This is a genomic window from Verrucomicrobiia bacterium (assembly GCA_035577545.1).
Lineage (GTDB): Bacteria > Verrucomicrobiota > Verrucomicrobiia > Palsa-1439 > Palsa-1439 > Palsa-1439.
Genome location: DATLVI010000031.1, coordinates 115343 through 229457, shown reverse-complemented (window position 1 = coordinate 229457; position 114115 = coordinate 115343). Strand labels below are relative to the sequence as shown.

The following is a 114115-nucleotide window of genomic DNA, read 5'->3' as shown; positions in this document are numbered from 1 at the left end:
TGCATTCCGTTTTTGCGCTGACCGATCTCCGACTTCTTGCACATTCGTAAGGTCAACGCGATGTTCAATTATCAGGAGTCACAAAATGAATGTAATTCAATTTCCTGAATTTAAATGCTCGATAGTCAACGCCACCGTAAAGGGCGAGGCGCTGTATGCCGTCCGTCCGATCAAACAGAGGGGAGGCGGCACTCGCAATCATGTGACGCTTGTTCAGTATTCCGAATGCAATCACATGGGACAGTGCGGCGTATGTGATTCCAAGAGTAACCCCAATCACCAGAATTGGGACAAATGTATAGTTTACCAGTCTCATCCACGCGCCATACCGGGATATGACCCGGAGATTTGAGCGAAAGTAGCCACGTCACCCACGGCAAGAGTCCGGATTTCAGATTAGGACACTGCCTATTTCCGTTTCAGGCAGAAGTATGGCCCGACGACCTTGAACGGTGAATACGTTTCAACCATCCGTATCCGCAGTTTGAGCAGACTCTGACTGAGGGTTTCTTCTGCGTTAAAAATCGATGTTTGCGCCACGCCCATTTCCCGCGCGGCCTGGGCACGGGTCTTTCTGCTTTGCTTTCGAAAACGCTTGGCTAACACAGACAGATCAGCTTCTACCAATGGTTTATTTTGTGACATGGCGCCGTTATATACAAATGTATGCAATTTGAATACATATTTTTCTTGAGTCTTGCTTCAGTTGCGCGTATAAAGCTTGTCCATGAAGAACGATGGCGTCACCAACAAGCCAGTTGGCATTTGGATTCGTGTCAGTACCGAAGACCAAGCCAATGGCGAAAGCCCGGAACATCACGAGGAACGAGCCCGCAGCTACGCCAAGAGCCGCGGCTGGCAGGTCAAGGAAGTCTATGACTTAGCCGGGCAAAGCGGCAAGGCCGTGATGCAGCATCCTGAAGCTAAGCGGATGATGAAAGATGTCGAGGGAGGCCACATCACAGGTCTGGTCTTTTCCAAACTAGCCCGCTTGTCCCGCAACCGTCGCGAACTGGAGGACTTTGCCGATTTCTTCAACAAGCATCACGCCGATCTCATTTCCCTGAGCGAAGCCATCGACACCAGCACTGCCGGCGGGCGCATGTTTTTTCATCTGCTTGGGGTATTCGCCCAATGGGAACGAGAAGAAATCACTGAGCGCGTCAATGCGTCCGTCCTGACCCGCGCCAAGTTGGGCAAGTCCATCAATGGCAGTGCCCCGTATGGCTACAGATGGAAAGATCGCAAGTTGGTCGTCCGGCCAGAAGAGGCGGCGATTCGTCGCAAAGCGTATGAACTGTTTCTGGCGAATCGACGCAAGGGTAATGTCGCCAGGGTTCTTAACGCCGCCGGTTATCGCACCAGTGACGGTTCCATTTGGCGCGATACCTCAGTTCTCCGCATCCTCGTCGACCCCAGCGCCAAGGGGGTATACTATTTTAACCGCTTCCGCCATACCGGATCGTGGCGCGTCGAACCCAAACCCGAGGATGAATGGGGAAAGGTCGAATGCGAGCCGATCATTCCTGAAACCCTGTGGAATCAGGTCAACCAGATCGTTGAAGAGCAGCTTAAATCATGGAAGAAACCGGGCAAGCCACCCGTGCACTTGTTCAGCGGGTTGGCGTACTGTGCTTGCGGCCACAAGATGTATGTCCGTGCTGACAACCCGAAGTACTTCTGTCGCAAATGCCGTAACAAGATCCCGATCGTGGACCTGGAAACCATCGTCCACCAAGAGTTGAAGGCCTTCTTCGGCCAACCTGAACGCATTGCGTGCCATTTGCATGAAGCGGACAGAAATCTTGCCGAGAAACAATCCCTGCTGGAAGCACACCAGCGGGAACTGCAGAAAGTCCGAGACGAAATGACCCGTACCCATCGGCTGTATCTGGACGGCGAGATCACTGCGCAGGGCTTCGGGCAGTTCTACAAACCCGCCGAGGAACGGTTAAACCAGCTAGTGTCCGAATTGCCAAGGCTTCAAGCGGAGGTCGATTTCCTCAAAGTCAACAAGCTCTCCGCCGACGACATCTTGCACGAAGCCAACACCCTCTACGACCGTTGGCCCGCTATAGCATCGGAGGACAAGCGCAAGATCGTCGAAAGTCTCCTAGAAAAGATCGTCATTGGCGACGGCGAAATTGATATAAGCTTCTCACACCTACCATCTTCTGAAGAAGCGTGCAAAAACCAACACCGCTTAGGATTGAGGTGAGGGGTCGCCGCCCTCCAACCCCCTACTTCGCCGCCGGCTTGCCCTTGAACTCCACAAGAATGAGTTCCATCGGCTTGTCCCCGATGTTTTCCGGCAGGTGCGGCCCGGCGGGAATGTGCTTCACCTCGCCAGCCTTGGCGTCCACTTCCTCCGTTTTTCCATCGGGATAGGTAAACTTCGCCTTCTGATCGGTCAGGAACACCGCCACGCTTTCGGGATGGGAATGCATGACTGATTTATCGCCCGCCCCGTAATTGATGCGCAAGATCCGCACCGCGCCATTCTCGAACTCCACCTTGTAATGTTTCGCATCCACCTTCACCGGGTCCTGCGCGCGCAACATCACCGCCATGCCTGCCAACACCGCCACCGCCACGACCGTGAGTATGACTCGCTTCATGACTATCCTCCGTTTGGTTTGCCACGTTTTACGTGGTTGGGTTATTGAAAGCTGCCAGGCGTCGCCACACCCGACCACACGGAGAATCCCCCCGCCCCCACCGAAAGGCAAGATCGTTGTCTTCCCGACATAGTCTCGTAGGAGCGGTTTTCAACTGCGATCCGCCGCAAATTTCTCTGGTTCTTGCCTCTCCCCTTGGGGGAGAGGGTTAGGGTGAGGGGTGTTCGCGCCTTTGCCCCCTTCCCCCAAATGGATCTTGATCTGATCCCCGATCCTATGGATCTGATCAGCTTGTGGCGAGTTCCACCAAAGCCGAGCGGCGAGGGCATTGTGAACCCTGTTCTCAGATCCAGCGCTGACGCGAACAGTTATTATAGGACAAGTAAAAGCGCTTTCGGAAACCACCTTCTCGTCTTAGAATGCGGGAAGCTTCAGAAAGGAAGTTCAATAATCCAATGCATATTCTTTTTGAACAGTTGGAGAACGCTGGATTCTTAAAGAAAAACCAGCCAAATCTGCAAGCGATCTCCAAAGTTACTAGAAAACAAATTCGCAAGCTCGCAGAAGAGTCGGCGGAAATCACATCCGCAAAAGATCTATCGCCCGAAAAATCGGTCTTTTCTCATTCAGCTTCGCTCTCGCTTGGTGGTGGTCGTTATCCGTGCGTAGGCACAGCCTGCAGACTTATACGAGCTCAACAATTAGCCCAGTTTGCGGCCTTTTATAGCGATAGAGTATACATTAACAATTTCATCACGGATTACATATCGCACGTCGAAATTTCGCGCTTAGATGACATGGAAGTAATGCGAATGCATTTCTTTTCAGACATTTCCGTTCTGGCATCTCTACGTCCAATGATCGAAGCGAGGAAGGTGATTCCGATTACGGCTCCTCATTACTGTGCGCATTGTCTGCTCGGAGGATCATTTGGAGAGGATGCTGACAATCGTCTCAAGAGAACATTTAAGCAATTGGCCCAGGACTATTACAAAGGAATCAAATTGACACTTGAACGAACCGGGGACTTTTACTCATTGGGGATAAGAGGACCGGAACGTCTGTTGGAGCATGGGGAAGCCTTTCGGTTCTTCCCTGCGCTCCCGCCCGGTTTGCGAAAGATGCCAGCGCTGATGCGGAAACTACAGGCAGGAAAGGAAGTGGTTTTGTCTGACTCCATCCGAAAGAAGATGCGGCAGCATTACTATTTGGCTGCAGAAGTATTTGGAAATCTTGTTTTTGAACTTGCAGCTTCACAATGTTTAAAGACTTCTTTTCTTACAGAGAGAGATCTTGATGTAGATTTACTTAATACATTAACGGAAAATGATAAGTCTGAAAGACGCAATCAGCTTCTAAGCAAACACCTAACATGTCTAGTTCCATTCGTAGACAATCTCAATCTTGCCGACATACTTAAACTGCGAGAACGAGAGGCGGAAGCGTTCATCGTTTTTAGAGCTAGCTTAAATAAAGCGATTGACGAATACAAAGCGGAAGCAGGGCACCTAACCGAACGAGACGCCAAAGCTATCTACGCAGATATATTGCAACCGCAGTTAGCCGCTCTAAGCACAAAAGTAAACTCGGCCGGAAGAGTCTTGCGAACCGATTCACGCCGCAGCATCCTGGGATGGAGTGGTGCTATTACAGTTGGACTTTATTCAGGGTTTGTTCCCGCCGGTATCGCTGCCGCCGCCAAGGCACTGGGGTTGACCAAAGTACTCGCAGGAATTACTAAAGGGCTCATGACCAAAGGTGACGCGGAGGAGGGTATTCGCAAGGAAAACATGTTCTTCCTCTGGAAAGTGCAACAAGTCGCCGCAAAACGAACGGCCAATTCGTGAAATACAGTTGAAGACCTAATATACCGGTGATCTAATCATCGCCAATGAATCTGTCGATGACCGGCGAACTCGCTTCCGCCTACCACAGCGGGGCACAACGCGCACGCGTGGTCACCGAAGCATGGGGCGAGGATAATCTCTACTGTCCGAACTGTTCTTCCCCCAAGCTAACCCGACTGAGCCACAACACCAAGGCCAGCGATTTCTCATGCCCGAACTGCAAATTCCAGTACCAGCTTAAAGGCCAGCAGGCACGCTTTGGCAATCACATCAACGACGGGGCTTACGGCGCGATGCTGGAAGCGATCCGCAACGACGCGACGCCCAACTTCTATTTCATGCAATACGAGTTGGTGACGTGGAGTGTGAAGAACGTACTACTGGTGCCCAGCTTCGCCTTTCCGACCTCAGCCATCATCAAGCGCAAACCGCTCGCCATCACCGCTCGTCGCGCCGGTTGGGTTGGCTGCAATATCGCACTTCATCGCATTCCCGCCGATGCGAGAATTGCCGTCGTCACTGATAACGTGGCGGCCTCCGCGAAAGATGTCCGCGCCCAGTTTCACAAGGTCAAACCACTGGCCGAAATCAAAGCGAAAGAGCGCGGCTGGACACTAGACGTCCTCAACGCCGTCCGACGCCTCGGCAAAAAGGAATTCACAACAACCGACGCCTACGCCTTCGCCCGCGAAATGGAAAAGCTTCATCCCGACAACCGCCATGTGCGGGATAAAATCCGGCAGCAGCTTCAAGTCCTCCGCGACACCGGCTTCCTCTCCCACCCCGACCGCGGCGTGTGGATCGTCCGCTAACGCTTCGATTTCGACGACCAACTCCCTTTCTGCCACCTCTGAAAATTGTAAGCGGCGAGGACGATAGCGGCGCCGCCCAATAGATCAAGAACAGTAGTGGCGCTGTACTTATCGAAAGAGACTGTTTTAAACCGTTGCTCCAAAGCACGCTTTCGGGTGATGTCGAGGGGCGTGGGATTCGGAGTTAGGTTGATCGTCTCCAGTTCAATTTCAGTCCGGGAGTCAACCTTGTGTGACCAATGGATGACGTAAAGAGACAATCCCGAGCATAAAAGGAACACAAGCAACCCAAATAACGCATAAAATTTGTAGATATTGTCCGTCGGAAGCGAGATGGGGCTTTCCATGGCGCCATTCTACGCCTCGCCGAACCAACCTCAAGCTGGTTCGTTTCCGCTGGACGCCGCAGGCGCCGTCTACAACGGTATAAAATCAGAGAAGCCTTGTTTGTCGATACATGGTACTACCATGTATCAGTGGCACACGCCGTCGCGTGTTGTACCGGACAATTCGGCTGGTGTCGCCTTATAAACCATACTCGACCAACGGTTTAGCGCATGGAACGAGGCTTGCCCAACAGGATGCCGCAGGGTATAATGCTGTTGTGAAACTCGACCGCCAGACTGTCACCAAGTCCGCGTTGCGTGATCATGCGGACGACAATTACGTTCCCGGCACCATCGAGGAACGGATCTTGATGGTCTGGCCCATAACCCGCGAAGTCGCTGCGCTCAGCCCTGATCTTGACGTGAACCGGCCACTACAGAGAGATGTGGTCCGCGTTGTGCGTCAAGAACATTGAGTTCATCTCCCGTCCCGCGCCGATACATGGTAGTACCATGTATCGACTTGTTTCACGGCAAAACGCAGCCTGTGAGCGGCCCGTTGGTCCTCAGCTTCCGAAGGCTTATTTCGCGGGTGCAACGGGCCGCGGCGCGGGAATGCACGGCCGGCAGGCGACCGCCATCCATTTGCCGTGCTGCTTCTCGGCGACCCACGTGAGGTGATGCTTGACCGGCGGGGGCTCGGTGCCATCGGCGGCTTTCGCGAGCTGGACTTCCCCCGCCACGTCCACGACCGCGACGTTTTTGCCGAGGTAGCGGATGTTTTCAATCGTGCCGGTGTACGTACTGCCAACCGCCATACCGGTGCCCGTGTGTTCGTCCGTGAAGAGTTTCTCAATCTCGGCCGGGCCTTTGGCCTGGCGTCCCCAAGGGTTGATGAGGTCGCCGTCCGTCGCGAAGAACGCGGCGAGGAGCTTGGGATCGTGTTTGTTCCACGCGGCGGTCCATTCATCGTGGCGCTGGTGGATGGCGGCATCGTCTTCCTTTTGGTCAGCCCGCGCGGTCGGCAGGGCCATCAGTCCGAACAACAGCGGTAGCAGCAAGATCCGTTTCATGACAAACCTTTCCAAGAGTTGGTTGTGGTTTTGAGCGTCGAAGCGTTTATTTTAAACGCTCACCGACAGCGAGTCTAGGCAGGAACGTCTGCGCTGGCAAGCGCGCAAATACGTTGACGGTGCCGGGCGGGGCCGTAGTCTCGACGCGTGGCGGGCGTGCGGTCGTCTTCCAACAGCCGCACGCCCGGAATTCGCCACCCGCCACCGCTGTGGACGTTACTGTTTCTGGTAGAGATCGACTAATACGACGGTGCCTTTGCCGAGGGAATTTTTATACCGCAGCTTGATGGTTCCCAGCTTCGTGTAACCAGCCGGGGCCGCTGTCCCCGAGGGCAGTTGAAGATAGGCTCCCGACGGGGGAATGGACGCGGTGCCGAGTTGGCCGTTGGCGTCCACGACGACGGCTGCGCCATTGGTCACGCTCGTTCCGTTCACCCCCGCAATGAACGCAGCCGTGTGGGTTTCATTGCCGAGACGAATGACATTCGATTCACCGTCCACGCCGCTGTTGCCGATGTCGATGTTGTTATCGCCCGCGTTGTGGCCGGTGCCCGCCTGGAAGCCGAGGGCGATATTGTTGTTGCCGTTGGTGAGCTGGCCGAGCGCGGCATCACCCAGGCCCGTGTTCCTGTCGCCGCTGGCCAGGTTCAGGAGCGACCAATGTCCCACGCCCGTGTTATTCGTGCCGTTGGAAAAATAGAGACTGGCATAACCGACGGCAGTCTGGCCGTCGCCGCCGACGGATAACAAATCCATCGCGAGATCACCCACCGCCGTGTTCGCATTCGTGTAGCCGCCGACCTGCCCAAGATTATTGGCTTCTGCCGACAAGAGGGCGCCTAGGAAAAACGCGCTGAAAAGCACACCGCGCAACCAAACCGACCGGTTCGCGTGACGAAACGAAAGAGACTGACTCATGGTGATGATTCCTTTAACCGGGTGGTTTGACGACTGTGGCTGTCTGCAACAAGACAGGAGAGATCCCCCCGGAAAAAATCCCCCACCCTCTTGCAGAAATCGAAAACTCCAGATCAACGCCAGCGTTCGTTCACGAACGTCGAACCTCAAAAAAGCAGTAATTATGCCGGTGCCTTGAGGTCGGGGTAATCCCTGAAGATCGGCTCGATTAAGCCATCGAGACGGCGAACGCTCCCCATTTCACCACCACGCTCGTGACATTTATGAACACGCCCTCGCCTGCCGCGCCAACTTGTGAACGATTTCCGTCCTCTGATCCCGCTGGGCGGTCCGTGTTTGTCACTCCCGGGCTTCACACAACCTGTCGTCCGGAACTCATCTCCCGTCTCGCGTTGCCGATACATGGTAGTGCCATGTATTGACGGTACATGCCGTTTCAGGTCGCCTCCGGAGACAGTCGCTAACGAACGAACTCCTACTTGGGAGGCAATGGGCGACCCGGGTGAATCTTTTTATGCCGACCGCCGGTGAGCGCGATGAGGATAGCCACGACGAGCAGGACAGCCATTGCAACCTTGGCCAGGACCAAACTGACGAAATAAAACAGCATCAGGCCGATCATCAGTACCGCCATCAAGGCGACCGCCAGCCGTTTGATTGGATTCACGCCTACAACCTTCCGCACGCGGAATCAAATTGCAAGGAGTGATTGCCCCGGACTTCCGGGCAGAAAAATAGAGCTGAGAGGTAACTAGCTTCATGCGCACTCCCGATTACTACTCCTCTCAGCTCCTGTCCTAAGGTACGTCATATCCAGCGGAACGCAAGCCGAGCCCGAGGGTAGGGCGAGACGCAGTTCCGCGAAGCGGAAAGCCGAAGGCCGAGCCGAGCGGGCACGAGCGAGTGCATCCGAGCCGCAAGAGGCGGCGAGCCAAGTCAGATGGAGGCCAGTGTATTATTAGCATTCAAAGGATGGCGTTTCCCGTCGAACCGGACGAAGGTATACATAATGTGGTATCTCGTCGTCTTCTTGTCAGCGCTCCTGGTCGACTTCGTCCCCTTCATCGCGCCTCCCGCATGGACGATCATGGTGTTTCTGTTGGTGAGATTTAACCTGAATCCCTTGTTCGTGCTGCTAGCCGGCGTTCCCGGGTCCACCCTCGGCAGATACCTGATGGGCCTCTGTGTACCAAAATTCTCCAACCTGTTCATCAAACGCAGCAAACATATTGAACTGGAATTCGTCGGGAAAAAACTGAGTGCGAAACTCTGGCAGAGCTGGCTCTTCGTTTTCCTGTACACCCTGACGCCCCTTTCTTCCACGGCCCTCTTCACCGCCGCCGCCATCGCGAAAATCAGGGCGATCCGCGTCGTGCCGCCATTCTTCTGCGGCAAATTCGTGACCGACGCCATCATGCTCCTCATGGGGCGCTACGCCATCGAAAGCTTCACCACCATGGCGCACGGCGCTTTTTCCTGGAAACCGATTTCCGCCCTCGTGGGCGGCACCGTGCTCGCGGGCGTCCTGCTCTTCCTTGACGGCCGCGCGCTGCTCCAAGAAAAGAAGTTCACCTTCAATTTCAAAATCTGGAAATGACATCGATGCGGTGGTGGATGGCCCGGAGAACCGTTTGGGGCGGCCGCAACAACGCTGACTACCCTGCGGTGAACACCCCATGGTGGCGGCGAGCGGCAGGGTCTACCCTGTTGGTGGTTCCAAAGAATCAGATTCGAAAACAGATGGAGAAAGTCATGAAACAAGTTAAACAATTGTACGTCTCGCTGGCTGTAATGGCCGGCGTCGGTGGCTTCGCGATGATCACACCTCGCGCTTCGGCGCTGGACGTTATTGTGCACATCGGACCGGAAGTGGTTCCCAATCCGGTCGTGTATCACTATGTGTACTATCCCGAGGAAGAAGTCTACTTCGTGCCGGAAACACGCGTCTACTGGTGGTCCGTCGGCGGAGAATGGCGTTCGGGACCGCGCGTGCCGGAGGGCATCAAGTTGGGAGTGAACGTGAAGCTTGACGTAGATGGACGGGACCCTTGGCAGCATCATACGGTAATTCATGAGAAGTTCCCCGGCCACAAGCACGACCAGCAAGACAAGCACGGTGACCACGACCACAAATAGAACACTGCCTCAAATGCCTGACCACGGGCCCGCAATTGGGCGGCCCGTGTCGATCGGCTTTCCCAGAGCAAAACCGAACCGAAGGTAATCCCGAATTACTTAAACCCGTCGTCCCGAACTCGTCTCTCGTCCCGCGGCTGATGCATATGAAAGATATGTATCATCCCGTTTCCTGTCGCACCCGGTGATATTGCGGCGCTATTCCCGCGGTCCGTCGGGCCGGCCGCATCCAGACGGGGCTACGGGATTCCCCTACAGACTATCTCCTAGACACCGATTGGACATTTTCCCCATTGCGACCGCCCGATCCCAGGCCGAAATTACTCTCGAACAATGAGAGACCTGCAGTCCGATTGACTGCGCCGGCGAAGCAGGTCGGTGTCAGGACAGTTTGACGCGGTCATCGTTGTTCGGAAGAAAAAAAGCGAGAATGGAGGGACACAAATGAAGACGAGACGCATAACAGGGTTGATCGCAACCTTGACGTTAGCGGCAGCGGTAGTGGCCGCGGCCGCCGAGGCAGACCGGTTGTCCACGGATGTCCGTGACACCATACAGATGTACCGGTCACACAGCGCGGACATGCAGCAGCTGTTCGATACCGCGTATGGGTATGCCGTCTTTCCGTCGGTCGGCAAAGGCGCGATCGGCATCGGCGGGGCGGAAGGCCGGGGCCAGGTGTTTGAAAAAGGCGCCCTGATCGGCACGGTGAAGCTGACACAGGCCTCCGCCGGCGCGCAATTGGGTGCCCAGTCGTACTCCGAAGTGATCTTCTTCGAGACGCCGAAGGCATTCGATGACTTCAGGGACGGCAAGACCGCCTTTAGCGCCGGCCTCAGCGCTGCCCTCGCCGCGAAAGGTGGCGGCGGCGAAGCGAAATACCAGGGTGGTGTGCTGGTGCACACCATGGCAAGGTCGGGCCTGATGTTCGAGGCCAGCATCGGTGGACAACACTTCAAGTTCACCGCCTTGGGCGAAAGCAGTCCGGCACCGGCGCCAGCGGCAACGCAAGCGCCTCCAGCCGGATCGGCGGCGCCGCCAGTAGCACCGTCAACACCGACGGAATAGTAAGCGCTATCTGGCTGCAGAAGTAAGCCGAGGGCCGGGTTCTGGGAACCCGGCCCTCTTTTATTGTTCGGCGAACCAACGGATCGTCACCGGCCCAATTCAGCTCGTCCGTCGCACGGGACGCACACCCTGGCTGGTACACGCGTGGTAAGCGACCATGAACACAAACAATGCGATGGCGCACAGCGGATGGACAAACCATCCGAGCAACGCCGCCAGTCCGTACGACACGACCCCAACAATCGGACGGATCACTTGCGCCCCGATGGCTTCGGCACCCACACCCGGCTGCAGCAATTCCGGATGCCGCCGCAGGTACGGGAACACCGGCAGCCACGCCGCCGACATCAGCCCGGTGACCAGCGCGTAGAGCACCACCGCCGCCTTTTGGTCCGCCAGGTTGCCCGACCTAAATGCATCGGCCATCACTCCGGTCGGAAAGGGTATCAAGGCCACGAGGCCGAGGCCGCCAAGGTTCATGCAGTTGAGTGTCAAATTGACCTTGCGGATGTATTGGAACACGCCGTGATGGTTCAGCCAGATGATCCCGACATAAAAAAATGCCAGCGCATACGAGAGATAGGCCGGCCATGCCCGGAGAAGTTCTTCCGCCAGTTTGCCTGGAACCGCGGGAGGACGATGAATTTCCAGCACCAGCAAGGTGATGATGATAGCAAACACGCCGTCGCTGAAGATTTCAACGCGGCTGGGCTCGGCAAGGCGAGGTTCGTGATCCGTCGTGGCTGGTTGGCTCATGGGTGCGATTGCCCTCTTTCGTGCAGGCGACATTAATGAGATTCGCCGGTGCCTTCAAGCCTTACGCACATCCATGCGCCGAGCAGGGCCGCCAGGTTGGCGTTGACTACTCCTCCCGCGATGACCAGAAACAGGAGCTGGTTCGGGAACAGTTCCAGCGGGACCAGCGCTAAAATGGGAATCACCCAAAACACCATCCACATCGCCAGCCCTGCCCGGAAAGCAGTCCACGATCCAGCACCATATCGGGACCGCAGGCGGGCGTAAAGCCAAACAACAAAAAAGCCCACCAGGAAATTGGCGGGGATGAACGTCGTCCAGCCCGTGGGATGTTTACCCAGCGCCGCGAACGCCGCTGTCCAACGCTCCTGAAGCACCACGCGATGCAGCGCCAACTCGCCGGCGTTGATAACAACGCCAGCCAGCAAGCCCCCCGCGATCACCCCTGGCCACTTCGTCTTTGGCGCTTGGTTCGGCACAGCCCCGCCTTCCCAACATTACGTGTCTATCAAACCAGAGCGGCGAACTTCTGGCAAGGACTGCCACGAATGCCTAGGCGCATGACCTAGGGGCAAATCGGCGGGATGCCTGATTGCTCCGGCGCGTGGCGGGGTTAGGTTTATGGTGGTTCAGAAGGATGAACGCAAAAGAAATGGAGGAAGTCATGAAACGACTACAACATCTATGGCGTTGGATGGTGGTACTGGCCGGGGTCGCCGCGTTCGCGACGATCACGTCCCGCGTTTCGGCGGCAAGCGTCATTATACATATCGGACCCGAAGTAGCGCCTGCGCCCAACGCGGTGGTGTACCATTATGTCTATTATCCCGAGGAGGAAGTGTACTTCGTGCCGGAAACTCGTGTCTACTGGTGGGTGGACGGCGGGGTCTGGCGCTCGGGGCCCGCGGTGCCGGTCAGCATCACGCTGGGAGCGAGCGTGAATCTTGACGTCGATGCGCGTGACCCGTGGCGGCATCACGAGGTGATCGTCGCGAGATATCCGCGCCACAAACACGAGCAGCGCGAGGAACGACGCGAGGAAAAACGTGAAGAGAGACACGACCGCGACCACGACTAGGAATTGTGTCGCAAATACCTGATCGTGGGGGCTAACAACAGTCCGACCGCATACGAGTCCTCGTTAGGGACAGAGTCGCGTACCGCAGCGTGAGACGCGACGAAGTTCCCTGACGGGGGCAAAGGATTTCGCGGTCCCGCGCGGTGGGAAAAGCGCGTTGCATTACCCGCGGAACATAAAGTACGCGGCGCCGATGAGGCAGAGACCCGCCCACAGGAAATCGAGCTTGAGCGGTTGGCGCATATAAAAATAGGCAAACGGCGCGAACACGGCGAGCGTGATGATTTCCTGCGTCACTTTCAATTGCGCCAGGCTCATCGTGGTGTAGCCGATGCGGTTGGCGGGGACCTGGAGCAGATACTCGAACAACGCAATCCCCCAGCTCAGGAGCGCGGCGATATACCACTTCTTGTCCCCCCAGTTTCGCAAGTGGGCGTACCACGCAAAGGTCATGAAGGTGTTTGAGCAGGTCAACAGCACCACGGTCCGGTAAACGATGGGTAAATTCATGGCGTCAGAATAATGAAAGCCCGTCTCCCACCGCAAGCAGAACGGCGTCCTACAGAGGCATCTCGTAGTAGATCAGCGGCACGCCGCGGTAGGTGACGTGCCCCATTTCCCGGTAGCCGCACTTGGCGTAGAATTCGCCGGCGCCACCGGGCAAATCGTAGACATCGAGCCAAATGGCGTCACCCGGCCACACCTTGACGACGCGTTTTACATCCTCCAGCATGGCGCGGCCGACACCGTGCCTTTGCCGATCGGGTTCTACGGCCATCGCGAGAAGATAGAGCGGTCGTTGACATTTCGTGAAGTATGACCGATCGATCGACCACGGCTTCTTCGTGGTCAATTGAAGCGTCCCGATGATCGTTCGCGCGTCTCGAACGATGTAAACACGGCCGGTGCGCATGGCGTACAAGACGCCTTTCTCGGTCACGGTTGACGTCCAGGGCCCGCGCCCGAAATCACGCGTGAGCTTCTCATGGGTCGCCATCCGCAACTTCGCAATGGCTTTGGCCTGTGCCGTCGTCGCCTGTTTCAGCGTGACGTTCACTTCCGAGCATGGCGGCCTGCGGCCCGGCTCACAGACGGCCCTCTTCGTCGTCGTACACGTCGAAGAAGAACCGCACCCGGTTCGGATGCGGACAGAATCGCGGGATGTACGTCTCGTAGTATTCGAGGTAACTGTCCGCCAATTCGCTGAGCAGCTTGCACTTCATCTCGTGGTTCCAACGGATGATCGCCGCGGCATCCTTCACCTTGGACTGCTCGCGCAACCATTGTGCCACTTCGTCGTCGCTCGCTCCGGTCGCGACGAATTCCTTGAACGGCGTGGGCGCAATTCCTGTGAACTGCCACAGGAACGCCGAAAGGCCGCACGGGTGAAAATTGTATTCGCCGTTGATGCCCAGCAGGAACGCCCGGCATTTCACGAGGCTGCGCATGGCAATCACATAACCGCCGAGTTTTTCGTGCGGGCTGGGCGGTGGTTGTTTGCGAAGGTCTTTGACAAGGGCCTGGAGCTTGGGGGCATTCATGGTGTTGAGTCTCTTCGTTTACTGTCCCGTGGTGAGGACGACGCGAAACCGCGCCTTCCCGCTCATCATGCGGTCGTAGGCTTCGCTCACCCGCTCCAGTGGGAAGACTTCATTCATCGACCGCACGCCGGAAAGCACGCTGAACGAAAGCGTATCCTGCGAATCGATCGACGTGCCGGAATACCAGCCCCTGACCGACAGCATTCCGCCAATCATCGGGAATGGGGATATCGACAGCATCGGCGGCGCACCCAGGATCATCAGCGTCCCGCGCGACGCCAGGCCACCAAGCGTGGCGCTCATCGCATCGCCGTTCGTCACAGTCGCCAGCACAACTTTCGCGCCGCCCAGTTTCGTCAGTTCCACCGCCGGGTCCTGTGATTGGCTGTCAATGTAATGCCATGCACCGAGCTGACGGGCTAGCGGTTCCTTGTCCTTGCCGCGCGCAATCGCCACTGTCTTGAATCCCATCTTGACCGCAAACTGCACGCCGAGATGGCCCAGCCCGCCGATCCCCAACACCGCGACCAGATCCCCTCCGCGCGCGCCGCTATTGCGTAGCGCGTTAAAGGTCGTCACACCCGCGCACATCAACGGGGCGCCATCGACCTCCGACAATCCCTCGGGCACGCGCGCCACCGCTTCGGCCGGCGCGATCATATAATCTGCGTAACCGCCGTCGGTGGTGATCCCCGTGATCTGCGTGGATGTCTGGCAGGCAAAAAAATCTCCCCGCCGGCAATTATCACAGTGGCTGCAGTATCCGCCGTTCCAGCCCACACCCACCCGCTCGCCCGGCGTCCAACCAGCGACCTCGGGACCGACCGCATCCACCAGCCCGATGACCTCATGCCCGGGAACTCGCGGGTATTGGATGCCCGGCATCAAACCTTCCTTGGCCAGCACATCACTGTGGCAAACGCCACAAGCCTGGACCTTAATGCGCACCGATCCGGCGCGGGGTGTTGGAATTTCTCGTTCGACAATCTCAAATGGCCCTTTGGGGCGGGAAATTTGTGCCACTCGCATCTTCGCCATAATTGCCTCCAATCGTCCTTTCAACCAGCCGTTGTAATCCTGACAGTAGTCTCAGGATAAACTCTGTGCAAGGGGACACGCAGCAGATGCAATGAGTGGTCGGGAACTGGGGGTTGATGTAGCTCGTTGGTTTCCTTCCGCGGGGGGCGGTTCGCAACTACCCGCCGCCCCCCGCTGGATAAGGAACTACTCGCCTGCCACCGAACAAAGTATGGCCGAGGCATATGGTGGGATGGTTGCGAAATTGTTACAACTGCGTGAAGACCCACGGGAGAGCCAGTGCCCTAGTACCCGGACTTGTACCCACCCTTGGGTTCGACCTTTAAGGTCGGTTCCCCGCCCTGGGCCTCTGGCGGTCGGGCCTGATTATCAGGGATTTGGGTGTCGATAAGTTTGCCGTCGGTACCGATGATGAAAGTTTTTTCCTGGCCGTTGAATGACACAGCGGCTTCGTAATACGACTGGCCATCTTCGGTGACGTCGGCGATGGACTCGATCCTGCCCTTGGCGGCGTTTTGTTGGATCGTCTTTTGCACCGCGGCCGAGAGATTGGTCAGGGCCATTTCCTCGGCCCGCAGCAGCAGTTTGCCGTCGGGCGCGACCTCGATCTGCCACTTCCTCTCCCCTTTCGCGCATTCCACACCGTAGGCGATTCGGCGATCCACGGTCTCCTTCCGCATCTTCACAATCTTGCCGTCGCCGACCTGTTCCTTAACAGTTTTCTGGACCGCCTTGGGGAGCTTGGTGACATCAAACACCTCATCGCTCTTCGCGTGGGAACTCGTTACCAGTCCCATGGCAAGAATGAACGGGGCCAGCCTGAATACTATACGATACTGGTGCATGGCATGCCTCCGCGCCGCAGTTTCTATTCCTTCGCCTTGGTCAGATAGGCAATGAATTTTTTCTCGAACACCTGAGGGTCGCTCGATTTGGTACCGTACACGTCCCGCCACGCGGAATCAAATCGCGCGCCCTCGCTCTGGAGTTTCAGAAACTTCATCAACGGCCCGATCCCGCCGTGGAAGTAGTACAGGAAACTGATCAGCCGCTCCGATTCGGTATAGAACGCCGTCACCTCATCCGTCGTCCTCGGATAATCGACCGCACTGGTCAGGGTGTCCAGCGGGATGTATTGGTCGCGGTTCAGGTGATCGTGCACGTTTTGGAGCGTGTAATTGCGCTCCTTGAGGTAGGTGCGGTAGAGGCGGAAGCCTTCGAATTCGGCAAGCCCTTCGTTGAGCCACAACGGGATGTCGCCAGCCACGAACCGATGCAGCACGAGATGGGTCATCTCGTGCGGCAGCGTGGTGCCCTGGAACTTGAAATTCGGACGCGACCAAAAGAAGAGTTCGCGTCCGGTGCACCAGCCGCCTGTCCAGGATTCCATCCTGCCCTCGCCGACAAAGTGCTGCCAGGCCGGTTGGTTGAGGAACACGTAGACCTGGCATTTCCGCTCAAATGAATCCTGCGTGATCCCCAGGTCCTTCTTGATTTCCGCATACGACCACTCCGCCACGCCCACGAGCTGCGTGACCGCAAAGCCTGCCTCGGTGTGAAAAATGAAATGCTCGGACTCGCTGTGCTGCCAGGTGATGGACTTGATGCCCAGGGCCGTGTCCCCCTGACGCGACACGGTGTGCTCGCTCAGTTCTTCCAGCGGCGCCAACTTGAGACGGTACACGCCGGGGGGCGATGTGTCGTCCTCCCCTTGAGCGACGGGGTGGATCCCACAGAGGATTGCGCCAACCAGGCCCACGAGCGCTCCGAAACGTTTCATCGGCATCTGTATAAATGCCGCCTGCTGCCAGTTCCAGTGAAATCGACAACGACGTCAGGACACACGCTTTACCGCGTGACTTGTTTTCGCGGCGCGTCGGGGTCGAGGTCACGCAGATACTGGAACGAGAGGATACCCGAAGCGTGGCCGTCGCCCCATTGCGGTTGGATGGCGTAACCGCCGACGTACTGCCAGCCGCGCAATTCAAAACTCGCGGGCGTGAGCTTCTGCGGAGGCGGTTTATACTCGACCATGACGTTCGTCTCGCCCTTGCACATCGCGCACGGACAGGCGCGGCGCAGCGTTTCGAAGTCGAAATAGCTCTCATGCCCATCCTCCCACACGATGGCGAGGATGTTGTTCACGGTCTCAATGTTTTTTGGCTTCACTTCGCCTTCGTTTTCTCCGGCCACGGGCAGAGTTTGTTAATCGAACAATTCGGGCAATTGGGGTTCCTGGCCCGGCACACGCGCCGCCCGTGGAACTGTAGCAGGTGGCAGAACTTCGTCCACTCCTTCCGCGGCACGATCTTCACGACGTCGGCCTCGATCTTGTCCGGCGCATCCTGGTTCGTCAACCCGAGCCGTTGCGACAGCCGCCATGTATGCGTATCGACCACGATGGCCGGTTGCCCAAACGCGTTGGCGAGGATGGCATTGGCGGTCTTGCGCCCGACGCCGGGTAGTTTCAGGAGATCGTCGATGTTGTCGGGAACCTGGCCGCCGAAGTCTTTCACCAACATCGCGCAAGCTCCCTGAATCGAGCGTGTCTTCTGGCGGAAAAAATTGATCCGGCTTACCTGTTTCTGGAGGACCGATTCCTTCTCGTTGGCGTAAGCGGCCGCCGTGCGATACTTGCGGAAGAGTTCCGGCGTCACGACATTGACGAGATCATCGCGCGCCTGCGCAGCGAGGATCAGCGCGATCAGCAACTCGAGAGGGTCCGAGAAATCCAGCGCCAGCTTTGCGTCTGGATGCGTGCGCTTAAGAAGCGCAATGATCTTCCTGACCCGCACCCGCTTCGATCCGTGAGACTCCCTCGCCATGGCGCATCATCAAGGAGAGCCAATGATCTGCTGGAAGCGGGGATTGCCGCGCAGGCTGTTGAATTGCTGGTCGCTGGCGGCCTGCGCCCGAAGTTGCGGTGCCAGTGCAATGGCCTTTTCCAGCATGGGGAGCGCGGCATCGGCGTTGTTTGCCATGGTGCGCATCACGGCCAGGTAATAGTATCCCCGCGGATCCTGCGGCGCCCGCTGCGTCATGGTCTCCAGCGCATTCAAGGCCGCCTCGTGCTGACCCATGTTCCAGTACACCTGGGCCGTCTGCAAAAAGGCGTCGGCAGGGATGTCTTTCTGTTGCAGATAACTTCGCAATAGCTGGATAATCCGTTCGTTCTGGCCGGCTTTTGAGTACGCTTGGGCCAACTGGGTCAACAACCCGAAGTCGCGCGGGCTGTTCGAGTAAGCCGCTTCGAGTTGGGGGATGTCCTGGCGCGACTGTTTGATGCCTTTGATTTGGTCGATGGCCCCCGTAATCTTGTCGTTGAGCGGGTCAAGCTTCTGTAACGCCTCGAGGGTCGCCAGGGCATCATCGGTGCGGCCGAGTTCCATGTAGAGTTGCGCGAGCCGGAAATTGCCTTCGGGACTTTCCGGGCAAAGTTGCAGCGCCTGTTTGAACGCGTATTCCGCTTCCACCGCCATCTGCCGCGAGGCATAGAGCCCGCCGATGGCCGAACGCAGTTTGGAGAACGTCTTCTGGGCGTCGCTGTCGTGATGGAACTGCGGGCGCGCACTGAGCTCCTCGCAGAGCTTGTCCCAATAAGCCTTGTCTCTTTTGACGATTCCCTCCCAAAGCTGCGGGTCTTGCTGGGGACCGGGCAGAGGGTCGTGGTTGATCTTCATGATGATCCCGGCCGGCGTGAGATACGGGTACATCCATGGGATGACGTAGCTCTCCTCGACGTAGAACGAATGCTTGTCCTTGGCATGGTCGAAGATCCACTTCGTGAGAATGCCGTTGATGTTCATCACACCGGCCACGCCGCGTACCTGCACCGCGCCGCCTTCGATCGTGACATTCTCGTCGGCGCTGAGGTGCTCACCGTGCGCCTGGCGGGTCTGCACGTTGTTGATATACTCCTGGAACGCATGTTGCGTGTCCAACTCACTGGGAATCCAAATCGGTTCCTTGGGATACATGGTGTCGCGATGGAGGTGGGTCCAGCCCCAGCGAAACACCGCTCGCTGCCAGGGCAGGCGGCGTTCGAGTGTCGATGGGTTGTTGGGATCGGGCCGCGTGTAATCGTAATGGTCGCGGATGTAGGACATATACGTGCTGTCAGCCAGCGCGTTTTGCGTGATGATGTACACGTCGCGACGATCAAAATTCGGGCTGCCTTCCGGGTCGAAATGCGGATCGCGGTAGCGGTCGCTGGGGGGCACGCGACTCTCGCAGAAAATCATATACGTCGGCACGAAGCGGCCCGGATCCGTTCCGCCGTAGAGGACGGCGTCCTTATCCATGTCCGGATAACCACCCAAGGGACGGAACATGCGGTAGCCGAATTGGTAGCCAAAGTCGTGGTCCCGCTGGTCGCAGGTACCGCGGTTGCGTTCGAAGGAAATCACCGGCGACGCCAGCAACGCCACGCACAACCCGCGCATGACTGTGCGCGGAAACTCCCGCCAATGGGCCAGCACCCATGCCGCTGATAGCGCCATCCCATATCCAATCATCATGGCAAAGAATCCATGCGCGGGCGCGAAAAACTTGATGTTGATCTCCTGGTTCTGCTTGTCGACACCCGGATTGATGATCATCAACAGGACAAAGCTTGTCGTCAGGAACGATAGCCACACGAATATCAGCCAGGCGCGGGCGCGCCCGTGCAGATCCTTCCACCACCTGATCAGCATCGCCAGTGTTCCAAACGCGAACAAGACGATCGGCAGGCCGAGCAGGAAATCCTTGTCGAATCCCAGCGGCAGGCTGAACTGCTGCAAGAGCGCCCGCGCAAAGAGCCCGGTCTGAATCCAGAATTCCTTGCGCCAGGGTGGGGATAAATTCAACCTCTCGTATTGGCCGCGCGTGAAGGTATGGAGAAAACCCTGCTTCGTATACGCATAACCCCAATTCATCGGCGGGTTCGTCGATGATGAGACCGACATGTAGAAGTAGCAACTGCAGCCGATAAGAAACGCCGCGGTACAGATCAATGCCCGCTTCCAACTCAGCCATCCTTCGTTCCCCATCCAGACCAACATGAGTATGGCCAGCGCCGCCGGCATGAAAATCAAAGCGGTTGCGGCAATCGGCGGGCCGAAAAGAATGAACATGTTCACTTTCTGCGCCAGGACATCGCCATTGGGTCCCGTCTGCAACCACGCGTCCACGTACGCGCTGGCCGCCAAACCAAGCAGGGCCGCAACGGTGAGTTCCCAAAACGCAGATAACGCCGGCATCACCACGGCCATCCGCCATGGCCGCCTGTCCCACACCGACAAGAGTCCCAGGGCGAACGCGCCGGGTATGAACGCCGCGGCCATCACGACGATTGTCTGGTGGACACAAAGACCCAGCGCATAGAAGAGGATCGTCGCGTACAGGAATCCGTACCGTTGCGGCCGCATCATCCACGCAAAAAACGTGCAGGCCGTGATGATGAACATGAACAGGTTCAGGATGCGCATCTCGGGCACGCAGGCCCACAACCAGACGCCGCGATTAAAGCCGAAGAGCAGCGCCACCGCCGACCCGATCGTCAGCGCCATCCAGTGCTTCATGGAATCTTCGATGTCCTTCGCCCAGGTCACCGAGCGCAGCAACATCATGATCGACCGCGTCATCAGCAGTGTCATCACGCCGACCACCAGCGCGCCCGTCAGTACCGACATCAGGCAAATCCGATACGCGGGATTGCCGATCGGTACCAAATGGCGCCACACCCATCCCAGGAACGCCCACAATGGATATCCCGGCGGATGCGGCACGCCGAAATTGAAAGCACCCGTCACAAGTTCGCCGGAATCCTCGAGTGTCACCTCGGGGGACATGAAATAAAGGAATGCAAACCCGGATATCAGGAACGTGATGATCGCTGCAATCCAATCCTGTGGCGTGAAGAAAGCGTGCAGGCTTTGCGGTGGCTCCGGCGGCGTCACGGGTACCGGCGCTACTGGGGTGGGAGTTGGAATTGTCAGCTTGCGGTTTTTCTTGCCCATATATTGTTACTCGTCAGTGTCGCGGGTGTGGCCTTAGCGTCGGATTTGAATATTCGTAAGTGTTGATGGTGAGCGCAGCACAACCACGGTGTTCTCTCCCATTGGGCAAGCCGCTGCGAGTTTGGTCTCCCAAAGGGCGAGCGATGGCCACAGCCCGTTGCTGGCCGCGACTGCTGCCGTATTGGCTTGGGACGCCGGCTGCGGGGATCGGGGCAGCCAATACCCACCTGCCAACAATGCAAGCGACAAGGCACCGGCCAGAGCGGCCTGAAAACCGGTTCGGTGAATGTACTGCCAGAACGCCGAGGAGCGTCCGGTTTTCGGTCGTTGCATCTCATGCAAAATGGACCGGCGGGCCGTCGCCGGCAGACGCGATGGACGCAGGGTATTGAGTTGATGTTCCAACGTGTCGAATGGTGTACTCATGGTGTGCCCGCCTTTGCAAGTTGTTGCCGCAACGCAGCGAGTGCCAACCGATAGCGGGAGGCGACCGTGTTTGGCGATTCGTCGGTCACCGTGGCAATCTGCTGAAATGTCAGCTCGCCCCAAATTTTCAATGTGAGGACCTCCCGTTGCTCGACGGGGAGCTCCCGAATCGCAGCCTCCAACTTCGCCTGCTCCTCGGCTCTCTCCAGCGGGGATTCAAACAACGGCGGCTGCTCGTACAGGGACTCCCCGGCTGCCGCCTCACGTCGCCAGCGACGCACCGCCTGCCGCTTGCGGTCGAGCACAGTATAGCGCACGGCGGAATAGCAAAGCGCCGGCAGATCCGGTTCGGTGACGCCATTGTTCGCATGTTTGCGCCAAACGCGGAGGAACGCCTCCTGCACCACGTCGGCGGCATCGGCGTCGTTGCGGCACAACTGGCGCGCGTACAAAAAAAGGCCGTCTCCACACTGGTGGAGCATCCGTTGCCACATGATCCCATCTGTTGCATTGTCCGTCACACGGTTGACGCCCTGCCAAAGGTTAATCGTCGCTGAGGGCGTCATTTGTCACCACAAACACAAATCATGGTCGGCTTGCTGGTTCCTGGTTTACCGGCTGCTCCACGCGACGCATCGCCTGAAGGTTCCTGACGTAGGCTTCGAGCCGTTTCTCTTCGTCCGCGATATGGCGCACCCGCAGCATCGAGCGCACCCGCACCATCAACTCCAGCGCATGGATCGGCTTCGCGAGAAAATCGTCCGCGCCCGCGATGATGCTCTCCTCCAGCGCCCGTTTCGAGTCCAATCCGGAGACAACGATGATGCGAATGTCCCGCGTGCGCGCGTCCGCCCGCAATTGCTGGCACACCTCGATGCCGGACATTTCGGGCATCATGATGTCCAACAGCAATAAATCCGGTTGTTGCTCCCGCGCCACCCGCACGGCCTCGGCGCCATCGCCGGCGGTGAGCACCTCGTGCCCCAGTTCCGCCAGCAAGCTGCCTTCGTATTCGCGTATCTGCGGTTCGTCATCTACCACCAGGATTTTCGCTCGTATCGGTGCTCGATCCATATCGTTCCTCGTTTCGTCCTAATGTCGGAAGTGTCGGATTCCGGTGAAGACCATCGCCAGGTTACGTTCATCTGCCGCTGCAATCACCTCGGCATCGCGCACGCTGCCACCCGGCTGGATGACTGCGGTCGCCCCGGCCTCAGCCGCCGCGATTACCCCGTCAGGGAAGGGGAAAAAGGCGTCGCTGGCAACCACACTGCCGTCGAGGTCAAGCCCGGCTTCCCCGGCTTTCCAGACCGCGATCTTCGAGGAATCCACGCGACTCATTTGACCCGCGCCAATGCCCAATGTTCGACTTCCATGGGCGTCAAACCGCGCAAAAACAATGGCGTTGGATTTTACATGCTTGACCACCCGCCACGCGAACAAGATCGCGTGCCGCTCCTCATGCGTCGGATGACGTTTCGTGACGACTTTCATATCGTCCGCCGAGACGAGCCGCGCATCGCGCTCCTGGGCGAGCAACCCGCCCGTGACGGAACGCAACGCCACGCCCGTGGTGGCCGGCCGCAGTTTCTTGATGAGCCGCAGGTTTTTCTTCTTCTGCAGGATCGCGAGGGCGCCGGGCTCAAACTCCGGCGCGACAATCACCTCGCTGAAGATCTCCGCAATCGCCGATGCGATAGCCGCGTCGAGCGGGCGATTCACTGCAATAATGCCCCCGAACGGCGCTTGTTTGTCGGTCGCATAAGCCAGGTTCCAGGCCTCAAGCAATGTCGCCGCACTACCCACGCCGCACGGGTTCGTGTGCTTGATAATCGCCACCGTGGGTTCTTCAAATTCGGTCACCAGTTCGGCGGCGGCAGTGAGATCGAGAATGTTATTGTAAGAAAGCTCCTTGCCGTGGAGTTGCTGGAAGTGCTCAAAGAAATCGCCGTACAACGCCGCCTGTTGATGCGGGTTCTCGCCGTACCGCAGTTCCTGCGCTTTCTTCAGCGACAACTGCAGCGTCTCGGGCAGCTCGCTCCTTCCCTTTCCCGTGTCCCCCTTCGCCCGCATTCGCTCGGCGTGCAGGTGTCGGGCAATGGCCCCGTCGTAACGCGCCGTCGTCTCGAAAACCTTCACTGCCAGTTTCCAGCGGAACATTTCGCAGGTGTTGCCGTCGTGTTCCTTGAGGTCCTTGAGTACCGCGGGGTAGTCGGCGGGATCGACAACGGCGGTGACGCTGGCGTGGTTCTTCGCGGCGCTGCGCAACATACTCGGCCCGCCGATGTCAATATTCTCGATGGCTTCGTTCAACGAGACGCCCGGCTTGGCTGTCGTCTTCTCAAACGGATAAAGATTGACCACCACCAGATCGATGGGCTGGATGCCCTGCTTGGCCGCCTGCGCCTCATGCTCGGCGTTGCCGCGAATATAGAGCAGACCCCCGTGCACCTTCGGGTGCAGCGTCTTCACGCGGCCATCGAGCATCTCGGGAAAGCCGGTGAACTCGCTGATTTCGACGACCGGAATGCCGGCGTCCTTGAGAGTGCGGGCCGTCCCGCCCGTCGAAATGATCTCGATCCCAAACGCCTGCAGTTCCTTCGCAAAATCAACCAGCCCGGTCTTGTCCGAAACGCTGATGAGCGCCCGTTGGATTCTGCCCATAACCCGCCGAGGGTAACGGATGCCGGGGTGACCTTCAATCGAATTTCGACCCGGGCAATTCCGCCCGGATCAGCCTCCAACCCGCGTCATCCTTGCGGAAAAATAACCGTATCTGCCCGCTGTGGACTTCTTTTTCCGAGGAACCTCCTTTGGCCCTGACGATTACCTTCGCGATGAATTCTGCCTGCGCCTTCCGATGCTCGGGATCGATGGTGACAGTCAGCTCGCTGACATGAATGGATACCGAGTCATAAGGTGAGCGAAACGCGAGGACCTCGCCCAGCAGCGTGGACTTGTCCATGCCCGAATCATCGCTGTAATCAGCCGCCACGGCATCCGAAAGCCGCAACAAATTCCCTTTCTCCACTGCGCCCGACATGACGGTAATCTGCTTTTTGACGCGCATCTCGTCGGTCACGAACACTCGTTGCCAGACCTGCCAGATTACGAGCGCGGCAATCCCAACCATTATGACTCGCGACAGCCATTTCATCATTTTCGCCCGTCACTCAATTACGACCACCGGCTTGCCCCTGCGGACTTCACCGATGAGATAGGATTTCACACCGGCGCGTGACGCGACCTTTTGGACTGTCGCCACTGATTTCGGATCGACGATGCACACCATGCCGATGCCCATGTTGAACACGCGGTGCATCTCCTCATCGGTCACACCGCCGCCTTCCTGGAGCAGTTTGAAAATAGGTAACACGTCCCACGAACCGGTGTATATGACCACGCTGCAATTCTTCGGCAGTACCCGTGGGATGTTGTCATAGAATCCGCCACCCGTGATATGCGCGATCCCATGTATGGCGTTTCGAATTTCGGTTTTCGAATTTCGGATTTTCCTTATGATTGGCCAGTAGTTGCGATGTACCTTGAGTAGCTCTTCCCCGAACGTGCAGCCAAGTCCGCTATGGTAATCATCCAGCCGCGCCCGCATCTGCGCGAAAAGAATCTGCCGCGCGAGCGAATAGCCATTGGTGTGCAACCCTGTACTGGCCAGCCCGACGATCGCGTCACCCGGGCGGATGCTCGAGCCATCAATGATCTGGTCGCGTTCCACCACGCCAACAATCGTGCTCACAAGATCATAATCACCCGCCGCATACATACCGGGCATCTGCGCCGTCTCGCCACCGATCAACGCGCAGCCCGCCTCCGCGCACGCCTTGACCAGTCCATCGATAATCTGGTTGAACACGCGCGGCGACAGTTTGCCCATGCCGATGTAATCCAGGAAAAATAAAGGCTCTGCGCCAACTGCTGCGATGTCGTTGACGCAATGATTGACAAGGTCCTGCCCAACCGTGTCATGCTTGTTCAGCGCAACCGCGATTTTCAACTTCGTCCCGACACCGTCCATGCTGCTCACCAGCACCGGCCGTTTGTGCTTCTTCAAATCGAGCGCAAACAATCCCCCAAACCCGCCAATCGCCCCCAGCACCTCAGGTCTTAGCGTCTTGCGAACCTTCTGCTTCAGCCCACCTTTCAACGTGTCTGCGAGATGAATGTTCACACCTGAACTGGTGTAAGCGCCTTCGGTTGTCTTTGGGTTATTCACAACAGCGGTCGCTGCGTATCGTCATGCACCAGATCCGAGACCGGGCGGCGGTATTTGGTGCGGCGCTGTTCCATGATAAATTTGTCATGCTCGGATTCGACAGGCGAAGGATAATTGCCGGTGTAACAGGCGGTGCAGAATTCGTTCGCGGGCAGGCCAGTGGAGGCGATCATGCCGTCCAGCGAGAGATAGCCGAGCGAGTCGGCACCGAGGAATTCGCGGATCTGCTCCTGCGAATTGTTCGCGGCCATCAACTCCTTGCGCGTCGGGAAATCGATGCCGTAGGCGCAGGGCCATTTGTGCGGGGGGCAACTGACGCGCATGTGGACTTCTTTCGCGCCGGCTTCGCGTAGCGTGACCACGCGCGCCCGCGCCGTCGTGCCCCGCACGATCGAATCATCCACCACCACGACGCGTTTGCCCACGACCATTTCCTCGATGAGGTTGAGCTTCACGCGCACGCCAAAATCGCGAATGAGTTGGGTCGGCTGCAGGAAGGTGCGGCCAACGTAATGATTGCGAACGAAGGCGTTGCCAAAATCGATCCCGCTTTCCTCGGAAAAACCCATCGCCGCCCAATTGCCGCTGTCGGGCACGGGAATCACGAGGTCCGCCTCGACGGGATGCTCGCGGGCCAGTTGGCGGCCCAGATTGATGCGGACCTGCGCGACGTTCTTGTTGAAGATGTCGCTGTCGGGCCGCGCGAAGTACACGTACTCGAAAATGCAGAACGCGTGCGGCTGCTGCGAGCCGGCCCAGGGATTGACCGAACGCACGCCCTGCTGGTTGATGACGACGATTTCGCCGGGGGCAAGGTCGCGCACATACTCGGCATGGATGAGGTCGAGCGCGCACGTTTCGCTGGCCAGCACGTAGGCGACGCCGCCATCGCTGCCGTCTTCTTTTGGCGCGGCGAGTTTGCCCAACACCAGCGGGCGAAATCCGAATGGATCGCGGACGCCGATGAGTTCATCCTCACCCATGATGACCAACGAATACGCGCCCTGGATTTTGCGCATGACGGCTTCGAGGGAGTGGGCCCGATCGTCATTGGACGGACGCGCGAGCAAGTGCAGGATGATCTCGCTATCCACCGTCGTCTGGAAAATCGACCCCTGCTCTTCGAGTTCAGCGCGGAGCCTTGAAGCGTTGGTGAGGTTGCCGTTGTGACCGATGGCAATCTGCCCGCGCGCGCAATCGACGACGAGCGGCTGAGCGTTCTTGATGTTGGAACTGCCCGTGGTGGAGTACCGAACGTGGCCGATCGCGAGAGGACCGGGCAACGAACGCAGGATGGTTTTGTCGAACACCTGGCCGACGAGCCCCATGCCCTTGTAGGTGCGCAAGTCGATGCCGTCGGAGGCCGTGATGCCCGCGCTTTCCTGGCCGCGATGCTGTAGCGCGTACAGCCCGTAATACGTCAACTCCGCCGCATTCGGGTGTCCGTAAACCCCAAACAGGCCGCAATAATGCCGTGGGTGCGTGCTTTCTTCCGGGTTCATTCCTCGGTCAACTCGCCTCGACGAACGCAAGCCGTCGAGAGTTTCACTTTCGTCGAAACGTTTAGTCCAACAAGAGGCAAATAGCAAGGAGCAACCCCCGGGCGGGGTGGAACCAACTCGCTAACGGGAACGCGTCGCTGGATGGGACGCCTGGGTGGGTTACCTGGAGGCGATAACAGGTGCTTCGGTGGCGGATCTTTTTTCGAGGACTTCCTCCACCATCTTCAAAAGCTCGTCATTCTTGAATGGCTTTGGGAGAAACCGATCGACCCCGGTGTGGAAGCTTTCCGGAAGCTCGGTCAGGCGCAGCCCGGACATGGCCATAATTTTCAGGGCTGGGTTCAGTTTGCGCAAAAACTCGAGGGTCTCGGCGCCGTTGAATCGCGGCATATTGTAGTCGAGCAGCACAAGGCGGACATCCTTGGGTGCGTAGCGCACCATGTCGAGACCCTTCGGGCCGGTGGCGGAGGTCAGCACGTTGTATCCCGCTTCGCTTAAAATGAGCCGGAGCGTTTCCAATAAGCTCGGTTCGTCATCAATGACCAGGATCGTGCACTTGGTTTTGGTCTCGCCAACGGAACCGGCGCCGCCATTGGATTCGTCGTCGGGATGCCGTTCTGTATGTTGGCCCCCGCCACTATTGCTGAACAACGCGACTGCTGCGCTGAAGATGCCCATATGCTTTTTCCTTAATCGTCTTTAACGTTCACACGGCAACCAGGGCTTGATTGTGCAGGGTTTATGCCAGAAAACCACAGCGCTGCGGCAAGACGTTACCGATTTAGGAAGGCTTCAAATCACTTCTGTAACCATCTGCCTGTCAGGCAGTTGGTTGCGGCAACCAATCGAATGGAAGCAACGGTTTCATTGACCAATGAGAATGATCGAGCCTTCGGGAGCTGGTACGCCGCCCGCGTTTTCAACCGTGACGGCAAACTTGTCGATGCACGCAATGTCCTTGACCAGCTTGACCTGCAAATTGCCGTGACCCGATTCGTCCGTCCAGCCGATGCCGGCCGGGACTGGCGGTGCACTGCCGCAGATCGCCCAAAGCTCGAGGCACTTCCCCTGACCCTCGACGACGGGTATGAGATTGGAGACAACCATGAGCCCCGTCTTTTTCTCGTTCTGCCAGTAAACTTTGGCGGTCGCTTTCGCCTGTCCTTTCGGGTCGGCCAGTGGCGCGATACGAACCGCAGGATCCGTGAAGATCTCCAGCGAAGCGGTTTGCTCGTTGACCTTCTTTAAGAGTGAAGCGGTTTGCAAATTTTGTTGTTCGAGCTGTTCACGCATCCGATCCGCGGCATGCTGCAATTGGGTCTTTTCGGCATCGAGTTCCGCGTTGGCCGCGCGCAAGGTATTAAGGCTCTGTTGCTGCTCGACGTTCTCGACACGAAGCTTGACGAGTTGCTCCTGAAACTGCTGCGCCTGCGCTTGAAGACGGGTGGTAAGATTGGTGATGCCGCCATGTTGCTCGTCATACTTGGTGAGAAGCTTGTTGTAGTCTTCTGTCATTGCCTGCCGCAAACGCGTCATCTCTCGAAGCTGGCTGTTCGCGCTGATCAACAGTACCGCCAGCACGGCGGCGGCGGCCCAGGGAATGCCGCGGAGGATGAGCAGGCCAAGGTTGAAACCTTCACTCTCGCGGCGTTCGGCAGCTGGTGCAGATACGGGCGCGGCCGTGGGCACCGGCGCGGGAACGCGTACCGGCACGCGAGTCGGCGCCGCCACGGGTGCGGACGCTGGCGTTTCAACCGGGCGTTTCTTTTCCTCTATCGCCGTCAGGATACGGTCGTACACCGCCGGCGACGGCCGCGCGGACGGAGCGGCCAGCGCCATTTGGTCAGCGATTGCCTGGTATTCCGCAATCTCGGCCCGGCAGCGTTCGCGGTTCTCGGCGATATACCGCTCGAAGTTGTACAGTTCGTCGCCGTCAAGCGCGCCAATGACATAGAGCGGAAGCATCTCGCGAAACGTGTCGTGCGTCATGGCGTGCGCCCCTCTCTCCCGGCGGTGACGCTGCCGAGTTGCTCGCGAAGACGGATCATACCGGTGCGGATCCTCGTTTTCACAGTCCCGAGCGGCTGGCTGAGTCGCTGGGCAATTTCAAATTGGGTCAACCCGCCAAAGTAGGCCATCTCGATGGGCACGCGCTGCTCGTCCGGCAGCTTGCCCAGGGCGTCTCGCACGGTCTGTTGCGCCTCGGAGGCGACCGCGTCCTCGGCCGGCGTCGTGGCCGTCGTGATTTGCGATTCGTCTTTCCCGGCCGATTCGGCGAGACGGGCGCGTGTCTTGCGCGACCGGAGTCGGTCAATCGCGCGGCTCCGAGTAAGCATGATGAACCACCCAAGCGGTTTGCCGCGTTGGTCATCGAACGAGGCGGCGGTCTTCCAAACCTGGACGAAAGTTTCCTGCAGCACGTCTTCAGCCTCGCTGCGATCACTGAGAATCTTCACTGCGAGGGCGAAAAGGAGCGGGCTGTGCTGCGTGTAAAGCTGCCGAAATGCGTCTTTGTCACGGGCGGCCACGGCGCGCAGCAACGCGCCATCATCCCGGACCTGCGTCGCAGAGACATTCCCGCCGCTTTGGCCATCGGACATCGCGGCACTGTAACAACCGCGCGAAAAGCTGGCGAGCGAAAAAGACCGCTGCCGGTATGTCTGAGAAGCCACTCTGTCGAACGGGATTCTTCGCTTAAAAAACGGATCGTCTCCGGGGATTGAAGCGCACAGGGGTTCTGTGTGTTGGCGTCGTGTGAATTGCATGGATGTACCTGTTTCGGCGTTGACGCTCTGGCTTTCCCTCCGCGACTTTCACGGACCACGAAAGGGAGGCCATGAACACGACGGGCACCGCACACCGCCGATGGGGATGAGTCGGCGGGTGCTGCGCTCTTTCGAGGCGGCCACCGGGCACATTCCAGTTTCCGTTCATTCGTTTCATCCTTGTTTTGGACGGCGTCATCAGCCCTGTTATTCAATAGATACTACGAGGGACGCACCCGCATGGATTGGCCGGTATTTGAGTTTGACCGCTTCGTGTGTGCTGCCTATTCTGCACCGGGACGGGAACAAGAAGGCTATGAAGAAGTTTGCATGGATGCCGGTTGTGGCGCTGGGCGCGTTGTTGGCGATCAGCGGCTGCGGGAAAAAAGGTCGCGTAAGCACCTCCGAACTGCAGAGCAGTTTCAAGTCGGCTGAACCGGCCATGCAGACCCTGGTCAATAACGCTGTGCTGGCCGTCAAATCCAACAACTACCCCGAGGCGCTCAGCAACCTGCAGACTCTGTCCCACAAGGCCAGGTTGACCCCCGACCAGCAACAAGCGGTCAAGGATACGATTGCGGCGATCCAGCAGAAAGCCTCCGGTACGGCCAACAAACCCGCGGAGGAAGCACAGCCGAAGCAGCCCGACTATCTCCAAAAATTGCTGGGGAAGCCAAAATAACCCGTATCCCTCAGACGTCCATCACGCGCCCGATCGCATTCCACCAAACGTCCCGCAGACGGGCCAGACTCCAGGACAACTCACTGCGGGATGTCTTAATCTCCAGCACATTGCCTCCTGTAACTCCGAGGCGATTCACCGGCAGACCCGAATGCAGGATTTCCTCCGCGTGGTTTGCCGGGCAACTCAGCACGACGCGCGATTGCGTCTCACCAAACAGCACGGCATCCAATCGTCCCGGAAACTTCGACAGGTCCACACGCGCGCCAATCATCGCGTCACCGTTGCTCGTGCAGCATTCCGCCAGCGCCACAGCCAGGCCGCCCTCGCTGCAGTCGTGCGCGCTCTTGACCCAACCTTTGCGAATGCTCTCCAGGGTGAAGTCCGAAATCCGTTTTGCCAACGCCAGGTCCATTCGCGGCGATTTGCCGGTTTTAAGTCCGTGAATCCGTTTCAGATATTCGCTGCCGCCAAGTTCGTCGTCGATTTCGCCCAGCAGCAGGATCACGTCGCCCACGTCCTTGAACCATTGGGTTGTGATGTGCTTCGGGTCGTCGATCAACCCCAACATGCCGATCGTCGGCGTCGGGTCAATCGCGCCCGCGGGTGATTCGTTGTAGAAGCTGACGTTACCGCCCGTCACGGGCGTGTTGAAAACGTCGCAGGCTTCACAAATACCTTCGATGCAACGACGAAACTGCCAGAATACTTCCGGTTTCATCGGGTTGCCGAAGTTGAGGTTGTCCGTGATGGCCAAGGGCCGCGCCCCGCTGCAGGCCAGATTGCGCACGGCTTCCGCCACGGCAATCTTGCCGCCCTCGAACGGGTCGAGATAGCAGTAGGTCGAATTGCAGTCGGTCGTGAAGGCGATGTATTTCTCCCCGGTCGTATCCGGTACGCCGAGGTCGGGCCGCGAAAGGTTGATACGCACCACCGCCGCGTCGCTGCCAGGCGCCACAACTGTCCCGTCCTGCACCATGTGATCGTACTGGCGATACACCCAGTTCTTGGAGGCAATCGTTGGTGACCCGAGCAGTCGGAGCAGGGCGTCCTGATAATCGACGGGTTCGACGACGCTTCCGATTTCGAACTTCGTGTGTCGGATTTCAGTCTCAGGCTGTTTCGCTTCGCGATGGTAAATTGGCGCGTCTTCGGCAAGTTGCTTTGCGGGAATCTCTGCCGCAACAGTGTTGCCGACCTTCACACGCATCAGGCCGTCGTCTGTCACGCGACCGATGGTGACACCGTGCAGGTCCCACTTCTCGAAAATCGCTTCTACCTCCTTCTCACGGCCTTTCTGTGCGATGAGCAGCATCCGTTCCTGTGATTCGCTGAGCAGGATCTCGTACGGCGTCATCCCTGTCTCGCGTTTCGGCACCAGGTTCAGGTCGATCTCATTGCCCGTACCGCCCCGGCTGGCGGTTTCGCAGGTCGAACACGTCAGCCCCGCCGCGCCCATGTCCTGGATACCCACTACAAGGCCGTCGGTGCGCATCACTTCGAGGCAGGCTTCGAGCAGCAGTTTTTCCATGAACGGATCGCCCACCTGCACTGCCGGGCGGTCTCGCTGCGATTCCTCCGTGAGTTCCCGCGACGCGAACGCAGCGCCGGCCAACCCATCGCGGCCCGTCGCGCTGCCCACATAGATGACGGGGTTGCCGACGCCCGCGGCTTTGCCGCGCTTGATCTGGTCGTGACGCAACACGCCCAGCGAAAGCGCGTTGACCAGCGGGTTGCCATCGTATGATTCATCGAAATACACTTCGCCGCCCACCGTCGGAATCCCGATGCAGTTGCCGTAATGCGCGATCCCGGCCACGACGCCCGCGAACAGCCGCCGGTTCTGTGCCGCCTCCGCCGTGTCGCCCTCGATGAGACCGAACCGTAACGAGTTCATATTAAGGATCGGGCGGGCGCCCATCGTGAATATATCGCGGATGATCCCGCCCACTCCCGTCGCCGCTCCTTGAAACGGCTCCACCGCGCTCGGGTGATTGTGGGATTCTATTTTGAAAGCAATGGCCCACCCGTCGCCGATGTCCACGATGCCGGCGTTTTCCTCACCGGCCTTCACGAGGATAAACGGCGCTTCGCGCGGAAATTTCTTCAGTTCGGGCCGAGAATTCTTGTAGCTGCAATGCTCGCTCCACATCACAGAGAAGATGCCGAGTTCCGTGATGTTCGGGGCGCGTCCAAGGATCTTCTTAATTCGCTCGTATTCTTCCGGCGTGACCCCATGCGTCGCGATAATCTCCGGTGTAATCTCAATGTCCGCTACACTCGCCATGCGTGAAGTTTAGTACACGCATTTGAGAAAGCCAATAACCGGGAGTGTTACAATCGAGTGCCACGGGGAGCCCCTCTTTAGCCAGCCGGACTTCTCGATGACGCTGAACAGATCAATAATCACCGAAGTACGAAAAGTGAATTTCCGTCACTAGATTTGTGACAGTTGCATTGATCGACCCGTCATCGCCTGAACTTTCCGTCACTAGATTTGTAATAGTTGCATCGATCGACCCACCATCGCTTGAACTTTTCGAAACGCCGAAAAAAAAGTAATTCCTCTTATCTTGGGGAACCGCGTGGAAATGGTTCTTCTGAAGTAGCTCTGCGTAACCCCGTAAACTGACTGGAGTACCGTCGGAATCAACGACATAAATAGTTCCTTCAATTGTATCGAAGCCTCCGGTAACATGACCCGTCCGCATTACACGGGCTTTATCGGGTAACGGAAAACGAAAATCGCAATACTGCATTCGACAATAGACTGTTTTCCCAGACTCGATGGAAACCGACGGGAGCTTCTCGTGCATCCGCGCGAAACTGCGGAGCGGTGGCATCAGCATGTAAACAATCAGCGCGACGATACCAAAAGCAGTCACACAGACCGGACCTGCCATACCGATTAGGATACGTTTTATTACAGGCTTCATAAGACAGTATATCCAGTACTAAAAAATAGCACGAAACGAGCCGGGATGATTTATAAGTGGCATTTCTTCCCAACAACTTGCTAGACAGTTTCTGGTTCTTGTCTCAAACTGCAAACCTGCACGACCAACTATGAACTTTTCTGAAAAACGCTATGCAACCATGTCGTACCGCCGTTGCGGGCGCAGCGGACTGAAGCTTCCCGTGCTGTCCCTCGGTTGCTGGCACAATTTCGGCGGGCACGCCGACCACGCGGAAGCGCGCCGTATGTTGCACCGGGCGTTCGACCTCGGCATCACGCACTTCGACTTCGCCAACAATTATGGACCGCCGCCTGGCAGCGCGGAGTCGTTTGCCGGGCAGGTCCTGGCAGAGGATTTCAAGGGTTATCGCGACGAACTCATCATCTCCACCAAGGCCGGCTACCTCATGTGGCCTGGTCCTTACGGCGAATGGGGTTCGCGCAAATACCTGCTCGCAAGCCTCGACCAATCGCTCCAGAGGTTTGGTTTGGATTATGTGGACATCTTCTACTCGCACCGGCCCGATCCGGATACTCCTTTGGAGGAAACAATCGGCGCGCTCGACAGCGCCGTGCGCCAAGGCAAGGCGCTTTATGTTGGCGTCAGCAGTTACAATGGGGCGATGACCGACGCGGCGATGAAGGTCGCTCGGGAATTGCGCACGCCGCTGATCATCCACCAGCCTTCCTACTCCATGCTCAACCGTTGGATCGAATCCGACCTGCTGCCGCACACACGGAAGCTGGGCCTTGGCGTGATTGCGTTCTGTCCGCTGGCCCAAGGTCTGTTGACCGACAAGTATCTGGCCGGCATCCCGGCGGGCTCGCGCGCCGCGAGTTCCGACGGTTTCCTTCGACCAGAGCACGTCACACCCGAGGCGGTCGCAAAGGTGAAACAATTGAATACACTCGCCAAACGTCGCGGTCAGAGCATGGCGCAGATGGCGCTGGCGTGGGTGTTACGCGATGAAGCCGTGACCAGCGCGTTGATCGGCGCCAGCCGCGTCAGCCAGATCGACGACAATGTCGGCGCGCTCGCCAACCTGAAGTTCTCCGCCGAGGAGTCGCAGGAAATCGAACGCGTCCTGGCAAGCTAACGCTTTCGTCCAACAGTCACGAGGCGCGGCGTGTCTGGGCCGTACGGATGCCCGTCGAAATCGCCGAAAAGTTTGACCTCGGCAAAGCCGGCCCCTAACATCAAAGCCTTCAATTCCTGTCCCGAGTAAAGCGTGTGATGGAACTTGAACCGCTTCACCCGGTTGCCCTTGATGAGGATCCATTCATTGCGGATGCGCGACCAGTCGTCGAAAATTTCATGCACCTCGGTCAGCAGGGTGCCGTCAGGATGCCGGGTCGAATGGATTGGCTGAAATGTTTTGGCAATCCGTTCCTTGCCGAATACGTCGATGAGGCAGACGCCGCCTTTCTTGAGGCTGGTGAAGATGTTGCGCAATACGAGACGGTCTTCGCCCTTGTCGTCAAAATAACCGAAGGACGTCCACAAGCTGAGCGCCAGCTTGTACGTGTCCGGCCGTTCGAACTCACGCATGTCAGAACGGACGAATTCCACCCGCGCCCGTGCTGATTTGGCGTGGCGTCGGGCCTTGTTCAGCAGGAATCGTGTACGATCCACGGCGGTGACCTGAAAGCCGCGCTTCGCCAGGGCCACGGAGTGCCGCCCGGGACCGCAACATAAATCGAGCACCGCGCCGCGCCGGATGCCCGTCAATTTAAGGACCTTGCGAACCTGTTCGTCGGCCTGCGCGAAGCGATTCTCGTCAAACATGTACGGGTACAATTCCCGCCAGAACGACTCGTCCTCAAACCATTCCGTCATAATCAACCTTCGGTCATGAGCGGAACCTACATACAGCAATTCATTGTCGGTGTCACCCCAGCAAACACGCGGCAGATGGCTTTGAGAAATTCGGAGCCGGTGCTGGCGCGCACTTCGCGCGCAGGCAGATGATTGTCCACCAGATCAGACCTGCTGGCGTAACTGATTCGACATGTTCCGCAGACTACGGCGCGCGCTCGTTATCTGCAGAGGCTCGCCAGCCGACGACTTCTCCGTCAGGGAGACGCACGGAATTGGCCTGGTTGAACATCGTATCAGTGGGCCACGAGTAACCGCCCTCGAGATGCAACACAGTTGTCCGATTCGTCGCAATCACCACGGGCACGATCACGGTGCCATAACCATTGGAACTGGCGGCGACCCGATACTTACCGGCGGGCAACTGCACTCGCGCTGCCTCCCTCATCACCGTACCACAATCGTTATGGACGGTTTGCAGGGTTTTCCCGTTCTCCGATAGAATTCTGTAGTCCGAGTAATGATGGCGATGTTCGAAGTCGCCAACGCCGGGCGCGGTAACCTCATACGCCGAGAAGACGACGAGCGCGCCGGTCGTGCCGGTACCTGATGCCTGCGGAGACGGCCCTACTGGATCGAGCACGAGCCTCTGTTGATTGTAGGCGCAACTCGACCATAATAGTGCAGCGACCGTAAGGGAAAGATTGGCCCATGGGTTCTTCATAACAGAACATACTTGCCACAAGTCGGTGGCCAATGAAAGTTTCTGAACAGATTTTAACCTGGGGTTCATCGGGGCTTAATGTGAGCCTGAGACAGTGTTTGTGGGTCTAATTTCCCATGCGCTTGTTATTGATAGAAGATGAACGAAAGGTGGCGGACGTCGTGTCCCGCGGTCTACGGTCCGAGCGTTTTGCCGTGGACGTCGCCCATGATGGCAATACCGGCTGGGAGATGAAATCCAGCGAGCCCTGTTGAGCTTTGAGATTGGTGCGACACAATAGACGCTCGGTTTGAGGCCGCTCTTGAAGATCTTTGTATCGGTATCAGCCGAGATGAACATCTCAGGCGACGTGTTTTCGGAACCTCGGCCACAAACAACTAACCGCCCCGAGTTGCGGATTGGGCCTCGGACAGGAGGCGTTCGTACCAACGGGTGGTGTCGGCCATGGGCTGATGCGTGGCCTCCGGAACAGCGGCCCCAGGCCGTTTCTCGAGGATCTCGCACACCGGGTGCGGCTCCGCGGTCCGAAGCGCCGGCGGGTAAATGTGTACGCCCTTGATCCCTTTCACGTTGGCGTGGTTGCGGATGATGGCATCGAATAAATCCCCGGCGGTGGAGGACATGCCCGACTGGATGAGGACAAAATGCCGTCCGCCCTCATCGAGGGCCTTCTCGATCATACCGTCGAACTGCAGAGGGTGATTGGCGACGCCAGTGACCGCTTCAATGAATGCCTGGCGGGTGCGAACCACCTCGCCCGTGCAGGACAGCAGCGGAACCACAGGATCGCGGAGCCGTCCCTGCTGCTCGTAAATCTTGAGCAGTTCGGCGGCGTGACGCGCTGCCCGTGCCAGTCGCCCACAATGAGGTGTCCCTTTCACGGCCACCGTTATGCGCTTCAACTCGAGTTTGCGGGCCCCCGTGAAGAGTTGGTCGAAGCGGGCCATTTCAAGGGCGTTACCAGCGAAAACGGCGGCGTTGGGAGACATTGTGATGCCCACGGAGACGCCAATCCGGTGCTCGCGGACATCAGCGATCAGCTTTTTCAGCGCGAGAGAACTCAAGGAAAAGATCAGCTCCAGACTGCCATTGAGACAATTTGCGAGTGCGTTTGCGTCCATGTTCCCCAGAGGATCCACCCGCTGGCGGATCTCTCGCAACAGCGCGCTCTCGGTAGCGGAGAGCTGCGTCTGCTTAGTAAAAAACCATTCGTCGGCCTCCTCGAGAGAGGCGAGACGCACATTCTCGCTCATGAGGTGACTGCATTGGTGTGCGATCAGCGCCATGTCCTGAAAAGAGACGATTCCGGACAGCCAACCGGCAAGATAGGTTCCTGCGCTATGCGGCAAAATCTGGAGGCGCGAAGCGAGCCCCACTCCGCCTGTCTGCTGGATGTCACGGAAGAGGCGAAAAATGTGAACCAGGTCGTCCGTAACCGCCCAGCTGCACGCATCGTGTAGATCGCCATAACGCTCATGTCCGGGAATCGGGCGGTACGCAAAGGCGCGAAGATCAAAGCCGATCGCCTGGTTCATCTGCTCGAAAACCTGGTCGGCAACCACCGGATTGTACTGGTAGCAAAGATTCTCCGCCTCGCCACGCCGAGTCACTCCTATCCCGAAAGGCACAAGGACCAAATCACGCGCGCCGCCCGCTGTCGCCCGGCTGGCAGCCTGGCACCATGGCGAAAGCAAGATTTCTCGTGCGCGGTAGACCTTGCCCAGAACACGTTCAGTAATAGTGTAAGTCGTCGGGGGCGGGGTGGATTCCTCCACAGGATGGTGCGGCGCAAAATCAACCACCGGTCCGCTGCCTTCCGGCCATACAAAATCGGACTCAAGTTTACCACGATTACCGACGAGCGCGGCCATGGCAGCGTCTGCCCGCACTTCCTGCCATCCATGGAGGATGCCGCGCTTGGAGATTGCGTCGAGGAAAACATTGTTGTCGAGGGGCGGAAGACCGCCATGGAACGCGAGGATCGCCTGGACGTTTGAGTAATCGTACGTGGCTTCCCCCTGGAGATACGGCGCGAGAAACCCGAGTTGCCTGGCGACGAACTTCTCCAACGGGTTTAGAAATCCATCCTCCGGCCGGTATTTCTCCCAGCGCAGGCCTTCCCATGGCTCATTTCGTTTGAAGATTTCCATCGTGAGCCGGAGTGATGGAGGATTCGGATTCACGATGTGGTAGACACGCCCCGTGGAGCCGCGAACCGCGTAAATCTTCATGACGGTGTCCATGACGAAATCGAGCGGCACGATGTTGAGAGTCGCGTTCTCGTCGCCCGGGATACGGAGGTCGTAGTGGAGCGTCCCGCTCCGGGGATCGATATTCTGCTTTTTGCAGAGCCGGATTCGAACGCTGCTTGCAATGTCAAAGGGATGGTTGAAGACGTTGAACTGCTCGTAACGCCCGTAGAGCGAATCCCCCACGACGATGCTGGGACGATAGATGGTCGCCTGGATTTCACCATGGACCTGGGAATTCCAGATTTGCCGCTCCGCCTCCCACTTGGTACGCTCGTACGTGTTGCGGAACGAGGGAGGACGGATGCCCGGAATCTCCCGAACGATCCCTTCATGGAGTTTTCCACTCGAGCCGAAAGTGCTGAAATAGTGAAGCTCGTCAATCCCCTGGGCCTTCGCGAAGTCGAGAACATGGAGTGTGCCGAGGAAGTTCGTATCGTAAACGTCCTGGCTCTTCGTCTCCGTCAAGTCGAGGCAGGCGGCCAGGTGCCAGATCCCTCGGGTGCGCGGACCGCGCAACTCATCGAGGAGCGAAGACGCGATGCCGAGCCCTTTCTGGCGGACATCGCCGGGAATGGCGCGGATCCGGGCGGAAAGCGACTCGTCAAATCCCGGGAGCAACTCCCGCATCCCGTGGAATATCGTCTGGAAACGACCCTTCGCTTCCGCATCACTCCCGGCGCGAATCGGGCACACCACTTCGTAGCCGAGTGCGGCGAGGCGATAGGCAAATCTTTTTCCAAGAATGCCAGTAAAGCCCGTTAGAAGGATTCTGGGGGCGCCGCTCATCATTACTTATAATGACACTAACCCCTGTCCCGCCCTGAGGCAACAATTGTCCCAACGATCTCCTCGCATGATGGCAGTTCTCTTCTGCCTTTCCGTGTTGATATGGCAGAACGAACTCCGTTGCGTTCCTTGTGGACATCCAGCCCGATATACTTAAGATGCTGTTTCATGGGCTTGCCTCCTGGTTGTATGGGTTTATTCAAACTCGTTCCGCGAACTGTGCTGGCTCTACCTCCTGCGCGCATCTCAGGTCGAGGCTCTGAGTCCCAAATCATCATTGAATGCTAAACCATGAAGGTATTTCTCACGGGTGGTACGGGCTTTATTGGGCAACCGTTGACACAGTCTTTAATTGCTCGCGGCTGGAACATCATCGCGCTCGTCTACAGGCCTGACAACACACAAGCCGGTGTCATGCCCAACATGGGTGTACAGTGCGTGACGGGTGATGTCACCGACCGCGAGTCCATGCGCGCCGGCATGAAGGGCGCGGACATTGTTGTGCATAATGCTGGATGGTATGAGTTGGGCGTAGATGGGAGTGGCCGTAAACAAATGCAGGCCGTCAATGTAATCGGCACAGACAATGTGTTGGGTCTGGCGCTGGAATTGGGGATCCCTCGCACCGTATATGTGTCATCCACCGCCTTCTGGGGCGAAACAGGCTCCGAACCATGTGACGAAACCTATCAACGACAAAAATCCTACAACTCCTATTATGAACAGACCAAAGCCGAGGCCCATGAAATCGCCCAGCAATATCAGCAACGTGGATTGCCGCTGATCATTGTCTGCCCCAATGCCGTGGTGGGACCCAATGACCATTCCAATTACGGCTATTTCCTGAGGATGTATTTGAATCACCTGATGGCGCCCTATGGTTGGGCGCCGGATGTCATTAGTTCGCTTGTCCACGTCAACGACGTGGGGGAAGGCATCGCCCTGGCGGCGGAGAAAGGGCGTATTGGTGAGACGTATATTCTGGCGGGCGAGCCAACCAGCATGCGCGAGATGGTCGAGATTTGGAATTCTAAACCAGGCGGATTTAAGATCAATTCGTATATGCCAACCTGGCTGGCAAAAGTGGTGTTCGCACCGGTGGAACCTTTGGAACGGCTGGGCGGGCTACCAGCAGTTGTTTCCCGAGAAACCGTTAGAGCCAGCGTGTCCATGAATTACTCCAGCGAAAAAGCCAAACGCGAATTGGGGTGGACCCATCTCCCCAGCCGGGAGATGTGGCCGGACATCATCGACCAAGAGCTCGAATTGTTGGCTGGCCGCAAAAAGCGCGACCTTGTGTCTCGCCTGAAACCGGTGAAAATGAACACGTAGCGCGCTGTATCGGCGTATGGATTTCACGCATCTCGATCAGTTGATTCAGGTTTTGGAGGCACACGCCGATGAGTGGGCTCGCCTGCCGATTCCTCAGAAGATCAATTTATTGGCTGCGGTGCGTCACAATCTTGACCAGGCCGCGTCGCAGTGGGTCGAGGTGGCGGTGGCGGCCAAGGGGATTGATCCTTCATCGCCCTGGGTCGGCGAAGAATGGGTCACAGGACCGTGGGCATTGGCGATGAATATCAATGCGCTGCTAAAAACGCTGATAGCGCTGGCCGCCAGTCACCCGCCCACGCTGCCCCAGGTCACCTCCCGCAAGGATGGACGGGTTGTCGCGCGTGTTTTCCCGGACAACCTGTTCGAAAGATTGCTGTTGAGTGATGTCACCGCCGAAGTGTGGATGCAGCCCGGCGTGACAGTCGAGACGTTGCCCGATCACATGGCATCTTTCTACAAACGGCCAATGCCATCCGGCCACGTAGCGCTGGTTTTGGGCGCGGGCAATGTGAACAGCATCGCCCCGCTGGATGCGCTCTATAAACTTTTTACGGAGGGCCAGGTCGTTCTGCTCAAGCTGAATCCTGTAAACGACTATCTGGGGCCGATCTTGAAGACGGTGTTCGCGCCACTGATTGACGGTGGCTATCTCCGCCTCGCCTCGGGGGGAGCGGACGTGGGCGAGTATCTCACCCGGCATGCGAGCATTAGTTCGATTCACATCACGGGCAGTGCGCGTACGCACGATCTCATCGTCTATGGCGCAGGAGCGGATGGCGCGGCGCGCAAACGGCGCGAAGAGCCGATCCTGACCAAACCCATCACCAGCGAACTGGGCGGCGTCGGTCCCACCATTGTCGTGCCGGGTCCGTGGAGCGCCGCGGATATTCGTTACCAGGCCGAGAACATCGTCACGATGAAGCTGCACAACGGTGGCTGCAATTGTGTGGCGTCGCAGGTGTTGATCCTGCCGGAAGCGTGGGACCAGAGCGCCGACTTGCTCGCCGCCGTCCGTACATTGCTCGACCGCCTGCCGCCACGGGCGCCTTACTATCCGGGGGCCGTGCAACGCCAGCAAGAAGCGCTGACCCGCCATCCCAACGCTGAACAACTCGGTCCGCGTGAGGCACCGCGCGTGCTCATTACGAACTTGGATCCGGCGGCGACTGACGAGTATTGCTTTACGGAGGAGGTATTTGGTCCGGTCTACGCTCAGACCAGCCTGCCCTGTAAAACGCCGGCCGAATTCCTGCGACGGGCCGTGTCCTTCTGTAATGACACGCTGCGGGGAACGTTAGGAGTCACGATCCTGATTCATCCACGCACGTTGGCGGAATTGGGGGCAGAGTTCGAGCAAGCCGTAGCTGACCTGCGCTATGGCTCGATCGGGATCAACGTCTGGAATGCGTTGGCGTTCCTGTTACCGCAGGCATCATGGGGCGCCTATCCCGGTCACACGTTTGCCGATATCCAAAGCGGCATCGGCTGCGTGCACAACTCCTTCATGTTCGACCGACCGCAAAAGACCGTCGTGCGCGGCTCCTTCTATCCATTCCCCCGCGCGTGGCTGCACGGGGAATGGCACATCGCCCCGAAGCCGCTCTGGTTTGTGACGAATAAGACCGCGCACATCACCGCGCGACGGGCCACGCAGTACGCGATGGAGGCACGCTTGAGACATTTGCCCGGCGTATTTGCTGCGGCGTTGTTTGGGTGATCGCCGGGCCTGTGCCGTGGGAATACAACCTGCTGCGTGCGCGCCATACAGCTTCCGGTATTCCGGGTTCCTCCACGGACCTAACCGTCGTCCATTTGTTTTCGCCCTATTAGCGGCACCTGCATGCAGGCATTCATCGCGGGGGTGACCTCGGTGAAGACGCCGCAGATCGCCTTGACCAGTTCGTAGCCGGTGCTCGCGCGGACTTCGCGTTCGGGCATCGGGTAGTAAAGCTGGAAGCCGGCCCACTCCCGTTTCGAGCATTTTTTTGCCGCGTCGCGAATTTGGCGGGCGGACTTGAAGTTCTTGGCGTTGAAGACGGCGTTGTCTTCAAAGTTGCCGACTTCGACCACGAAACCTTCCCGCTTCAGTAACCGACGCAGTTCGCTGTCGAGTTTTGTGCCCGCCGCGCACTGTTTGATGAGGCGATGCCAGTCCCAGTCGGGTTTCAATAGGCAACCGGGATACGGATCCGGGCCTTGCGTAGCCACGTTCGATCTGGAGGCCGCTCTTGAAGATTTTCGTGTCGGTGTCAGCCGAGATGAAAATGAATGCGGATGTCGGGCGCTGAACGGTTTTGATTGGTCACCCTGATTTGTTTTCTGTATTGCGGAGCGGCTCGCGCCATCGAGCACCAGCTTGTATCAAGCGCCGGTTACCGACAACGTGAACGGCATCTTCGTTTCACCCGCCCGCGCGACCACGACATTATCCCCGTCGTCATCAACAATTGCAGAAAAACCCGGGGTGAGTGCCTCCGTGTCCTTGTTATGGCCCGTTATTCTCCAGCCAGTTACTTTGCTTTCAGTATCAGGTATCCGGTGGCAGGAATAATTATGTCGCCGTGTTCGCCGATGCTGGTCGGCTCTACAGGAGACAGGACTTTCCAGCCGGCGTTGCCGTTATCGGCGCGGAAGGTTTTCGGCTCGGTGGCGTTATTCATGACGACCAGAACTCGCGATTTGCCGTCCGTCCTCTCATAAGCCAGTATATTTCTGTCCCCGGGAAGCATGCGAACCTCACCGTCAATCAGGACTGGATTCTCGTGACGCATCCTGGAAAGTTCTTTGACGACGTCGATGAGGCTGTAGTCGCCGTAACCACACCCATCCTCCTTCCAGGGATAGGGACCGCGGTTCATGGGGTCGGCTCCACCGGTCATGCCGACCTCGTCGCCGTAATAAATCGTGGGCGCGCCCGGGTAGGTGAACTGGAGTGCGAAGCACAGCAGAAGCCGCTTGCGCATCTCGCCATAATTGGCCGCGCCGTATTTCGTATAACCCAGCTCGAAAAGCGCGCGGGGCACGTCATGGCTGGAAACGAGGTTCATGAGGCGGTAAAAAACGGGCTTCGGATAATTCTCGCGAAGCATCTCCAGAGTGTCGCTTGTGAATGACGCGTTGCCACCGCTCGTGAAATTCAGCGCCGCCGACCGGAAGATGTAGTTCATGGTGCTGTCGAACATGTCTCCGGTGAAATACTTGCTGGCGTCAAACCAGACCTCGGCGATGGTGAAGGCGTCCGGATAGTCTTTTTTCAGCCCCTTGCGCCAGTCCCTCCAGAAATCATCGCTCTTCCACGGCGTGACATCCATACGCCAACCCCCGATGCCCAAGGACAGCCAGTATTTGATTACCGAGTGCGTGCCACGGTACGCGAATTGTTTATACGAGTCGACTTCTCTTAGCTTGGCAAGCGTCGGATTGGCCCACTGGCTGTACATCTGGTCTGGGCTTTTCGCCTCGCGGTCCCACTCGAACCACTCATAATAAGGGGAGTTGGTGTGGATGGTCTCGTTCTCAAAGGCACCGTTGGAATGGTACTTGTCGTAGCGGTCCATGTAGAGGGAATCCGAACCGCAGTGATTCAGCGACGTATCGAGAATGATCCGCATACCGCGCCTTTTCGATTCAGCCACCAACCTCTTGAAGGTATCAAGTGTCCCAAAGCTGTCATCGATCGTCATATAATCCGCAGTATCGTACTTATGGTTGGACGGCGCTTGGAAAATGGGATTGATGTAGATGACGTTTACGCCCAGAGCCCGGAGATAATCGAGTTTCTGGATAATTCCGTCCAGATCTCCTCCGTAGAAGTCGTTGCAATACTCCGAGTCACTTTTCCCATCGCCTGGCACGTACGGCTCCGGGTCGCACCAGTTGATGTGGAATTCGATGTTCTTGGTCCCGTAAAACTTACTAACGCCAACGACAGGATCGTTGGTCTTATTGCCATTCTTGAACCGGTCAGGAAAGATATAGTAGATCACCATATCGCGGGTCCAATCGGCCATCTGAAAGTTGGGGTTGTAGACCGTCAGGGAATAATAAGCCACAGGCGGGTCGGAAGTCGTGAGCTCGCCAATGCCACCGGTGCCCTTGACCTGCATATAAGGAACCTTAACGTCGGTGGTATTGTTGCCGTAAGAACCTCTTTCCCCATGCGCGCCGGTCAGTTTGAAGTAATACCCGTAAAGGGCCGGATCTTTCAAAGCAATCCTCGTCTCGAATATGTCCTGGCCGTTGGTCACACCTTGTTTCTCCATTGGGAAATCAGCATACTTCGCGTGCTCGGTGCGATTGTTATTGCCGAAAACGGTTGTTTTCGCGATCTGCAGACTAACCGACTGGAGACTGCCCTGTTTCGCCAGAAGGCGCATGGTGATTTTCGTGTCGGCCGTGACCGCGCCGAAGGGAGACTTGCAGAAACTGTCCCGTGAACTGAAATAGACGGATTGAGGATCAATCGTGGCAAGACGCTTTCCCACTTCGTCGCCCTGACAGTTCAGAGTGGCAAGCAAGGCAGCCAGGATCGAGAATAACGCCCTACCGATATCGATGGGGATTTGCCTCTTCATAGTGGTTGGCAGGTTAGGTCTTGCATTCTTTCAGGGCAATTGAAAAACACTGACGAAAACCTACTACCGACGCGGTCCTGGTGGTGCCAGCTTGTTCTCATTGCGAATGATTACCGGCCCCATTTGGGCCTACAACGAGCAGCCACTTCACAGTGGACAGGTCCAACACGTCACATTCGTCGGCCCGTCGGCTATCGACTCAATTTGCCATAAACATGCGATCACCCGCAGCGCGATAGCGCCTTCGGACGCGAAAGTCGACGCGCAACCCCATCTTCTCATGACGACTCGGCCGAATAGCAGTGGTGAGCGCCGGATACTTGAGCCGTTGCGGGGGGCTAGGTATGTGAACAGGAGCTGGTGTCTGGTCGGGCATCCTGCTGTCCCCCTTGTAGTAACTTTCGCAGCAACTCGATAGGGAAAATCAGCAAAACGCAGGCAACATCAGCAATCCATCCATACGGATACAAGTTGCCGACCGAAAACGGAGTGGATTGCTAACGGAGTGGTTGCGATTATCATCTCGGTCGCCTTAGAAATCCGATGCTCTATCTCCGGGCACATCGCACCTCGACGCCCCTAAACATCTGAATGGCCCCTATCTTTGAGACGGGGCGTGGGTTAGCGGGATGGTCATACAGCAATTCATGGCGGGCGTAACTTCGCCGAATACGTCGCAGATCGCCTTGACCAATTCGTAGCCGGTACAGCCGCGCACTTCGCGCTCGGGCATTGGATAGTATAGTTGGAGGCCGGCCCACTCGCGCTTTGGGCATTTCTTCGCCGCGTCGCGAATTTGGCGGGCGGACTTGAAGTTCTTCGCATTGAAAACAGCGTTGGTTTCGAAGTTGCCGACTTCGACGACAAAGCCTTCACGCTTCAACAGCCGGCGCAGTTCGCTTTCAAGTTCAGTCCCGGCCGCGCACTGTTTGATGAGGCGATGCCAGTCCCAGTCGGGTTTCAATAGGCAACCGGGATACGGATCCGGGCCTTGCGCGTAGCCGCGCTCGATTTGCAGGCCGCTCTTGAAGATTTTCGTATCGGTGTCAGCCGAGATGAAGAGCTTGGCGCAACCGAAATTCACTTTATTTGAGACAGGCTTGGCCTCGCGATTGGCGCGCGGCAGCCAACAAATCCATTGCCAGTAGACGCCGCGTCCCCACCGATCCGTCACAAAGGATGTATGGTGCCGCTGCTCGAGATGAAACTTCAGGATCTGCGTAATACGCTCGTGCGGTTCGATGTTGCCGACACGAATCCCGCGTTGGAAATCGATCCACTCGCTGCGGAATGCTTCGCCTGTGGGCAACTCCGCTGCGCTTCCTGCGCTTTTCGCCAGCGGCAACCAATCCTCGGTGGAAGTCCGTCGCTTCATTTCCTTAGATGCGTGTCGAACCATTCCACGACGGCCTTCTGGATTTCAGCGCGCCTGGGTGAGATGGGCATTACCTGGTTGAGAAGAAAACCATGGACGCCGTTGGTAACGACAATGAACTTCACGTTCACACCGGCCTCTCGGAGCGCGTTCGCCATTCGTGTGGACTGCTCCAGCGGCACGACCGGATCCTGGTCCCCGTGCACGAGCAGCATGGGCGCGGACATCTTGTCGACGTGTGTCAAGGGACTCGCATCGCGATAAACATCGGGTTTGTCGGCCGGCAGGCCGCCGAGGAACTTGACCACTTCGTAATTTCCTCGCGAGCCGTCGGCATTTCGAAACTTACCGATCCCGGCAGTAAAATCGCTCGGCCCGAAGAAGCTCACCACCGCGCTGACCCGACTCGATGCATTTGTCCAGCCGCCAGTTCCTTCGTAGCGCGGGTCGTCAGTTGTCGTGCCGAGAAACTCCGCCAGATGGCCACCCGCGGATGCGCCCCACACGCCGATGCCGTCCGGGTCGACGTTGTATTTCGCGGCGTTGGAGCGCAGCCAGCGCACGGCGCATTTGCAGTCTTCGACCGCGGCCGGGAAGGGCGCTTCGCCACTGAGCCGGTAGTTGATGCTCGCCACGAAGTACCCGCGCTCGGCAAGAAAGCGAGTTGGTGCATGGTTCTTGTCGCCACCTCGCCACGCGCCTCCGTGGATGAAAATGACGGCGGGCGTGGCGTTGGTGGGCAGAGGATTTGGACGAACGATGTCCAACAGTAACGAATGACCGCCGCCTTTACCGTATTCGACGTTGCGAATCACTTCGAGACCCGCGTGTGCATTCGCAACGAGAACGAGCAGCGCGACAAGAGTGACAACGGCGTTACGCATGAACGGGCGTGCGCAGAATGCTTTCGAAAATCAGCCGTCCGTCTTCGCTGCCGAGGAGGAGTTCGCTGGCGCGTTCGGGGTGCGGCATGAGGCCGAAGACATTGCGGGCTTTGTTGCAGATACCGGCGATGTTGTCGAGCGAGCCGTTCGGGTTGGCGGCGGCGGTGATCGCGCCGTCTTTCGCGCAGTAGCGGAGGAGGATGCGGTCTTCGCGCTGGAGTTGCTCAATTACAGAGGGCTCGGCGAAATAGTTACCTTCTCCATGCGCGATTGGGATGCGCAAGACCTGACCCTTGCGGCCAGCGTTGGTGAAAGGCGAATTTGTCGTCTCGACCCGCACGTGGACGTGTTCGCAACGAAACTTGAGCCCGCGATTACGAATCAGCGCGCCGGGCAACAGATGCGCTTCGCAGAGTATCTGAAAACCGTTGCAGATGCCGATCACGAGGCCACCCGACTCCGCATGCGCGATCACCGCCTTCATCGCCGGCGAGAAACGCGCGATGGCGCCCGTGCGCAGGTAGTCACCGTAACTGAACCCACCGGGGACGACGACGCAGTCAACATCGCCCAACGTCGTATCCTTGTGCCAGATGTAACGGGTGGGTTGGCCAAGAATATCTGCCAAGGCGTGATAGGCGTCTTGATCGCAATTGCTGCCGGGGAATTGTATCACTCCGAACTTCATGACACGAACCCCACGAATGAGACACGAATTGCACGAAAACGACCAGAGATCGTGTATCGTCTAATAAACGATTCGCTTCGATTCAAGTTTCCCCTTCCCAAAATTAACGAGAATGCCCAACCGCAACTTGCTGACCTGCAAATACGAATGCAACTGACGTTCAAAAACCGACGGCATTTCAGAGACTGCTTTCAATTCGAGGATCACCTTGCCATCGACAACGAAGTCGGCGCGGAAATCGCCAACTGGTTTGTCGTCATACGTGACCCGAAATACCTTTTGGCGTTCATACGCGAGTTCCTTCTTTCGGAGCTCCAGTTCCAATGCCCGCTCATATACCGCTTCAGGAAATCCCGGGCCGAGAGCCTTGTGAACATCCAAGGCGCAACCGATGATCTTGAAAGACAATTCGCGATACAGAATCTTCCCGTCATCCATTCGTGTCCTTCGTGTCTACTTCGTGCTATTCGTGTACCTCGAATGTGTATTCTTCAATGACCGGATTACTCAGGAGTTTGTGGCAGGCTTCGTCGATTTTCTTTTGCAACTCGGCTTTGTTGCCACCCTCGAGTTCGATCTCCATGAATTTACCGACGCGCACGTCCTTGATGCCGCTGAAGTTCATCGATTCGAGCGCGTGCTTGACGGTCTTGCCTTGCGGATCGAGCACTGTCTTCTTCGGCATGACGATGATCTTCGCCTTCACTTAATCCCGACTTTCTTAAAGACGGCGTCGACCTGGTGTAAATGAATCTTCAGATCGAACGCGGCTTCGATTTCGCGCCGCGTCAGATGTTTCAATACTTCCGCGTCTTTGAGCAGGGAATCTTTGAATGTCCCGGGGCCGGCCCACGTCTTCATCGCGTTGCGTTGGACGAGGGCGTAGGCTTTCTCGCGGGTCAGTCCTTTTTTCGTGAGCGCCAGCAGGATGCCTTGCGAATAGATCAGGCCTTTGCTCAGGTCGAGATTCGACTTCATGCGCGCGGGATAGACCAACAGCTTGTCCACCACGTTCGTGAGCGTGACGAGCATGTAGTCGAGCAACGTGGTTGAGTCGGGCAGGATGATGCGTTCGACGCTGCTGTGGGAGATGTCGCGTTCGTGCCAGAGGGCGACGTTTTCCATGGCCGCGAGCGCGTTGCCGCGCAGGACGCGGGCGAGACCGCAGAGCCGTTCGCAGGTGATCGGGTTGCGTTTGTGCGGCATGGCGCTGCTGCCCTTCTGGCCTTCCGCGAAAAATTCCTCGGCTTCGAGCACCTCGGTGCGTTGCAGGTGGCGGAACTCCAACGCCCAGCGGTCGATGGAACACCCGACGAGCGCGATGGCGCTCATGAATTCGGCGTGGCGGTCGCGCTGGACGATCTGTGTGGAAATCGGGTCGGCCTCCAGACCGAGTTTCTTGCAGACGTAGGCCTCGACGCGCGGACTCAGGTGCGCGTAGGTACCGACCGCGCCGGAAAGTTTGCCGACGGCGACAATTTCGCGGGCCAACACGAGCCGTTCGAGGGCGCGCCCGAATTCCTCGTACATCAGCGCCATCTTCAACCCGAACGTGGTCGGTTCGGCGTGGACGCCGTGGGTGCGCCCGACCATGGGGACGAATTTGTATTTCTTCGCCTTCTTCGCGATGACCGTGCGCAGTTTGCGCACGTCGTCGATGAGAATGTCCGCCGACTGCGCCATTTGTACCGCCAGAGCGGTATCGACAACATCGGATGACGTGAGCCCTTCGTGGATATGACGCGAAGCCGGGCCGACGTGTTCGGCGACATTGGTGGTAAACGCGACGACATCGTGGTTGGTCGTGCGCTCGATCTCGGCGATGCGTTTGACGTCGAATTTCGCGCGGCGCTTGATAGTCGCAAGGTCTTTTGCGGGAATCTTGCGTGCCTCGCATGCGAGAATCTCGATCTGGAGCCAGATGGAGAACTTGCTCTCCTCCGTCCAAATCTCGCGCATCTCCTCGCGGCTGTACCGGCGAATCATAACGCAATGAGGCTAGCGGACGACCGGAGTGTTGTCAACGCGGGCGGGGTGAACTCCGTCGCCTCCGCACCGGGTTATTGACGCCCCCAACTCAGAAGCCTACGATGCCTGCATGAAGGCGTTGGAATGATTCCGGCAGGATATATGGCCAAAAAGGTTGCCGGCTGGAGTGAAGGGTTCCAGAAAGGAAGCTTCGAGGACATTCATTCAGTTAGTGGATGTATATCAGAGAACTTCACTGAGTATATTCCTTTCTGGAAGCACAATGGCTTCTGGCTCTTCAATTCTCCGGAAGTGATTCGGTCACTGGCAATCGAGCACTCAATCGACATCACGCCCTGTCGGTTCTTTTATTACGAAGTCTTTGAACAGGAGTTCGATCAGGAGAAAAAGCAATGGCAAACCTTCGAGCCTGAGAAGGATTTCGAGACGGCGGTTCAACTTCCCGACAAAAGGCAGCTTGAGGGATACGACGTTGTAACTTTCCTAGCTCACACAAGTCCGGAATGTTCGCCCCTTTCTTGCAACTATTTCGCAGGCACAATTCCTGTGAACCAGCATTGCCTACTAAGATCCTTTGAGGAAGCAAAACAGCATATCGAAACGGGTGCGTTTGATAATTCTGAACCGGGACCGGTTCGAATCTTCGCTGTTTATTCGGTCGCTATAGAATGAAGAGGCATAAGCGTGACCGGCGACCAGATTATTTGGCAAGCCATGAAGCCAGTTGGCGTTTGACTTCGTCGTGCGGAATACCCTGGCCCTGGTCGAGTTGATCCAACCCCTTCTGAACTGCTGCCAGGAACTCGACACGCTCGACGATGTCGCTTAGGGGCGCGTCATCGGGCAAGTCATTGATGGCATTCAGAACCAACTGCTTTTGCGTCATGTACCAATTATGCCCCCTGCTGAAAAGACGATGCAACGTCAATTTGACAAGCTACGGAGAAGCGAATTGGCATCGTACAACCCACACCTCTCAGAGAGAGGTGGCTACACCCGGAAAGGGATTCCGTCCAAATATCGTTAATTGATAATTTTGCTGGACACGATGCGGTGGCGTGCGTTAGGATTCATGTTGGTTTATGGACGGAAGTTTACCAGCGGTGAGCGGAACCGCGCTTAGCAAGCTCGGCTACAGCGGCGGCCGCGGGGGGATCGCTGCAAGTCGCTCCCACGAGGAATATAGGGGCGCATCAAACATGCCATTCTACCAAACGAACCCACCGATTTTTGGGAGATTTTTTGATGTACTGCCCACAGCACGAGGAAGTTATGGCGGAAATCTTGCCAAGAATTCGGTGGGTTCGTTCTGGAAAACGAACCCACCGGGAGGGGTATTTTGAGGGTTGGTGACGGCTTTCGGGCTTCGTTTAACAGGGAAATCAAGCCATCGGACGCTTCCGCCGTCGCTCTTCGAGCTATGGCGGACCAGGAGCAGAGTGACAGACCAAGGGAAAGAACGTGGATAAGCGGCCGTGTTTAAGTTGCTGCATCGCCAGCACCAAAGCTTACGCTTCGGCTACAGTCCGAAAATGCGATTGGAGAAGGACGCAGATGAGTCGCCCAACGCTATGAGCCCAATGCTTGCAATTTGCGGTCAGGCCGCTACTCTGGCGGCGGATTTTCATGCACCCGACGATTCGCCGCGTTTTCAATGCCCAGCAGTCTGGTTTGATATTGGTGATCCTGCTATTGGGAGCCGTGCTGACCGTTTTTGCCGGGTCGCACGTGGACCGCATGACGGGGCGGTCGGTCAACAATTTCCTCAATTTCTACACGCTCACGCAGACGGCGACGGACGCGAGTTTCTTCGCGATCATGGCGGTCGGGGCGACGATGGTGATCATCTCGGGCGGCATCGATCTGTCCGTAGGCTCCATTTATGCGCTGGCGGGGACAACGATGGCGCTGGCGTTGCGGTCGTGGCAATTCTCGAACCCGTTTGTGACCGTGGTGGCGGCATTGACGTTGTGCCTGGGGATCGGTCTGCTGTGCGGGCTGGCCAACGGCGCGATGGTGGTCGGGCTGCGGGTCCATCCGTTCATCATTACCCTTGGGATGATGTGGGTGCTTCGGGGCATTGCGTTCGTCACGAGCAAGGCGGAAAGCATCCTCGTGCCGGACGCGCTGACCAGCGTGGTCAAGACGACCTTTGGCTCGGACTCGGCCCTTTATCCCGTGCCGATGCTGGTGATGATCGCGGTCACGGCGCTCGGGGCGGTTTACCTGTCGCGAACGGTGATGGGCCGGCACATCTACGCGATTGGCGGCAATGCGGAGGCAAGCCGCTACTCAGGGCTGCGGTTGGGAAGAATTCTTATCGGCGTGTACGCGCTGTCGGGCCTGACGGCCGGCATCGCGGCATATGTGGGCATCAGTTATTATGGCTCGGCGACATGCGGGGATGCAACGGGGTACGAGTTGTATGTGATCGCTTCGGCGGTGGTCGGCGGCGCGAGCCTGAGCGGCGGCAAAGGCAGCGCGATCAACGCCATGCTGGGCGCGATCCTCATCGTGCTGATTCGGCAGGCGATCCGCCAATTGCATTTCGACCAGAATTACGAATGGATCATCATCGGCTGCGCGATTGTGGTTGCGGTGGTGCTCGATCAATTGAATACGCGACTAACGGCAAAACGTCTAATGAAAGTATAGGAACCGGAGGAAATCATGAACAGACTCGGTAAAGCATTCATCGTGGTGGGCTGCGTGGCGGCGCTGGCGGTTGCCAGCAGCTTCGCGCAGGCAAAGAAGACCATCAAGATCGCGCTCATCGCGAAGAGTTCCACCAACCCCGTGTTCCTCTCGGCACGCACCGGTGCGGAAGCGGCGGCGAAGGAACTGTCCGCCAAGTATAACATCGACATTGTGATCGATTGGCGCACGCCGCCCGCGGAGGACGGCCAGGTGCAGGCCCAGCGCATTGCTCAAGCGGTCAATGAAGGCGATGACGCGATCGTGATTTCCTGTTCCGACGCCGCGAAGCTCACTGGCGCAATCAACGACGCGGCGGCGCGCGGCGTGCCGGTGATGACATTCGATAGCGACGCGCCGCAATCCAAGCGGTTTGCATTTTATGGCGTAGACGACGTGGCGAGTGGCGAACAGGTAATGTCGGAATTGGCCAAGCAACTCGGGGGCAAGGGCAAGGTCGCCATTCTCGCGGGCAACCAGAATGCGCCGAACCTGCGCAAGCGCGCGGACGGTGTGAAGAAGGAAGCCGCGAAGTATCCCGGCATCCAGATCGTGGACACGTTTTACCATATCGAGACGCCACAGGACGCCGCGGCGGAAGTGTTACGGGTGATGAACGCCTACCCGGACATTACGGGTTGGGCGATGATCGGCGGCTGGCCGCTGTTCACGAAGACGCTGCTGACCGATCTCGATCCCGCCAAAGTGAAAGTGGTCGCGGTTGACTGCTTACCGGCTGAATTGCCCTACATTGAAAAGGGCATCGCACCTGTGTTGCTTGCGCAGCCGACGTATAAGTGGGGTCATGTGTCGGTAGAAAAAGTCATCGACAAGGTTTATCTCAAGAAGGATGTTCCCGCGGTCACCCGCATGGAACTTGTCCGCGTCTCGAAAGAAAACCTCGGGACCTGGGCGCGTCAACTCAAGGCCTGGGGCTTTACGGATGTGCCTGAGGAATACCTGAAACTGCCCTAGTGATTTGATGGCTGACAATCCGATCATTCAGTTTCGAGGGATCGGCAAACGCTTTCCCGGCGTGCAGGCATTGCGGAACGTGAGCTTCGACGTTGCGCAAGGCTCGTGTCACGCACTCTGCGGCGAGAATGGCGCCGGGAAGAGCACGCTCGGCAAAATTCTCGCGGGCATTTACGCGCCCGACGACGGCGAATTGATCGTCGACGGCAAGCCCGCGCGGTTTGGAAGCCCGAGTGATGCGATGGCCGCCGGCATCGGCATCGTGCACCAGGAACTCGCCTTCTGCGAAAACCTCACCGTCGCGGAGAACCTCTGTCTCGGCCAGCTTCCCGCGCGAGCGACCTTCGTTTCGCGCGGCGAAATGTTGCGGAGAGCAAGGGAATACCTGGGCGCCATCCAGGCGAAGATCGATCCGGAAAACCTCGTGGGCGCGTTGCCTGTCAGCCAACAGCAACTGGTCCAGATCGCCGCGGCAGTCTCGCACGGCGCGCGCATCCTGATTTTCGACGAGCCGACGAGCAGCCTGTCGCAGGTTGAGAGCGAGCATCTCTTCGAACTGATCAAGCGGCTACAGGCACAGGGCGTGACCGCGATCTACGTGTCGCATCGGCTGGAGGAGATTTACCAGCTCTGCGACACGATCACCGTCTTGCGCGATGGCCAGCACGTGGGGACGAAGCCTGCGACGGAACTCGACCGCAACGGCCTGGTGCAAATGATGATTGGACGCGCGCTGGAGGCGTACTTCCCCGGTCACCTGCGGGCCGAACCCGGCGAGGAGTTGTTGCGAGTTGAGAATCTCTCCAGTCCCGGCAAGTTCGAGAACATCTCGTTCCAATTGCGCGCTGGCGAGGTGCTTGGCTTCGCGGGCCTGGTGGGGGCCGGGCGCACGGAGATTGCCGAGGCGCTGTTCGGGCTTGACCGGTTGGCGACGGGTCGTGTTTACGTGAGCGGCAAACCGATGCCGTTACGCCATCCGTCGGTGGCCATGCGCCATCACGTCGGGATGGTCCCCGAAGACCGCAAGCGGCATGGTTTGGTGCTGATGATGAAAGCGCGGGAAAACACCTCCCTGCCCACTTTGGAGAGGTTTGCGACCCTCGGATGCGTGCACGCTGCGATGGAGCAGCGCGTTGCACAAAAGTACTTCGACCTTCTTCGCGTCAAGGCACCCAGCGTCGAGTCGGTGATTGCGGGATTGTCTGGCGGCAACCAGCAAAAAGTTGTCCTTGGGAAGTGGCTCGCGGCGGATTGCCGGGTATTGATTGTCGACGAGCCCACCCGCGGAGTTGATGTTGGCGCCAAGGCGGAAATCCACGGCCTCATCGACGAACTCGCGAACAAGGGGAACGCAGTTCTCCTGATCTCCAGCGAACTCCCGGAGGTCATCAATCTCTCTACTCGTATTCTCATTCTTCGCAACGGCCGGATTGTCGGCGAAGTTTCGCGCGCCCAGGCCACCCAGGAAACATTGATGCGCTTGATGGCTGGTCTGACTTCATGACTATTTTTGCGCTTTCGCATTTCAGGGTTGCATCGCGCAGCGAACTTTGTTACCCATTTGTCACAAGGAGGTGGGGGAACGCAGTTCTCTCATTGGAAATGATGGAATGGGGAGCCAGCCGTATCCTGGCTTTGCGCAAGCACGCCAGTATGACCCAGTCACAATTTGCCCAGTGGCTTGGCGTCTCGATCAAGCAGGTGAAATACCTGGAACACCAGCGTCGCAATCCCAGTGGACCGACCCGGAGGTTGCTCGGCATTCTGGCACATCAACTCAGCTTTGAGGGTGGCGTAGCGGTACAAGTCCTGGGCGCCAGCCCGTCTCAGCCGAAACTACCAGCCCGTCCCTCCAAACCAAAGAATCTGCCAGCGAAGAACGGTGGCACCGGTGGTTCGGTTGAATCGACAACTGCGGCGCCAGCGGAGGCCATCGTCCCTGATTCCAACGCCCCTGCGCGAACCGCCGATGATGAGGCTTTCGTTTGGCTCTAGTTGATGCTATAATTCGTTTGTGAGCGCTGACATCCGGCAACCTCGTTCGCGGGGGAAGTACTGGCGGCGCGTTTCACTTGTCGCATTGGCCCTCTCCGCATTGTTCTTTGCCTGGCGATTGATCCTCGACCGTCTTCTCGCTGCCGAAATGGCTGCTATCCACGAGAGAAATTATCCCGTCACACTGGCAGAGTTGGATCGATGGTATCCACGGGTTCCTGTGGAAGAAAACAGCGCCCTGGTGTTCCGCAAGGCGTTTGCGAGTCTGTCCGGCCAATTCAACCCGTCCTTCTTGCTCGACGATGAATCCATAGACCTTCCACCATCGGGTGAGTCACAAATTGACCCGGGCAAACAAACGGTGGCGGGTTACCTCAGTGGAAACGATGCGGCCCTGACCTTGTTGCACCAGGCTTCCAACATGCCTCGAAGCCGGTTCCCGATCAATTTGGGCAAACTCTCGATCATGCCCTACCCGCACCTGGCGAATGTCGTTCGTAGCGCGTACCTGTTGCAGACCGACGCGGCCAATCACGTTGAGGATACCAGCCCGGAGTTGGCGCTGCTCTCCGTTGAGTCATCGTTCGCCCTCTCGCGGTCGCTCGCGAAAGAACCGCTGGTTCGCTCCCACCTGGCGCGCATCGATAGCCAAAGAATTGCTGTCAGCAGTCTCCAGCATATGCTGAACAAAACCAGCTTAACGGACGAGCAGTTGAGCAGCCTTGCCGCCGCGCTGGAGAAAGCCGACGATCAGCGCGGACTCGCCCGTGCGTTCATTGGCCAACGGTGCATTGGTATCTACAGTTTCGATAGGATGCGGGATAAAACGGACCTGACCGCTCCCCCGGCTGGCCGGTCGCGCCCACTGAGTCAAAGACTTCTTATAAATGCAGCGGTTTTTCTCAGTTCACCCCAGTACTTGTACGACAGTTGCGGATTTCTCCAATGGGACGAGCTGCACTACCTGCAGTTGATGGATCGTTATATTCAGGCCGCCCAGATGGATTTTCCCGAGCGAATCGGCGCAGCACAGGCGATGCGCCGATCACTCGAACAACAGGATGGGTTACACGCGCTCTCCCGCGGGTGGTTGCGCGGCATGAACGGTTCCCGCGTCATTGTGAAGGACGCGGCCGTTACCGCCCGCCTCCGTTCCGCGCGAGTTGCCATCGCCATTGAGCGCTTCCGTGTTTCCCATGATCATCAACCGCCCCAGACCCTCGCGGAACTCACGCCGTTTGGCAGCAGCGGGGTGCCGGTCGATCCCTTCGACGGCCGGCCGTTACGCTACAAGAGGTTCACGACGGGGTACGTCGTATACAGCATCGGCGAGAAGGGTGACGGAGATGGAAACCCTCAAAACGATTTGGCATTTCTTGTGGAACGTTGAGCGCGGCGTTATGAGACGAACCCCGTTCCTTGGCGTCGCGTTCCTTTTTTGATGGAGAGAAGCTTGCGGATTAGAGCCCCGGCACGCCCGGTGCTGTCAATCCAGCAGCGATGTGAGACTACTGTAGCCATGGCAAGTCCAACGATCCTGCTTGTCGACGACGATGTCGCAGTTTTGGCGTTGCTGTCCAACATGTTAAACCGCTTCGGTTACGTGGTGGCCGGAGCTTCTAATTCCCAAGCGGCCATAGACTACGTGACTGGCACCCGAAACCGGTTTGATGCGATTGTCACAGACCTCGCCATGCCCGGCATCAACGGCATGGAATTCCTGGCATTGGCGAAGAAGACATTTCCCGATGTTCCCGTCATGATTATGACCGGCCACATGGAGCAGCGCACGATCGACGAGGCTTTACACCTGGGAGCTTTTGCCTACCTTACCAAGCCACTGGATTTCCAGGAATTTACCAGTACGATTGAGCGCGCCCTCCGTCCCACAGTGAAGACGAGCCGCTGACGTACCGTGGCTAATCACACGGGCTTCGCAACGCCACTTTTTTTCTTGTCGAGCGTCACAAACCGCCCTAGGACTCTCCCGGCATGAACTCGCTTTCATGGGGCATTCTGGGAACCGGCCGAATCGCCGGCATCTTCGCCAAGCAACTTTCCCAATCCAAAACCGGCAAACTCGTCGCCGTTGGCAGCCGCTCGCAGGCGAGCGCCGACAGGTTCGCCGCCGAGTACCACGTACCGCGCGGCTACAGTTCGTACGAAGCGTTGCTCGTTGATTCCCAGGTCCAAGCGGTCTACATCGCAACACCGCACTCCTTGCACGCCGAGTGGTGTCTCAAAGCCGCCGAAGACGGCAAGCACATCCTCTGCGAAAAGCCGCTGACGCTAAACCACATCGAAGCGCTGGCAGTCATTGAAGCGGCGCGAAAGCATGATGTCTTTCTCATGGAAGCGTTCATGTACCGCTGTCATCCGCAGACCGCGAAGCTCGTTGAACTCCTTCGGGAGAAAATCATCGGCGAGGTGCGGACTATTCATGCGTCATTTGGTTTCCAGAGGGACTTTAATCCCGAAGCTCGCCTCTTTAAGAACGCGCTCGGCGGCGGCGGTATCCTCGATGTCGGTTGTTACACTGTGTCGGCATCGCGTCTCGTGGCGGGCATTGCCACCGGCAGGCCGTTTGCCGAACCGCTCGAGGTGAAAGGCTGCGGGCATTTTGCGCCGAGCGGCGTCGATACCTGGGCCACCGCATCGCTAAAATTCCCCGGCGACATCCTCGCAGCCCTAACCACCAGCGTCGAAGTGCAACAGCACAACACGCTGCGCATCCAGGGATCGAACGGCAGCATTTTCGTGCCCGCACCGTGGGCGCAGATTCACGACGGCACTACGACCAAGGTGTTCGTCGAGCGTAAAGGTGTGCCGCAACAAGAGATCGTCGTGGAATTGACGCAGCCCGCCTACGCGATCGAGGCTGACCACGTCGCGGCGCACATCGAGCGGCGCCAGGCACCCGCGATGAGTTGGGATGATTCGCTCGGTAACATGCAAACGCTCGATCGCTGGCGCAAATCGATTGGGCTTATTTACGAGTCAGAGAAAGCAGCCGGAATAACTTTGTAAGGAGTGACCACCATGAATCGCTTTCAGATCCCTGTTCTCGCACTGACGGCCTGCTATTTCACGGCTACAGGGAGCGTTCCCGCCCAAAACCCTCCGCTGCCGGTGATTCCTACGAATGCGTTCCGGGTAACCGAATACGGGGCTGTCGGGGACGGCAAGGCGATGAATACCGTCGCCATTCAGAAGACGATTGATTCGGCTTCCAAAGCAGGAGGTGGAATCGTTCTGGTCCCGGAAGGCAGGTTTCTTACCGGCCCGCTCACGCTCGCCAGCCGCATCAATTTACATTTGGCCAATAATGCGGTGATTTTAATTAGCGACGATATGACAAACCATCCAATCGCCAACGAGAGATACCAGGATTGCATTTCCGTTGCCGACGCGCAGGACATCGAGATCAGCGGGGAAGGAGCCATCGACGGCCAGGGCAAAGCCTGGTGGGCGGCTTTTGAGGCGAACCACGCCATGACACACCGGCCTTATATGATCAAACTGTCCAACTGCAAACGCGTGCGCATCCAGGGAGTCACCCTGAGCAATTCGCCAATGTTTCACCTGGTGCCGCAGAATTGCGCAGACGTGACGATCCAGGGAATTACCATCAAATCGCCGAGCAATGCCCACAACACGGATGGGATTGATCCTTCAGGGTGGAATTATCTCATCACGGACTGCACCATTGATACAGGGGACGACAACATTGCGGTGAAGCCCGGCAGCGGTCGGACTCCGGGCAATAAGAATTACACGATCACAAATTGCCGGTTTTTGCATGGTCATGGAATGTCGATCGGTTCGGGAACTTCTGGCGGAATCGAGGACCTCCGGGTCAGTAATTGCATTTTTGACGGGACCGATGCCGGCATTCGCATCAAAACGTTACGCGGTCGCGGTGGTCTGCTGCAGAATTTAATGTACGAGAATCTTACGATGACAGCGGTAAAGAACCCGATCTACATAATCGACTGGTACCCGGAGCGGGACGCACCCAAAGATCCCGCAACTGAGAAACCCGAGCCCACCACAGACCGCACACCCATCAACAAGAATATCGTCATTCGCAATGTGACCGCGACCAACTGCCCAACTGCCGGAACGATCCGTGGCCTGCCCGAGGCGCCGATTACCAACGTGACACTATCGAATGTGGTGATCTCGGCAAAGACCGGCTTAAAAATCTACCACGCCCACGGAATTCGATTCTCGGACTCGAAGATTGAGGTGGAGAGCGGAAAACGGCTAACGCTCTTTGATGCGGAAGTTACAGGTCTTGAATGATCCCAGTGGAATATACCGGTTGAAGCGCATCAAGCAGTGCGACTCAGCCAGCCGGGTTCGCGTACGTGCTCTTCTTCATGGCGGCGCGTGCGCGCAGCCATCACTTCGGCACGACCGAGGTAACCTACCAACGCGTGCGGCGTCTCGCGACTGACAACGGGCAGGCGGCCTACGCCGTTGGTCAGCAGTTTTACCAGAGCGTCATGCACAGATTCATCAGGATACGCGACAACCAGGGTCGCGGTGCAAACTTCTCCAACCGTGGCGTCGTCGGGATGTAGCTGCAACAAACGCAGAACGTCCCCACGGGTAATGATCCCCACCAGCCGGCCCGCAGTGTCGAGAACGAGCGCGGCCTGACGCTGATGACTCTGGGATTCATTACGCACGATACGATCCGCCAGTTCCGTTAACTTCATTGCCGCGGAAATGGTGGGTGGTTTTTTGCTCATCACCTCTTGCACTGTCACCTGCTGAAACACATCGGCCTCATAATCTTGATGGACATGCAGCCCACGTCGTGCCAGCTTTTCCGTCATGATCGAGTGTTTCATGAATCGGCGCGCGATGCCGCTGGCGATGACGCTAACCAGCATGAGTGGCAAGACCGAGTTGTAATCGCGGGTAATTTCAAAGGCGAAGATGATGAAGGCGAATGTCGCGTTGGCCGCCGCCCCGAACACCGCCCCCATGGCCACGAGGGCAAATGCACTGGGCGCCAAATGTGCGCCGGGGATGAATCGATTCAGTCCCATGGCAAACGCGGCACCCATCGCCGCGCTGGTCATAAACATCGGTGCCAACAGTCCACCGGAGGTTCCGGACCCCAGCGAGACGAGCAAGGCCAGTGCTTTGAAGACCATAATTCCCAGCAACAAATCCAGCGTGAACTTGTCATTCAAAATATCCGAGATCGTGTCGTATCCGACTCCGAGCACACGCGGCATGAAGAAACCAATCGTACCCAGCGCGAGACCACCGATAGCAGGCCACCAGAATTCAGAGACGGGCAAATGCTCGAATTGATCCTCGACCCAATACAACGCCCGGCTGAATCCCACCGCCGCAAAGCCGCAAATCACTCCGAGCAAAAGGTAGTAGAACAAATTGGCAGGGATGCCAAAATCCACGTTGCCAATCTCGAACATCGCGCTCCGCCCCATCACGACAAATCGTGTCGCGGTCGCCAGCGTGCTCGCAACCACCAACGGGATGAAGGAGCGCGACCGAAATTCGAACAGCAGCAGTTCAATCGCCAGGATCACCCCGGCGATCGGCGTGTTGAATGTCGCCGACATCCCGGCCCCGGCGCCACAGGCCAGCAAGACCTTGCGTTCGGATGCAGTCATATGGAACAGTTGCCCTACCAACGACCCGACTGCGCCCCCGGTTTGAATGATCGGGCCTTCCGCTCCAAAAGGCCCACCAGTACCGATGGCCACGGCCACCGAGAGCGGCTTGAGAATGGCGACCTTCGGATGGATCCGGCTCCGGCTCGTCAGCACGGCCTCCATCGCCTCAGGAATGCCGTGGCCTTTGATTTTGGATGTTCCATACTTGGCCATGAATCCAATTACAATCCCGCCAGCTGCCGGCAACAGGATCACCAACGCTCCGAGATGGTGTGTCATTGGACTGGTGAACTCCGCTGAAAGCCGGTGAAAAAAGAATAGATTGGTAAACAAACCGATCAGTTTGAGCAACAAATAGGCGATCAATCCCGCAGCGACACCGATGCCACTCGCCAGCAGAGAAATCCATCCCAACCGAAAATTGACCGCGTGGCTGGCCGGTAGCTGGACGTGTCGATTCAATTCAGAAGCTGTTTCCATAACGAATTATTCCCGCAATCATTAGCCCGCTGGAAGGAAAATCGGGGCCGTCCTTCCGCGTTACATGGGCGTATCAGTCAAGATTGGATCGTTCGAGATCGCGCCCCCGTAGCGCAAACCAAATGGTGCCGAGTACACCAAAAGCAAACGCGGCGAGCAGATTCACACGCGGGTTGACCTGCCAGAGAAACGCCCCGCCGAATGCGGCGATGGACACGATCACATCGCGAACCAGATAGTAGAGCCCGAATACACCCGCCTTTCGGTCCTCGGGTGCGAGGTCCATGATCAACGCCTTGCGTGTCGGCTCACCGAATTCCTTCAGCCCGCGCAACACAAACGCCACGACCAGCATCTCGAAAGACCGGGAGTACAGTAGCATCAGGGGAAACAGCGTGAAAAACACGAAGGTCATCACCACAAATGGTTTCTTGTGACTTCGGTCGGCAAAGTAAGCAACGGGTAAATAGATGGCCACTGCCGTCGCCATCTCGATCGCGCGGAGCATGCCGAATTGCAGCGCGCTGACGGGGCCGGGGGTCTTCGCAGTGCCGACGGCCCACACGACAACAAAGGCATAGGGGATTTGCTCGCAAAACCGCACGAGGATGTCGGCGACCAGTAATTGCTTCAGCTCGCCGCTCATGTAACGCCACATGCGTACCGGATTGTGCTCGGCCTCTTTCCTACCAACCGGCAAATCGTCTTCGATCAACACTTGTTGCAGCACCACCGCGACCGCCGCCATTGCCAACGCCCCGATGAATGCCAACCGCACTCCTCGTTCAACTCCCCAGGCGTTGATAAATGCGCCGCCGATAATCGGTCCGATCGCCATCGGGAACCGCCTCACGAGCGAGTGCAACGAAACACCCATCGTCCGCTTGTTCTTCGGCAACACCCGGGCCACGAGACTCATCGTCGCCGGCAGGGAGATCGCGGTCCACGATAGAAACAGCGCCGCGGCGCCCAGCACCGCCGGCCACGTGGGAACCAGGATCACAATGATGAAGCCGATCATGGACGCGATGTTGAATACCAACAACGCGCGCTTTGTGCCGAGCCGGTCGGAGAGATAGCCGCCCGGAAACGAGTACAGCGCGCCCAGCAGGTTGTCCATGCCGTTGAGGAATCCCACCGAAATAAATCCGCCGCCAAGCGTAAGCAAATAGAGGGGCAAAAATTGCTCGGCCATGTGCTCTCCCATTCCCACGAGCACCACCATGCTCAGCAGTCCCACCAGGCTGCGCCGCAAACCAAGAAACTCAACCAGTCGCGCGCCTCGCGACGTCGTTGACTGTTGGATTGACGTCATATAGTCGGTCGGTATCTATCACCAAGCCGTCCATGCAGCAAGGATTGGCAAGTGGCTGAAATTCGGGTATGCAACTGGAACAAGACCTTGCGCCCCTCCACAACAGACGAAACCAAAAGCATGACTCGCGCTCGATGGAGCGGGGTGGGCGTCCTGCTGCTCCTGATCCTCTGCATGTTTGGCGACGTATTATTCACAAGCCGGCCCCTTATGCTCTCGGACGCGGGGACGGATATCGCCAACATCTATAGCTACTGGCGCCCCTTTGCCGCGGAACAACTCCGCCACGGTCATGTGCCCTTGTGGAACCCGTATGTGTTTTGTGGACAACCATTCCTGGGTTGGGGCGTAGGCGGTGTATTGTATCCGCCGAACTGGCTGGATCTCACGCTGTCGTTGCCGCGCTCGATTAACCTCGGCATTGTCCTTCACGTTTTCCTTGCGAGCGTGTTCACGTACGTCTGGGCGCTGCGTCGTGGAATGCATCCCCTGGCGGGAACTATTTCCGCCGCGTTGTTCATGTTCTCGGGCACCTACTTTTTTCATGTGTATGCCGGCCATCTGATGTTGCTCTATGGACTCGCCTGGATGCCACTGGTGCTCGCATCCCTTGACGAGTGGATTCGCACGCGAAAGCCCGGCTGGATTCTCCTGGGAATGGTCGCCGTCGCCCTGCAGCTATTCGTCGGGGATTTGCAAGGGTGGTTTTATACCGCCGTTGTTGCGGGGCTTTTGACCGCACTCCAGTTACTGAATACCCGATGCCGCTCAAGGATCCTCTTGGGTTTGCTCGCCATGTATGCCGGGGCAACGGCACTCGGAGCCATTCAATTGTTGACGAGTCTGCAAGCCGGCTCCGAAAGCGTCCGTGGCGGCGGTGTCAGCTATGAATTCGCCTCGATGGTTTCCTTCGCCCCGGAGAATCTGCTCACGCTTCTGTCGCCAGGGTTTTTCGGAAACATGACCACCCTGCCCTACTGGGGACGTTGGTATCTTTGGGAGATGTGCCTGTTCATCGGCATCAGTGGCCTGTCTCTGGCAATCTATGGTGCCGTGCGCGGCCAGCGGGAACTTCGCCGCACACTGCTCCCACTCACGATCATTCTCCTGGTCCTCGCCCTCGGTTCGAATACTCCCCTGTTCCGCGTACTGTATCGGTGGGTGCCAGGCTTCGACCATTTGCGAGGGAACGCCAAATTCATCATCCACGCCTCCTTGCTCATGGCGATGCTCGCGGGAACCGGCCTCGACCAACTCCTGAAAAGTCCGCGCGGTAATAAATGGTGGGCACTCGGTCTCTTGATCACCGGTATCATTGTCGGAAGCGCGGCGCTGGAAATCCGGTCGGCAGCACATTCTTCTGACCCCACCACCTGGTGGACGCGTGCGATGCAGTCGATTTACGCCACGCAAGAAACTTATCCACCAGCCACGACCTACACGGATGCCGCGTCTGTCAAGAATGCCGGGATCTTCGCCTCGCGGTGCCTGTTCGTGGCCGCCACCGAATTCCTTGTCGTGAGCGGCTTGCTCTTTCTGGCCGGGACGTCTCGCAAGGCGGTTTACGCCCTCGCCTTTATGGCGGTCGCGGAGATCTTTGCTTTTGCCCGGACAACGCGCACAACTTTCAACTTCTCCGACACCCAATCGCCCAATCTCCACGCCTTCGTCGACAAACACCCCGGCGATTATCGAATCTTCTACCAGCGCACCCCGAATATGGCGATGTGGTTGGGCAAGGAAGATGTCTGGGGTTACTCGCCCTCCACGCTCAAGCGCTATGCCGAGTTCATGGCCTTCACTCAGGGGCAATCTCCCGACGGCGTCACGCTCTACGTCGATATGTCGCAGTTCCATCCGCTGCATGCCATGTTGCGCTGGCGCTATGCCTTTCTTGCAACGAAAGATGGCGACCGCATCCTCACGGCAAAGTCGTTCATGTCTCATCTCCAGTTGATTCAGGATTACCGCATCATCCCCGGGCGCGATGCGATCTTTCAGGCGATGACCTCCCCGACCTTCGATCCACAACAGCAAGTCATTCTCGAAACCGAACCCGATCCCGCGCCAACATTCTTCGCCGAGAGAGGAACCGCCAGCGTTGTGGATTCTTCCCCCGGTCAATTGACCGTGGAAGCCGATCTTCCCCATCCAGCCATCCTCTTGATCACGGATGCGTACAGCAACGGCTGGCGCGCCCGACCGCTCGAAGGCAGCGTCCAAACCACATATCGAGTCCTGCCCGCAGATTACATCTTGCAAGCCGTCCCACTCTCTGCGGGTCATCACCACATTCAACTTGAATACTTGCCGGCTGCTTATCAAAAAGGAAAGTGGATCTCCTTCATATCTATCGTCGGTTTCTTGCTCGGAACCGGCTACTACGCGCGAAAGAGCTATCATCTTCCCTGAGATCAAACCGCATATCCGCTTGTCGTCAATGCGAGACGGGATACAATGACGGTCACATCCCATGAGAAATCCCAGATGAAAAGGCTCGGCATCGGCATCGTCGGCGCGCGCTACGGGGCGCGGATGCACCTCGCCAATTACGCCAAACTGCCCCGCGACCTCGTGGAGATTCGTGGAGTCTGTTCCCGCACCAAGGAAAGCGCCGCCGCATTCGCCAAAGAAGCGCAAGTCGCCTTCGTCACCAACGACTACGACGCGCTGCTCGCCAGGAAAGACATCGACGTAATAGACATCTGCACGCCACCAGCCTTGCATCATGAGTTTGCCACCCGTGCCGCCAATGCCGGCAAGCACATCATCATGGAGAAACCACTCACCGGCTATTTCGGTGTCGCCGGCGACACCGAACCCATCGGCAAACACGTCCCGCGCGCCCGGATGCGTGACGGTGCGCGTAGCAATGCTACCGCGGTCCGCGAAGCGGTGCGCCGCAATGGCGTAAAATTCTGCTACGCGGAAAACTGGATCTATGCACCGCCTATTGAAAAGATGCGCCGTCTGATCGCCGCGTCCAAGGGCGCGATCCTCGAACTGCGCGCTGAAGAAAACCACTCGGGCTCCAACTCGGTCTTCTCGCGGGATTGGAAGTCGACCGGCGGCGGCGCGTTGCTGCGCATGGGCGTACATTCCGTCGGCGCCTGTCTGCATCTGAAGCAATGGGAAGGTCAGTTGCGGCTCAAGAAAGGCATTCGCCCCATCTCCGTCGTCGCCGATGTGGCCGACCTGATTCATAGTCCGGCGTCGACTCACGCCCGCGACGCCGGTGCAAACCAATGGATCAGCGCCAACCCCGTCGACGTGGAAAACTGGGCCAATATTTCCATCGCCTTCGATGACGGATCGCGCGCGACGGTCATCGTCAGCGACGTCGGCCTCGGCGGTCTGAACACCCGCGTGACCGCCTTCATGACCGATGGCGTGATCAAGGCCAATATGACCTCCAATGACGCCATCGAAACCTACGCGCCCGATCCCTCCGTCTTTCAGAGCGAGTACTTCACCGAAAAACTCGAAACCAAGTCCGGGTGGAATCGACCGAGCTGCGACGAAGATTGGTTCCGTGGATTCTCCCAGGAGATCGCCGATTTCGTCAGCGCCATTCGCGAGGATCGTGAACCCCGCTCCGGCATCGACCTCGCTGTCGAATGCGTCAATGTGATTTACGCGGCCTATCTCTCTGCGGAAACCGGCGCTCGCGTCCAAATCGACTAGGCTTGTCTTATGACGAAACATGCCATCCTTTTCCTGCTGGCAACTTCTCTCCTCGCGAGTTGCGCCACTGAAAAAAGTTCGCGCGCCGTGTTCGACATAACCGCGTACGGCGCGGTCGACAATCCGCAAGTCTCCAGCGCCGACGCCTTCCGTCAGGCCATCGCCGCTTGCCGCGCAGCCGGTGGCGGCACGGTCCGCGTTCCCGCGGGTAAATTCCTCACCGGCCCGATCGAAATGGTCGACAACATGACTCTTCAGGTCGACAGCAACGCTGTCGTCCTCTTCGAGACCGACCGCACGAAATATCCCGACATCACCTCGCGCTGGGAAGGCCTCACCGAAAACGGTCCGCATCCCCTCATCTTCGCCAACGGCCTTCATCACATCGCCATCACCGGCCCCGGCACCTTCGACGGCCAGGGCGCGACCTGGTGGGCCAACATGGACATGGCCGAACACGGTAACGCCCGTCCCGACCGCCCGATCCGCCGCCGCCCCATGCTTCTGCAAATCAAAGACTGCACCGACGTCCGTATCGATGGCCCCAGTTTCATCAACTCGCCCTTCTGGGCCGTTCACCTCCTCTACAGCGAGCGCATCGACGTCGGCCACTGCCGCATCATCAATCCGCCCACTTCTCCAAATACCGACGCCCTCAACACCGACTCCTGCCGCCACGTCGTCGTCCACGACTGCTACGCTGACGTCGGCGATGACGCATTCGGCATCAAATCCGGCCGCGACGAAGAAGGCCGCAAAATGAATCGCCCCACCGAGTATGTCACCTACCTCCGCTGCCACGTCGCCCACGCCCACAGCGTCTGCGCCATCGGTAGTGAAGAATCCGGCAGCGTCCGCCATGTCCGGTTCCTTGACTGCGACGGCGATGGCACCGACAACGGCATCCGCATCAAAAGCACCCGCGGCCGCGGCGGTATCGTCGAGGACATCGTCGCTTCTCACTTCCGTCTCCATAATGTTCGCAACGCCATCATCTTCTCCCTGCGCTACACCAAAACTCCCGCGGAGCCTCTCTCCGAACGCACCCCCCTCTTCCGCGACATCCACGTCGACCACGTCACCGCCCGCGATTCCCGCAACTGCGTCGTCATCGAAGGCCTCGAGGAATGCCCCATCCAAAATGTCACCCTCACCGACCTCGACCTCTCCGGCACCAACGGCGTCACCTGCACCTACGCCAAAAACATCACCTTCAAAAACGTCAAGCTCGCTGCCCAAACCAACCTCTTCGTAGTAGACCACTCCGAAAACATCCATCGCCTAAACTACAAAGAGCTTTCTCCGTAACTGCCGTTGTAGGCCACGTGCCCTCACGCGGCGGTCGTTCTTGACGAAACTGGGAAAAACGAACCCATTTGTAATAATTCACTTTTCAACCACAACCCACTGCTGCCCTGACACATCCACCAGAAATCTGGTGTAAAAAATTTGGGTTCGTTTCGCAGAAACACATGTTTTTCGAGGACTCACCTCCCCCGTCAAACAACACCCCTTCCTCTTGTCAAAGAACCAAGAGAATTATATCCATCTCTGGACAGCACGTCCAGTAAAATTATCAATTTACGATACATTAGCCGGGCTGCATCCCCAATTTACCCCCTGCCTAAAATTCGGTTGCAACTCTCCCTCCAAGCATTAGAATCTCCCTCCCCGCCCACACGGTCGGGTTTTTTGCGAAAGGGTTCCGATGAAATCTTATAATGTTGCGGTCATTGGCGGCGACGGCACCGGGCCGGAAGTCGTCCGCGAGGCGATCAAGGTCCTCGATGTGGCGTCGAAGAAATTCGGCCTCAAACTGAATTACACCCACTTTGATTTCGGGGGCGACCGCTACCTGCGCACCAAGGAAGTCCTGCCGGACAGCTCCGTGGACGACCTGCGCAAATTCCCCGTCGTGCTCCTCGGCGCCATCGGCCATCCCGACGTGAAACCGGGCATCCTGGAAAAAGGCATCCTCCTGCGCCTACGCTTCGAGTTGGAACAATACATCAATCTTCGCCCCGTGAAACTCTACGACGAACGCTTCTGTCCGTTGAAAGACAAGGGCCCGAAGGAAATCGATTTCGTCGTCGTCCGCGAGAACAACGAAGGCCTCTACACCGGCAGCGGCGGCTTCGTGTTCAAAGGCACACCCCATGAGATCGCCGTGCAGGAAAGCATCAACACCCGTCGCGGCGTCGAGCGTTGCCTGCGCTATGCGTTCGATTACGCCCGCAAACGCAACAAGGACAAAAAACTTACGCTCTGCGGCAAGACCAACGTCCTCACCTACGCCTTCGACCTCTGGGAGCGCGCGTTCCACGAGATCGGCAAAAAGGATTATCCCGACATCACCCGCGACTATGCCCACGTGGACGCCACAACGATGTGGTTCGTGAAAAACCCCGAGTGGTTCGATGTGATCGTCACCGACAACATGTTCGGCGACATCATCACCGACCTCGGCGCGATGATCCAGGGTGGCATGGGCATCGCCGCCGGCGGCAACATCAATCCGCAGGGCACGAGCATGTTCGAGCCCATCGGCGGCAGCGCGCCGAAGTACACGGGCAAAAATGTCATCAACCCGCTCGCCGCCATCTGCGCTGGCGGCCTGATGCTCGACTTTTTGGGCGAAACCAAAGCCGCCGCCGCCATCGAAAACGCCGTCATCAAAACCGTCCGCGAGAAGCTCAAAACTCTCGCCGCTGGCAAAATGGGCCACGGCACCAAGGAAGTCGGCGACCTCGTCGCAGCTGCCATATAACGGGGTAACCGCAACGACGGGATAGCGGCCCAGTAATATTGACGCCAAGGCGTTGCCGGGGTATTTTCTCTCTCCCCTTCGTCAGCAGAAGGCCTAAGGACACAACATGAGCAAAGGATATAACGTAGCCGTTGTCGGCGCGACCGGGGCGGTCGGCGTCGAGATGATTGAGACTTTGGAGAAACGCGGGTTTCCCGTAAAGAATCTCCGCCTCTTCGCGTCCGAACGCAGCGTGGGCAAGAAGATGAAGTACAAGGGCACGGACGTCGGCGTCGAATTGCTCAAGGCCGGTATTTTTGAAGGCATCGATTTCGCGCTGTTCAGCGCGGGGGCGTCGCGTTCCAAGGAATTCGCGCATGGCGCCGCCAAACAGGGCGCCGTGGTCATCGACAATTCATCGGCCTTCCGCATGGAACCCGATGTGCCGCTCGTCGTCCCCGAGGTAAACCCGGGCGACGCGAAACTGCACAAGGGCATCATTGCCAATCCCAATTGTTCAACCGCGATCTTGCTGGTCGCGCTCTATCCGCTGCACAAAGCTAATCCGGTGAAGCGCGTCGTGGTTTCCACCTACCAAGCCGCCAGTGGCGCGGGCGCGAAGGCCATGCAGGAATTGGAAGAGCAGACCCACATGCTGTTGCACGGCCAAAAGGATATCAAAATCGAAGCGCTCCCGCAGCGCATCGCTTTCAATCTCTTCCCGCAAGTCGACGTGTTCCTCGACAATGGCTACACCAAAGAGGAAATGAAGTTCGTCAACGAGTCGCGCAAGATCATGCATCATCCGACCCTGATGATCAGCGCCACCTGCGTGCGCGTACCAGTCTACCGTGCCCACAGCGAGGCGGTGAACATCGAGTTCGAGCGGCCCATGACACCCGCCGAGGCGCGCGCCATCCTGTCAAAAGCGCCGGGCCTCCAGGTCGTGGACGATCCGGCCAACAAAAAATATCCGATGCCCATCGATGCCTCGGGAATGTATGACTGTCTCGTGGGCCGTGTTCGGCAGGATGTGTCGCGCGATGACGGCAAGGGAATCGAACTGTTCGTCAGCGGCGATCAACTCCTGAAGGGCGCCGCTCTCAACGCGGTGCAAATCGCCGAGCTGCTGGTGTAGTTGCGACGCAGAAAAGCGCTGCCGGCTGCACGATTCAATATCCGGGAGTGCCCGGCGGTCGGAACCCACCCATGGCGCCGGTGCCTTCCCAGTCCTGCGGGCGATTCCAGGGGATGGAACTGACGTTGTTTTCCTGTTGCTGTTGCGTGGTGGCGCATCCGCCCAGAAACACAACGCCGCCCGCCAAGAGTGCCCTGAGAAAAACGATGCGGATTGCGTTCACCGAAATTGCCAGCCTCGGTTAGTGGATAATGAGATCGCCCACAACGGGCGTGCCGTGCATGTATTCCGGCATAATCTGGCCGATGCAGTTGTTGGCCGCGACGGAAACCACTTGCACCTTGCCAATGAGCTTGGTGTCGCGGTAGACAAGGAATTCAGCGTTCGGCTGGACCCGCTGCGCCTGGCCGACATCCAACACGAGGAAGCCCCATTTCTCCTGCACCACCGTGACGTGGCCGCGCAGCCCGACAGGCGTGGTGGTCAGGAATTCCAACTTCTCCTTCAGCTGCACATTGTCCGCATGCAATGTCACAAGCTGTTGACCGAGAATCTTGTTCTCGTCCCCCAGGGACACGATTTTGTCGGTGAGCTTGTCGAGGTTGTCGATGTCCGTGATGCCCGCTTTGCTCAACCCGTCTTTAATCTTCGTCACCATTGCCTGCGATGCACCGAGATCAGTCTTGGCCTGCTGCAATTCCTTGTCCTTGTCCGCCATTTGCGTCTTCAGGCCGTCGGCTTCCTGCGTCTTCTGGTCGAGTGCCACCTTCGTGGTCTGAAGATCATTGGTTGCCTTCGCCAAATCGCCCTTGGTTTGCGTCAAATCATTTTGGGCCTGCTTGAGGGTGGACTCCGCTTTCGTAAGCTTGGCGGTCGTGGTGGTCAGCGAATCGTTGAGTTCCGCGATCTTGCCCAGGTGGGCTTTCTTCATCACCTGAAGCTCGTACGCGAAAAAGCCCGATCCGAGACAGGCGATGATGACAACAATGGGGGCGATTTTTCCAAGTTTATTCATAACGCGGCTTTCCTCCGTCCAGACCGTTCTCCAGAAAAGTACAGGACATCCTAGCCAAATTTCCGCTTCGGTGTCAACCACGCCTTCGGTGTGAGTTGCCTAGGGCTCCCAATCATCATGCGTCGGCCCAATCGACCGCCGCCGCGTGTGCAACCGCACCATCCCCGCCAGATCTCGCAGCGCCGTCTCCACCTCGGCCTCAAATATCTCCGCCGACGTCGTGTGCGCGCCCATGGCCTCCACCGTATGGCGCTCGGCATTGTCCGAAGTCACCACCACGATCCTGCCCTTCGACCCTGCCTGCGCCACCAATCGCTCAATCACGTCATCCGCGGTCTTCCCGCGCTCGGAAAATAAAACCTCCACCCCGTGCGTCGGTTCCTTCCCCTCGGGCTTGTGTTTCGCCGCATAACCGTCAAACACCACCGTCACGCGTCGCCGACTGTGGTCCGCGTACTGCCGCAATAATCCCACCAACACCTCCCGCCGTTGCTGCAGCGACAACTGCCGCGCCTTCCGCGCAGCAAACCTCGGCCACGCGTGCAGCACGCTATACCCGTCCACCAGTATCCAATCTGGACTCATCTGCTGTAGGTGATACCCTACGGCGTAACAGAAATGAAGCACTCCCTGATGTTGGCGATCATTTTCCTCGCGTGCATCACTGCGCGCGGAGCCACGCTCCGACTCATCCAAACAATACCGCTCGAGGGAGTCGAGGGACGGATCGACCACATGGCCGTCGACATCAACGGCCAGCGCCTTTTCATAGCCGCACTGGGAAATAATTCGCTCGAAGTGATTGATCTGCGCGCCGGCCAACGCATCCGCACTATCAGCGAACTGCGTGAGCCGCAGGGGGTCGCCTATGTTCCGGAAGCAAATCAAATCTATGTTGCCTGCGGCGGCGACGGCGTAGTCAAGGTTTACGACGCCAAATCGTTCGACCTCGTTACCACTCTGCGCGACCTCGACGACGCGGATAACGCACGCTACGATTCTGTGGCCAAATGCGTGTACGTTGGCTACGGCAGCGGAGCACTCGCAATCATCGACACCATGACGGCGAAGCATATCGGCGACATCAGGCTCGCCGGCCACCCAGAGTCGTTTCAATTGGAGCAAAAAGGAAATCGAATTTTTGTCAATGTTCCCACAGCGAAACATGTGGCGGTTGTTAACCGGGAAAAACGCGGCGTTATCGCCACCTGGCCGCTAAAGAGCGCTACGGCCAATTTTCCCATGGCGCTGGACGAGGCGAATCGTCGGTTGTTCGTCGGTTGTCGCCGGCCAGCCGCTCTCGTTATACTCGACTCCGATTCTGGCAAGGATATCGCCGCCCCGGCGATCGGGGGCGATACTGATGACGTCTTCTACGATGCAGCCCGCCGGCGCATTTATCTTTCTTGCGGCGAAGGTTTTATCGACAACATCGGGGTTGGCGACTACAAGCTGATCGAGAAAATCCCGACCGCCGCCGGCACCCGCACGTCGCTCTTTGTGCCCGAACTGAATCGGCTCTATCTCGCCGTGCCTCATCGCGGCAATCAACCAGCGGAGGTTCGTGTCTATGAAATGGATCACCCGTGAGAAAGTGAAGGTCGACCGTGTGGCGTGTCCGTGGCTCATCAAGAAATTCGTCGATCCGCAGGCTGAATTCATCTTCACGCCAGCCAATAAAGTCCTGGACGAAGCCGGGCGGCTCGGGGCGATTCCGTACGACGTGACAAACGTTGAACTCGGTCACCATGGCGAAGACGTGTCCTTCAACTCGATTCTCAAAAAATACAATCTGGACGATCCTGCATTGCAGTTGCTTGGGGAGATCGTGCGCGCCGCGGATTCGCATCCGTCAAACCCGCATCCCGCCGGCGAAGGGCTGCGCTGGGTGGCCCATGGATTCAGCGCGCTGGGATTAAGCGATCACGAAATCCTCCAGCGTGAGTTCGTCGTCTACGACGCGCTCTATGCGGAATGCCAGGAGATGATAAATCAAGGCAGGACAAAGGGTGTTTCCTCGAAGTAACCGCCTTTTTCATCCGTAACATTCCGGTAATCTCATTTGTGGCAGGATACCGTGGTTGGCCAGAGTGCCGACTCGCGGTTCCGAGGAATTCGGTCGCGAAACTCAGCTATTCCAACTGGAGGTCATGTAAGTATGCAGCTCAGGCACATTGTTTCAGGAATCGCAGCCCTCACCCTCGCCGCGGGACTCGCCGTCCGCGCATCTGCCGAAGAAAAAGGAACGACGGAGAAACAATTGCTCCTTACGGACACCCCGGCTCCAGTGCAAGCGGCTATCAAGCAGTTCGCGGGAAGCAATGCCATCGAGAAGATCACGAAAGACTCGGAAGACAACAAGGTCATCTATGAGGCGTCGGTCAATATCGGCGGCACGAAACAAGCCGTCGAAGTGTCCGCTGATGGAACAGTGGTGCGAACCGAGAAGACGGTCGGACTGAAAGACACGCCGAGCGCTGTCCAGTCCGCCATCAAAAAACTGGCCGGCTCCGGCACGGTTGATGAAGTCGTCGAAGAGACTGCCGGCGGCAAGAAAACCTACGAGGCCGCTGTGACAATCGACGGCAAAAAGAAGGAAGCCGACATCGCGGCCGACGGGACGATTCAAGATGGGGAGGAAAAGGAAGAGCACAAAGGCCACGGGGACGGCGACAAGGATTAAGCTCGCCGAACAACTCTGCGGACTCCGGATGGGTTCTGAGGCGAGATGGGCGCCTCAGAACCTCATCTTTTTGGTAACATGCCACTATGAAGGTTCTTCTCGTTGAAGATTCCGCGCGTCTTCAAATGTCGGTGGGCCGGGCCCTACGCAAGGCCGGCTACGCCCTCGACGTCACTGACAATGGGGAAGAGGGACTCTGGCAGGCAGAAGCCAACGACTACGACGTGATCGTGCTCGATATCATGCTTCCGAAACTCGACGGTCTCTCGCTGCTGCGACAGCTTCGGCAAAAGGGCAAGGGCACCCATGTCCTCCTCCTCACGGCGCGGGACACCGTGGAAGACCGCGTGCAGGGGCTCCAACTGGGGGCCGACGATTACCTTGTCAAGCCGTTCGCGCTGGAGGAATTGCTCGCCCGCGTGGAGGCCCTCTGCCGCCGCGCCTATGGCAGCAAGCAAACCCGGCTCGTCATCGCCGACCTCGAAATCGACACGTCGGCCAAAGAGGTCTTCCGCGCCGGCAATCTGGTGCGGTTGAAACCCCGGGAGTATCTGTTGCTGGAATATCTCGCCCGCCGATCCGGTGAAGTGGTCACGCGTGGCGAAATCGAAGCGCATCTCTACGACGACAGCGTGGATCCGATGAGCAACGTGGTCGAGTCTGCCGTCTGCTCACTGCGAAAGAAGATCAGTGCGCCCAACCCGGCCCCGCTCATTCACACGCGACACGGATTGGGGTATGTACTGAAGGTTGAATCGGAATGAGGACGATCCGCCGACAACTCACCTGGAAACTGTTGGTGGCGTTCAGCCTGCCGCTCGTCTTCGGGGGAATTGCCGTCTTGCTCTCCACTCGTGCCGCATTACTCGAGGAATTTGACACCGCCCTCCGTACCAGGGCGCTGGCTATCATGACAGCCACCAGGCAGAGTGGTGGGCGGGTTGATGTGGAGGTCAACGATTCGATCATGCGTGAATCTGACGAGGAAGATACCGCCGGCTTTTTCCAGATGTGGCGTTCGGATGGCACAACCCTAAAACGCTCGGCGTCGGCCCCTGTCTCTCGCTTGCCGTCCCGCCTTGGCACGCTCGACAGGCCAAAGTTCTGGGACTTAACTTTGCCCTCCGGGGCTGCCGGTCGCGCCATTGGGATCAAATTCACCCCACAAACTTCCCAGGAGGAACACCCGACGTCCGCGTCAAACGAGGTCATTCTCGTAGTGGCCTCCGATCGCGGTGAATTGAACGAAACTCTTATGACGCTCGCGTTCGCCCTGCTCGGTTGCGGCGCGGGGTTGCTGGTGATCACTTTCGTGGTGGTTCCACGCCTCTTGCGCCGCGAGTTGGCGCCGCTGGACGCCCTCGCCGACCGGGCCACGCGCATCAACGCTGATTCGCTGGCCACGCGCTTTCCCACCGCCTCGCTACCGGGCGAGTTGACGCCCATAAGCACCCGGTTGAACGACCTGCTCGCGCGGCTGCAACAGTCCTTCGAACGGGAACGCCGGTTCAGCGCGGACCTGGCGCATGAACTGCGCACCCCCATCGCGGAATTGCGCACCCTGGCCGAAGTCGCGCTGAAATGGCCGGAAACCCGTGAGGCGGCCACCGACCGCGAGGCTCTGGCGATCGCTGTGCAGATGGAGGGCGTCGTCACCCGGCTTCTGGCTCTGCTGCGAAATGAGCGTGCCCAACTGCCCGTGCTGACAGAGCGTGTCCATCTCACGCCGTTGATTGAGAATGTCTGGCGGCCCTTCGCCGAAAGGGCGGCCGGTAAGCAATTGAAAGTCACTCGCACCGTAGCGGACGAAGCCGAAGTCGAGACCGACCCTGTGTTATTGCGCTCCATCCTCACCAACCTCATGGACAATGCTGTGGAATACACTCCCCATGGAGGGACCGTGCGCGTCGAGGCGGATGTGAGGACGACTCAATTCACGCTGCAAATGAGCAATAGCTGCCGCGATCTTACCTCGGACGATGTGTCACATTTCTCCGAGCGATTCTGGCGCAAAGATGGCGCGCGCTCCGATCCGGAGCACAGTGGGTTGGGACTGTCGCTGGTAAAGGCATTCACCGAACGTTTGGGATTCCAACTCGAAGTCAGGCTTGTCGATCCATCCACCCTTTCCATCACCGTGTCGGGACCGAAATCGAACGGAGTCGCGGAAACGAACTGAACGAAGAAAATCTCACGGCCCACTGCGCCGGATCGGTGGATCGGGCCTCATTCAGTCGGGCGCACACGCACGACCTCCGCGCCGACGATGCAGACATCGTCCACAAAGCCTTGTTTGCCGGCGTACTGTTGGATATCCGCCAGCAACTCGTCGAATAGCTGACCAACAGGCAAATTGGCCCGCTGGCGTACCGCCGCCAGCAATCGATCCGGGCCATACTCTTCGCCAGAGGTACCTTCCACTTCATACAAGCCATCCGTGTAAAGTACGATCAGGTCATGTCGCGAGATCGTGCTCCGACAAAGCGGGTACTCCGATTCCTCAAACACCCCGAGCGCCGGGCCGGGCCGGCTCTTTGGGAACCGCAGCGGCTCGACCATCCCTGCCTTGCGCCGCACCAAAAAGGGGCTGGGATGTCCGGCGTTTGAGTAACGCAGTTCACCGCGCGCGAGATCAATCACAAGATAGAATGCCGACGCAAACATCGGACTGCGCGTTTGGGTCAGAATCGCAAGCAGGCGGAGATTGATCTCTGTTAGGAACTTGTCGGGTTCCGCCGCCGCCGGCAGTAATTCTTCGGCCAGAGCGCGCACCATCGCGGTCACCAGCGCGGCGCGAACGCCGTGGCCCATGACGTCGCAGATAAGCACGCCGGCTTCCGTGTCGGAAATCGGGAGCACGTCGAAAAAATCCCCGCCCACCGCGCTCGTCGGGTGATAGCGGTGATGGAACTGCAGCGCGCTTTCCGTCGCAATGGCGTCGTGCGGAAACGTCGGATAGTGTTGCGGGAGAAACGCCTGCTGGATTTCGCGCGCCATGTTGAGGTCGGTTTCCATCTGCGCATTCTTTTCGCGCAATTCGTTCGTGTAACGGGCGACCTGCTCCTCCAGCCGCTTGCGTTCGAGCGCGCTGGTAATCGCGCGCAACAACGAGGGTACGTCCAGGGAATCCTTCGGGAGGTAATCTTTTGCCCCGCTCTTCATTGCCTCGACGGCGACCGCCTCGTTGCCCATGCCGGTGAGCATGATCACCGCCGGCTGGCGCGCCAGCGGCAGACTGCGAATGTGGGCAAGCACGCTCAGGCCGTCGGCGCCCGGCAGTTTGTAGTCGAGAAGCACGAGGGTGTAGTTCCCCTGGGAGATTTCCACCACGGCCTTCTCGGCCGTATCCACCCATTTCGACGCAAACTGCAGGTCAGCGCCCAGGGTCGGGAGCAACCGTTGCAGGATCTCCGCGTACATGGGGCTGTCTTCGACAACCAGCAGGGGTACGGGTGCGGCGCTCATGGGACCGTCTTGTTCTTCGGCGGAAGCTTGGAAACTTGCAGCCAATACTGTTGGATCTCCTCGACTAACTTCAGGCAGTCGTCGAACTGCACGGGCTTGGTGAGATAACTGTTCGCGCCGACCCTGTAGCAGCGGGAGACGTCTTCCTCGCGGTCAGAAGTTGTGAGCACCACCACGGGGATCTCTTTCATCCGCGGATCCGTCTTGACCTGCTCGAGCACCTCCACCCCGTTTTTCCTGGGTAGGTTCAGGTCGAGTAAAATCAGGTCGGGACGTTGCGCCGTACCGGCTTTGGAATACTGTCCGCGCTGAAAGAGAAAGTCCAGCGCTTCCTCGCCATCCCGACAGACAGAGACGCGATTGCCCTTATGGCTGCGCCGAAAGGCTTCCATCGTGATCTCCACGTCCGCCGGGTTGTCCTCCACCAGGAGAATGTCAAACGGTGGGTGCGAGTTCGGGGCGTCCATTGGTGGTTGTTCTGGTGGCTTCCGCGGCGGTTGCGGTTGCTGTTTCCTTTAGTTCCCGTTTCGGCAGCGTGAAATAAAACGTCGTGCCCTTGCCGAACTCACTTTCCACCCAGACGCAACCACCGTGCCACTCTATCACGCGCTTCACGATGGTCAATCCAATCCCCGTCCCTTCATCGTCGCGCTGCAAGCGTTGAAAAATCTGGAAAATCTTCTCGAAGTACTCCGGCTTGATGCCCATGCCGTTGTCACGGACATGAACGACATACTCAGCCGGACCGGTCGGCGGGCCTGACTTTTCCTCACAGCCGATCTCAACAACCGGACGCGGGTTCTCATTGTACTTGATCGCATTGGAAATGAGGTTGTGAAACACCTCCGTCATCGCCGTCGCGTCGCACATGACCGTCGGCAGTTTGTCCACGCGCAAGTCCACCTTCTTCGCGTCGAGCGCATACTGCAGGTTCACGCGCACATGGATGAGCATGGCGTTGAGGCCGACCGGCGCGAACGGGTTCCGCTGGTGACCCAGGCGCGAGAACTTCAACAGGTCGTTGATCAACCGCTGCATCCGCAGTGCCGCCTTGCGGATCACGTCGACACGATGCCGCCCTTCTTCATCCAGCTTGTCCCGATAATCGTCCACCAAAAACTTGCTGAAGGCCTCAATCCCGCGTAGTGGTTCCTTCAAATCATGGCTGATTACGTAGGTGTACTCGTCCATCTCCTTCTGCGTCGCTTTCAACTGTTTCTGCGCGCGAACCAGTTTCAGCTGGGCTTCTTCCACGCGTTTGACCAGGTCATTCAGCAATTTTCCGACGTCGTTCACCTCGGCGAGATCGCTCTTGAGTTGTTCGCCACGCGATTCCCCGGCGTCCACGCGCTTCACGAAACCCAGTAGCTCCCTCAGCGAGTCCCGCACCGGTGCCGATGCGAGAAACGAGATCCCGACCGCCGCGATCACTGCCATCGCGCCAATGATCAGGTCCGTAAACACCGCGTGCATCACCGCCTGGCTCGCCGACGCTTGTCCCATCCCCAACTCCACGGTGCCCACCGACTTCAACCCGTCTTCCACGGGCGCCCTGACAATAACCAGCGATTCCGGTTTGCCTTGTCGGTACTTGGGGAAGATTTCGTGCCCGTCGCCGTCTAGAATGCGGACGAAAAGGATCTCCTTGTCCGGATTGATTGACTCCACGGCCCGCGCCATTGTGGAAATATCGTTGCTCGCCACGGCGGAAGAGACGAACTTGGCCAGGGTTTGCACGGCGATCTCCCCGCGACGCTGGATCACCTTTTGCTGCTCGTCCAACTCCCGCCAGAGGTGCGCCGCCGTCATGACCACGACTGTCGCAAGGGTCACCGTGGCCATCCAGGCGGCGTATTGGACTTTGACGTTGTACTTCGAAACCATCCGCACTCCCATTGCGAGCGTTAGCGCCGCGTAATATTGTCATCCCCGTTCCGCCAAACGTCAAGCCAACGGTCGCTGTTGATGGCCAATATCTTACCGCACCGCACCATCACCCAACCGTCGCCCGACGCACAGAATGCAAGAAGAGATTGAACGTTGTGCGGTTCTTTGTGTCACAAAGCACGAAGGATATCGTCGCCATGCAACTGGAACACGCCGAACACACGCTGGAAACCATTCGCACGCTGATGGACCGCAGCCAACGGTACGAACACCTCTCGGGGTACTCGGGCTTGCTGGCCGGCGGCACAGTTCTTCTCGGCTGCACCGCGCTCGGTCTGAACCTGTTGCCGTTTGGCCCGCGCCTCGATTTTGCAGCGGTCTGGAGCGCTGTTTTCGCCATTGCGTTTGCCGGTCACATGGTCGTCACCTTCGGGCGCGCCCGTCAACGCGGCGAACCCGTTTGGTCGCGTCAGGCGCGTACCGTTCTGCTGGCCGTGCTCCCGAGTTTTGCTGTCAGCCTGGCGATTACCATCCTGATGTGGCGGCTTGACCGACTCGATCTGTTGCCCGCGCTTTGGCTGCTGCTGTACGGTTGCGGCGCGCTTGCGACCAGTTTTTTCGCGCCCCGGTCGATCGCCTGGTTGGGCGCGACCTGTCTGGCAATGGGGATCTTCAGCTTGGCAGCGCTGCCGGGCCATGCAATATTGACCATGGCGGCTGGCTTCGGCGCCACTCACATCGGCTTTGGCGTCGGGGTCCTCGTCGCCGAAAGACGCGAAGCGCGCGCACGCGTCTTCTGGAGGCAGGTGGAACGCCTGGCCGCTTTGAGCGCGACGGAATAAGAGTGATCACCATGGCAGACAAACTCGGCAAATTGAATCCGACGAAACTGGCCGCCGATCGTGAGGCGTTCGATAAACTTGAGCCGGCCATCCACACCAAGGCGCGCCTAGCCATCATGTCCGTCCTCGCGGCCAACGAATCGTTGTCCTTCACGGAACTGCGCGACGGGCTGCAACTAACCGACGGCAATCTCGCTGCGCACCTGCGCGCGCTCGTTGACGCGGGCTTGGTTCGCCTGCGCAAGATCGGCAACCCGAACAAACCGACCACGGCGGTGTCGCTTTCCCCTGCTGGTCGGAGCGCCTTCACGCGCTATCTGGAAGGCTTGGAACACATTGTGAAACGTCATCGCTGAACCGCCACACTCCCTTTTTTTGTGTAAGATACTTTGTGATACAAAGCAAAAGGAACATTCGATCCCATGAATACCGCCGACTGGCTCGCTTACTTCCGCCAAAACCAACTCGACCGTCGCGGCATCGCGTGGCACGAAGGCATTCATCTTGACCCGCGCATGCATAAGCCGCTGGCCCGCTCTCTCGCCCGATTTCAATTGGGCGAAAGCTCGAATGGAACACGCTTGCTGGCGGCAGCGCGACGGCTTTCCGAAAGAACCGGCGATCCGTTCTACCCCCGGACCATCGCCCTGTTCATCGCCGAGGAGCAGGAACACTCCCGCCTCCTCGCCAAAGTCCTGCAACAAATGCGGGCCCCGCTCCTGCCGCGGCACTGGACGGACTCGCTCTTTCGGCGTTGCCGTCATCTGCTGGGATTTTACGAGGAAATCTCGGTTCTGCTAATGGCGGAAATCATTGCCCTGAAATATTACGGTGTCATCCGCCAGCGGTGCCGGGCGCCGGTGCTGGAAATTGTCTGCGAACAAATCCTCGCCGATGAAAAATTCCACGTTCGGTTTCATTGCGAACGTCTGCGCCAGGTGATTGCTCCACGGTTTTGGCTGATCCGCGCCGGCTGCTGGGTGATGCTGTCCGCGATGTTTGCCGGGGCCAGCACTGTCGTGGCTTGGGACCATCGTCAGGCCTTCGCCGCCCTGGGAAGTTCCTCCGTCGAGTTTCTCCGTGATTCGTGGCTGAACTTTTTCGCCGCCCGCAAAGCCATTTTCGACGGCACCCCCTTCGCCCGTGACGCCGCTGATCAGGTTCCCACCGCCGCATCGCCTGCGACCCTGGTACACGTTGCTCACTCCGTCGTTGAACCCCATCTGACGGGCGCGCCTCGACATTTTACGCGATGAGGACTATCCTTATGGCGCTGAAACACAATGAAAATCGTGAAGCTACAAGTGGAGGGTATGTCCTGCGCGAGTTGCGCGAAAGCGGTTGAGAAGGCGCTTTGCGCCGTAACAGGTGTGGAAAAGGCGACTGTCAATTTCGTTTCCAAGACCGCCACTGTCAACACGCAAGACATACTGACGAGCGAATTACCCCTGATCGACGCCGTCAAGCGTGCAGGGTATAACGCCCGCCTTCCCGTTCGTGATCGCGAAGCTGAAGAGAACCGTGTCGCGCGCCGCGACCTCATCAAGGTCATCGCCATTGGCACGCTGTTGGTCATCGGATGGGTTTTGGGCGCAACCAAGCTAGCGCCCTCGACCGTTGCTACCGGGCTGGTAATCATCGCGCTAGTTCTCGCCGCGTGGCCGATCTTCCTCCGCGCCATCAAGGCGTTGCTCGGGAAACGGCTCGATGCGGATGTACTCGTGGCCATCGCCGTCATCGCCGCGTCGTCGGTTGGCGAATTCGTGGCGGCGGCCGAAGTTGCCTTCATCATGTTGCTCGGCGCGCAACTCGAGGAATACACCATCCGCCGCGCCCGGCGTTCGCTGGGCAGTCTGCTTTCGTTGGTGCCGCCGACCGCGCGCGTGAGACGCGATGGGAAGGAAGAGGAAGTTGCCGCCACGGAATTGCGGGTGGGTGACGTCGTGGTGGTGCGCGCGGGCGAACGCATCCCCGTGGATGGCGTCGTGCAAAGCGGCATGGCGTCCGTGAACCAGGCGCCCGTCACCGGCGAAAGCATGCCCGTCGACCGCAGCGAAGGTGATGAAGTATTCGTCGGCACGCTTGCGGAAACCGGTGCCCTGATCATCGAGGCCCGGCGTGTGGGCGAAGACACGACCCTGGCTCGTATCGCCCAACTCGTCGAGGCGGCGCAGCAACGCGAAGCACCGATCCAGCGGACCCTCGACCGTGCGGCGGGTTGGCTCGTACCAATAATGCTGACGCTATCGGCGCTCGTTTATTTTTTCTCGCACGACGTGGCGAGGGCAATCACGGTGTTGATCGTGGCTTGTCCGTGCGCCTTGATCCTGGCCACGCCCACCGCTGTGATGGCCGCGATTGCCCGCGCGGCCCGTGCCGGTGTGCTCATCAAGGGTGGACAATACCTGGAAGCCACGGCACGCCTGCATACCATCGTGTTCGACAAAACCGGCACACTCACCAGCGGCCAGCCGGAAGTCACGCACATCAGCCGATTCGACGACCATAGCGAAGCCGAACTCGTCCAGATGGCGGCTGTCGCTGAAAAAATGAGCGGCCATCCCGTCGCCCGCGCCATCATGCGCAAGGCATCCGCGCTCGGTCTCGTGACCGAGGACCCGGCGACCTTCGAAGCCCATCATGGCCGCGGCGTGGTCGCTGAACGCAACGGCCAGAAGCTCGTCGTCGGCCAGTCAGTATTGATGGATGATCAATCCATCGTGATGAGCGACGCGCTCCACACGCACATGGACGAACATCATGATGAAGGTCACACGACCATCGTCGTCGCCCACGATGGCGAAATCTGCGGCACCATTTGCGTCGCCGATACCGTGCGCGCCCGCGCCGACGAAGCGATCAGTGACCTGCGCAAAATGGGTATTGAGAAGGTCGTCATGCTCACCGGTGACAACAAACGCGTGGCCATGCAAATCGCCGGAAAATTGGGCATCGATGAAGTAAAGGCCGACGTGTTGCCGGAACAAAAGGCCGCGCACATCGAATCATTACGGCAAGTCGGACGCTTGGGGGGCGTCGCCATGGTCGGGGACGGCATCAACGACGCGCCCGCCCTTTCCGTGGCCGATGTCGGTATCGCGATGGGTCTGGGCGGCACCGACGTGGCCCACGAGGCCGCCGATATCGCCCTGATGGCCGATGATCTCTCGAAAATCGCGTTCGCCGTCGGCCTGAGCCGGCATACCTTGCAAATCATCAAGCAGGGATTGCTCTTCGCGCTCGTCTACAACGTCGTGATGGTCACCACCGCCGCCAGCGGCCACCTCCACATGATCGGCGGCGCCATCGCCCACCAGTTCAGCAGCGTCCTCGTGATCGTGAACGCAATGCGGTTGTTGCGATATAAGTAAGGGGTTTGGTACCCGCTGCTCAGTCTTCCACCTTACTCGCAACACTGATTTGCGAGCATGACCGTCTACGCCGCCGGTTTCTCCCGCACGCGGATGATCATTCGCTTCATGCCGGCCTCGTCGCCCTCGCCTTCGCTGACGGCTTCCAATTCCCGGTCCCTCTCCATGTGCAGGTGGATGACGCGGCGGTCGAAGGCGTTGAACGGACCGATCTTCACGGCGTCGCCCCAGCGGCGGACATTGTCGGCGGCTTCGAGGACTTTCTTGAGAATGTCGTCGCGCTGGCGCTCGCGGTAGCGCTCGCAATCGACCGTCACGCGCGGGGCCTCGGCGCTGGCGCGCTGGAGGATGCGATTCACCAGGAACTGCAATTGGCTGAGGGTCTGGCCGTGTTTGCCGATCAGGCGGCCGGGTTCGGCGGTGGCAATGTGCAGCAACGTTGAACCATCCATCGTCAAAACTTCGACTTTAGTGTGCAGGCCAAGGCCGTCGAGCATCTTCTGCAGAACTTCGCGGGGATCAAGCGGCGGACCGGAGGGGACAGGTGGACTGGATGAGGCCGGAGTTTCCGTTTCCATGTTTGGGCTCCTGTGTTTTTGAAGCGTTCGGCCCACACCCTGCGGGGTCGGCTACGACGCCTCGTAATGTCGAGTTGCGCGCTATTCTACCGAAAATCATTTTGCTTTTCCAGCGGTCGCCAGCGGCGTCGCCGCGGCCGTATTGTCCCCCTTGCGCATGCTCCACCATTGCTGGGCGATCGAAAGAAACTGTTGCACGGTGTAATAGAGCACCACCCCGGCGGCCAGTTTGTAAAAAATAAACATCATCATCAGCGGCATGAACATCATCATCTTCTGTTGCTGCTGGTCGCCGGTCTGCGGCGTGATTTTCATCTGCCACACCGACAGGCCCGTCATGACCAGCGGCAGGGGATTAATTGGCAACCCCAGCACCTGGAAGATGGTGTCCGGCGCCGAAAGGTCGTGGATCCAGAGAAACGACTGCCCGCGCAGTTCGATGGCGCTGACGAGCATGCGGTAAAAGGCAAACAGCACCGGAATTTGCACCAACATCGGCAGGCACCCGGAGACCGGGTTGATCTTGTGCTCCTTGTACAGCTTCATCGTCTCCGCGTTCAGCCGCTGCGGGTCGTCCTTGTACTTCTCCTTGAGCTTGTTGATCAGCGGCTGGAACTTCTGCATGGCTTTCATCGACTTGATGCTCTTCGCCTGGATCGGCCAGAAGAGGATCTTGATGAGAATAGTGACGAGGATGATCGCGATGCCGTAGCTCGGGATTAGTCCATGGAAAAACTTCATGCCTTTCAGAAGCACCACACTGATCACGCCCCAGAACCCGAATTGCATCACCTCTTCCTGGCCCTTGCCGAGCGCCACCAGACGTTCGTACGCTTTCGGCCCGGCGTACCACGTGAACTCGTAGCGCTCCATCGCATTGGTGGTCATGGTGGTGGGCCGGATGATCAACGCGGCGAATACGCCATGCGGCGGTTCCTTCGCTTTCCAGTCGGGGGGAGGCGCGAGATCCACCTGCTTGCATTCAATCGCAACGGCGTTCGTCTCCGGCGTGAGGATCATCGCAAAAAACTGGTTCTTCACATCGCCCCAACGCGCACTGATCTCCTCACTGCCAATTCCTTTGTCGGCATTCTTGGTGATCTGCTTCAGATCGCGATATTGATACTTGTCACCCGCGAGCCAGCTCGCGGTCAGGTAGGTGGGCAATTCCTTCGTGGTCGTCGGTGTCACCGTGCCGATAACCACGTCCGCAGTAGCGGGCAACGGTTCGGCGCCCCGAGCCATGCGGGCGATCTCAACTGCGCCCGTCAGTAAATACCCGTCGTTAAGCGAAAAAGTCTTGGTGATCCCCAAGCCGCCTCTCGTTTGGCGTTTCATCACGACGGTGTTCGGCGCAGGCTGCTCCACCGCAAATACCGAGTCGGGACCGGCGTTTGTGATCCCCATCAAGGTCAGCGCCGGGACGAAATTGGTTCCGTTGAGCACGACATCACCAGAGCCGTTGACCTTGTGCTTGAGCAATTCGACCGTGCGCACGCCGCCGCCCCACGTCGTGAATTCCATGCGGACGAATTCGTTGCTGAGCGTAACGATTTGCTCGGGGGATCGGGGTTCCTCGGGTTGGACAGCGGCGTCCTTCGGTTGCTCGACCGGCTTCAGCGCGGGCCCCTCCACCGTCGTCTGCGGGGCCGCATTGGTTACAGCAGCCGCGGTCGCCGCCCTGGCCGGTTTCGGTTTCGGTGGGTAGATTTTATTGATCGCGTACTGCCAGCCGATCAGGGCGACCAGGCAGCCGAGAACCACGAGCATTGTCTTTCTGTCCATCATCGCTTTGGCACCGGGTCGTAACCACCTGCCGCAAACGGATGGCAGCGCGCCAGCCGCGTGGCCGACAGCCACAGCCCGCGCGCGGGACCAAGCTTTTCAATCGCTTCGTGGGCGTAACAAGAACAGGTGGGATAAAAGCGGCAGCAGCCGCCCGGAGCGGGTGCGGGTAAAAACATTCGTAGCGGCGAGAGGTAGCGATAGTGCCGCAGCAGCAAAAGAAGTAAAGGTTTGATCACGTCTCGTTCAGGATGCCCGCTGCTAGGAACAGCCGCAATAAATCCGCCTCCACGTCCTGGCGGCGCTTTCCGTTGATGGCACTGCGGGCAATCATGACAATCTGTAAATTGGTTTTGAGTTTCTGTTTGTTCAACCGGTACGCCTCGCGCAGAAGCCGCCGCGCGCGATTGCGGACGACGGCGCCACCGATCTTGCGGCTCGTGACCACCCCCAGCGCGCGACCCGCTGGTGGTTCGTCCACCGTGTAGAGCACGACAAACCGGCCAACGAACTTGCGACCGTGTTCATACGCGCCCCGAAATTGGTAGCCGCGCTGGAGTCGCTCGCTTTTGGGCAATGTACTGCTTCCCGCCACCCGGCCTCCGCCTTGCCCCCGCAAGGAACCTGACCCTACACAGAAAGGCGCTTGCGCCCTTTGCGGCGACGCCGACTCAATGTCGCACGACCACGTTTCGTGCGCGTGCGCTTCAAAAACCCGAATCTTCGTTGCCGCCGAATCTTGGACGGCTGATATGTCCTTTTCATGTGTCAGTCCCTGTTTTGGGGAACGCGCATCATAGCAAGCAGGACTCGATTGTCAACCATCGAGCGAAGCGGCTGGAGATGAAGGATTTCAATGCCGCACACGCACAACAGCCGATCCGTTTGGTGGCTCGCGGGCTGGGACTGGCACACATTGCGCTACTACCCCACATGCTATGAAACACAAGGGTTTGGCGCTGTGGCTAACGCTGTCCGTACTAATCTGTCCGTTCTCTTTCTCAGCGGAACCCAGGGATGAGGCTGTCTCCCAGCCGGTGGCGCAAAACAATCCCACCGATGCCGTCTCAGAACTGCGAAATGAGGACTCCGTTTTCTCCATTCTTATTGAGGCATTCCGTCAGGTCCAAGGGCGGGTCATCCAAACCGACTACGAAGCCCGCATCAAGGCCGCCAACGCGCTCGATGACCTCAAGACGCGCCGTCGCGTCGTCGTGTTGGCAAACCAGGAGCGCGACCTGCGCGTAAGGAAGCTTTACCACCAGATCGGCAACCTCTGCACCACCTATGACACCACACGCCATGACGACGAACAGGCGGCGGGTGTGGAAATCCCGGTCAACATCGACACCGGTCACGCGGCGAAGACCTTGATGGATTACGTTTTCATCGCGCCCACGGTGGACGACAAGACCGGCGAGAAGAAGACGCAGGCAATTCCCGCCAGCAACTACCTGCTCGACAAGTTGCCCGATCCCGTCGAGTAATCGTTACGCGCGAATAAACATTCTCGCGAACTGCTCATAAATCTTTGCTGACACCGGCCCGGGTTTTCCCGAGCCAATTGTTTTCCCGTCCACACTCACAATCGGCACGACCTCGGACGTCGTGCTGGTCAGGAAAATCTCTTCCGCCGTGTAAAGTTCGGCTTTGGTGATCCGTTCTTCCACGGTTTCAATCCCGGCCGCGCGCGCTGCCTCAAGAAGCTTGTCGCGCGTGACACCAGCCAGGATATGCGTGCTCTTGGGCGGCGTCCGCAATCGCCCCTGCTGCACCAAAAACACATTGCCCGCCGTGGCTTCATTCACGGTGTCATCTTCCTGCACAAATATCGCGTCGCTCACGCCCGCCTTCTTCGCCGCCTGGTAGGCAAGCACGCTGGGCAGGAGCGCAATGCTCTTGATGTCGCAACGCGCCCAGCGAAACTCCGGCAGTGTGATGACGGCTATCCCGTTCGCTGACAGTTTTGTCGCAGGCGCCGGGAGTTCGCGTACCGTCATCACGATCGTTGGTTTGGCGTCTTTCGGTATTCCCCTATGACGCGGTGCGCAACCCCGGGTGATTTGCAAATAGACAATCGCCTCGGCAAAACCCGAGCGTTGCACGCCTTCCTCGATGATCGACGTCAACTGCTCGGGCGTGAGCGAGACTTTGATCTCAATGGCCTCAAGGCTTCGGAAAAGCCGCGCCAGATGCGCGTCCGTCGCGAAAGGTTTACCGCCGTACGTACGCACGACCTCGTAGACGCCGTCCGCGAACTGAAAACCACGGTCCTCCACGCGGACGGTGGCGTGTTCGAGAGGCAGAAATTCTCCATTGACGTATGCAATCTCAGGCACGGTCAGTTATCCCCCTTGTCGAGAAAAACAACGGGCCGACTATAGTTTTACCCCCGCCGCCTGTCAACGATTGGGGTCGCCGTACCTTCGCATCACTTCCTTGACCTCCTCAGTGCCATCGGGGCTTTCAAACTTTGCGCCAGCCTTGATCAACATTTCGACAACCACCGGATAATTGCCCACCTGTCGAAATCCACTGTGTTGTGAGCCATAAATGGCCCAGTCGAGTGGCGTGCCGTTATGAACGGTGTCGGTTATTTCCAATGGTGGGTTATGCTGCAAGAGCACCATAACCATTGCACGATCGCCGTAAAATGCCGCCCAATGCAAGGGCGTCCCACCTTCCTGGCTCCGTCCGTCCAAGGGTAAACCCGCCGTCAACATCAAGCGCACAGCCGTCAAATTATCGTTTCGGGCCGCGTGCGCCAGATGGCGGCGATCTGCATCCAATAAACTTGCGGCAATATTGGGCTGCATAGCCAATAACGATTTCACGGTAGATTCATCGCCGAGCCAGCAAGCCGCGAGTAACTTTACATCGACCGGGCTGCGCTCCATGAGCAAGGAGAGGACATCTTCATGACCGAACTGCCGGGCCACCTGGTGCGCCGACACGTACCACCCGAGTGTCCATTGATAGATAGTTCCACCGGTCTTACCACCAACCATCGGGAAAAACTCATCGCTCACACGCAGGCGAGTGCAGTCGGGATTATTATCGAGATGTTTGCTAACCAGGTCCGCGTCCCCCAGCGCTGCCGCCATGAGGATGTCCGTCTTGCAGCCGTGTCGAATGAGGCAACGAGCGACATCCTGCCGGTCCTTGACCATGTACTGCGCCGGCGTAGACTCATGATCCACATCCCGTGCTTCAATGTCGGCGCCGTGATCCAGCAGGTACTCGGCGATGGCCGCCGTGCTGGCAAAGTGAAGGGGTGTCTGGCCGTCGCCGCCACGCGCATGTACGAGCGCCGGGTCGGCGGACACCAGGGCGCGGAGTCTGTCCAATAAGCCCATGCGTGCTGCGGCATGGATGTCCACAATCGCGCCGCGCTCAACCGCATACGCGGCCAGCTCGGGGTTGACTCCATGGAGCAGCCCAAATCCTCCCGCCCACCAACGACTCTTTGCGTTGATGTCAGCACCGGCAGCGAGCAATACGTCGATCATCTCACGGCTACGCGCCTGGACGATTGCCGGGGCGTCGAAACCCAGTAACGGCTCGTTAATCCTGTCTTTCAACTCCGGATGGCGTTCCAAAATCCTCCTGGCGTGGGCCGTGTTATCCATGGTGACCGCTTCTTTAAACAGTTCAGCCGGGTCGTCGGTTTCGAGGGCGACAGACTGAACATGCGCCTTCAGCTTGGGCCAGCTCTCGAAGCCGTATTCACGGGCAATGACAAGCTGGGCATCGCTCAACGGAAACTCAGCGTCGCGAATCGCTTCATCGGGTTCATCGACGAACTGTGGATGACTTTCCCTAGCCCGCTGAATCGCTTCGGCATCGCCGGACGCGTGGAGTTTGTGGAGATCTTTGGCCTGCTTCTTGAGTTGCTCAAGGGTCGGCCGGGCCGGCAGTTGCTTCTTCATCACGAACTTCCTTTCACTTATGCCTGGAGTCCGCACTTTCAGGCTGAAAGAAGGTTCGTACCTTCGTGTCGCTCATTAAGGTGGGCTCGGCCCTTTCCGCGGACTGGATGCGCCCTTTGCGCACTGGTTAGTGTAGCCATGTTCTTTCAAAATGCCACCAAAAAAACAGAGTCATGATGGATTTTAGATTGAATTCCCGCTCTGGTTCTTCTACGGTGCGCGCCAAGGGGGATTTTGAATTTATGGGAGGATATCGTAAAGCGCCGGGAGTTTTTTCGGCGATCGCCGTTTTCTTCGTAGCGCTCTGCTTACCTGTGGCGGGAGAAACCAATTCTGCGCCGGCAGGAAAGGATCAACCGTCCGAAGGCAGCACCGAATGGGCGCAGCATGTCGTTCAGTCTTACGAGCAGCTCCAGGAACAGCAGCGATCCATGCTGGTTGGCATCGAGCAGGCCCGGCAGGATGCGGCCGCCGCCGCGCGCGCAGTCGAACAGGCCCGGCAGGATGCCGAAGCCTCCGCGAAACGCAACGGCGAAGAAGTGGAAGCACGACTGAATCGCATCGAACAATCCGTCACGGCGGAGCACGAACACGAGATTGAGACCGTTCGGCTTTCACAACGTTCCACACTCATTACGGTCGGCATTTTTGCGACCCTTGGATTCCTGGGAATGCTGTTCTTCGTGGTGTTCCTGCTACGGATCATGAACCGCCGTACCGAGACCCTGATCGCGCAATTTACCGGGCAGGCGCTCGGTCCCGGCTTCACGCCTGCCGCCCTCTCCGCCGGCGACACGCATGTCGTTTCCGTGAGCCGCGTCGAACAGTCCACCGCGCGCTTCGTCAACACCATCGAGCGGCTCGAGAAACGCATCAACGAACTGGAAGGAACCGCGGACCCGGTGCCGGACGGTGAGCAGCCGGACTCGGACAAACCGGCGGAGGCGCCAGCGGCGACGACCGAGGCTCATTCCGAAACCCCTGAACCGGATCCGGCCGTCACGCGCGCCAAAACCGAAAGGGCGGAACGCGACGCCCGAATCGCGTTGTTGCTGGGAAAAGGGCAGGCGTTGCTCAACCTGTCGCAAGCCGACACCGCGCTGGCGTGTTTCGACGAGGTGATCGCGCTGGACGCGACCATTGCCGAGGCGTTCGTCAAGAAAGGCATGGCGCTGGAGCGGCTCGGGAATCTTGACGGGGCCATCGACTGCTACGACCGCGCGATCGCGTTGGACGACTCGATGACGATGGCCTACCTGAACAAGGGCGGGGTGTTCAATCGTCTGGAACGTTACAGCGAAGCGTTGCAGTGCTACGAACAAGCGCTACGCGCGCAACAAAAACCCAGCCTCGTGTAAGTTCACGCGAGAGGGGCGCTGGCTGCTCTCGACTTCGAGCGCTTTCTTCGCGAGTTGGAAATTCGCGCGCAGGAGTTCGCGGTTTTCCTCTTCCTTCGCCGCCAACTGGCTTTCCAATTCCCCAATGCGACCCTCGTAGGCGGCGATCTTCCGCTCCACATTCGTTTGTGCGCGGGCGATTCGCTCTTCCAGATCGACCATGCGGCGGGTCGCTTCGGCCTGCGTGTCGATCAGGCTTTCGCGTTGTCCGTAGAGCGCCTGTACGAGCCGGTTCATCATCATCCGCGCGAGTTGCGGAAGTAACGTCGCGCGCATGGTTGCCGGGATGCTTTCGACGCGCTCGTGGTCGGGCCGAATCAACTCCAGGGCGCCGCCGCTGGATGCGCCGGGATGCTGGAGCGGTTCCGCGGGGAAAAAGTCCGATATGGAATAAGGGGGGACGACGATAGACTCCCGACAGTTCGTGCAGGAGATGACGGCATTAATGCCGTCGTCAGACACGGCCAGTTTTTGGCCACAATTCAGGCAACGAAACTTGATCACGGTCCCCTCCTTGGTAGAAACCGTTGCGCTACAATGGCGCAGCACAGAATGGGAGTCAATCCAAATTCCGGGGTTTCAGCGAAAAACCGGCTAATCCCCCTCGGCAAGTAAAACGCCTCGGCGGAGGGTAGTGGCCTCGGCGGCGTCCCCAAATTCCGGTTCTTCCATCTCCGATTCCCGCGGCTTCAACGCATGATTGCGCGCGAGCAGCATATAGATCGAAGGCACAACAAACAGCGTAAACACGGTCCCGATCATCATCCCGGTGACGAGCACGGTGCCGATGCTGTTTCGCGAACCGGCGCCAGGCCCACGGGCCAGCACGAGGGGAAAATGTCCCGCAACCGTTGCCACGGACGTCATCAGAATCGGACGCAAACGGGTTCCAGCGGCTTCGATGACCGCGTCGAGTTTGCTCTTGCCCGATTCTTGCATCTTGTTGGCAAATTCCACGATGAGGATTCCGTTTTTGGAAACAAGACCCACCAGGGTGATCAACCCAATCTGGCTGTAGATGTTCAATGTCGTGAATCCAAGGAAGCTGAATAATAGCGCGCCAGAGAGCGCGAGTGGCACCGAGCCAAGGAGAATGATCAACGGATCGCGGAAGCTCTCAAACTGAGCCGCCAGCACAAGGAAGATGAGAATAAAGGAAAGAATCAGCGTCGTGTTCAGGTTGTTCCCTTCCACCCGCAACTGCCGTGCTTCTCCACCGTAATCAATGTTGTACCCCTTCGGCAGGATTTTCGCGGCCTCTTGCTCGAGTACCTTCAACGCCTGATCCAGTGTCGCGCCCGGCCGGATGGCCCCTTGGATCTTGACAGAATTCAATTGCTGGAACCGATACATTGCCCTCGGTTCGGTCGTTGACTTCAGAGTCGCAAACGTCGAGAGCGGCACCAGCTTTCCATTGGGCCCGCTGATGTAAAAGTCCTTCAACTGGTCCGCATTCAGGCGCTGCACGCGCGCGACCTCTGGAATGACCTTGTAACTCCGGCCCTGGATATTGAAACGATTGACATAATTGCCTCCCAACATCGTGCCGAGATCAGCGCCAACCTGTTGCAGGTTCAATCCCAGTGACGCTACCTTGTCGCGGTCGAAGACGACCTCCGTCTGAGGCTGGTCAAATTTCAGATCGGTGTCCGCAAACACGAAGATCCCGCTCTCCAGAGCTTTCCCAACCAGTTGGTTGGCGAAGTCGATGAGTTCCCGCGGCTCGGCTGTGGAGGCCATGACGAATTCCACGGGAAACTGTCCGCCCCCTGGCAGCGGGGCGGGTGTCGTGGCGATCACGCGAACGCCAGAAATGTTGCTGACCCTCGCGAAAACCTCGCCGAGTATCTGCTCGGTGTTTCGTTTCCTCTCGCTCCAGGGTTTGGTCACCATCCCGGAAAATCCGCCCGATGGATCGGTGAGTTGGAACGTGTGCTCCGTTTCCGGCAATGATTCAAACACTTCGTTCACCTTTTCGGTGTAACGTGTGGTCTGTTCAATGGTGGAATTCGGCGCAGCCTGGACGATACCGAAGACCACACCTTGGTCCTCTTTCGGCGCCAACTCATGCTGTGAAAACAGGAGAAAGGGAATCATCAGCAGGATCACGATCAAAGCCAGGGTCAAGGTCACCGGGCGCCACTGCAAGGTGTTCGTAAGGGTTTTGATGTACCGCTGGCGGAGCTTGTCGAAGCGATTGTTGATCCAGCCGGCAAATCCGCGATGGGATTCGCCGCCACGCAAAAGTTTCGACGACATCATGGGAGACAAGGTCAGGGCAACGAACCCGGAAACGATCACGGCCCCCGCCAGCGTCAGGGCAAACTCGCGGAACAATGTCCCCGTGAGGCCGCCCTGGAAGCCAATCGGGGCGTACACCGCCGCCAGCGTGATGGTCATGGCTATGATGGGGCCGAACAGTTCCCGCGCGCCCTTGACCGCCGCGTCGTACGGTTTCAATCCTTCGTGCAGATGCCGCTCGACGTTCTCGACGACAACGATCGCGTCGTCCACGACCAGACCAACCGAAAGCACGATCGCCAGCAACGTCAGAAGGTTTAGGGTGAACCCAAACACCAGCATCAAGAAGGCCGCGCCGATAAGTGAAATCGGGATGGCCACCACCGGAATGAGCACGGAACGGAATGAGCCAAGAAAGAGAAAGATGACGATGATGACGATCAGCAACGTCTCCAGCAAGGTGTGGGTCACCTCGCGAAGCGCGTCGCTGATGTATTTCGTGGAGTCGTACGGAACACCGACTTTCATGCCGACCGGCAACTGGCTTTCAATCTGGGGAAGCTCGGCCCGGACGGCCTTGATCACATCGAGCGAGTTGGCGGTCGGCAGCGCCCAGATACCCATAAATGTCGCCTTCTCACCCGAGAACTGGACATCCTCATCATAACTCTCCGCACCGAGTTCAACGTCGGCGATGTCCTTTAAACGAACGATGGCGCCGTTCTGTTGGCGGATGACGAGCTCCCGAAATTCATCCGCCGTGCGAAGGTCGGTGTTTGCCGTCAGATTCACCGAGATCATCGAGCCCTTGGTGGCACCGACAGCGGAAAGAAAATTATTGGCGGCCAGGGCGTCGTGGACCTGCGACGGCGAAATGTTGAGCGCGGCCATGCGGTCCGCCTTGAGCCAGATCCGCATCGCGAATGTGCGGGCGCCGAGGATGTCCGCGCGCTGGACGCCACTAATGGCCGTCAGCTTCGGCTGGACGACCCGGGTCAGATAATCGGTGATTTGATTCTGGTCGAGGTCCTTGGAATAGAAACTCAAATAGGCTGCCGCAAACTGGCTGTCGCTGGTGGCAATTTCAATGATCGGGGCCTCAGCCTCCGGCGGAAGGTCATTCCGCACCTGAGCAACTTTTGCCTGGATCTGAGTCAGCGCAGCGTTGTTGTCGTAATTGAGCTTCAAGTGCACCGTGATCGTGCTCACACCCTGCGCGCTTGAGGATTCGATGTAATCGATCCCGTCGGCGCTCGCGATGACACGCTCAAGCGGCGTGGTGATGAACCCGCGCACCAGGTCGGCATTCGCGCCAATGTATGTCGTCGTCACGGTCACCACGGCGATGTCACTGCGCGGATACTGACGGACGTTCAGCGAGCGAATCGCCTGGAAGCCCGCCAGCAGGATGATCAGGTTGACGACGGTCGCGACAACCGGACGGCGGATAAATAAGTCGGTAAAATTCATGGTCTGGCTTCCGGGATGCGGCTCACCGATTGGGTGGGGTCGGGTTGGCTTCATTTCCCGGCTGAACGCTGTTGTTCACCTGCACCGGGATCCCGCTACGCAGCTTGAAGACCCCGGAGCTGACCACTTCGTCGCCTGCCTTGACCCCGGAAATAATCGACGCCTGGTCGCCGCGTGTCGTACCGGTTTTTACAAATTGCTGCAGCGCGCCCTTGAAGGACTTGCCGTCGGGCCCCTGTATTTCTTTGACGACGAAAACCGAATCGCCATAAGGCGCGTAATTGATCGAGGTCGCCGGAATGGAAACGACGTCCTGCTCCGGCTGGATCACCTCGACATTGACGAACATGCCGGGGCGCAAGCGGTTTTCCGCGTTCGCCACCGTGCCCTGGATCAGGATGTTCCGCGTCGATTCATCGAAGCGGGAATCGACCGCAGTGATCTCGCCTTCAAACTGATCGCCCGCGACCCCATTCGCTTTGACGTGAAGCTTTTTTCCAATTGCAATCTGACCGAGGTTTTCCTGTGGGAGCGAAAAGTTCACATAGATCGGGTCGGTCGACTGTAGCGGCACGATGGGTGCGCCGACATCCAGGTACTGGCCAAGGTCCACCTGCCGGATGCCGATCAGTCCATCGAATGGGGCCGTAATGGTCTTGCGGGCGATGTGCGCTCTCGCGTCATCAACAGCCGCGGCCGCTTGGCGAAACTCGCTTTCGGCGGAATCGTAGTCCGACTGCGAGACGGCCCCACTGGCCCGGAGATCGCGCTGGCGGTCGAGGCTCAATTTCGCAAGGTCGCGACGCGCTTCCGCGGAATGCAGCTGGGCCTCTTCTTGCGAACTGTCCAGTTTGACCAGCAGGTCTCCCTTTTTCACCGTGGCGCCAGACTGGAAAGAAATCCGCGAAATGATCCCCGCCAAATCCGTGCTGACGGTGACACCATTGACGGCCTTCAGCGAACCCACTGCGCTCAAAACTGGTTGCCAGCGCTCTGTCTTGGCCATAGCTGTCGTGACCGCGGTGGGAGGTGGCGCAAATTTCGCGGCCATAGCAACTCCCGTTTTAATCTGCCAGCGTTTCCAGGCGCCAATCGCCACAATGAAGAGAAGCATCAGTCCCAGCATGACTACCATTCGCCTGGCCATTCCGGGTTTTGAACTGCGTGCTGGCTGTGATTTACTTTCCGGTCGGGCATTGCTGAAAGTCGCCGAGGAGGAGGTCGCTGTGCTCTCGCTGATTGGGAATGAGTTTTTCATAGCGCGTTTGATCTCTGAGTTATAGTAGATGTTCTTAAGTTGAAACGGTTTCTTTGACCCCCAACAGCGACATTGTTCCTTCTTCCATCTCGTCGAGCACGGAAAGATCGTTCTGGATCCTGGCATGTGTCAAGAGACCTTCGTAGTACGCAAAAACCATTTCTGCTTTCGCGGCGGGATCGGGGGCATGGATGAGTCCCTGGGAGTGCGCGTCCCGAATTGTCGACTCCAAATACTTCCGATGATGAACCATAATCTCCTGGATCTTCGCGCACAGTTCCGGCTCTTCCGTGCTCACCTCGGAACCCATCGAATGCAGCGGACAGCCGAGCACGCGTCCATGCTTTTTTTGAAGCTCACTCTGCCGTTCGACGAGGTACTGGCATATTCCATGAATCCGTTCCAACGGTGGAATTGCAGGAGAAAAAATCGCGTCTGTTCGTTCGCGATTCTCTTGAAACTTCGCTTCCACAGCTGCAATCGCGAGATCTGATTTTGAGTCGAAGAAATAGTAGAAGCTGCCTTTCTTTACGCCAGCCTTCTCGCAAATGTGGTCGATGGTGGTGCTGCCGTATGAGCCCGTGTGGATCAACTCCAGTACCGCCTCCATCAACTTCTCTCTCGCATCGCTAACACGTCCCATAATTCAGTCCTCTCGTTTCTTGACCCAATTTCGCAACGCAACCGAATTTAAATCCAATTTGACTAAACAGTCAACTACTATTTAACTTGGCGTGGACAGCGTCGTTTCATGTGGTAGAATAACTTGGAATATATGAGAAAAATGCTTGTTTTGATCGCGGCCTGCTTCGCCTATTTGGTTGCCGCCGTGACCGTACGGGCGCAGACAAATGAGGTTGCGTCAGCCTTCAGGACGATGCTTTCGGACAGACCGTTCTTCCGCACCCAGAGTGTGCTTACGTTGAGCGGCGATTATGTGAATACGCCGCAGGAGGATTTTGAACAGCTGGGGGTCTGGAACCTGCCACTGACGTTGGACCAAATGGATGGCGTGATCGCCGGAGTCGCGTTCGGTGACGGCGAGCAGCAGGGCCAATGGCAATTGGCTTACCGTCGCAAATTGGCGACTATCGATACTTCCTGGCAGGCGATCGCGGATGCCAGCACGGAACTAACTCTTTCGGACCGCCGCTCGCAGGTGCTTAAGGCCAACTATAACGTCCGCAACTGGTGGCGACTCGGCGTCGCCGCGTTTGTTGAAGACAGGTTGGGAGACGACGCCGGTTCCGACCCTGTTCCGCTCTTCCCAAACGGTCATCAGTCCATCGGTTTCCAAATCGATACGACTCTGAAGTTCTAATCCTGCTTGCGCGCCCAACGGAGTTTGGCCGAACTGGAGCGGGGATTGTCGTGGCGTTCTGCGGGCGTAGGGCGAATGACTTCCTGGGCGATGTCGGCGTAGAAACCATCGCGCAAACCGGTTTCAAAAGCCTTCTTCACGCGGCGGTCCTCACCGGAATGGAACGTCAGGATGGCAACGCGCCCACCGGGATTCAGGCAACCGGGAAGATTTCGCAGAAAACTGTCCAGCGCCGAGAATTCGTCATTCACGGCGATGCGTAGCGCCTGGAAGACGCGGCGAATGGAATTATCCATTTCGTCATCCACCACTTTGCGCTGAAGAGCCTGGCGAATGGCATGAGCCAGTGCGGTCGTGGTCGGAAATGTCTGTCCGGCGAGAACCCCGGCCAGCACGGCAGCCCGCGGTTCATCGGCGTTCTCCTCCAGCAAGATGGCGAGTTCTTCGGCAGTGGTCCGCTCCAGCAACGCAGAGGCGGGCTGCCTGCGCTGTGGGTTCATCCGCATATCGAGCGGGCCCGCAAACTTGGCTGAGAAGCCGCGCCCCGGATCATCGAGTTGCATCGAAGAAACACCGAGGTCGGCGAGAACCATATCGACACCGGCGAGTTTCTCGGCGGTGAGGACCTTGGGAAGTCCCGCGTAATTGCTGCGGCGTGCCACGAAAGTTTCCGGTCCGAACCCAAGCGCACGCAATCGCGCCTCCGCCTTCGGCAACTCGATGGGGTCAACGTCCAGGCCGATGAGACGTCCCCCGGGTTGCAACTTCGGCAAGAGTTCCCGCGCGTGACCGCCGTAGCCCAGCGTGCCATCCACGGCGATTTCACCCGACCGCGGATTCAGCATTTCGAGAACTTCCGCGACCATGATCGGCCGGTGCGTGCCAGCGGGCGTTTTGCCAGAAGCAAGGACTCTGGCAATGGCCTCGGGGTAACGCTCGGGATTGCGCTCCTTGTATTTGTCCTCGAATCGGCGCGGGTTCTTTCCAGAATAGCGTACGCGCCGTTTGTGTTGCGGAGCAGGAACTTGCTCGGGCGTCGGGCTGTCGCTCATAATTCATTGTACCTTTCGACGCGGAAACAATCTAGAGTAGTCAGTGCATGAGTCTGTCCAATGCACAGCTTCGCAAATTGAAAGCGCTGGCGCAGCAGCTTGACCCCGTCCTGCACGTCGGTAAGGCAGGATTGACCGACGCATTTTTGGCCAGTGTCGAGCAGGCACTCAACGACCACGAACTCATCAAGATCAAGTTCGCCGCTTTCAAAGAGGAAAGAAAACCCCTCGCCGCGGAGATGGCCGCTCGCACCCACAGTGAACTGGTGTGGATTGTCGGACATGTGACCGTGTTGTATCGCGAACAGGCCGATCCCGCGTGTCGGCACATATTATTGGACAAATGACAGCGGAAGACTCCACGGAACAGGTGAAACGGCCACTGTTGGAATGGTTGTTGCGGAAATATCCGGACACACCGAAGAAGCGGGCCAAGCAATGGATCACAGCGGGCCGGGTGAGCGTGAACGGGGTAATCGTGCGCTTGCCGAACCAGTCGATTCCCGACCCGCACAATGCACTGGAACTCCTCGACCGTCGCGCCACGGCATTGGATTGTGGAGCTGATGGGTGGCAGATTCATCCGCGCGTCGCCGTGCTCTACCTGGACGCGGCGCTCGCCGTCGTCAACAAGGGGCCGGGCTTGCTTTCCGTGCCGGCGGAGCACGGCGATCTGTCCGCACTCAGCATCCTCGCCGACTTTCTCGACGGCAAGCTGCGCGCATATGACCGCGGCCTTGACGGTCGTGGGTATTCGTTGCCGCCCGCCTATCGACGGCTGATTCCCCTACCGGTGCATCGTCTCGACCAGTACACGAGCGGCGTCTTTTGCATGGCTATGAATCCGGCGGCGCGGCAGCATCTCATCAATCAATTGCAGACGCACACCATGAAGCGGGAGTACGTGGCTTATGTGGAAGGCCGCGCGCCGCAGGCGAAGGGCACGTGGCGAAACTGGTTGCGGCTGCGGGATGATGAACTTCGTCAGTTCGTCATCACCGACTCTGAGGCCAAGGGCGCCGGCGAAGAGGCCACCGAAGCGATCACCCATTACGAAGTGATCAAGGAATTCAAGCTCGCGGGCAGCCGGGAAATCGTCACAAAGTTGCGGCTGCGTCTCGAAACCGGTCGCAAACACCAGATCCGCGCCCAGGCCGCCCACGCGGGCTTGCCGCTATTGGGCGACCGGACGTATCATCCGAAATATCACAGCGACGCCCCAAAAGCTTCGCGCATCGATTTCCCGCGTCAGGCCTTGCACGCCGAAATCCTCACCCTGGACCACCCAGCCAAAGCCGACACCCGCATGACGTGGACCGCCGCGCTGCCAAAGGACATGCAGCAACTCGAAGCCACGCTGCGCAGCGGCCACGCGCGACCATAGCAGCCGGTCAAAACGAATCGTGGTCGATTGTCACCCGGTTTGTGTCGGTCAGTCCCGGACTGTTGCGTAGCGTGAAACCGCTGACGTTGTGCAGGACGAAGAAAGGCACATCGGGTGTGCGTCGGGCTTTCACACGGTCGAATTCAGCGCCAGCCACGTCGTTGAGCACGACCGCGGGGCGCATCTCATCCTTCACGTAACTCACGTCGACATGGTCCATTTCGAGACCTTTTACATGGCGGATAAAGAAGCCATAGGCCGGCATCGTGCCGAACATACCCGGATCGGGATAAAGCTTCTCACCTTCGGGAGGTTCTACAGTCGCATTCGTCCTGTCACCGCCACCCTGATAGACGAAGTGGATGTTGCTGATGTGCAGGTCCTCGATGGGGTGATTGGAAATACCGCTGATGACCGATCCCAGGCGCCAGTTGGAATTGGAGCAGACAATGTTGCTGATGTTGACGCGACGGATGACGCCGACGGGCGGATTGTTGGGGCCCCGCGCGCGATTGCCGAGGCGAATGAAGATCGGCGAGTTCACGATGTCGCGCATGGCAATGTTGTCGATGGTTACGTCCTCTAGGATGGCGCCATCGACGCTCTCCAGCGCCAGACCGCCACAGTAATCGAAGACGCAATTGGCAATCGTGATGTTCTTGAAGCCACCGTTGGATTCGGTCCCACACTTGATGCGACCGGTGTGGCCGATCCGGTTCGTTTCCATGCCGGTGAACCGCTTGTAGGTGCCATCGAGCAGCGTGCCTTCCTCGTAACCGCCGGTGACGAAACAATTGACGATTGTAAGGTTCTCGGTCGGCCGGAGATAACCCAGGGCGTAGGAACTCTTCGGACAGATGGCGTCATCCCACGGCGAATTCACGCTGCAATTCGAGACCCGCACGTTGCGGCAGCAATCGATGTCCATGCCGTCCCGGTTGGTGTCAATCTTAAGGTTGTCGAGGGTGAAGTTGTCCACGCCGGTTGCAAGGATTGCGAAGTGACCCCCGTGCAGGATGGAAAAGTCGCGCAAAATGACATTGTGGCAGTTCTTGAGCGCGATCGACTTGTTGCCAATGCCCGCTTCAAGTGTGTCGCGTGGGTTGGGATACTCGGGTCTGTCCCCGTCGCGATGCGCTTCCGCAGGAGGGGCATTGGTCGCCGCCCGGTTGCGGGCGCTGCTCCCCCGGCTGAGCCCCTTGCCGTAGATCAAACCCGGACCGATTATCGAAACATTCTCCAAATCCTCTCCCCAGATCAGGCTGTTGTGCCAATGGCTGTGCCCGAAGTCCTGGTACTTGTCCCAACCATTCGTCTCGGGTGGATCGTAATCACCGCCGCCTTCCGGTGGCGTGTCGGCGGCGAGGATCGTCGCCCCGTTCTCCAGGAACAGTGTGATGTTGCTTTGGAGATGAATCGAGAAACTCAGGTATGTACCCGGCGGGAATTGTACCGTGCCACCTCCCGCTGCGTGCGCGGCATCGATGGCCTTGTTGATGGCGGTGGTATCAACGGTCTTGCCGTCGCCCACCGCGCCGAATGTTTTGACGTCAAAGACCGCAGCATGAAGTGGCGCCGCGATGAATCCTCCGGCCAGAAGAAAGCCAAGGCAAATTACGCGTGTGTGTTTCATGATGGATTAACTCCTGGTTGTTTCCTAACGCGAAGGCTTGTGCCGGTGCAAACATATTAGGGTGTAAACGTGTAGCATCAATAGGCTTTGGCTCTTGACTCCGTTGCCCCCTTCTTCAACCATGCTTCCCATGCGACTTTCCACCATGGCCGCTCTGGTGTTGACCCTGTTCTGTAGGGTGGCGCGCGCTGCGGACGAAGCCGGAACAACTCCGCCAGTAATCCACATTGATCACGCCGGCCTGAAGAAACTCTCGTGGCAATTGCTCTGTCAGGCTTCGACATTCCGCGAACTCGCAGTCACGGAAATGCTCGAGATTGTGCATACAAACGGCTTTCATCACCTTGAGTTGTCGCCGGACCAATCGGTGTCGCCGGACCACAAGGACATCAAAGCCGGGCCGGCCATGGCACCGAAAGATCTCGAGACGCTCAACGCCGCGCTACGAGAGGTCCATTTGGATGTTGTCAGCTATGGCGTCGCGGAATTCGGTCGCGACGAAGCCGATGCCCGCAAGGTTTTTGAATTCGCCGGCGGCCTCAAGGCAAGGAATATTGTCGGCACGCCTTCCAGCGATTCCTTGGGAATGCTCGATAAGCTCGCAACCGAATACCAGATCAACGTCGCCATCCTCAGCCAACCGGGTTTGCCCCCGTACGTCGATGCCGACGCACTTCTTCACGCTGTCCAGGAGCGTTCCTCGCGCATCGGCGTCTGTGTCGACGTCGCTGATTGGCGCCGTGCGGGCCAGGATCCTTTGGACTGCGTCCGCAAACTGAAAGGCCACATTTTTGAAGTTTACCTCAAGGACAGCAGCGGCCCGCAGGAAACTGCCGCCGTTTCAGATGTCCTGAAAGAACTCGCGCAACAAAAGTTCAAGGGCGCGTTCTGCGTCCAATCCGCGCGGGGCAGTGGCCCGGAATTGATCAAGAATCTCGCGGTGGTCGTGAACAGCTTCACCGACGTAGTGACCAAGCTTGCGGCGCCTGCGCAATAATCCGCCCGCCTCTTCAATTTTATCGGTTGCCAAGGAGCGACTGCATTTCGATTCCTGCAAGGATAAAAGGTCCGACGCCCTTGAGGTCGTTGTCCACGATGGGTTCCTTGATGTAATACGCGAAGGAGCCGTCGCGACCGCCGCCGAGACCAGCCACGGAACAGCATTGTGTCAACGAGATACCTCCCTTGGCGTCGGTCTTGATGAGCTTGTTGATGATGCCCTTGTAGCCCTTGACGATTGCCGGCACATAATCGCGGGGGAGGTAGCCTCGGTTGACGCCCTTGGCCATCGCGTACACAAACATGCTCGACGCGGACGCTTCAAGGTAGTTGCCCGGCCGGCCGCCCTGGTCAAGAACCTGCCACCACAGTCCGCTCTCCGGATCCTGGTGTTTCACAACGCCTTCGCAAAGTTTCTTCAAGGTGGCAATGATCTCCGGCCGGGCAGGATGATCTCTTGGGAAATCGTCGAGCACGTCCACCAGCGCCATGGCATACCACCCGATGGCGCGGCCCCAGAAATTCGAAGAGGTGCCAGTGGTTTTGTCGGCCCACGCCTGCTCCTTCGTCTCGTCCCAGCCGTGATAGAATAGACCGCTTTTGTTGTCGTAGGTGTGCGCGGCCACGAGTCGGATCTGTTTCGCTACGTCGTCGAACGAAGTGGTTGGCTCACGGAAAAGTTTTGCGTGTTCCGTGTAGAACGGCGAGCCCATGTAAAGGCCGTCGAGCCACATTTGGTGCGGGTATCGTTGCTTGTGCCAGAACCCGCCCTCCGCTGTACGCGGTTGAACGTCGAGTTGTTTACGCAGGAGGTCGGCCGCTTTCTTGTACCGTTCCTCCTTCGTGATCTGGTAAAGCGCGATCACGGTCTTGCCTGGATTGATGTTGTCGAGGCTGTAGTCCTCAAACTTGTACCCATGGATCGCGCCGTTCGTCGAAATAAATGAGCCGATAGTGTTTTCCGCAAACGTGAGGTAGCGTGGATCATCCACCCGCTCATAGAGTTTGAGAAGTGAGAGCGTAAAGAGGCCGGTGGTGTAATCCCATTTGGCCGCGCCGCCCTCCTTCCACGCCAGGCTGTCACCCCGGCGGGCCATTTCCGAGTCCGCCATGCGAACCGACCACTGCAACGGTGTGCCCCCCACAAGCTTTTGCGGTGGCGGAGCATCTGCCGCGTAAAGGAACGGTGCGATAAGAAAGATCACCGCGAAGATACGCTTCATGTTCACATCAGTTGGCGGACACGGTGACTTCGATTGGCGAGAGCGCACCGCGGGCAAATTCATCCGCGTACGCCTTCCACGAATCATAGTCGGCAAATTGGCCGCTCTTGTCCCAACCAAATCCGGCCCAGTAAGAGATGCTGTTGTCCCTGGACGCTTTCGCGAGCACGAGGTAGTTCAAGTTGTCCTCCGCCGTCTTCACCAACAGTTTTGGATCAAGGACGATTGCCTGGCCAAGGTGGCTTCCCCCCAACTTGTCATCTCTCAACTGCTCCCAGGTGGTCAGCGAACAGCGGCTGATCTTCGCATCCGTCTGCGTCACGTCCTTTTTCTTGACGCCGATACCCACGGTCAGCGCGGTCGACCGTTCCGGTTTGTAGGTCACCTGATAGTGGTCCAGGTTTTGACCGGCATCGAGGCTGATTCGGCGAACCTCGGAGACCTTTGTCCCATTGACGTCGAACGGTTCATAGGTCAGCTCGAACATCACGCGGATTGGGCCACAAGCGAGGACGCGGGCGTCAACGAAGTTTTTGGAGACCCACAGTTTGTCGCCGGCCCAAAGGCCGTCACCGCCGTTGCCCCGGGTCGAGCCGGCTGAATAGAAGTCGGCGCCCTCGCCATGGTCGAGGTGATAATTATCCAGCATGTACCAGCCATTGATCACCAGGGATGAAACCCGTTTGGTCCAGACGTCGATGGCGCTGCTGGTCAACGGCTCTTCCTTCCACGTTTCCAGGGCCTTGCCGTAGGTGCGATGGGCAATGCGGTCGTTTTCCCAGGCAAAATCATCGAAACGCTCGCGGACAAAGCGCCCATATGCTTTGAATTGGTCCTTGGTGTAGTCCCATTTCTTGCCGACCGTGACCGTGAAACTGTTGGTCGCACCCGTGGCGAAGTCGGCCTGGAAAATCACCTCGTCCGGATGATAATCGCCATCCGTATCCACCGCCTGGCAAAGCAGTTCTTTGCCGGCGGCGTCCTTGACGTGGATTTTGCGCAGGTCCTTTTCACCCAGTGGCGCGAGTTGTTGGGCTGATAATTCAATCGTCTGGCTGGGACGGGCAATTTCCAGGGTGTTGACCGCCTTGACCTTCAGTTCGCTGGTCGCGCCCTGACAGAATGCCGGCAGCGAAGTGAGCAGCGTGATGGTTAGGATTGTTTTAATTCCATTCATGCAAAATCCTCTCTCCTTCGTCGGGTGACTCGCTGATGTTGCGAGCGTAAAGCAAAAAGCAGCGTAATGGCAAGAAATCTGGCGTTTACCGCTGGAGTGCTCGCAACGTGTGTTCGACCGCGGCTGCATCGCGCAGTGTGCGCGCGGGCAGTGGGAATTCATCGTTGAAAACGTGCATGGGTACAGAACGCTCGATGGTGATCCGTGATTCGTCAATTATTCCATCGGCGTTCTGGATGGCGGCCAGATTCAATCCGAGTCGCTCAGCCATGAATCGGTACATCGCGGCGCGCTTCGAGGGCCCGTAATCGTGCCCGTCCAACGGCAAGTGGACGTTCACAACGTTTCCTTCCGCGCCGTAGTACGCGTAGATTTTCTGCAGGAACGGATACTCCACCCTCGGGACGTTGGCGGTCCAGTCTTTGCCGTCTGAAACAACCAGCATCGGTCGCGGCGCGGCCAGCGCGGCGATCATGGCGTTATTCGCAAAATGATCGGCGCTCCGGTGGATCGGCAACCCGCTCTCACAAGGGCAGCCCCCAAAGAAGTGCGCTGACACCATGACCACCGGCACGCTGACCGCCACGCGCGAATCGAGCGCGGTCAACAGGAAAGCCTGCGTGCCGCCGCCAGATTCCCCGGTGACCGCCACGCGGTGCTGATCAACCCCTTCCAACGAGAGCAAGAAATCTATCGCCCGCATGTTGTCCCAGGCTTGGATAGTCATCGAGAACGGATGCCGATGCGCCTCCTCGCCAACTTCAAGGATGGAGTCACCCATGCCGAACATATCTACCGAGAGAACGACGGCGCCCATACGTGCAAGCGCGGCGCAACGCGTCTGCATGGACGGAGCAAAGCGGGTGTAGTGGTCGTAGTCCTCCGATTTCTTGATCTTACCTGCGTGACCGTGAGTCGCAAGAACGGCTGCGTAGGGCGGCGTGGCATTCAGCGGACGGAAAAGATTTCCGGTGACGAAATATCCCGGCACCGATTCGAACGCGACATTCTCAACGGTGTAACCGTCATAGATGCGCCGCGCGCGAATGATGGGATTTAGCGGGGTTCGCCGTGGCCACGGCGCGAGACCCGCGCCTTGTTGAATGCGCGCGCGCAAATGACGGGCGTAAGCGTCCCATGACTCACGATTGGGAAATTGCGCCAACGCCGCGTCGAGCACGGCTTTACCCTGTTCCGGTTTGAGATAGCCGCCCTGACACAAGGCCGGCCCATTTGTCGGCGCTTCCGGCAGAATCTGAAGCAAAGAATCCAGATACTCGTGGCCCTGCTCGGACGTGGACGGTGTTTGGCACGAGGTGGTTGTGAAACAGAAAAGCGCAACGCCCAGGGTGCCGAGACGTCTCGTATAATAAGTGGTCATTGCCAAAACTGAACCCTAATCTCGACTGGCCAGAAACGTCAATTATGCTTTCAAACCACGAACCGATCCTGCCCGGTGAGACATCAAAGTCCCAGCATGCGAAAGCCCACCTTCTTTCTGCTGGTGATTTGCGTTCATCTTCTAACCACCGCTCGAACCATCATCGCACTGGAGCCGGCTGCAGCCTCGTTTGCGGTCGTGGAATTGTTCACTTCGGAAGGCTGTTCGAGTTGCCCGCCCGCCGACAGGGTCCTGGCTGAACTCGCCGACGATGCAAAGAAGAATGGCCGCCGAATTTACCCGCTGGCATTCCACGTGGATTACTGGAATTATCTCGGCTGGAAGGATCCCTTTAGCTTGACGGACTCCTCAGAACGGCAGGAGCAGTACGGCGCCGCTCTCCGCGTGAAGCAATCTTACACGCCGCAGATGATTGTGAATGGGAACACAGAGTTCATCGGGTCGGATGGCCGGCGGGCACGGAAAGCGGTCGATGCTGCCCTCGCCCTCCCGGCGCAGGCGGCAGTGACGCTTCACGCGACAACCGACGCGGGCGAACGGAAGATTGAGTATCAGGTTTCCGGCGCGCCGAAGAACGCCGTGCTGTGCGTCGCGGTCGTCGAATCGGGTCTGGTCTCCCAGGTGCGCCGCGGCGAAAACGCCGGCCGCGCGCTGTCGCATACAAACGTGGTGCGAAAGTTCGTCACGCTGCCACTCGATGCGTCGACGGGAAGCGTGGGCCTCGAATCGGAATTCTCGTCGCCGAAACGGGATCTGCAGGTAATCGCCTTCCTGCAGGATCGCCACACGATGGCCATCTTCGGGGCGGCGGCCATTCATTTGTGAGCGCGCTTCTTGTGGAGTGACGTGGTCCCAGGTAATCTGGAACTGAAGGAGTTATCGTATGAAGAACTTCATTGCAATCACCATGGCAGGAATGTTCGCTTCCACGGCGCTCTCCGAACCGAAGGCGGTCGCCCCGGTCACCTATATCGACAACGGAAAGGTCTCGGCGGCGTTCGCCAAAGGCGTGCCGTTGATCGAAACCCCCGGCTACAAGGTCCACGCAGGCCGACGCGAGCGACCTGGACTGGTCGAGTTGCACACGCAAGAAACCGACGTGATCTACGTGGTGGATGGCACCGCGACTTTCGTGACCGGCGGCACGATGGTGGACGGTAAATTGGTCTCGCCCGGGCAGCTTCGCGGCACGTCGATTACAGGCGGTGATACACACCACCTCAAAAAGGGTGATGTGATCATCGTTCCCAACGGCACGCCGCACCAATTCACCGAAACCAGCAATCCCTTCCTCTATTTCATCGTTAAACCGATCAGTGACAAGTCGAGCCCTTGATCCAGGTATCCACACGGGATCTGAGTTCGTGCCGTTGCGCGTCCGTGACGCCCCGAGGATCAAAGCGATAAGCGTAATGCAGGGCGATAATATCGCGGAGGGACGGGATCATCGCGCCGATGTGCCGCGTGGTCTCCACGCGATCCACCCACGCTCTCAAGGGCTCACCGCCACGACGCGGGATGCCGGCCTGTGCGAGGCGCTTTTCGATGAGATAAAATTCCGAGTCAAGCCCAACGCCATGGAATTTCTCGCCACGCGGTCGCGAGTCCGGGTGTTGCGTGCGACGTTTCTGTGAAAAGAGACGCCAGGAAAACCAGACCAACAGAACGGGCGCAAGCCACAGGAGGACTTTACGGATGGCGCCGCGCTCGCCATAGTAGCGCCACCGCGCAAAAGAATACTGCAACCATGAAAACAGGTCGGTGACCGGCTCGAAGGCTGTCTTCTGCGCTTCCTCGGCTTCATTCCAACTCGCGGGCGTGGCGTCGAAGTCTCTCCAGGTCCCGTTGATATAAGCCTGCGTCCACGCGTGCGCGTGGCGCGCGCGTACGAGGTACACCGGCCCGCTCTCTTCTCCCGGCACGGCAAAGCCAATGGCATACCGGGCCGGGATACCCGCCTGACGGAGAAGCAACGTGGCGGCGGTCGCGAAATACTCGCAATGCCCCGCGTGGTCGCGCAGCAGGAACTGGCTAAGCGCCGTATTGCGCCCTGTCGGATCATAGTCGGTCTCTTCCAAGTAACGGCTGTAGGTAAATTTCTCCTGGAAGAAATTCTGGACGCGTTGCAGCACCGCCGCGGGCGGTTGCGACCCGAGCCCGATGTCTCCTGCAGTTTTCGCAACCGCCGGAGCTTCGGATGCGGGAATCTCCAGATCGGCCGGAGTGGGCGGTGCGTCAAGAGTTGATGCGCCGCCATATTTTACCGTGTACCGAACAAATGGCGGGGCTTCATGCACCCGCACGGATCCGCAACGATTAGTCTCCACCTGGACGGCCAGCAACCCCTCGAGAACAGCCGGTCCATTGGGTAACGGCAGGATCCCGGTGCCTTGTTGCAAAAACATGGAAACCGTCGCGACCGACGAAGTGTCCCGGCCCGAGGCGAGCGTCCAGACCCCGAACTCCGGGCTTGGAGAAACCGCACTGAACTCGGCCCCGCCGACAGACCAGGTGGCGTTGTTGGCGGCAGATTGGTAGACATTGAAGCTCGCTCTGCGCAGGAGCTCCGGCGGCGGATGTCGGCCGTCGGTTTCGACGCGCAGGATGATCCGGGCCGAGAGCTTGAGTTTGCCGACCGAACCAATGGCTGTTCGGGTCTGGGTGTAATCGGTGTCCGGAGAATACAGGTCTTCCAGCATCTCGGCGGCCCGGTTTTCAACTAGCGCTTGCAGGCGGGTTAGTCCAATCTGCCCTTCAAACCCGACTATACCAACGATCGCCATCAGCCCCAGCCACGTCCAAACCGGCGCGCTGCGACTGCGAAACATCCACAACAGCCAGCCACCGAGCGCGACCACTCCTATGTAGAATCGCAGGTCGCGCACGTTCATCATGCTCGTGGCGATGAAGCAAACCACGAAATACCAGTACGGCACGAACCAACCCAACGGTTTCGTTGACGCAACCGCGCGGCCTTTCCTGCGTAAAAGCCAAAAATACGTGCTCAAACGGACGCGGTCGTCAGCGCTGTAGGCGGTGGCTGCGACGAACGGGAAGAAGATCAACGGCAGCCAGGGGATAAACTTTGCCGGGCCGGTGGCCACATCGGTTGTGGCGTAACCGTATACTCCCGCTCCCAGAAACAGGATCTCACATAAATCCCAGATGCGGTTCATGTCCGTGTCGGAAAAATCCCAACGCCAGCGCACCCATCGCGGGAGTTCCAGGATCATGGCAGCGACCGCAGCCATGGGAAGCAGGCCGACTTCCCAACCCCAGAACAGAAGCGTGAAGCCGATGAACAGCGGGGGCAGGTTCATAGCCGGGACAATGTCTCCTGAATGTTCCCTGTGCGCAAATGGTGAAAGTTCCGTGGTTGATCTTTCATCGGTCCGGGTTCGAGAGAACCGGACTCATGGTCGTCGGTTACCACGCAGACGCGCACGGGAACCCGCAGTGACTGGAGCAATCTGACCAGCTGCTGACGGGGCTCGTCCCAAGACAGGAAAACGCATACGCAACCGCTAACCTGCGACGCGTGCTGGAGGACGAGAGTTTCCAGCGATGGAAAGGCCTTGTCTTTGCACAAATCCACGCCGGCCAGGACCTCCAGCATCCGATCCACATGCCCCACGCCGCGTCCCGCAGTAAAACAGTACGCTTCCGCGCCGACGAACAAAAGGTCCAGCAGCGACTCCTGTGTCTGAATTGAGCAAACGAACGAGGCGGCGACGGACACTGCCTCTTCGAAGATCTCCTCCTGTTCAACCCCGGCAAATGTGTCGAGGATCAGGGCATGACGCACAAAAAACTCGTCTTCATTCTCCCGAACAATCAACCGGTCGACCTTGGCCACGCTTTTCCAATGGATGTGCCGTAACGCGTCGCCGGGACGATAATCGCGCAACGCAATGAACTCGTCCGACTGGCCCACCGCGGAAGCCAGCGCGACACCGGACGGTTGATACTCACTGCTTCCCGGCAGGGCCAGCCGCGGGAGTATGTAGCGCCTCGGCAGCACCAGCAACGTTTGCGGCAGCGACACCCGCCAATGACGACGAACCAATCCAAAGACATCCGACCGGGCCAGGGTCATGCCGGTGAAATGGATGCGTCCGCGGTGCCGGGGAGTGAACTCCACATGGAGATCTACTTCACCGTGTGGCGGCAAATCCGGAACGGTATGTTCCCGGATCACCGCCGGCTGTCGCCTTGCCACCAACCGCACCCAGTGGGAATATCCAAAAAGCCGGTCGAGTCGAACGAGAACGCCGTGTGCCTTCCCGCGCGGGCGCTTAGAAAACTCGTCCCACGACGGCCTTGGGTCTTCCAAATCCTCCAACAACGTGACGCCGCGCTGCGGATACGCTCCATTGACTTTTACTGTCACCAGATAGGCCACGGGACTGCCCGCGGTACCGAATCGCGGCGACGTTCTCTGGACGGAAAATAACCGGGCGGTTCGGAGAAAGGGATTTGGCAGTCTCAGGACAGTCCACAGCACCGAGATGGCGAACACCACTGTCAGGAACGCGCACGCTTGATACGCGGTGGTCTGGTTTGTGTCGGCGCCGAGAGCGGTCGCCACCAGCAGGCACGCCAGGGCGAACTTACCGGGATTCGTGAACCGACGGCGCAACCAATATGCGAGCCCGAAGTTGCGGCGATAGTTGCGGTAGAGGAGCCTCCGGTACATGGCCGTCAGGCCGGCACGGGAATCCGGCGCAGGATTTCTTGGGCAACCGCGCGCGCCGTCACTCCGGAGAATTTCGCTTGGGGGTCGATCACCAAACGGTGCGCGATTACTGGCACCGCCACCTCTTGTACGTGCTCAGGGGTGACAAACTCGCCGCCGTCAAATAATGCCAGTGCCTGTGCCGTCTTCATCATGGCGAGCGACGCGCGCGGGCTGGCGCCAAGTTGCACGCCGCTGACCCCGCGGGTCGCCCCGACTACGTCTACGATGTAACGTTTCAGTTCGTCGCTAATCCGGATTTCCGTCGCGGCGCGGCGCAGTCGAAGTACGTCTTCCGCGTTGGCGCACGGAGTAATGTGATCGAGGGGATGATTGTGAACCTGATCGGTGAGGATCGCGACCTCCTCTGCGGGTGACACATAACCCAACTCGAACTGCATCGCGAACCGGTCCATTTGCGCTTCCGGCAACGGATAGGTGCCGCGAAACTCGACCGGGTTCTGCGTGGCGACCACAAAGAATAATTGGGCCAGCGGTCGGCGTTCGCCCTCGACGCTGACTTGTCCTTCAGCCATGGCCTCCAACAGGGCCGACTGGGTCCGCGGCGAGGCGCGGTTGATCTCGTCCGCCAACAGAATGTTTGTGAAAACCGGGCCTTCATGGAAATGGAACTCCCGATCACGCTGGTCGAAGATCGAGACACCCATGATGTCGGACGGCAGGAGGTCGGGTGTGAACTGGACGCGCTTGAACTCCACATTGACGGAGCGCGCCAACGCCTTGGCCAGGGTGGTCTTGCCGGTGCCGGGAAAATCCTCGAGGAGCACGTGTCCCCCACTGGCGAACGCAGCCAGCAATCGACGCGTGGCAAGGGTTTGGCCCTTGATCACCTTTTCAATGTTCGCCGCGATTGCCTGGTACACTTCTCGTGGTGTCAGCGAGTGACTGGTTGTCATGGTTGGCCTCTCGGCTGGAACGCGACTCCCATAACCACAAACAGGGGCGGAAGCAAGTCTGTTGTGGAGGAACCCGCCACGTTCAATGAGACTTGTGTGATGGAATCCATGTGTCCTTATTCAAGGCGACGAAAGTGCCGACGACGAACAACAGAAAGGCCAGCAAGACCGCCAAAAGCCCGGCGGGAGCGTGTGTGGCCGACATGACGACCGATTTGCCCGGCATGAGTGCCAGAACCACCAACGCGGTGGCCGGCACCACCAAGGACGCCCGGTGCTGCCAGATTAGTCGTGCTGCCAGATAACAGCCCAGCACGAATACGGCGAGTGCCGACACCGTCCAGCCGGCGATTCCGTGGTTATTCTGCACCCAGACAGTCGAATGCGCGGTCCAAGCCAACGCGGCGATGATGCGCAAGACGTTGGCGCCGGAATGCCGCGCATCCTGCCAAGCCAGACTGTGCACCAACAGGAATACCAGCCCGAATTGAATACCGAATTCGGGGCCCTGCGAGAAACGTTCAAGCAGGTAGCTGGCGGCACCGGTCACGGCCACCGCTCCGCCCACTGCCGCGAGCGGATGGGTCGATAGGATTGCCCGAAGAATGACGTAACCGATGATCGCGCCCATGACGCACAGCTCCCGGCTATAATGCGGAATGAGGACCTTTCCCAAGCTCTCGGGCATCGCCGCGACCAGCGTTGCCAGGGAGATGAGCAGGAGATGAAAGGCCACGCGATTGTCCCGGTGGAGCGCATAGATGCCGGCGTACACGGCGGCGTTGAGCACGGCCAATAGCAACACAATCTCGCTGTCGCCATTCCAGGCACCAACCAATGTTGTCAGGACAGGAAGCGCCAACGAAGCGATGCGCCATCCTGATGGCGGATTAGGAGCAAAATCGGAGATCCGATTGTACGAAGTCCAGGTCGCGACCCACAACAGTGGCGCCACAAGAGATATCTCCCAGACCAGGTCGTAAATGTAACCGATACACCACAAATGGACGGCGCTCACGGTTATCCAGATTGCTGCGAAACCGAGTGGCAACCAACTGCGTTGCGCGGCCATGCCACCCCATTGAGTCGGTCGCGGCAACACATTGACCGAAGCAAACAGCAGCGGCAGCAGGATCAGCCAACAAGAACGACTACATCCGCCCAACGCATCGAGATTGGTCTTGTGGATCGACTTGAAGAAGAAGGGCAATGCCAGATTCGTCGCCAGTATGAGCAAACCGATGCCCAATGCTCGGGGTGGCATGTTTAGTTCCGGAATAAATCGCTTCAAACCCCAGAATCTCAAGATGGCCATGACCGCCCCCGTACCGCACACCACCCACGTCACAGTGGTACCCAAAAAAACTGCCAATGTAACGAGAATGAATGGGATCAGGACTAACATATTCTCCATGGTCACTAGCAGCGTAGAGTCATACCAAATCTGGCGAGAAGCGAGAAAGATGGCAGTA

General features: G+C 58.3%; 114 protein-coding genes (2 of these 114 cut by a window edge). 45 read left to right on the top strand and 69 right to left on the bottom strand.

Annotated elements, in window-relative coordinates; genetic code table 11:
- Positions 1 to 21 carry the final stretch of a hypothetical protein gene (locus VNL17_11500; GenBank protein ID HXI84700.1) on the top strand. 207 nt of this gene lie to the left of the window's left edge, so 21 of the gene's 228 nt are visible here — the last part of the coding sequence; its start codon lies beyond the left edge, outside the window; the stop codon is at positions 19 to 21.
- 387 nt (positions 22 to 408) lie between these two features.
- Here VNL17_11500 and VNL17_11495 read toward each other — a convergent pair whose 3' ends face one another.
- The gene (locus VNL17_11495; protein HXI84699.1) at positions 409 to 645 is read right to left on the bottom strand and encodes a hypothetical protein; all 237 of its coding nucleotides are present in this window, start codon (positions 643 to 645) and stop codon (positions 409 to 411) included.
- 82 nt (positions 646 to 727) lie between these two features.
- Between VNL17_11495 and VNL17_11490 the strand changes: the two genes are divergently transcribed.
- Positions 728 to 2218 (top strand): recombinase family protein, encoded by a 1491-nt coding sequence (locus tag VNL17_11490; protein HXI84698.1) that lies wholly within the window; start codon positions 728 to 730, stop codon positions 2216 to 2218.
- Between the two features lie 22 nt (positions 2219 to 2240).
- On the opposite strand, the gene VNL17_11485 is transcribed toward VNL17_11490, so the two are convergent.
- The gene (locus VNL17_11485; protein HXI84697.1) at positions 2241 to 2618 is read right to left on the bottom strand and encodes a cupin domain-containing protein; all 378 of its coding nucleotides are present in this window, start codon (positions 2616 to 2618) and stop codon (positions 2241 to 2243) included.
- A gap of 455 nt (positions 2619 to 3073) precedes the next feature.
- Between VNL17_11485 and VNL17_11480 the strand changes: the two genes are divergently transcribed.
- Positions 3074 to 4465, top strand: coding sequence for a hypothetical protein (locus tag VNL17_11480; GenBank protein HXI84696.1), 1392 nt, complete (start codon positions 3074 to 3076; stop codon positions 4463 to 4465).
- Positions 4466 to 4509: 44 nt separating this feature from the next.
- Positions 4510 to 5277: a DpnI domain-containing protein gene (locus VNL17_11475; protein ID HXI84695.1), complete on the top strand. Its 768-nt coding sequence runs from the start codon at positions 4510 to 4512 to the stop codon at positions 5275 to 5277.
- Here VNL17_11475 and VNL17_11470 read toward each other — a convergent pair.
- On the bottom strand, positions 5274 to 5624 hold the full coding sequence (locus tag VNL17_11470) for a hypothetical protein (protein HXI84694.1): 351 nt from the start codon (positions 5622 to 5624) through the stop codon (positions 5274 to 5276). The two genes, VNL17_11475 and VNL17_11470, sit on opposite strands and share 4 nt — an antisense overlap.
- A gap of 257 nt (positions 5625 to 5881) precedes the next feature.
- Here VNL17_11470 and VNL17_11465 point away from each other — a divergent pair, with 257 nt between their 5' ends.
- Positions 5882 to 6079, top strand: a complete 198-nt coding sequence (locus tag VNL17_11465; GenBank protein ID HXI84693.1) for a hypothetical protein — start codon at positions 5882 to 5884, stop codon at positions 6077 to 6079.
- A gap of 105 nt (positions 6080 to 6184) precedes the next feature.
- Here VNL17_11465 and VNL17_11460 read toward each other — a convergent pair whose 3' ends face one another.
- The 3 genes from VNL17_11460 to VNL17_11450 form a co-directional block, all read right to left on the bottom strand.
- Positions 6185 to 6676 carry an SgcJ/EcaC family oxidoreductase gene (locus tag VNL17_11460; GenBank protein ID HXI84692.1) on the bottom strand — a complete coding sequence of 164 codons (492 nt, stop codon included), beginning with the start codon at positions 6674 to 6676 and terminating at the stop codon, positions 6185 to 6187.
- Between the two features lie 216 nt (positions 6677 to 6892).
- On the bottom strand, positions 6893 to 7594 hold the full coding sequence (locus VNL17_11455) for a hypothetical protein (GenBank protein ID HXI84691.1): 702 nt from the start codon (positions 7592 to 7594) through the stop codon (positions 6893 to 6895).
- 475 nt (positions 7595 to 8069) lie between these two features.
- Positions 8070 to 8261: a hypothetical protein gene (locus VNL17_11450; protein HXI84690.1), complete on the bottom strand. Its 192-nt coding sequence runs from the start codon at positions 8259 to 8261 to the stop codon at positions 8070 to 8072.
- A gap of 342 nt (positions 8262 to 8603) precedes the next feature.
- Between VNL17_11450 and VNL17_11445 the strand changes: the two genes are divergently transcribed.
- The 3 genes from VNL17_11445 (at position 8604) to VNL17_11435 (ending at position 10798) form a co-directional block, all read left to right on the top strand.
- On the top strand, positions 8604 to 9191 hold the full coding sequence (locus VNL17_11445; protein ID HXI84689.1) for a hypothetical protein: 588 nt from the start codon (positions 8604 to 8606) through the stop codon (positions 9189 to 9191).
- Positions 9192 to 9346: 155 nt separating this feature from the next.
- Complete coding sequence (locus tag VNL17_11440) at positions 9347 to 9730, top strand: hypothetical protein (GenBank protein HXI84688.1); 384 nt, start codon at positions 9347 to 9349, stop codon at positions 9728 to 9730.
- Between the two features lie 444 nt (positions 9731 to 10174).
- Entirely contained in the window at positions 10175 to 10798 is a 624-nt protein-coding gene (locus VNL17_11435; protein HXI84687.1) for a YSC84-related protein, read from the top strand.
- A gap of 99 nt (positions 10799 to 10897) precedes the next feature.
- Here the strand turns inward: VNL17_11435 and VNL17_11430 are convergent, their stop codons facing one another.
- Both VNL17_11430 and VNL17_11425 read right to left on the bottom strand, forming a co-directional pair.
- Positions 10898 to 11554, bottom strand: a complete 657-nt coding sequence (locus tag VNL17_11430) for a TMEM175 family protein (protein ID HXI84686.1) — start codon at positions 11552 to 11554, stop codon at positions 10898 to 10900.
- 32 nt (positions 11555 to 11586) lie between these two features.
- Positions 11587 to 12033, bottom strand: coding sequence for a hypothetical protein (locus VNL17_11425; GenBank protein HXI84685.1), 447 nt, complete (start codon positions 12031 to 12033; stop codon positions 11587 to 11589).
- A 185-nt stretch (positions 12034 to 12218) separates the two neighbouring features.
- Between VNL17_11425 and VNL17_11420 the strand changes: the two genes are divergently transcribed.
- A complete protein-coding gene (locus VNL17_11420) occupies positions 12219 to 12632 on the top strand; it encodes a hypothetical protein (protein HXI84684.1) in 414 nt (137 codons plus the stop codon).
- Positions 12633 to 12794: 162 nt separating this feature from the next.
- On the opposite strand, the gene VNL17_11415 is transcribed toward VNL17_11420, so the two are convergent.
- From VNL17_11415 to VNL17_11325, 19 genes are all read right to left on the bottom strand, one after another.
- Complete coding sequence (locus VNL17_11415; protein HXI84683.1) at positions 12795 to 13142, bottom strand: DMT family protein; 348 nt, start codon at positions 13140 to 13142, stop codon at positions 12795 to 12797.
- A gap of 49 nt (positions 13143 to 13191) precedes the next feature.
- Positions 13192 to 13689 carry a GNAT family N-acetyltransferase gene (locus VNL17_11410; GenBank protein ID HXI84682.1) on the bottom strand — a complete coding sequence of 166 codons (498 nt, stop codon included), beginning with the start codon at positions 13687 to 13689 and terminating at the stop codon, positions 13192 to 13194.
- 28 nt (positions 13690 to 13717) lie between these two features.
- The gene (locus tag VNL17_11405) at positions 13718 to 14173 is read right to left on the bottom strand and encodes a DUF5069 domain-containing protein (protein HXI84681.1); all 456 of its coding nucleotides are present in this window, start codon (positions 14171 to 14173) and stop codon (positions 13718 to 13720) included.
- An 18-nt stretch (positions 14174 to 14191) separates the two neighbouring features.
- Entirely contained in the window at positions 14192 to 15211 is a 1020-nt protein-coding gene (locus VNL17_11400) for an alcohol dehydrogenase (GenBank protein HXI84680.1), read from the bottom strand.
- Between the two features lie 284 nt (positions 15212 to 15495).
- On the bottom strand, positions 15496 to 16056 hold the full coding sequence (locus tag VNL17_11395) for a hypothetical protein (protein ID HXI84679.1): 561 nt from the start codon (positions 16054 to 16056) through the stop codon (positions 15496 to 15498).
- 23 nt (positions 16057 to 16079) lie between these two features.
- Positions 16080 to 16991, bottom strand: coding sequence for a hypothetical protein (locus VNL17_11390; protein ID HXI84678.1), 912 nt, complete (start codon positions 16989 to 16991; stop codon positions 16080 to 16082).
- A gap of 68 nt (positions 16992 to 17059) precedes the next feature.
- Positions 17060 to 17380, bottom strand: a complete 321-nt coding sequence (locus tag VNL17_11385; protein HXI84677.1) for a DUF971 domain-containing protein — start codon at positions 17378 to 17380, stop codon at positions 17060 to 17062.
- Complete coding sequence (gene nth / locus VNL17_11380) at positions 17377 to 18036, bottom strand: endonuclease III (protein ID HXI84676.1); 660 nt, start codon at positions 18034 to 18036, stop codon at positions 17377 to 17379. The genes VNL17_11385 and nth overlap by 4 nt, the downstream gene beginning before the upstream one ends.
- A gap of 9 nt (positions 18037 to 18045) precedes the next feature.
- Complete coding sequence (locus VNL17_11375) at positions 18046 to 21210, bottom strand: DUF2723 domain-containing protein (GenBank protein HXI84675.1); 3165 nt, start codon at positions 21208 to 21210, stop codon at positions 18046 to 18048.
- Positions 21211 to 21243: 33 nt separating this feature from the next.
- Positions 21244 to 21636, bottom strand: coding sequence for a hypothetical protein (locus VNL17_11370; protein HXI84674.1), 393 nt, complete (start codon positions 21634 to 21636; stop codon positions 21244 to 21246).
- Positions 21633 to 22202, bottom strand: a complete 570-nt coding sequence (locus tag VNL17_11365) for a sigma-70 family RNA polymerase sigma factor (GenBank protein HXI84673.1) — start codon at positions 22200 to 22202, stop codon at positions 21633 to 21635. The genes VNL17_11370 and VNL17_11365 overlap by 4 nt, the downstream gene beginning before the upstream one ends.
- Positions 22203 to 22221: 19 nt before the next feature.
- Positions 22222 to 22710, bottom strand: coding sequence for a response regulator (locus tag VNL17_11360; protein HXI84672.1), 489 nt, complete (start codon positions 22708 to 22710; stop codon positions 22222 to 22224).
- Positions 22711 to 22728: 18 nt separating this feature from the next.
- Entirely contained in the window at positions 22729 to 24300 is a 1572-nt protein-coding gene (purH, locus tag VNL17_11355; GenBank protein ID HXI84671.1) for a bifunctional phosphoribosylaminoimidazolecarboxamide formyltransferase/IMP cyclohydrolase, read from the bottom strand.
- Positions 24301 to 24334: 34 nt separating this feature from the next.
- Positions 24335 to 24796, bottom strand: a complete 462-nt coding sequence (locus VNL17_11350) for a hypothetical protein (GenBank protein HXI84670.1) — start codon at positions 24794 to 24796, stop codon at positions 24335 to 24337.
- A gap of 9 nt (positions 24797 to 24805) precedes the next feature.
- Positions 24806 to 25867 (bottom strand): phosphoribosylformylglycinamidine cyclo-ligase, encoded by a 1062-nt coding sequence (gene purM, locus VNL17_11345; protein HXI84669.1) that lies wholly within the window; start codon positions 25865 to 25867, stop codon positions 24806 to 24808.
- Positions 25864 to 27369, bottom strand: coding sequence for an amidophosphoribosyltransferase (gene purF / locus VNL17_11340; GenBank protein ID HXI84668.1), 1506 nt, complete (start codon positions 27367 to 27369; stop codon positions 25864 to 25866). The genes purM and purF overlap by 4 nt, the downstream gene beginning before the upstream one ends.
- A gap of 159 nt (positions 27370 to 27528) precedes the next feature.
- The gene (locus VNL17_11335) at positions 27529 to 28047 is read right to left on the bottom strand and encodes a response regulator (protein HXI84667.1); all 519 of its coding nucleotides are present in this window, start codon (positions 28045 to 28047) and stop codon (positions 27529 to 27531) included.
- A 186-nt stretch (positions 28048 to 28233) separates the two neighbouring features.
- Positions 28234 to 29358, bottom strand: a complete 1125-nt coding sequence (locus tag VNL17_11330) for an anti-sigma factor (protein ID HXI84666.1) — start codon at positions 29356 to 29358, stop codon at positions 28234 to 28236.
- The gene (locus VNL17_11325; protein HXI84665.1) at positions 29355 to 29969 is read right to left on the bottom strand and encodes a sigma-70 family RNA polymerase sigma factor; all 615 of its coding nucleotides are present in this window, start codon (positions 29967 to 29969) and stop codon (positions 29355 to 29357) included. The genes VNL17_11330 and VNL17_11325 overlap by 4 nt, the downstream gene beginning before the upstream one ends.
- Before the next feature lie 481 nt (positions 29970 to 30450).
- On the opposite strand from VNL17_11325, the gene VNL17_11320 reads away from it, so the two are divergent.
- Positions 30451 to 30816, top strand: a complete 366-nt coding sequence (locus VNL17_11320) for a hypothetical protein (GenBank protein ID HXI84664.1) — start codon at positions 30451 to 30453, stop codon at positions 30814 to 30816.
- Between the two features lie 10 nt (positions 30817 to 30826).
- Here the strand turns inward: VNL17_11320 and purL are convergent, their stop codons facing one another.
- Complete coding sequence (purL, locus tag VNL17_11315) at positions 30827 to 33103, bottom strand: phosphoribosylformylglycinamidine synthase subunit PurL (GenBank protein ID HXI84663.1); 2277 nt, start codon at positions 33101 to 33103, stop codon at positions 30827 to 30829.
- 112 nt (positions 33104 to 33215) lie between these two features.
- A complete protein-coding gene (locus VNL17_11310) occupies positions 33216 to 33752 on the bottom strand; it encodes a hypothetical protein (protein HXI84662.1) in 537 nt (178 codons plus the stop codon).
- A gap of 130 nt (positions 33753 to 33882) precedes the next feature.
- Between VNL17_11310 and mgrA the strand changes: the two genes are divergently transcribed.
- Complete coding sequence (gene mgrA, locus VNL17_11305) at positions 33883 to 34869, top strand: L-glyceraldehyde 3-phosphate reductase (protein HXI84661.1); 987 nt, start codon at positions 33883 to 33885, stop codon at positions 34867 to 34869.
- Here the strand turns inward: mgrA and VNL17_11300 are convergent.
- The 3 genes from VNL17_11300 to VNL17_11290 all read right to left on the bottom strand — a co-directional run bounded on the left by VNL17_11300 (position 34866) and on the right by VNL17_11290 (position 39353).
- On the bottom strand, positions 34866 to 35609 hold the full coding sequence (locus VNL17_11300; GenBank protein ID HXI84660.1) for a class I SAM-dependent methyltransferase: 744 nt from the start codon (positions 35607 to 35609) through the stop codon (positions 34866 to 34868). The two genes, mgrA and VNL17_11300, sit on opposite strands and share 4 nt — an antisense overlap.
- A gap of 184 nt (positions 35610 to 35793) precedes the next feature.
- Positions 35794 to 36312, bottom strand: a complete 519-nt coding sequence (locus VNL17_11295) for a hypothetical protein (GenBank protein ID HXI84659.1) — start codon at positions 36310 to 36312, stop codon at positions 35794 to 35796.
- A gap of 377 nt (positions 36313 to 36689) precedes the next feature.
- Positions 36690 to 39353: an SDR family oxidoreductase gene (locus tag VNL17_11290; GenBank protein HXI84658.1), complete on the bottom strand. Its 2664-nt coding sequence runs from the start codon at positions 39351 to 39353 to the stop codon at positions 36690 to 36692.
- A gap of 288 nt (positions 39354 to 39641) precedes the next feature.
- Between VNL17_11290 and VNL17_11285 the strand changes: the two genes are divergently transcribed.
- Entirely contained in the window at positions 39642 to 40682 is a 1041-nt protein-coding gene (locus VNL17_11285) for an NAD-dependent epimerase/dehydratase family protein (GenBank protein HXI84657.1), read from the top strand.
- A 16-nt stretch (positions 40683 to 40698) separates the two neighbouring features.
- Positions 40699 to 42402 (top strand): aldehyde dehydrogenase family protein, encoded by a 1704-nt coding sequence (locus tag VNL17_11280; GenBank protein ID HXI84656.1) that lies wholly within the window; start codon positions 40699 to 40701, stop codon positions 42400 to 42402.
- A gap of 80 nt (positions 42403 to 42482) precedes the next feature.
- On the opposite strand, the gene VNL17_11275 is transcribed toward VNL17_11280, so the two are convergent.
- The 8 genes from VNL17_11275 to purB form a co-directional block, all read right to left on the bottom strand.
- Positions 42483 to 42893, bottom strand: a complete 411-nt coding sequence (locus VNL17_11275) for a hypothetical protein (GenBank protein ID HXI84655.1) — start codon at positions 42891 to 42893, stop codon at positions 42483 to 42485.
- A 302-nt stretch (positions 42894 to 43195) separates the two neighbouring features.
- Complete coding sequence (locus VNL17_11270) at positions 43196 to 45259, bottom strand: glycoside hydrolase family 13 protein (protein HXI84654.1); 2064 nt, start codon at positions 45257 to 45259, stop codon at positions 43196 to 43198.
- Positions 45260 to 45857: 598 nt separating this feature from the next.
- Complete coding sequence (locus tag VNL17_11265; GenBank protein ID HXI84653.1) at positions 45858 to 46634, bottom strand: hypothetical protein; 777 nt, start codon at positions 46632 to 46634, stop codon at positions 45858 to 45860.
- The gene (locus VNL17_11260; protein ID HXI84652.1) at positions 46631 to 47518 is read right to left on the bottom strand and encodes an alpha/beta hydrolase; all 888 of its coding nucleotides are present in this window, start codon (positions 47516 to 47518) and stop codon (positions 46631 to 46633) included. The genes VNL17_11265 and VNL17_11260 overlap by 4 nt, the downstream gene beginning before the upstream one ends.
- Positions 47511 to 48206 carry a phosphoribosylformylglycinamidine synthase subunit PurQ gene (gene purQ / locus VNL17_11255; protein HXI84651.1) on the bottom strand — a complete coding sequence of 232 codons (696 nt, stop codon included), beginning with the start codon at positions 48204 to 48206 and terminating at the stop codon, positions 47511 to 47513. The genes VNL17_11260 and purQ overlap by 8 nt, the downstream gene beginning before the upstream one ends.
- A 60-nt stretch (positions 48207 to 48266) precedes the next feature.
- Positions 48267 to 48644 carry a GxxExxY protein gene (locus VNL17_11250; protein ID HXI84650.1) on the bottom strand — a complete coding sequence of 126 codons (378 nt, stop codon included), beginning with the start codon at positions 48642 to 48644 and terminating at the stop codon, positions 48267 to 48269.
- 25 nt (positions 48645 to 48669) lie between these two features.
- A complete protein-coding gene (purS, locus tag VNL17_11245) occupies positions 48670 to 48912 on the bottom strand; it encodes a phosphoribosylformylglycinamidine synthase subunit PurS (GenBank protein ID HXI84649.1) in 243 nt (80 codons plus the stop codon).
- Complete coding sequence (gene purB / locus VNL17_11240; GenBank protein HXI84648.1) at positions 48909 to 50192, bottom strand: adenylosuccinate lyase; 1284 nt, start codon at positions 50190 to 50192, stop codon at positions 48909 to 48911. Before purB ends, purS begins: the two co-directional genes overlap by 4 nt.
- Before the next feature lie 126 nt (positions 50193 to 50318).
- Here purB and VNL17_11235 point away from each other — a divergent pair, with 126 nt between their 5' ends.
- Positions 50319 to 50867 (top strand): hypothetical protein, encoded by a 549-nt coding sequence (locus VNL17_11235; GenBank protein ID HXI84647.1) that lies wholly within the window; start codon positions 50319 to 50321, stop codon positions 50865 to 50867.
- Between the two features lie 28 nt (positions 50868 to 50895).
- On the opposite strand, the gene VNL17_11230 is transcribed toward VNL17_11235, so the two are convergent.
- Entirely contained in the window at positions 50896 to 51081 is a 186-nt protein-coding gene (locus VNL17_11230) for a hypothetical protein (GenBank protein ID HXI84646.1), read from the bottom strand.
- Between the two features lie 740 nt (positions 51082 to 51821).
- Here VNL17_11230 and VNL17_11225 point away from each other — a divergent pair.
- The 8 genes from VNL17_11225 (at position 51822) to VNL17_11190 (ending at position 60164) form a co-directional block, all read left to right on the top strand.
- Positions 51822 to 52850 (top strand): ABC transporter permease, encoded by a 1029-nt coding sequence (locus VNL17_11225; protein HXI84645.1) that lies wholly within the window; start codon positions 51822 to 51824, stop codon positions 52848 to 52850.
- 15 nt (positions 52851 to 52865) lie between these two features.
- Positions 52866 to 53864, top strand: coding sequence for a substrate-binding domain-containing protein (locus tag VNL17_11220; protein HXI84644.1), 999 nt, complete (start codon positions 52866 to 52868; stop codon positions 53862 to 53864).
- Positions 53865 to 53871: 7 nt separating this feature from the next.
- Entirely contained in the window at positions 53872 to 55368 is a 1497-nt protein-coding gene (locus tag VNL17_11215) for a sugar ABC transporter ATP-binding protein (protein ID HXI84643.1), read from the top strand.
- A gap of 98 nt (positions 55369 to 55466) precedes the next feature.
- Positions 55467 to 55859: a hypothetical protein gene (locus VNL17_11210; GenBank protein HXI84642.1), complete on the top strand. Its 393-nt coding sequence runs from the start codon at positions 55467 to 55469 to the stop codon at positions 55857 to 55859.
- A 19-nt stretch (positions 55860 to 55878) separates the two neighbouring features.
- A complete protein-coding gene (locus VNL17_11205) occupies positions 55879 to 57249 on the top strand; it encodes a hypothetical protein (protein HXI84641.1) in 1371 nt (456 codons plus the stop codon).
- A 129-nt stretch (positions 57250 to 57378) separates the two neighbouring features.
- A complete protein-coding gene (locus tag VNL17_11200; GenBank protein HXI84640.1) occupies positions 57379 to 57768 on the top strand; it encodes a response regulator in 390 nt (129 codons plus the stop codon).
- 83 nt (positions 57769 to 57851) lie between these two features.
- A complete protein-coding gene (locus tag VNL17_11195) occupies positions 57852 to 58886 on the top strand; it encodes a Gfo/Idh/MocA family oxidoreductase (protein ID HXI84639.1) in 1035 nt (344 codons plus the stop codon).
- Positions 58887 to 58898: 12 nt separating this feature from the next.
- Entirely contained in the window at positions 58899 to 60164 is a 1266-nt protein-coding gene (locus tag VNL17_11190) for a glycoside hydrolase family 28 protein (GenBank protein ID HXI84638.1), read from the top strand.
- 29 nt (positions 60165 to 60193) lie between these two features.
- Here the strand turns inward: VNL17_11190 and VNL17_11185 are convergent, their stop codons facing one another.
- Positions 60194 to 61996 carry a chloride channel protein gene (locus tag VNL17_11185; GenBank protein HXI84637.1) on the bottom strand — a complete coding sequence of 601 codons (1803 nt, stop codon included), beginning with the start codon at positions 61994 to 61996 and terminating at the stop codon, positions 60194 to 60196.
- 73 nt (positions 61997 to 62069) lie between these two features.
- On the bottom strand, positions 62070 to 63311 hold the full coding sequence (locus tag VNL17_11180) for an MFS transporter (GenBank protein HXI84636.1): 1242 nt from the start codon (positions 63309 to 63311) through the stop codon (positions 62070 to 62072).
- 120 nt (positions 63312 to 63431) lie between these two features.
- On the opposite strand from VNL17_11180, the gene VNL17_11175 reads away from it, so the two are divergent.
- The 5 genes from VNL17_11175 (at position 63432) to VNL17_11155 (ending at position 70879) form a co-directional block, all read left to right on the top strand.
- Positions 63432 to 65723, top strand: coding sequence for a hypothetical protein (locus VNL17_11175; GenBank protein ID HXI84635.1), 2292 nt, complete (start codon positions 63432 to 63434; stop codon positions 65721 to 65723).
- Between the two features lie 45 nt (positions 65724 to 65768).
- Positions 65769 to 66995 carry a Gfo/Idh/MocA family oxidoreductase gene (locus tag VNL17_11170; protein HXI84634.1) on the top strand — a complete coding sequence of 409 codons (1227 nt, stop codon included), beginning with the start codon at positions 65769 to 65771 and terminating at the stop codon, positions 66993 to 66995.
- 9 nt (positions 66996 to 67004) lie between these two features.
- Entirely contained in the window at positions 67005 to 68303 is a 1299-nt protein-coding gene (locus VNL17_11165; GenBank protein ID HXI84633.1) for a glycosyl hydrolase family 28 protein, read from the top strand.
- A 400-nt stretch (positions 68304 to 68703) separates the two neighbouring features.
- Positions 68704 to 69762, top strand: a complete 1059-nt coding sequence (locus VNL17_11160) for a 3-isopropylmalate dehydrogenase (GenBank protein HXI84632.1) — start codon at positions 68704 to 68706, stop codon at positions 69760 to 69762.
- Positions 69763 to 69868: 106 nt separating this feature from the next.
- Positions 69869 to 70879, top strand: coding sequence for an aspartate-semialdehyde dehydrogenase (locus VNL17_11155; protein ID HXI84631.1), 1011 nt, complete (start codon positions 69869 to 69871; stop codon positions 70877 to 70879).
- Positions 70880 to 70913: 34 nt separating this feature from the next.
- On the opposite strand, the gene VNL17_11150 is transcribed toward VNL17_11155, so the two are convergent.
- The 3 genes from VNL17_11150 to VNL17_11140 all read right to left on the bottom strand — a co-directional run bounded on the left by VNL17_11150 (position 70914) and on the right by VNL17_11140 (position 72479).
- Positions 70914 to 71102 carry a hypothetical protein gene (locus VNL17_11150; protein ID HXI84630.1) on the bottom strand — a complete coding sequence of 63 codons (189 nt, stop codon included), beginning with the start codon at positions 71100 to 71102 and terminating at the stop codon, positions 70914 to 70916.
- Positions 71103 to 71120: 18 nt separating this feature from the next.
- Complete coding sequence (locus VNL17_11145) at positions 71121 to 71894, bottom strand: hypothetical protein (protein ID HXI84629.1); 774 nt, start codon at positions 71892 to 71894, stop codon at positions 71121 to 71123.
- A gap of 99 nt (positions 71895 to 71993) precedes the next feature.
- The gene (locus tag VNL17_11140; protein ID HXI84628.1) at positions 71994 to 72479 is read right to left on the bottom strand and encodes an NYN domain-containing protein; all 486 of its coding nucleotides are present in this window, start codon (positions 72477 to 72479) and stop codon (positions 71994 to 71996) included.
- A gap of 150 nt (positions 72480 to 72629) precedes the next feature.
- On the opposite strand from VNL17_11140, the gene VNL17_11135 reads away from it, so the two are divergent.
- The 5 genes from VNL17_11135 to VNL17_11115 all read left to right on the top strand — a co-directional run bounded on the left by VNL17_11135 (position 72630) and on the right by VNL17_11115 (position 76756).
- On the top strand, positions 72630 to 73484 hold the full coding sequence (locus VNL17_11135; GenBank protein ID HXI84627.1) for a hypothetical protein: 855 nt from the start codon (positions 72630 to 72632) through the stop codon (positions 73482 to 73484).
- A complete protein-coding gene (locus tag VNL17_11130) occupies positions 73465 to 73920 on the top strand; it encodes a chromate resistance protein ChrB domain-containing protein (protein ID HXI84626.1) in 456 nt (151 codons plus the stop codon). The genes VNL17_11135 and VNL17_11130 overlap by 20 nt, the downstream gene beginning before the upstream one ends.
- Before the next feature lie 132 nt (positions 73921 to 74052).
- The gene (locus tag VNL17_11125) at positions 74053 to 74577 is read left to right on the top strand and encodes a hypothetical protein (protein ID HXI84625.1); all 525 of its coding nucleotides are present in this window, start codon (positions 74053 to 74055) and stop codon (positions 74575 to 74577) included.
- A gap of 86 nt (positions 74578 to 74663) precedes the next feature.
- Entirely contained in the window at positions 74664 to 75341 is a 678-nt protein-coding gene (locus VNL17_11120; protein ID HXI84624.1) for a response regulator transcription factor, read from the top strand.
- On the top strand, positions 75338 to 76756 hold the full coding sequence (locus VNL17_11115; GenBank protein HXI84623.1) for an ATP-binding protein: 1419 nt from the start codon (positions 75338 to 75340) through the stop codon (positions 76754 to 76756). Before VNL17_11120 ends, VNL17_11115 begins: the two co-directional genes overlap by 4 nt.
- 47 nt (positions 76757 to 76803) lie before the next feature.
- On the opposite strand, the gene VNL17_11110 is transcribed toward VNL17_11115, so the two are convergent.
- The 3 genes from VNL17_11110 to VNL17_11100 are packed head-to-tail and all read right to left on the bottom strand — an operon-like array spanning position 76804 to position 79926.
- The gene (locus VNL17_11110) at positions 76804 to 78042 is read right to left on the bottom strand and encodes a SpoIIE family protein phosphatase (GenBank protein ID HXI84622.1); all 1239 of its coding nucleotides are present in this window, start codon (positions 78040 to 78042) and stop codon (positions 76804 to 76806) included.
- Entirely contained in the window at positions 78039 to 78509 is a 471-nt protein-coding gene (locus VNL17_11105) for a response regulator (protein ID HXI84621.1), read from the bottom strand. The genes VNL17_11110 and VNL17_11105 overlap by 4 nt, the downstream gene beginning before the upstream one ends.
- A complete protein-coding gene (locus VNL17_11100; GenBank protein HXI84620.1) occupies positions 78478 to 79926 on the bottom strand; it encodes an ATP-binding protein in 1449 nt (482 codons plus the stop codon). Before VNL17_11100 ends, VNL17_11105 begins: the two co-directional genes overlap by 32 nt.
- Positions 79927 to 80126: 200 nt before the next feature.
- Here VNL17_11100 and VNL17_11095 point away from each other — a divergent pair, with 200 nt between their 5' ends.
- The 4 genes from VNL17_11095 (at position 80127) to VNL17_11080 (ending at position 84142) form a co-directional block, all read left to right on the top strand.
- Complete coding sequence (locus VNL17_11095; protein HXI84619.1) at positions 80127 to 80771, top strand: hypothetical protein; 645 nt, start codon at positions 80127 to 80129, stop codon at positions 80769 to 80771.
- A gap of 11 nt (positions 80772 to 80782) precedes the next feature.
- Positions 80783 to 81127 carry a transcriptional regulator gene (locus tag VNL17_11090; protein HXI84618.1) on the top strand — a complete coding sequence of 115 codons (345 nt, stop codon included), beginning with the start codon at positions 80783 to 80785 and terminating at the stop codon, positions 81125 to 81127.
- A gap of 66 nt (positions 81128 to 81193) precedes the next feature.
- Positions 81194 to 82027, top strand: a complete 834-nt coding sequence (locus VNL17_11085; protein HXI84617.1) for a ferritin-like domain-containing protein — start codon at positions 81194 to 81196, stop codon at positions 82025 to 82027.
- Positions 82028 to 82063: 36 nt separating this feature from the next.
- Entirely contained in the window at positions 82064 to 84142 is a 2079-nt protein-coding gene (locus VNL17_11080; protein HXI84616.1) for a cation-translocating P-type ATPase, read from the top strand.
- Between the two features lie 65 nt (positions 84143 to 84207).
- Here VNL17_11080 and VNL17_11075 read toward each other — a convergent pair whose 3' ends face one another.
- From VNL17_11075 to rpmH, 5 genes are all read right to left on the bottom strand, one after another.
- Complete coding sequence (locus VNL17_11075; protein ID HXI84615.1) at positions 84208 to 84720, bottom strand: KH domain-containing protein; 513 nt, start codon at positions 84718 to 84720, stop codon at positions 84208 to 84210.
- Between the two features lie 96 nt (positions 84721 to 84816).
- Positions 84817 to 86508, bottom strand: a complete 1692-nt coding sequence (yidC, locus tag VNL17_11070) for a membrane protein insertase YidC (protein HXI84614.1) — start codon at positions 86506 to 86508, stop codon at positions 84817 to 84819.
- Positions 86505 to 86744, bottom strand: coding sequence for a membrane protein insertion efficiency factor YidD (yidD, locus tag VNL17_11065; protein ID HXI84613.1), 240 nt, complete (start codon positions 86742 to 86744; stop codon positions 86505 to 86507). Before yidD ends, yidC begins: the two co-directional genes overlap by 4 nt.
- A complete protein-coding gene (gene rnpA, locus VNL17_11060; GenBank protein HXI84612.1) occupies positions 86741 to 87082 on the bottom strand; it encodes a ribonuclease P protein component in 342 nt (113 codons plus the stop codon). Before rnpA ends, yidD begins: the two co-directional genes overlap by 4 nt.
- Positions 87083 to 87135: 53 nt before the next feature.
- Positions 87136 to 87270, bottom strand: coding sequence for a 50S ribosomal protein L34 (gene rpmH, locus VNL17_11055; GenBank protein HXI84611.1), 135 nt, complete (start codon positions 87268 to 87270; stop codon positions 87136 to 87138).
- A gap of 173 nt (positions 87271 to 87443) precedes the next feature.
- Here rpmH and VNL17_11050 point away from each other — a divergent pair, with 173 nt between their 5' ends.
- The gene (locus VNL17_11050; GenBank protein HXI84610.1) at positions 87444 to 87992 is read left to right on the top strand and encodes a hypothetical protein; all 549 of its coding nucleotides are present in this window, start codon (positions 87444 to 87446) and stop codon (positions 87990 to 87992) included.
- Between the two features lie 3 nt (positions 87993 to 87995).
- Here VNL17_11050 and VNL17_11045 read toward each other — a convergent pair whose 3' ends face one another.
- Entirely contained in the window at positions 87996 to 88844 is an 849-nt protein-coding gene (locus VNL17_11045; GenBank protein HXI84609.1) for a D-amino acid aminotransferase, read from the bottom strand.
- 63 nt (positions 88845 to 88907) lie between these two features.
- Complete coding sequence (locus VNL17_11040) at positions 88908 to 90434, bottom strand: ankyrin repeat domain-containing protein (GenBank protein ID HXI84608.1); 1527 nt, start codon at positions 90432 to 90434, stop codon at positions 88908 to 88910.
- A gap of 242 nt (positions 90435 to 90676) precedes the next feature.
- Between VNL17_11040 and VNL17_11035 the strand changes: the two genes are divergently transcribed.
- Entirely contained in the window at positions 90677 to 91792 is a 1116-nt protein-coding gene (locus VNL17_11035; GenBank protein ID HXI84607.1) for a tetratricopeptide repeat protein, read from the top strand.
- Here the strand turns inward: VNL17_11035 and VNL17_11030 are convergent.
- The 3 genes from VNL17_11030 to VNL17_11020 form a co-directional block, all read right to left on the bottom strand.
- Positions 91760 to 92335, bottom strand: a complete 576-nt coding sequence (locus tag VNL17_11030) for a hypothetical protein (protein ID HXI84606.1) — start codon at positions 92333 to 92335, stop codon at positions 91760 to 91762. The two genes, VNL17_11035 and VNL17_11030, sit on opposite strands and share 33 nt — an antisense overlap.
- Before the next feature lie 90 nt (positions 92336 to 92425).
- On the bottom strand, positions 92426 to 95542 hold the full coding sequence (locus tag VNL17_11025; GenBank protein ID HXI84605.1) for an efflux RND transporter permease subunit: 3117 nt from the start codon (positions 95540 to 95542) through the stop codon (positions 92426 to 92428).
- A 22-nt stretch (positions 95543 to 95564) separates the two neighbouring features.
- Positions 95565 to 96668, bottom strand: a complete 1104-nt coding sequence (locus VNL17_11020; GenBank protein ID HXI84604.1) for an efflux RND transporter periplasmic adaptor subunit — start codon at positions 96666 to 96668, stop codon at positions 95565 to 95567.
- On the opposite strand from VNL17_11020, the gene VNL17_11015 reads away from it, so the two are divergent.
- Positions 96667 to 96825, top strand: coding sequence for a hypothetical protein (locus VNL17_11015; GenBank protein ID HXI84603.1), 159 nt, complete (start codon positions 96667 to 96669; stop codon positions 96823 to 96825). The genes VNL17_11020 and VNL17_11015 overlap by 2 nt on opposite strands.
- Positions 96826 to 96834: 9 nt before the next feature.
- On the opposite strand, the gene VNL17_11010 is transcribed toward VNL17_11015, so the two are convergent.
- Entirely contained in the window at positions 96835 to 97443 is a 609-nt protein-coding gene (locus tag VNL17_11010; protein HXI84602.1) for a TetR/AcrR family transcriptional regulator, read from the bottom strand.
- A 132-nt stretch (positions 97444 to 97575) separates the two neighbouring features.
- On the opposite strand from VNL17_11010, the gene VNL17_11005 reads away from it, so the two are divergent.
- Entirely contained in the window at positions 97576 to 98121 is a 546-nt protein-coding gene (locus VNL17_11005) for a hypothetical protein (GenBank protein HXI84601.1), read from the top strand.
- Here the strand turns inward: VNL17_11005 and rsmH are convergent.
- Entirely contained in the window at positions 98118 to 99173 is a 1056-nt protein-coding gene (gene rsmH, locus VNL17_11000) for a 16S rRNA (cytosine(1402)-N(4))-methyltransferase RsmH (GenBank protein HXI84600.1), read from the bottom strand. The genes VNL17_11005 and rsmH overlap by 4 nt on opposite strands.
- Before the next feature lie 47 nt (positions 99174 to 99220).
- Here rsmH and VNL17_10995 point away from each other — a divergent pair, with 47 nt between their 5' ends.
- Together VNL17_10995 and VNL17_10990 are read left to right on the top strand one after the other, a co-directional pair.
- On the top strand, positions 99221 to 99520 hold the full coding sequence (locus VNL17_10995) for a YhbY family RNA-binding protein (GenBank protein ID HXI84599.1): 300 nt from the start codon (positions 99221 to 99223) through the stop codon (positions 99518 to 99520).
- Positions 99517 to 100557 (top strand): RluA family pseudouridine synthase, encoded by a 1041-nt coding sequence (locus tag VNL17_10990; protein HXI84598.1) that lies wholly within the window; start codon positions 99517 to 99519, stop codon positions 100555 to 100557. The genes VNL17_10995 and VNL17_10990 overlap by 4 nt, the downstream gene beginning before the upstream one ends.
- 7 nt (positions 100558 to 100564) lie before the next feature.
- Here the strand turns inward: VNL17_10990 and VNL17_10985 are convergent, their stop codons facing one another.
- Positions 100565 to 102190, bottom strand: a complete 1626-nt coding sequence (locus VNL17_10985) for a glycoside hydrolase family 28 protein (GenBank protein ID HXI84597.1) — start codon at positions 102188 to 102190, stop codon at positions 100565 to 100567.
- Between the two features lie 130 nt (positions 102191 to 102320).
- Here VNL17_10985 and VNL17_10980 point away from each other — a divergent pair, with 130 nt between their 5' ends.
- Entirely contained in the window at positions 102321 to 103187 is an 867-nt protein-coding gene (locus VNL17_10980) for a sugar phosphate isomerase/epimerase (protein ID HXI84596.1), read from the top strand.
- 19 nt (positions 103188 to 103206) lie between these two features.
- Here VNL17_10980 and VNL17_10975 read toward each other — a convergent pair whose 3' ends face one another.
- The 3 genes from VNL17_10975 to VNL17_10965 all read right to left on the bottom strand — a co-directional run bounded on the left by VNL17_10975 (position 103207) and on the right by VNL17_10965 (position 106970).
- A complete protein-coding gene (locus VNL17_10975) occupies positions 103207 to 104412 on the bottom strand; it encodes a glycoside hydrolase family 88 protein (GenBank protein HXI84595.1) in 1206 nt (401 codons plus the stop codon).
- A gap of 7 nt (positions 104413 to 104419) precedes the next feature.
- Entirely contained in the window at positions 104420 to 105589 is a 1170-nt protein-coding gene (locus VNL17_10970; protein ID HXI84594.1) for a DUF4861 family protein, read from the bottom strand.
- Between the two features lie 85 nt (positions 105590 to 105674).
- Positions 105675 to 106970 (bottom strand): acetylxylan esterase, encoded by a 1296-nt coding sequence (locus VNL17_10965; GenBank protein HXI84593.1) that lies wholly within the window; start codon positions 106968 to 106970, stop codon positions 105675 to 105677.
- A gap of 96 nt (positions 106971 to 107066) precedes the next feature.
- Between VNL17_10965 and VNL17_10960 the strand changes: the two genes are divergently transcribed.
- Together VNL17_10960 and VNL17_10955 are read left to right on the top strand one after the other, a co-directional pair.
- Positions 107067 to 107816, top strand: a complete 750-nt coding sequence (locus VNL17_10960; protein ID HXI84592.1) for a DUF1223 domain-containing protein — start codon at positions 107067 to 107069, stop codon at positions 107814 to 107816.
- A gap of 58 nt (positions 107817 to 107874) precedes the next feature.
- Positions 107875 to 108327, top strand: coding sequence for a cupin domain-containing protein (locus VNL17_10955; GenBank protein ID HXI84591.1), 453 nt, complete (start codon positions 107875 to 107877; stop codon positions 108325 to 108327).
- Here the strand turns inward: VNL17_10955 and VNL17_10950 are convergent.
- From VNL17_10950 to VNL17_10935, 4 genes are all read right to left on the bottom strand, one after another.
- Complete coding sequence (locus VNL17_10950; protein ID HXI84590.1) at positions 108305 to 110311, bottom strand: transglutaminase domain-containing protein; 2007 nt, start codon at positions 110309 to 110311, stop codon at positions 108305 to 108307. The two genes, VNL17_10955 and VNL17_10950, sit on opposite strands and share 23 nt — an antisense overlap.
- Positions 110308 to 111687 carry a DUF58 domain-containing protein gene (locus tag VNL17_10945; GenBank protein ID HXI84589.1) on the bottom strand — a complete coding sequence of 460 codons (1380 nt, stop codon included), beginning with the start codon at positions 111685 to 111687 and terminating at the stop codon, positions 110308 to 110310. Before VNL17_10945 ends, VNL17_10950 begins: the two co-directional genes overlap by 4 nt.
- Before the next feature lie 5 nt (positions 111688 to 111692).
- Positions 111693 to 112643, bottom strand: coding sequence for a MoxR family ATPase (locus tag VNL17_10940; GenBank protein ID HXI84588.1), 951 nt, complete (start codon positions 112641 to 112643; stop codon positions 111693 to 111695).
- 82 nt (positions 112644 to 112725) lie between these two features.
- Positions 112726 to 114115: the 3' portion of a hypothetical protein gene (locus tag VNL17_10935; GenBank protein HXI84587.1), read on the bottom strand. Its footprint extends 164 nt past the window's final position; only the last 1390 of its 1554 coding nucleotides appear in the window; its start codon lies off the right edge, out of view; the stop codon is at positions 112726 to 112728.

Excerpts from the sequence above, each read along its gene's own strand:
- VNL17_11495 (HXI84699.1), bottom strand. The coding sequence starts at position 645 with ATGTCACAAAATAAACCATTGGTAGAAGCTGATCTGTCTGTGTTAGCC.
- VNL17_11490 (HXI84698.1), top strand. The coding sequence starts at position 728 with ATGAAGAACGATGGCGTCACCAACAAGCCAGTTGGCATTTGGATTCGT.
- VNL17_11485 (HXI84697.1), bottom strand. The coding sequence starts at position 2,618 with ATGAAGCGAGTCATACTCACGGTCGTGGCGGTGGCGGTGTTGGCAGGC.
- VNL17_11480 (HXI84696.1), top strand. The coding sequence starts at position 3,074 with ATGCATATTCTTTTTGAACAGTTGGAGAACGCTGGATTCTTAAAGAAA.
- VNL17_11475 (HXI84695.1), top strand. The coding sequence starts at position 4,510 with ATGAATCTGTCGATGACCGGCGAACTCGCTTCCGCCTACCACAGCGGG.
- VNL17_11470 (HXI84694.1), bottom strand. The coding sequence starts at position 5,624 with ATGGAAAGCCCCATCTCGCTTCCGACGGACAATATCTACAAATTTTAT.
- VNL17_11460 (HXI84692.1), bottom strand. The coding sequence starts at position 6,676 with ATGAAACGGATCTTGCTGCTACCGCTGTTGTTCGGACTGATGGCCCTG.
- VNL17_11455 (HXI84691.1), bottom strand. The coding sequence starts at position 7,594 with ATGAGTCAGTCTCTTTCGTTTCGTCACGCGAACCGGTCGGTTTGGTTG.
- VNL17_11445 (HXI84689.1), top strand. The coding sequence starts at position 8,604 with ATGTGGTATCTCGTCGTCTTCTTGTCAGCGCTCCTGGTCGACTTCGTC.
- VNL17_11440 (HXI84688.1), top strand. The coding sequence starts at position 9,347 with ATGAAACAAGTTAAACAATTGTACGTCTCGCTGGCTGTAATGGCCGGC.
- VNL17_11435 (HXI84687.1), top strand. The coding sequence starts at position 10,175 with ATGAAGACGAGACGCATAACAGGGTTGATCGCAACCTTGACGTTAGCG.
- VNL17_11430 (HXI84686.1), bottom strand. The coding sequence starts at position 11,554 with ATGAGCCAACCAGCCACGACGGATCACGAACCTCGCCTTGCCGAGCCC.
- VNL17_11420 (HXI84684.1), top strand. The coding sequence starts at position 12,219 with ATGAAACGACTACAACATCTATGGCGTTGGATGGTGGTACTGGCCGGG.
- VNL17_11415 (HXI84683.1), bottom strand. The coding sequence starts at position 13,142 with ATGAATTTACCCATCGTTTACCGGACCGTGGTGCTGTTGACCTGCTCA.
- VNL17_11405 (HXI84681.1), bottom strand. The coding sequence starts at position 14,173 with ATGAATGCCCCCAAGCTCCAGGCCCTTGTCAAAGACCTTCGCAAACAA.
- VNL17_11400 (HXI84680.1), bottom strand. The coding sequence starts at position 15,211 with ATGGCGAAGATGCGAGTGGCACAAATTTCCCGCCCCAAAGGGCCATTT.
- VNL17_11395 (HXI84679.1), bottom strand. The coding sequence starts at position 16,056 with ATGCACCAGTATCGTATAGTATTCAGGCTGGCCCCGTTCATTCTTGCC.
- VNL17_11390 (HXI84678.1), bottom strand. The coding sequence starts at position 16,991 with ATGAAACGTTTCGGAGCGCTCGTGGGCCTGGTTGGCGCAATCCTCTGT.
- nth (HXI84676.1), bottom strand. The coding sequence starts at position 18,036 with ATGGCGAGGGAGTCTCACGGATCGAAGCGGGTGCGGGTCAGGAAGATC.
- VNL17_11375 (HXI84675.1), bottom strand. The coding sequence starts at position 21,210 with ATGGGCAAGAAAAACCGCAAGCTGACAATTCCAACTCCCACCCCAGTA.
- VNL17_11370 (HXI84674.1), bottom strand. The coding sequence starts at position 21,636 with ATGAGTACACCATTCGACACGTTGGAACATCAACTCAATACCCTGCGT.
- VNL17_11365 (HXI84673.1), bottom strand. The coding sequence starts at position 22,202 with ATGACGCCCTCAGCGACGATTAACCTTTGGCAGGGCGTCAACCGTGTG.
- VNL17_11360 (HXI84672.1), bottom strand. The coding sequence starts at position 22,710 with ATGGATCGAGCACCGATACGAGCGAAAATCCTGGTGGTAGATGACGAA.
- purH (HXI84671.1), bottom strand. The coding sequence starts at position 24,300 with ATGGGCAGAATCCAACGGGCGCTCATCAGCGTTTCGGACAAGACCGGG.
- VNL17_11350 (HXI84670.1), bottom strand. The coding sequence starts at position 24,796 with ATGATGAAATGGCTGTCGCGAGTCATAATGGTTGGGATTGCCGCGCTC.
- purF (HXI84668.1), bottom strand. The coding sequence starts at position 27,369 with ATGAACCCGGAAGAAAGCACGCACCCACGGCATTATTGCGGCCTGTTT.
- VNL17_11335 (HXI84667.1), bottom strand. The coding sequence starts at position 28,047 with ATGGGCATCTTCAGCGCAGCAGTCGCGTTGTTCAGCAATAGTGGCGGG.
- VNL17_11330 (HXI84666.1), bottom strand. The coding sequence starts at position 29,358 with ATGACGCACGACACGTTTCGCGAGATGCTTCCGCTCTATGTCATTGGC.
- VNL17_11325 (HXI84665.1), bottom strand. The coding sequence starts at position 29,969 with ATGTCCGATGGCCAAAGCGGCGGGAATGTCTCTGCGACGCAGGTCCGG.
- VNL17_11320 (HXI84664.1), top strand. The coding sequence starts at position 30,451 with ATGAAGAAGTTTGCATGGATGCCGGTTGTGGCGCTGGGCGCGTTGTTG.
- purL (HXI84663.1), bottom strand. The coding sequence starts at position 33,103 with ATGGCGAGTGTAGCGGACATTGAGATTACACCGGAGATTATCGCGACG.
- VNL17_11310 (HXI84662.1), bottom strand. The coding sequence starts at position 33,752 with ATGAAGCCTGTAATAAAACGTATCCTAATCGGTATGGCAGGTCCGGTC.
- mgrA (HXI84661.1), top strand. The coding sequence starts at position 33,883 with ATGAACTTTTCTGAAAAACGCTATGCAACCATGTCGTACCGCCGTTGC.
- VNL17_11300 (HXI84660.1), bottom strand. The coding sequence starts at position 35,609 with ATGACGGAATGGTTTGAGGACGAGTCGTTCTGGCGGGAATTGTACCCG.
- VNL17_11295 (HXI84659.1), bottom strand. The coding sequence starts at position 36,312 with ATGAAGAACCCATGGGCCAATCTTTCCCTTACGGTCGCTGCACTATTA.
- VNL17_11290 (HXI84658.1), bottom strand. The coding sequence starts at position 39,353 with ATGATGAGCGGCGCCCCCAGAATCCTTCTAACGGGCTTTACTGGCATT.
- VNL17_11285 (HXI84657.1), top strand. The coding sequence starts at position 39,642 with ATGAAGGTATTTCTCACGGGTGGTACGGGCTTTATTGGGCAACCGTTG.
- VNL17_11280 (HXI84656.1), top strand. The coding sequence starts at position 40,699 with ATGGATTTCACGCATCTCGATCAGTTGATTCAGGTTTTGGAGGCACAC.
- VNL17_11270 (HXI84654.1), bottom strand. The coding sequence starts at position 45,259 with ATGAAGAGGCAAATCCCCATCGATATCGGTAGGGCGTTATTCTCGATC.
- VNL17_11265 (HXI84653.1), bottom strand. The coding sequence starts at position 46,634 with ATGAAGCGACGGACTTCCACCGAGGATTGGTTGCCGCTGGCGAAAAGC.
- VNL17_11260 (HXI84652.1), bottom strand. The coding sequence starts at position 47,518 with ATGCGTAACGCCGTTGTCACTCTTGTCGCGCTGCTCGTTCTCGTTGCG.
- purQ (HXI84651.1), bottom strand. The coding sequence starts at position 48,206 with ATGAAGTTCGGAGTGATACAATTCCCCGGCAGCAATTGCGATCAAGAC.
- VNL17_11250 (HXI84650.1), bottom strand. The coding sequence starts at position 48,644 with ATGGATGACGGGAAGATTCTGTATCGCGAATTGTCTTTCAAGATCATC.
- purB (HXI84648.1), bottom strand. The coding sequence starts at position 50,192 with ATGATTCGCCGGTACAGCCGCGAGGAGATGCGCGAGATTTGGACGGAG.
- VNL17_11235 (HXI84647.1), top strand. The coding sequence starts at position 50,319 with ATGATTCCGGCAGGATATATGGCCAAAAAGGTTGCCGGCTGGAGTGAA.
- VNL17_11230 (HXI84646.1), bottom strand. The coding sequence starts at position 51,081 with ATGACGCAAAAGCAGTTGGTTCTGAATGCCATCAATGACTTGCCCGAT.
- VNL17_11225 (HXI84645.1), top strand. The coding sequence starts at position 51,822 with ATGCACCCGACGATTCGCCGCGTTTTCAATGCCCAGCAGTCTGGTTTG.
- VNL17_11220 (HXI84644.1), top strand. The coding sequence starts at position 52,866 with ATGAACAGACTCGGTAAAGCATTCATCGTGGTGGGCTGCGTGGCGGCG.
- VNL17_11215 (HXI84643.1), top strand. The coding sequence starts at position 53,872 with ATGGCTGACAATCCGATCATTCAGTTTCGAGGGATCGGCAAACGCTTT.
- VNL17_11210 (HXI84642.1), top strand. The coding sequence starts at position 55,467 with ATGATGGAATGGGGAGCCAGCCGTATCCTGGCTTTGCGCAAGCACGCC.
- VNL17_11200 (HXI84640.1), top strand. The coding sequence starts at position 57,379 with ATGGCAAGTCCAACGATCCTGCTTGTCGACGACGATGTCGCAGTTTTG.
- VNL17_11195 (HXI84639.1), top strand. The coding sequence starts at position 57,852 with ATGAACTCGCTTTCATGGGGCATTCTGGGAACCGGCCGAATCGCCGGC.
- VNL17_11190 (HXI84638.1), top strand. The coding sequence starts at position 58,899 with ATGAATCGCTTTCAGATCCCTGTTCTCGCACTGACGGCCTGCTATTTC.
- VNL17_11185 (HXI84637.1), bottom strand. The coding sequence starts at position 61,996 with ATGGAAACAGCTTCTGAATTGAATCGACACGTCCAGCTACCGGCCAGC.
- VNL17_11180 (HXI84636.1), bottom strand. The coding sequence starts at position 63,311 with ATGACGTCAATCCAACAGTCAACGACGTCGCGAGGCGCGCGACTGGTT.
- VNL17_11175 (HXI84635.1), top strand. The coding sequence starts at position 63,432 with ATGACTCGCGCTCGATGGAGCGGGGTGGGCGTCCTGCTGCTCCTGATC.
- VNL17_11170 (HXI84634.1), top strand. The coding sequence starts at position 65,769 with ATGACGGTCACATCCCATGAGAAATCCCAGATGAAAAGGCTCGGCATC.
- VNL17_11165 (HXI84633.1), top strand. The coding sequence starts at position 67,005 with ATGACGAAACATGCCATCCTTTTCCTGCTGGCAACTTCTCTCCTCGCG.
- VNL17_11160 (HXI84632.1), top strand. The coding sequence starts at position 68,704 with ATGAAATCTTATAATGTTGCGGTCATTGGCGGCGACGGCACCGGGCCG.
- VNL17_11155 (HXI84631.1), top strand. The coding sequence starts at position 69,869 with ATGAGCAAAGGATATAACGTAGCCGTTGTCGGCGCGACCGGGGCGGTC.
- VNL17_11145 (HXI84629.1), bottom strand. The coding sequence starts at position 71,894 with ATGAATAAACTTGGAAAAATCGCCCCCATTGTTGTCATCATCGCCTGT.
- VNL17_11140 (HXI84628.1), bottom strand. The coding sequence starts at position 72,479 with ATGAGTCCAGATTGGATACTGGTGGACGGGTATAGCGTGCTGCACGCG.
- VNL17_11135 (HXI84627.1), top strand. The coding sequence starts at position 72,630 with ATGGCCGTCGACATCAACGGCCAGCGCCTTTTCATAGCCGCACTGGGA.
- VNL17_11130 (HXI84626.1), top strand. The coding sequence starts at position 73,465 with ATGAAATGGATCACCCGTGAGAAAGTGAAGGTCGACCGTGTGGCGTGT.
- VNL17_11125 (HXI84625.1), top strand. The coding sequence starts at position 74,053 with ATGCAGCTCAGGCACATTGTTTCAGGAATCGCAGCCCTCACCCTCGCC.
- VNL17_11120 (HXI84624.1), top strand. The coding sequence starts at position 74,664 with ATGAAGGTTCTTCTCGTTGAAGATTCCGCGCGTCTTCAAATGTCGGTG.
- VNL17_11115 (HXI84623.1), top strand. The coding sequence starts at position 75,338 with ATGAGGACGATCCGCCGACAACTCACCTGGAAACTGTTGGTGGCGTTC.
- VNL17_11110 (HXI84622.1), bottom strand. The coding sequence starts at position 78,042 with ATGAGCGCCGCACCCGTACCCCTGCTGGTTGTCGAAGACAGCCCCATG.
- VNL17_11105 (HXI84621.1), bottom strand. The coding sequence starts at position 78,509 with ATGGACGCCCCGAACTCGCACCCACCGTTTGACATTCTCCTGGTGGAG.
- VNL17_11100 (HXI84620.1), bottom strand. The coding sequence starts at position 79,926 with ATGGTTTCGAAGTACAACGTCAAAGTCCAATACGCCGCCTGGATGGCC.
- VNL17_11095 (HXI84619.1), top strand. The coding sequence starts at position 80,127 with ATGCAACTGGAACACGCCGAACACACGCTGGAAACCATTCGCACGCTG.
- VNL17_11090 (HXI84618.1), top strand. The coding sequence starts at position 80,783 with ATGGCAGACAAACTCGGCAAATTGAATCCGACGAAACTGGCCGCCGAT.
- VNL17_11085 (HXI84617.1), top strand. The coding sequence starts at position 81,194 with ATGAATACCGCCGACTGGCTCGCTTACTTCCGCCAAAACCAACTCGAC.
- VNL17_11075 (HXI84615.1), bottom strand. The coding sequence starts at position 84,720 with ATGGAAACGGAAACTCCGGCCTCATCCAGTCCACCTGTCCCCTCCGGT.
- yidC (HXI84614.1), bottom strand. The coding sequence starts at position 86,508 with ATGATGGACAGAAAGACAATGCTCGTGGTTCTCGGCTGCCTGGTCGCC.
- rpmH (HXI84611.1), bottom strand. The coding sequence starts at position 87,270 with ATGAAAAGGACATATCAGCCGTCCAAGATTCGGCGGCAACGAAGATTC.
- VNL17_11050 (HXI84610.1), top strand. The coding sequence starts at position 87,444 with ATGAAACACAAGGGTTTGGCGCTGTGGCTAACGCTGTCCGTACTAATC.
- VNL17_11040 (HXI84608.1), bottom strand. The coding sequence starts at position 90,434 with ATGAAGAAGCAACTGCCGGCCCGGCCGACCCTTGAGCAACTCAAGAAG.
- VNL17_11035 (HXI84607.1), top strand. The coding sequence starts at position 90,677 with ATGGGAGGATATCGTAAAGCGCCGGGAGTTTTTTCGGCGATCGCCGTT.
- VNL17_11025 (HXI84605.1), bottom strand. The coding sequence starts at position 95,542 with ATGAATTTTACCGACTTATTTATCCGCCGTCCGGTTGTCGCGACCGTC.
- VNL17_11015 (HXI84603.1), top strand. The coding sequence starts at position 96,667 with ATGACTACCATTCGCCTGGCCATTCCGGGTTTTGAACTGCGTGCTGGC.
- VNL17_11020 (HXI84604.1), bottom strand. The coding sequence starts at position 96,668 with ATGCTGGGACTGATGCTTCTCTTCATTGTGGCGATTGGCGCCTGGAAA.
- VNL17_11010 (HXI84602.1), bottom strand. The coding sequence starts at position 97,443 with ATGGGACGTGTTAGCGATGCGAGAGAGAAGTTGATGGAGGCGGTACTG.
- VNL17_11005 (HXI84601.1), top strand. The coding sequence starts at position 97,576 with ATGAGAAAAATGCTTGTTTTGATCGCGGCCTGCTTCGCCTATTTGGTT.
- rsmH (HXI84600.1), bottom strand. The coding sequence starts at position 99,173 with ATGAGCGACAGCCCGACGCCCGAGCAAGTTCCTGCTCCGCAACACAAA.
- VNL17_10995 (HXI84599.1), top strand. The coding sequence starts at position 99,221 with ATGAGTCTGTCCAATGCACAGCTTCGCAAATTGAAAGCGCTGGCGCAG.
- VNL17_10990 (HXI84598.1), top strand. The coding sequence starts at position 99,517 with ATGACAGCGGAAGACTCCACGGAACAGGTGAAACGGCCACTGTTGGAA.
- VNL17_10985 (HXI84597.1), bottom strand. The coding sequence starts at position 102,190 with ATGAAACACACACGCGTAATTTGCCTTGGCTTTCTTCTGGCCGGAGGA.
- VNL17_10980 (HXI84596.1), top strand. The coding sequence starts at position 102,321 with ATGCGACTTTCCACCATGGCCGCTCTGGTGTTGACCCTGTTCTGTAGG.
- VNL17_10975 (HXI84595.1), bottom strand. The coding sequence starts at position 104,412 with ATGAAGCGTATCTTCGCGGTGATCTTTCTTATCGCACCGTTCCTTTAC.
- VNL17_10970 (HXI84594.1), bottom strand. The coding sequence starts at position 105,589 with ATGAATGGAATTAAAACAATCCTAACCATCACGCTGCTCACTTCGCTG.
- VNL17_10965 (HXI84593.1), bottom strand. The coding sequence starts at position 106,970 with ATGACCACTTATTATACGAGACGTCTCGGCACCCTGGGCGTTGCGCTT.
- VNL17_10960 (HXI84592.1), top strand. The coding sequence starts at position 107,067 with ATGCGAAAGCCCACCTTCTTTCTGCTGGTGATTTGCGTTCATCTTCTA.
- VNL17_10955 (HXI84591.1), top strand. The coding sequence starts at position 107,875 with ATGAAGAACTTCATTGCAATCACCATGGCAGGAATGTTCGCTTCCACG.
- VNL17_10950 (HXI84590.1), bottom strand. The coding sequence starts at position 110,311 with ATGAACCTGCCCCCGCTGTTCATCGGCTTCACGCTTCTGTTCTGGGGT.
- VNL17_10945 (HXI84589.1), bottom strand. The coding sequence starts at position 111,687 with ATGTACCGGAGGCTCCTCTACCGCAACTATCGCCGCAACTTCGGGCTC.
- VNL17_10940 (HXI84588.1), bottom strand. The coding sequence starts at position 112,643 with ATGACAACCAGTCACTCGCTGACACCACGAGAAGTGTACCAGGCAATC.